Annotated in this window: 104 protein-coding genes and 14 pseudogenes (2 of these 118 cut by a window edge); 54 read left to right on the top strand and 64 right to left on the bottom strand. The window is 70.9% G+C overall.

Features of this window, described 5'->3' with window-relative positions; all coding sequences use genetic code 11:
• A protein-coding gene (locus OTB16_RS18730; RefSeq protein WP_267721358.1) for a CARDB domain-containing protein crosses the window boundary here: on the top strand, positions 1–2,388 show its 3' portion. It extends 984 nt beyond the left edge of the window; 2,388 of the gene's 3,372 nt are visible here — the last part of the coding sequence; its start codon lies off the left edge, out of view; its stop codon occupies positions 2,386–2,388.
• A gap of 202 nt (positions 2,389–2,590) precedes the next feature.
• On the opposite strand, the gene OTB16_RS18725 is transcribed toward OTB16_RS18730, so the two are convergent.
• The 3 genes from OTB16_RS18725 to OTB16_RS18715 are packed head-to-tail and all read right to left on the bottom strand — an operon-like array spanning position 2,591 to position 5,072.
• Complete coding sequence (locus tag OTB16_RS18725; RefSeq protein ID WP_267721357.1) at positions 2,591–4,096, bottom strand: M48 family metallopeptidase; 1,506 nt, start codon at positions 4,094–4,096, stop codon at positions 2,591–2,593.
• Positions 4,093–4,839: an RNA polymerase sigma factor gene (locus OTB16_RS18720; protein ID WP_267721356.1), complete on the bottom strand. Its 747-nt coding sequence runs from the start codon at positions 4,837–4,839 to the stop codon at positions 4,093–4,095. Before OTB16_RS18720 ends, OTB16_RS18725 begins: the two co-directional genes overlap by 4 nt.
• Complete coding sequence (locus tag OTB16_RS18715) at positions 4,836–5,072, bottom strand: hypothetical protein (RefSeq protein ID WP_267721355.1); 237 nt, start codon at positions 5,070–5,072, stop codon at positions 4,836–4,838. The genes OTB16_RS18720 and OTB16_RS18715 overlap by 4 nt, the downstream gene beginning before the upstream one ends.
• A gap of 238 nt (positions 5,073–5,310) precedes the next feature.
• Here OTB16_RS18715 and OTB16_RS39315 point away from each other — a divergent pair.
• Positions 5,311–5,532 (top strand): annotated as a pseudogene (locus OTB16_RS39315) (dihydrofolate reductase family protein); the annotation flags it as partial.
• Between the two features lie 349 nt (positions 5,533–5,881).
• On the opposite strand, the gene OTB16_RS18705 reads toward OTB16_RS39315, so the two are convergent.
• Complete coding sequence (locus OTB16_RS18705) at positions 5,882–6,619, bottom strand: SDR family NAD(P)-dependent oxidoreductase (RefSeq protein WP_267721354.1); 738 nt, start codon at positions 6,617–6,619, stop codon at positions 5,882–5,884.
• Between the two features lie 84 nt (positions 6,620–6,703).
• Between OTB16_RS18705 and OTB16_RS18700 the strand changes: the two genes are divergently transcribed.
• On the top strand, positions 6,704–7,369 hold the full coding sequence (locus OTB16_RS18700; protein ID WP_267721353.1) for a TetR/AcrR family transcriptional regulator: 666 nt from the start codon (positions 6,704–6,706) through the stop codon (positions 7,367–7,369).
• Positions 7,370–7,650: 281 nt separating this feature from the next.
• Here the strand turns inward: OTB16_RS18700 and OTB16_RS18695 are convergent, their stop codons facing one another.
• Entirely contained in the window at positions 7,651–8,394 is a 744-nt protein-coding gene (locus tag OTB16_RS18695) for a response regulator transcription factor (protein WP_267721352.1), read from the bottom strand.
• Positions 8,391–9,701, bottom strand: a complete 1,311-nt coding sequence (locus OTB16_RS18690) for a sensor histidine kinase (protein WP_267721351.1) — start codon at positions 9,699–9,701, stop codon at positions 8,391–8,393. Before OTB16_RS18690 ends, OTB16_RS18695 begins: the two co-directional genes overlap by 4 nt.
• Before the next feature lie 175 nt (positions 9,702–9,876).
• Between OTB16_RS18690 and OTB16_RS18685 the strand changes: the two genes are divergently transcribed.
• From OTB16_RS18685 to OTB16_RS18665, 5 genes are all read left to right on the top strand, one after another.
• Positions 9,877–11,046, top strand: a complete 1,170-nt coding sequence (locus OTB16_RS18685; RefSeq protein WP_267721350.1) for a serine hydrolase domain-containing protein — start codon at positions 9,877–9,879, stop codon at positions 11,044–11,046.
• Positions 11,047–11,430: 384 nt separating this feature from the next.
• Positions 11,431–12,105: a hypothetical protein gene (locus tag OTB16_RS18680; protein ID WP_267721349.1), complete on the top strand. Its 675-nt coding sequence runs from the start codon at positions 11,431–11,433 to the stop codon at positions 12,103–12,105.
• 318 nt (positions 12,106–12,423) lie between these two features.
• Entirely contained in the window at positions 12,424–13,092 is a 669-nt protein-coding gene (locus tag OTB16_RS18675) for a DsbA family protein (protein WP_267721348.1), read from the top strand.
• 358 nt (positions 13,093–13,450) lie between these two features.
• Positions 13,451–13,912 carry a DUF3093 domain-containing protein gene (locus OTB16_RS18670; protein ID WP_267721347.1) on the top strand — a complete coding sequence of 154 codons (462 nt, stop codon included), beginning with the start codon at positions 13,451–13,453 and terminating at the stop codon, positions 13,910–13,912.
• 180 nt (positions 13,913–14,092) lie between these two features.
• Complete coding sequence (locus tag OTB16_RS18665) at positions 14,093–14,749, top strand: maleylpyruvate isomerase N-terminal domain-containing protein (RefSeq protein WP_267721346.1); 657 nt, start codon at positions 14,093–14,095, stop codon at positions 14,747–14,749.
• 270 nt (positions 14,750–15,019) lie between these two features.
• On the opposite strand, the gene OTB16_RS18660 is transcribed toward OTB16_RS18665, so the two are convergent.
• Positions 15,020–16,237 (bottom strand): MFS transporter, encoded by a 1,218-nt coding sequence (locus tag OTB16_RS18660; protein ID WP_267721345.1) that lies wholly within the window; start codon positions 16,235–16,237, stop codon positions 15,020–15,022.
• On the opposite strand from OTB16_RS18660, the gene OTB16_RS18655 reads away from it, so the two are divergent.
• Complete coding sequence (locus OTB16_RS18655) at positions 16,227–16,643, top strand: TetR-like C-terminal domain-containing protein (protein WP_267721344.1); 417 nt, start codon at positions 16,227–16,229, stop codon at positions 16,641–16,643. The two genes, OTB16_RS18660 and OTB16_RS18655, sit on opposite strands and share 11 nt — an antisense overlap.
• Here the strand turns inward: OTB16_RS18655 and OTB16_RS18650 are convergent.
• Positions 16,589–17,119, bottom strand: coding sequence for an acyltransferase family protein (locus OTB16_RS18650; protein WP_267721343.1), 531 nt, complete (start codon positions 17,117–17,119; stop codon positions 16,589–16,591). The genes OTB16_RS18655 and OTB16_RS18650 overlap by 55 nt on opposite strands.
• A 95-nt stretch (positions 17,120–17,214) precedes the next feature.
• Positions 17,215–17,805 (bottom strand): TetR/AcrR family transcriptional regulator, encoded by a 591-nt coding sequence (locus tag OTB16_RS18645; protein ID WP_267721342.1) that lies wholly within the window; start codon positions 17,803–17,805, stop codon positions 17,215–17,217.
• A gap of 111 nt (positions 17,806–17,916) precedes the next feature.
• On the opposite strand from OTB16_RS18645, the pseudogene OTB16_RS18640 reads away from it, so the two are divergent.
• The 3 genes and pseudogenes from OTB16_RS18640 to OTB16_RS18630 all read left to right on the top strand — a co-directional run bounded on the left by OTB16_RS18640 (position 17,917) and on the right by OTB16_RS18630 (position 21,040).
• Positions 17,917–18,925: pseudogene (locus tag OTB16_RS18640) on the top strand (NADP-dependent oxidoreductase).
• Positions 18,926–19,130: 205 nt separating this feature from the next.
• Positions 19,131–20,144, top strand: a complete 1,014-nt coding sequence (locus OTB16_RS18635) for an SPFH domain-containing protein (RefSeq protein ID WP_267721341.1) — start codon at positions 19,131–19,133, stop codon at positions 20,142–20,144.
• Entirely contained in the window at positions 20,141–21,040 is a 900-nt protein-coding gene (locus OTB16_RS18630) for a hypothetical protein (protein WP_267721340.1), read from the top strand. The genes OTB16_RS18635 and OTB16_RS18630 overlap by 4 nt, the downstream gene beginning before the upstream one ends.
• Positions 21,041–21,155: 115 nt before the next feature.
• Here OTB16_RS18630 and OTB16_RS18625 read toward each other — a convergent pair whose 3' ends face one another.
• Positions 21,156–21,425 (bottom strand): hypothetical protein, encoded by a 270-nt coding sequence (locus tag OTB16_RS18625; protein ID WP_267721339.1) that lies wholly within the window; start codon positions 21,423–21,425, stop codon positions 21,156–21,158.
• Positions 21,426–21,526: 101 nt separating this feature from the next.
• On the opposite strand from OTB16_RS18625, the pseudogene tap reads away from it, so the two are divergent.
• From tap to OTB16_RS18605, 4 genes and pseudogenes are all read left to right on the top strand, one after another.
• Positions 21,527–23,692 (top strand): annotated as a pseudogene (gene tap / locus OTB16_RS18620) (telomere-associated protein Tap).
• A 4-nt stretch (positions 23,693–23,696) separates the two neighbouring features.
• Positions 23,697–24,267 (top strand): annotated as a pseudogene (gene tpg / locus OTB16_RS18615) (telomere-protecting terminal protein Tpg).
• A 554-nt stretch (positions 24,268–24,821) separates the two neighbouring features.
• Positions 24,822–25,067, top strand: coding sequence for an ATP-dependent DNA ligase (locus tag OTB16_RS18610; protein ID WP_267721338.1), 246 nt, complete (start codon positions 24,822–24,824; stop codon positions 25,065–25,067).
• A 133-nt stretch (positions 25,068–25,200) separates the two neighbouring features.
• Positions 25,201–26,402 (top strand): annotated as a pseudogene (locus tag OTB16_RS18605) (SMI1/KNR4 family protein); the annotation flags it as partial.
• Positions 26,403–26,557: 155 nt separating this feature from the next.
• Here OTB16_RS18605 and OTB16_RS18600 read toward each other — a convergent pair.
• Positions 26,558–27,001 (bottom strand): MarR family winged helix-turn-helix transcriptional regulator, encoded by a 444-nt coding sequence (locus OTB16_RS18600; RefSeq protein WP_267721337.1) that lies wholly within the window; start codon positions 26,999–27,001, stop codon positions 26,558–26,560.
• 108 nt (positions 27,002–27,109) lie between these two features.
• Here OTB16_RS18600 and OTB16_RS18595 point away from each other — a divergent pair, with 108 nt between their 5' ends.
• Positions 27,110–27,670 (top strand): quercetin 2,3-dioxygenase, encoded by a 561-nt coding sequence (locus OTB16_RS18595; RefSeq protein WP_267721336.1) that lies wholly within the window; start codon positions 27,110–27,112, stop codon positions 27,668–27,670.
• A gap of 207 nt (positions 27,671–27,877) precedes the next feature.
• Here the strand turns inward: OTB16_RS18595 and OTB16_RS18590 are convergent, their stop codons facing one another.
• Positions 27,878–28,006, bottom strand: a complete 129-nt coding sequence (locus OTB16_RS18590; protein WP_267721335.1) for a hypothetical protein — start codon at positions 28,004–28,006, stop codon at positions 27,878–27,880.
• A gap of 65 nt (positions 28,007–28,071) precedes the next feature.
• Here OTB16_RS18590 and OTB16_RS18585 point away from each other — a divergent pair, with 65 nt between their 5' ends.
• The gene (locus tag OTB16_RS18585; RefSeq protein ID WP_267721334.1) at positions 28,072–28,284 is read left to right on the top strand and encodes a DUF1877 family protein; all 213 of its coding nucleotides are present in this window, start codon (positions 28,072–28,074) and stop codon (positions 28,282–28,284) included.
• Between the two features lie 646 nt (positions 28,285–28,930).
• Here OTB16_RS18585 and OTB16_RS18580 read toward each other — a convergent pair.
• The gene (locus tag OTB16_RS18580) at positions 28,931–29,095 is read right to left on the bottom strand and encodes a hypothetical protein (protein ID WP_267721333.1); all 165 of its coding nucleotides are present in this window, start codon (positions 29,093–29,095) and stop codon (positions 28,931–28,933) included.
• Positions 29,096–29,280: 185 nt separating this feature from the next.
• A pseudogene (locus tag OTB16_RS39830) lies at positions 29,281–29,477 on the bottom strand (ABC transporter ATP-binding protein); the annotation flags it as partial.
• Between the two features lie 845 nt (positions 29,478–30,322).
• Between OTB16_RS39830 and OTB16_RS18570 the strand changes: the two are divergent.
• From OTB16_RS18570 to OTB16_RS18550, 5 genes are all read left to right on the top strand, one after another.
• Positions 30,323–30,499 carry a hypothetical protein gene (locus tag OTB16_RS18570; protein ID WP_267721332.1) on the top strand — a complete coding sequence of 59 codons (177 nt, stop codon included), beginning with the start codon at positions 30,323–30,325 and terminating at the stop codon, positions 30,497–30,499.
• Between the two features lie 1,365 nt (positions 30,500–31,864).
• Complete coding sequence (locus OTB16_RS18565) at positions 31,865–32,203, top strand: helix-turn-helix domain-containing protein (protein ID WP_267721331.1); 339 nt, start codon at positions 31,865–31,867, stop codon at positions 32,201–32,203.
• A gap of 54 nt (positions 32,204–32,257) precedes the next feature.
• Entirely contained in the window at positions 32,258–32,695 is a 438-nt protein-coding gene (locus OTB16_RS18560; RefSeq protein WP_267721330.1) for an STAS domain-containing protein, read from the top strand.
• A 464-nt stretch (positions 32,696–33,159) separates the two neighbouring features.
• Positions 33,160–34,047, top strand: coding sequence for a DUF4394 domain-containing protein (locus OTB16_RS18555; RefSeq protein WP_267721329.1), 888 nt, complete (start codon positions 33,160–33,162; stop codon positions 34,045–34,047).
• Between the two features lie 681 nt (positions 34,048–34,728).
• Positions 34,729–34,971 carry a hypothetical protein gene (locus tag OTB16_RS18550; protein WP_267721328.1) on the top strand — a complete coding sequence of 81 codons (243 nt, stop codon included), beginning with the start codon at positions 34,729–34,731 and terminating at the stop codon, positions 34,969–34,971.
• Between the two features lie 138 nt (positions 34,972–35,109).
• Here the strand turns inward: OTB16_RS18550 and OTB16_RS18545 are convergent, their stop codons facing one another.
• Positions 35,110–35,307 carry a hypothetical protein gene (locus tag OTB16_RS18545; protein ID WP_267721327.1) on the bottom strand — a complete coding sequence of 66 codons (198 nt, stop codon included), beginning with the start codon at positions 35,305–35,307 and terminating at the stop codon, positions 35,110–35,112.
• Between the two features lie 223 nt (positions 35,308–35,530).
• On the opposite strand from OTB16_RS18545, the gene OTB16_RS39305 reads away from it, so the two are divergent.
• Both OTB16_RS39305 and OTB16_RS18535 read left to right on the top strand, forming a co-directional pair.
• Positions 35,531–35,998, top strand: coding sequence for an isoamylase early set domain-containing protein (locus tag OTB16_RS39305; protein ID WP_324290852.1), 468 nt, complete (start codon positions 35,531–35,533; stop codon positions 35,996–35,998).
• 172 nt (positions 35,999–36,170) lie between these two features.
• On the top strand, positions 36,171–36,494 hold the full coding sequence (locus tag OTB16_RS18535) for a hypothetical protein (RefSeq protein ID WP_267721326.1): 324 nt from the start codon (positions 36,171–36,173) through the stop codon (positions 36,492–36,494).
• A gap of 151 nt (positions 36,495–36,645) precedes the next feature.
• On the opposite strand, the gene OTB16_RS18530 is transcribed toward OTB16_RS18535, so the two are convergent.
• From OTB16_RS18530 to OTB16_RS18515, 3 genes are all read right to left on the bottom strand, one after another.
• A complete protein-coding gene (locus tag OTB16_RS18530; protein WP_267721433.1) occupies positions 36,646–38,037 on the bottom strand; it encodes a hypothetical protein in 1,392 nt (463 codons plus the stop codon).
• 676 nt (positions 38,038–38,713) lie between these two features.
• A complete protein-coding gene (locus tag OTB16_RS18520) occupies positions 38,714–39,118 on the bottom strand; it encodes a DUF6188 family protein (protein ID WP_267721325.1) in 405 nt (134 codons plus the stop codon).
• The gene (locus tag OTB16_RS18515; protein ID WP_267721324.1) at positions 39,115–40,938 is read right to left on the bottom strand and encodes a polymorphic toxin-type HINT domain-containing protein; all 1,824 of its coding nucleotides are present in this window, start codon (positions 40,936–40,938) and stop codon (positions 39,115–39,117) included. Before OTB16_RS18515 ends, OTB16_RS18520 begins: the two co-directional genes overlap by 4 nt.
• Positions 40,939–41,089: 151 nt before the next feature.
• Between OTB16_RS18515 and OTB16_RS18510 the strand changes: the two genes are divergently transcribed.
• Positions 41,090–41,443 carry a hypothetical protein gene (locus tag OTB16_RS18510; protein WP_267721323.1) on the top strand — a complete coding sequence of 118 codons (354 nt, stop codon included), beginning with the start codon at positions 41,090–41,092 and terminating at the stop codon, positions 41,441–41,443.
• A 120-nt stretch (positions 41,444–41,563) separates the two neighbouring features.
• Here the strand turns inward: OTB16_RS18510 and OTB16_RS18505 are convergent, their stop codons facing one another.
• The 5 genes from OTB16_RS18505 to OTB16_RS18485 form a co-directional block, all read right to left on the bottom strand.
• On the bottom strand, positions 41,564–42,592 hold the full coding sequence (locus OTB16_RS18505; protein WP_267721322.1) for an IS630 family transposase: 1,029 nt from the start codon (positions 42,590–42,592) through the stop codon (positions 41,564–41,566).
• Between the two features lie 255 nt (positions 42,593–42,847).
• The gene (locus OTB16_RS18500) at positions 42,848–43,006 is read right to left on the bottom strand and encodes a hypothetical protein (RefSeq protein WP_267721321.1); all 159 of its coding nucleotides are present in this window, start codon (positions 43,004–43,006) and stop codon (positions 42,848–42,850) included.
• Between the two features lie 526 nt (positions 43,007–43,532).
• Positions 43,533–44,858: a hypothetical protein gene (locus tag OTB16_RS18495; protein WP_267721320.1), complete on the bottom strand. Its 1,326-nt coding sequence runs from the start codon at positions 44,856–44,858 to the stop codon at positions 43,533–43,535.
• A complete protein-coding gene (locus OTB16_RS18490; protein WP_267721432.1) occupies positions 44,855–49,657 on the bottom strand; it encodes a ricin-type beta-trefoil lectin domain protein in 4,803 nt (1,600 codons plus the stop codon). Before OTB16_RS18490 ends, OTB16_RS18495 begins: the two co-directional genes overlap by 4 nt.
• A 631-nt stretch (positions 49,658–50,288) precedes the next feature.
• Entirely contained in the window at positions 50,289–50,504 is a 216-nt protein-coding gene (locus OTB16_RS18485) for a hypothetical protein (RefSeq protein WP_267721319.1), read from the bottom strand.
• Positions 50,505–50,586: 82 nt separating this feature from the next.
• Between OTB16_RS18485 and OTB16_RS39635 the strand changes: the two genes are divergently transcribed.
• Together OTB16_RS39635 and OTB16_RS39630 are read left to right on the top strand one after the other, a co-directional pair.
• Positions 50,587–51,177 (top strand): S8 family serine peptidase, encoded by a 591-nt coding sequence (locus OTB16_RS39635; protein WP_420717731.1) that lies wholly within the window; start codon positions 50,587–50,589, stop codon positions 51,175–51,177.
• A 73-nt stretch (positions 51,178–51,250) separates the two neighbouring features.
• A complete protein-coding gene (locus OTB16_RS39630; protein ID WP_420717738.1) occupies positions 51,251–52,213 on the top strand; it encodes an STAS domain-containing protein in 963 nt (320 codons plus the stop codon).
• Positions 52,214–52,285: 72 nt separating this feature from the next.
• On the opposite strand, the gene OTB16_RS18475 is transcribed toward OTB16_RS39630, so the two are convergent.
• Complete coding sequence (locus OTB16_RS18475; RefSeq protein WP_267721318.1) at positions 52,286–52,570, bottom strand: hypothetical protein; 285 nt, start codon at positions 52,568–52,570, stop codon at positions 52,286–52,288.
• 239 nt (positions 52,571–52,809) lie between these two features.
• Between OTB16_RS18475 and OTB16_RS18470 the strand changes: the two genes are divergently transcribed.
• Both OTB16_RS18470 and OTB16_RS18465 read left to right on the top strand, forming a co-directional pair.
• Positions 52,810–53,067: a hypothetical protein gene (locus OTB16_RS18470; RefSeq protein ID WP_267721317.1), complete on the top strand. Its 258-nt coding sequence runs from the start codon at positions 52,810–52,812 to the stop codon at positions 53,065–53,067.
• 8 nt (positions 53,068–53,075) lie between these two features.
• Positions 53,076–53,444, top strand: coding sequence for a PIN domain-containing protein (locus tag OTB16_RS18465; protein WP_420717737.1), 369 nt, complete (start codon positions 53,076–53,078; stop codon positions 53,442–53,444).
• A gap of 171 nt (positions 53,445–53,615) precedes the next feature.
• Here OTB16_RS18465 and OTB16_RS18460 read toward each other — a convergent pair whose 3' ends face one another.
• Positions 53,616–53,963 (bottom strand): PRC-barrel domain-containing protein, encoded by a 348-nt coding sequence (locus tag OTB16_RS18460; RefSeq protein ID WP_267721315.1) that lies wholly within the window; start codon positions 53,961–53,963, stop codon positions 53,616–53,618.
• 142 nt (positions 53,964–54,105) lie between these two features.
• Positions 54,106–54,948 (bottom strand): DUF4394 domain-containing protein, encoded by an 843-nt coding sequence (locus OTB16_RS18455; protein ID WP_267721314.1) that lies wholly within the window; start codon positions 54,946–54,948, stop codon positions 54,106–54,108.
• Between the two features lie 216 nt (positions 54,949–55,164).
• On the opposite strand from OTB16_RS18455, the gene OTB16_RS18450 reads away from it, so the two are divergent.
• Positions 55,165–55,356, top strand: coding sequence for an STAS domain-containing protein (locus OTB16_RS18450; protein ID WP_267721313.1), 192 nt, complete (start codon positions 55,165–55,167; stop codon positions 55,354–55,356).
• 642 nt (positions 55,357–55,998) lie between these two features.
• Here OTB16_RS18450 and OTB16_RS18440 read toward each other — a convergent pair.
• Together OTB16_RS18440 and OTB16_RS18435 are read right to left on the bottom strand one after the other, a co-directional pair.
• On the bottom strand, positions 55,999–56,445 hold the full coding sequence (locus OTB16_RS18440) for a hypothetical protein (RefSeq protein WP_267721312.1): 447 nt from the start codon (positions 56,443–56,445) through the stop codon (positions 55,999–56,001).
• A 218-nt stretch (positions 56,446–56,663) separates the two neighbouring features.
• Positions 56,664–57,656, bottom strand: a complete 993-nt coding sequence (locus OTB16_RS18435) for an ArsR/SmtB family transcription factor (protein ID WP_267721311.1) — start codon at positions 57,654–57,656, stop codon at positions 56,664–56,666.
• Between the two features lie 97 nt (positions 57,657–57,753).
• Here OTB16_RS18435 and OTB16_RS39295 point away from each other — a divergent pair.
• Positions 57,754–57,957 (top strand): annotated as a pseudogene (locus OTB16_RS39295) (IS5 family transposase); the annotation flags it as partial.
• Positions 57,958–58,132: 175 nt separating this feature from the next.
• On the opposite strand, the gene OTB16_RS18425 reads toward OTB16_RS39295, so the two are convergent.
• Entirely contained in the window at positions 58,133–58,948 is an 816-nt protein-coding gene (locus OTB16_RS18425) for a carbon-nitrogen hydrolase family protein (RefSeq protein ID WP_267721309.1), read from the bottom strand.
• A gap of 125 nt (positions 58,949–59,073) precedes the next feature.
• Here OTB16_RS18425 and OTB16_RS18420 point away from each other — a divergent pair, with 125 nt between their 5' ends.
• Positions 59,074–59,682: a TetR/AcrR family transcriptional regulator gene (locus OTB16_RS18420; protein WP_267721308.1), complete on the top strand. Its 609-nt coding sequence runs from the start codon at positions 59,074–59,076 to the stop codon at positions 59,680–59,682.
• Between the two features lie 416 nt (positions 59,683–60,098).
• Here the strand turns inward: OTB16_RS18420 and OTB16_RS18415 are convergent, their stop codons facing one another.
• The 9 genes from OTB16_RS18415 to OTB16_RS18375 all read right to left on the bottom strand — a co-directional run bounded on the left by OTB16_RS18415 (position 60,099) and on the right by OTB16_RS18375 (position 64,629).
• Positions 60,099–60,419: a hypothetical protein gene (locus OTB16_RS18415; RefSeq protein WP_267721307.1), complete on the bottom strand. Its 321-nt coding sequence runs from the start codon at positions 60,417–60,419 to the stop codon at positions 60,099–60,101.
• 89 nt (positions 60,420–60,508) lie between these two features.
• Complete coding sequence (locus tag OTB16_RS18410) at positions 60,509–60,775, bottom strand: DUF4235 domain-containing protein (protein WP_267721306.1); 267 nt, start codon at positions 60,773–60,775, stop codon at positions 60,509–60,511.
• Complete coding sequence (locus OTB16_RS18405; RefSeq protein ID WP_267721305.1) at positions 60,772–61,254, bottom strand: DUF3618 domain-containing protein; 483 nt, start codon at positions 61,252–61,254, stop codon at positions 60,772–60,774. Before OTB16_RS18405 ends, OTB16_RS18410 begins: the two co-directional genes overlap by 4 nt.
• Positions 61,251–61,664 (bottom strand): phage holin family protein, encoded by a 414-nt coding sequence (locus OTB16_RS18400; protein ID WP_267721304.1) that lies wholly within the window; start codon positions 61,662–61,664, stop codon positions 61,251–61,253. Before OTB16_RS18400 ends, OTB16_RS18405 begins: the two co-directional genes overlap by 4 nt.
• A 51-nt stretch (positions 61,665–61,715) precedes the next feature.
• Positions 61,716–61,913, bottom strand: a complete 198-nt coding sequence (locus OTB16_RS18395) for a YegP family protein (RefSeq protein ID WP_267721303.1) — start codon at positions 61,911–61,913, stop codon at positions 61,716–61,718.
• A gap of 35 nt (positions 61,914–61,948) precedes the next feature.
• On the bottom strand, positions 61,949–62,551 hold the full coding sequence (locus tag OTB16_RS18390) for a phosphatase PAP2 family protein (protein ID WP_267721302.1): 603 nt from the start codon (positions 62,549–62,551) through the stop codon (positions 61,949–61,951).
• 38 nt (positions 62,552–62,589) lie between these two features.
• Positions 62,590–63,636: a YihY/virulence factor BrkB family protein gene (locus OTB16_RS18385; RefSeq protein ID WP_267721301.1), complete on the bottom strand. Its 1,047-nt coding sequence runs from the start codon at positions 63,634–63,636 to the stop codon at positions 62,590–62,592.
• 33 nt (positions 63,637–63,669) lie between these two features.
• Positions 63,670–63,960 (bottom strand): hypothetical protein, encoded by a 291-nt coding sequence (locus OTB16_RS18380; RefSeq protein ID WP_267721300.1) that lies wholly within the window; start codon positions 63,958–63,960, stop codon positions 63,670–63,672.
• Between the two features lie 429 nt (positions 63,961–64,389).
• Positions 64,390–64,629, bottom strand: coding sequence for a hypothetical protein (locus OTB16_RS18375; protein ID WP_267721299.1), 240 nt, complete (start codon positions 64,627–64,629; stop codon positions 64,390–64,392).
• 111 nt (positions 64,630–64,740) lie between these two features.
• On the opposite strand from OTB16_RS18375, the gene OTB16_RS18370 reads away from it, so the two are divergent.
• The gene (locus OTB16_RS18370) at positions 64,741–65,145 is read left to right on the top strand and encodes a DUF1622 domain-containing protein (protein WP_267721298.1); all 405 of its coding nucleotides are present in this window, start codon (positions 64,741–64,743) and stop codon (positions 65,143–65,145) included.
• Positions 65,146–65,238: 93 nt separating this feature from the next.
• On the opposite strand, the gene mscL is transcribed toward OTB16_RS18370, so the two are convergent.
• On the bottom strand, positions 65,239–65,682 hold the full coding sequence (gene mscL / locus OTB16_RS18365) for a large conductance mechanosensitive channel protein MscL (RefSeq protein WP_267721297.1): 444 nt from the start codon (positions 65,680–65,682) through the stop codon (positions 65,239–65,241).
• A gap of 282 nt (positions 65,683–65,964) precedes the next feature.
• Complete coding sequence (locus OTB16_RS18360) at positions 65,965–66,198, bottom strand: XRE family transcriptional regulator (RefSeq protein ID WP_267721296.1); 234 nt, start codon at positions 66,196–66,198, stop codon at positions 65,965–65,967.
• Positions 66,199–66,669: 471 nt separating this feature from the next.
• Here OTB16_RS18360 and OTB16_RS18355 point away from each other — a divergent pair, with 471 nt between their 5' ends.
• Positions 66,670–66,954, top strand: coding sequence for a chaplin (locus tag OTB16_RS18355; RefSeq protein ID WP_267721295.1), 285 nt, complete (start codon positions 66,670–66,672; stop codon positions 66,952–66,954).
• A 216-nt stretch (positions 66,955–67,170) separates the two neighbouring features.
• Here OTB16_RS18355 and OTB16_RS18350 read toward each other — a convergent pair.
• The 8 genes and pseudogenes from OTB16_RS18350 to pgfA all read right to left on the bottom strand — a co-directional run bounded on the left by OTB16_RS18350 (position 67,171) and on the right by pgfA (position 77,964).
• Positions 67,171–68,022, bottom strand: a pseudogene (locus OTB16_RS18350) (IS3 family transposase).
• 90 nt (positions 68,023–68,112) lie between these two features.
• Positions 68,113–68,352 carry a Trm112 family protein gene (locus tag OTB16_RS18345; RefSeq protein ID WP_267721294.1) on the bottom strand — a complete coding sequence of 80 codons (240 nt, stop codon included), beginning with the start codon at positions 68,350–68,352 and terminating at the stop codon, positions 68,113–68,115.
• On the bottom strand, positions 68,336–69,271 hold the full coding sequence (locus tag OTB16_RS18340) for a hypothetical protein (protein WP_267721293.1): 936 nt from the start codon (positions 69,269–69,271) through the stop codon (positions 68,336–68,338). The genes OTB16_RS18345 and OTB16_RS18340 overlap by 17 nt, the downstream gene beginning before the upstream one ends.
• Positions 69,268–70,569, bottom strand: a complete 1,302-nt coding sequence (locus OTB16_RS18335) for a condensation protein (protein WP_267721292.1) — start codon at positions 70,567–70,569, stop codon at positions 69,268–69,270. Before OTB16_RS18335 ends, OTB16_RS18340 begins: the two co-directional genes overlap by 4 nt.
• Before the next feature lie 71 nt (positions 70,570–70,640).
• Positions 70,641–74,747, bottom strand: coding sequence for an alpha-(1->3)-arabinofuranosyltransferase domain-containing protein (locus OTB16_RS18330; RefSeq protein WP_267721291.1), 4,107 nt, complete (start codon positions 74,745–74,747; stop codon positions 70,641–70,643).
• Positions 74,744–75,475, bottom strand: a complete 732-nt coding sequence (locus OTB16_RS18325) for a class I SAM-dependent methyltransferase (RefSeq protein WP_267721290.1) — start codon at positions 75,473–75,475, stop codon at positions 74,744–74,746. Before OTB16_RS18325 ends, OTB16_RS18330 begins: the two co-directional genes overlap by 4 nt.
• Positions 75,472–76,671 carry a glycosyltransferase family 4 protein gene (locus tag OTB16_RS18320; protein ID WP_267721289.1) on the bottom strand — a complete coding sequence of 400 codons (1,200 nt, stop codon included), beginning with the start codon at positions 76,669–76,671 and terminating at the stop codon, positions 75,472–75,474. The genes OTB16_RS18325 and OTB16_RS18320 overlap by 4 nt, the downstream gene beginning before the upstream one ends.
• A 297-nt stretch (positions 76,672–76,968) precedes the next feature.
• On the bottom strand, positions 76,969–77,964 hold the full coding sequence (gene pgfA, locus OTB16_RS18315) for a cell envelope lipid trafficking protein PgfA (RefSeq protein ID WP_267721288.1): 996 nt from the start codon (positions 77,962–77,964) through the stop codon (positions 76,969–76,971).
• Positions 77,965–78,225: 261 nt separating this feature from the next.
• Between pgfA and OTB16_RS18310 the strand changes: the two genes are divergently transcribed.
• Both OTB16_RS18310 and OTB16_RS18305 read left to right on the top strand, forming a co-directional pair.
• Positions 78,226–78,372 (top strand): hypothetical protein, encoded by a 147-nt coding sequence (locus OTB16_RS18310; protein ID WP_267721287.1) that lies wholly within the window; start codon positions 78,226–78,228, stop codon positions 78,370–78,372.
• A 30-nt stretch (positions 78,373–78,402) separates the two neighbouring features.
• The gene (locus tag OTB16_RS18305; RefSeq protein ID WP_267721286.1) at positions 78,403–79,704 is read left to right on the top strand and encodes a PucR-like N-terminal domain-containing protein; all 1,302 of its coding nucleotides are present in this window, start codon (positions 78,403–78,405) and stop codon (positions 79,702–79,704) included.
• Positions 79,705–79,839: 135 nt separating this feature from the next.
• Here OTB16_RS18305 and OTB16_RS18300 read toward each other — a convergent pair.
• The 5 genes and pseudogenes from OTB16_RS18300 to OTB16_RS18280 all read right to left on the bottom strand — a co-directional run.
• Positions 79,840–80,058, bottom strand: a pseudogene (locus OTB16_RS18300) (SDR family NAD(P)-dependent oxidoreductase); the annotation flags it as partial.
• Between the two features lie 195 nt (positions 80,059–80,253).
• Positions 80,254–81,522 carry a 3-hydroxybutyrate oligomer hydrolase family protein gene (locus OTB16_RS18295; protein WP_420717730.1) on the bottom strand — a complete coding sequence of 423 codons (1,269 nt, stop codon included), beginning with the start codon at positions 81,520–81,522 and terminating at the stop codon, positions 80,254–80,256.
• A 369-nt stretch (positions 81,523–81,891) separates the two neighbouring features.
• Complete coding sequence (locus OTB16_RS18290) at positions 81,892–82,278, bottom strand: hypothetical protein (RefSeq protein WP_267721285.1); 387 nt, start codon at positions 82,276–82,278, stop codon at positions 81,892–81,894.
• A 134-nt stretch (positions 82,279–82,412) separates the two neighbouring features.
• Positions 82,413–82,578, bottom strand: a pseudogene (locus tag OTB16_RS18285) (arginine deiminase family protein); the annotation flags it as partial.
• Positions 82,579–82,766: 188 nt separating this feature from the next.
• Complete coding sequence (locus OTB16_RS18280) at positions 82,767–84,431, bottom strand: PLL family lectin (protein WP_267721284.1); 1,665 nt, start codon at positions 84,429–84,431, stop codon at positions 82,767–82,769.
• Between the two features lie 252 nt (positions 84,432–84,683).
• On the opposite strand from OTB16_RS18280, the gene OTB16_RS18275 reads away from it, so the two are divergent.
• Positions 84,684–85,757, top strand: coding sequence for an AfsR/SARP family transcriptional regulator (locus OTB16_RS18275; protein WP_267721283.1), 1,074 nt, complete (start codon positions 84,684–84,686; stop codon positions 85,755–85,757).
• Between the two features lie 40 nt (positions 85,758–85,797).
• Here the strand turns inward: OTB16_RS18275 and OTB16_RS18270 are convergent, their stop codons facing one another.
• Positions 85,798–86,814: an alpha/beta hydrolase gene (locus tag OTB16_RS18270; RefSeq protein WP_420717729.1), complete on the bottom strand. Its 1,017-nt coding sequence runs from the start codon at positions 86,812–86,814 to the stop codon at positions 85,798–85,800.
• A gap of 63 nt (positions 86,815–86,877) precedes the next feature.
• Positions 86,878–89,274: a penicillin acylase family protein gene (locus OTB16_RS18265; protein ID WP_476470170.1), complete on the bottom strand. Its 2,397-nt coding sequence runs from the start codon at positions 89,272–89,274 to the stop codon at positions 86,878–86,880.
• A 378-nt stretch (positions 89,275–89,652) separates the two neighbouring features.
• Between OTB16_RS18265 and OTB16_RS18260 the strand changes: the two genes are divergently transcribed.
• The 5 genes from OTB16_RS18260 to OTB16_RS18240 all read left to right on the top strand — a co-directional run bounded on the left by OTB16_RS18260 (position 89,653) and on the right by OTB16_RS18240 (position 97,057).
• Positions 89,653–90,642: an alpha/beta hydrolase gene (locus tag OTB16_RS18260; RefSeq protein WP_267721280.1), complete on the top strand. Its 990-nt coding sequence runs from the start codon at positions 89,653–89,655 to the stop codon at positions 90,640–90,642.
• Between the two features lie 65 nt (positions 90,643–90,707).
• Complete coding sequence (locus tag OTB16_RS18255) at positions 90,708–92,222, top strand: DUF8189 domain-containing protein (RefSeq protein WP_267721279.1); 1,515 nt, start codon at positions 90,708–90,710, stop codon at positions 92,220–92,222.
• Between the two features lie 85 nt (positions 92,223–92,307).
• Positions 92,308–94,338, top strand: coding sequence for a DUF8189 domain-containing protein (locus OTB16_RS18250; protein WP_267721278.1), 2,031 nt, complete (start codon positions 92,308–92,310; stop codon positions 94,336–94,338).
• Between the two features lie 473 nt (positions 94,339–94,811).
• Positions 94,812–95,621: a serine/threonine protein kinase gene (locus tag OTB16_RS18245; protein ID WP_267721277.1), complete on the top strand. Its 810-nt coding sequence runs from the start codon at positions 94,812–94,814 to the stop codon at positions 95,619–95,621.
• Positions 95,618–97,057 (top strand): serine/threonine-protein kinase, encoded by a 1,440-nt coding sequence (locus OTB16_RS18240; protein ID WP_267721276.1) that lies wholly within the window; start codon positions 95,618–95,620, stop codon positions 97,055–97,057. The genes OTB16_RS18245 and OTB16_RS18240 overlap by 4 nt, the downstream gene beginning before the upstream one ends.
• Before the next feature lie 161 nt (positions 97,058–97,218).
• Here the strand turns inward: OTB16_RS18240 and OTB16_RS18235 are convergent.
• Positions 97,219–97,410 (bottom strand): annotated as a pseudogene (locus OTB16_RS18235) (IS5/IS1182 family transposase); the annotation flags it as partial.
• Between OTB16_RS18235 and OTB16_RS18230 the strand changes: the two are divergent.
• Positions 97,361–97,651 (top strand): hypothetical protein, encoded by a 291-nt coding sequence (locus tag OTB16_RS18230; RefSeq protein ID WP_267721430.1) that lies wholly within the window; start codon positions 97,361–97,363, stop codon positions 97,649–97,651. The pseudogene OTB16_RS18235 and the gene OTB16_RS18230 overlap by 50 nt on opposite strands.
• A 262-nt stretch (positions 97,652–97,913) precedes the next feature.
• Here OTB16_RS18230 and OTB16_RS18225 read toward each other — a convergent pair.
• A pseudogene (locus OTB16_RS18225) lies at positions 97,914–98,327 on the bottom strand (SDR family NAD(P)-dependent oxidoreductase); the annotation flags it as partial.
• On the opposite strand from OTB16_RS18225, the gene OTB16_RS39625 reads away from it, so the two are divergent.
• The 3 genes from OTB16_RS39625 to OTB16_RS18215 all read left to right on the top strand — a co-directional run bounded on the left by OTB16_RS39625 (position 98,312) and on the right by OTB16_RS18215 (position 100,234).
• Complete coding sequence (locus OTB16_RS39625) at positions 98,312–98,575, top strand: carbohydrate-binding module family 14 protein (protein WP_420717736.1); 264 nt, start codon at positions 98,312–98,314, stop codon at positions 98,573–98,575. The pseudogene OTB16_RS18225 and the gene OTB16_RS39625 sit on opposite strands and share 16 nt — an antisense overlap.
• Positions 98,576–98,691: 116 nt before the next feature.
• Positions 98,692–98,910, top strand: coding sequence for a hypothetical protein (locus OTB16_RS18220; protein WP_267721275.1), 219 nt, complete (start codon positions 98,692–98,694; stop codon positions 98,908–98,910).
• Positions 98,911–99,511: 601 nt separating this feature from the next.
• On the top strand, positions 99,512–100,234 hold the full coding sequence (locus OTB16_RS18215) for a scabin-related ADP-ribosyltransferase (protein ID WP_267721274.1): 723 nt from the start codon (positions 99,512–99,514) through the stop codon (positions 100,232–100,234).
• Between the two features lie 290 nt (positions 100,235–100,524).
• Here OTB16_RS18215 and OTB16_RS18210 read toward each other — a convergent pair whose 3' ends face one another.
• Positions 100,525–100,731, bottom strand: coding sequence for a hypothetical protein (locus OTB16_RS18210; RefSeq protein WP_267721273.1), 207 nt, complete (start codon positions 100,729–100,731; stop codon positions 100,525–100,527).
• A 900-nt stretch (positions 100,732–101,631) separates the two neighbouring features.
• Between OTB16_RS18210 and OTB16_RS18205 the strand changes: the two genes are divergently transcribed.
• Together OTB16_RS18205 and OTB16_RS18200 are read left to right on the top strand one after the other, a co-directional pair.
• A complete protein-coding gene (locus OTB16_RS18205; RefSeq protein WP_267721272.1) occupies positions 101,632–101,979 on the top strand; it encodes an STAS domain-containing protein in 348 nt (115 codons plus the stop codon).
• Positions 101,980–102,903: 924 nt separating this feature from the next.
• The gene (locus tag OTB16_RS18200) at positions 102,904–103,554 is read left to right on the top strand and encodes a hypothetical protein (protein WP_267721271.1); all 651 of its coding nucleotides are present in this window, start codon (positions 102,904–102,906) and stop codon (positions 103,552–103,554) included.
• Positions 103,555–104,159: 605 nt separating this feature from the next.
• Here the strand turns inward: OTB16_RS18200 and OTB16_RS39620 are convergent.
• Positions 104,160–104,243, bottom strand: a pseudogene (locus tag OTB16_RS39620) (transposase); the annotation flags it as partial.
• A gap of 119 nt (positions 104,244–104,362) precedes the next feature.
• Here OTB16_RS39620 and OTB16_RS39615 point away from each other — a divergent pair.
• A complete protein-coding gene (locus OTB16_RS39615; RefSeq protein WP_420717728.1) occupies positions 104,363–104,704 on the top strand; it encodes a transposase in 342 nt (113 codons plus the stop codon).
• Positions 104,705–104,970: 266 nt separating this feature from the next.
• Here OTB16_RS39615 and OTB16_RS18185 read toward each other — a convergent pair whose 3' ends face one another.
• From OTB16_RS18185 to OTB16_RS18175, 3 genes and pseudogenes are all read right to left on the bottom strand, one after another.
• The gene (locus OTB16_RS18185) at positions 104,971–105,333 is read right to left on the bottom strand and encodes a cupin domain-containing protein (RefSeq protein WP_267721270.1); all 363 of its coding nucleotides are present in this window, start codon (positions 105,331–105,333) and stop codon (positions 104,971–104,973) included.
• A gap of 662 nt (positions 105,334–105,995) precedes the next feature.
• Positions 105,996–106,424: a transposase gene (locus tag OTB16_RS18180; protein ID WP_267721429.1), complete on the bottom strand. Its 429-nt coding sequence runs from the start codon at positions 106,422–106,424 to the stop codon at positions 105,996–105,998.
• Between the two features lie 15 nt (positions 106,425–106,439).
• A pseudogene (locus OTB16_RS18175) lies at positions 106,440–106,877 on the bottom strand (DUF7638 domain-containing protein); the annotation flags it as partial.
• A 361-nt stretch (positions 106,878–107,238) separates the two neighbouring features.
• On the opposite strand from OTB16_RS18175, the gene OTB16_RS39610 reads away from it, so the two are divergent.
• Together OTB16_RS39610 and OTB16_RS39605 are read left to right on the top strand one after the other, a co-directional pair.
• Positions 107,239–107,847, top strand: a complete 609-nt coding sequence (locus tag OTB16_RS39610) for an IS3 family transposase (RefSeq protein WP_420717727.1) — start codon at positions 107,239–107,241, stop codon at positions 107,845–107,847.
• A gap of 42 nt (positions 107,848–107,889) precedes the next feature.
• Positions 107,890–108,138, top strand: a complete 249-nt coding sequence (locus tag OTB16_RS39605) for an integrase core domain-containing protein (RefSeq protein ID WP_420717735.1) — start codon at positions 107,890–107,892, stop codon at positions 108,136–108,138.
• Positions 108,139–108,217: 79 nt separating this feature from the next.
• Here the strand turns inward: OTB16_RS39605 and OTB16_RS18165 are convergent, their stop codons facing one another.
• Positions 108,218–108,901 (bottom strand): TetR/AcrR family transcriptional regulator C-terminal domain-containing protein, encoded by a 684-nt coding sequence (locus OTB16_RS18165; RefSeq protein ID WP_267721268.1) that lies wholly within the window; start codon positions 108,899–108,901, stop codon positions 108,218–108,220.
• 115 nt (positions 108,902–109,016) lie between these two features.
• Between OTB16_RS18165 and OTB16_RS18160 the strand changes: the two genes are divergently transcribed.
• Together OTB16_RS18160 and OTB16_RS18155 are read left to right on the top strand one after the other, a co-directional pair.
• Positions 109,017–109,721, top strand: coding sequence for a DUF4386 domain-containing protein (locus OTB16_RS18160; RefSeq protein ID WP_267721267.1), 705 nt, complete (start codon positions 109,017–109,019; stop codon positions 109,719–109,721).
• A 19-nt stretch (positions 109,722–109,740) separates the two neighbouring features.
• Positions 109,741–110,427, top strand: coding sequence for an IS3 family transposase (locus OTB16_RS18155; RefSeq protein WP_267721266.1), 687 nt, complete (start codon positions 109,741–109,743; stop codon positions 110,425–110,427).
• A gap of 342 nt (positions 110,428–110,769) precedes the next feature.
• Here the strand turns inward: OTB16_RS18155 and OTB16_RS18150 are convergent, their stop codons facing one another.
• Positions 110,770–111,242 carry the 3' portion of a hypothetical protein gene (locus OTB16_RS18150; RefSeq protein WP_267721265.1) on the bottom strand. The gene runs 421 nt beyond the window's last position, so only the last 473 of its 894 coding nucleotides appear in the window; the start codon falls outside the window, past its right edge; its stop codon occupies positions 110,770–110,772.

Below are 111,242 nucleotides of genomic sequence, written 5' to 3'. Positions count from 1 at the left end.
ACCGACCTCGTATGGACCCCCGCCTCGCCCTCGGAGACCGACCCCGTCGAGGTCAGCGCGACCGTCCGCAACGCCGGTACCGCCGCCTCGCCGGCGACATCGGTCAACGTGAGCCTCGAGGGCGCTGTGGCCGGTACCGCGCAGGTCGGCGCGCTCGCTGCCGGTGCCTCCACGACGGTCAAGGCTGCTGTCGGCAGGAAGGCGATGGGCAGCTACACCGTGTCCGCCGTCGTCGACCCGGCGGGAACCGTCGTCGAGCAGGACGACACCAACAACAGCCGGACCGGCTCGTCCAAGCTGGTCGTCGGCCAAGCCCCCGGCCCGGACCTCACGGTCACCGCGATCACGCCGAACCCGGCCGCGCCGGCCGTCGGCGCGCAGGTCTCCTTCACCGCGACGGTCCAGAACCGGGGCACCACCGGTGTCGCCGCCGGAACCGTCACGCGGCTGACCGCCGGAACCACCACGCTGGGCGGGACGACCCCCGCGGTCGCCGCCGGCCAGTCGGTCACCGTGCCGCTCTCCGGCACGTGGACCGCCGCGAGCGGGGGAGTCACCCTCACCGCGACGGCCGACGCCACCGCGACCGTCGCCGAGACGAACGAGAACAACAACGTCTTCAGCCGCTCGCTGGTCGTGGGACGCGGGGCCGCCGTCCCGTATACGGAGTACGAGGCGGAGGACGCCCGCTACCGGGGCACCCTGCTGACCGCCGACCAGAAGCGGACCTTCGGGCACACCAACTTCGCCACCGAGTCCTCGGGCCGCAAGTCCGTCCGCCTCAACTCCACCGGTGATCACGTCGAGTTCACCTCCACCAACGCGTCCAACTCCATCGTGGTGCGCAACTCCATCCCGGACGCCTCCTCCGGTGGCGGCGCCGAGGCCACGATCAGTCTCTACGCGAACGACGTCTTCGTCCGCAAGCTGAACCTGACGTCCAAGCACAGCTGGCTGTACGGGACGACCGACGACCCGGAGGGTCTGACGAACACGCCGGGTGCCGATGCGCGCCGGCTGTTCGACGAGTCCCACGCCCTGCTGGCACAGAGCTACCCGGCGGGGACCACGTTCCGGCTGCAGCGCGACGCGGGCGACACCGCCTCCTTCTACATCATCGACCTGATCGACCTGGAGCAGGTCGCGGCCCCGGCCGCACAACCGGCGGGCTGTGTGTCGATCACGAACTACGGAGCGGTGCCCAACGACGGTCTCGACGACACCGACGCGATCCAGCGCGCCGTGACGGCGGATCAGAAGGGCGAGATCTCCTGCGTGTGGATCCCGGCGGGACAGTGGCGCCAAGAGCAGAAGATACTGACCGACGACCCGCTGAACCGGGGAATGTACAACACCGTCGGCATCCGGGACGTGACGATCCGCGGGGCGGGCATGTGGCACTCGCAGCTGTACACCCTCACCCCGCCGCATCAGGCCGGTGGGATCAACCACCCCCACGAGGGCAATTTCGGCTTCGACATCGACCACAACACGCAGATCTCCGACATCGCCATCTTCGGCTCCGGCACCATCCGCGGCAACAACGGCACCGAAGAGGGCGGCGTCGGCCTGAACGGCCGCTTCGGGAAGAACACCAAGATCAGCAACGTGTGGATCGAGCATGCCAACGTCGGTGTCTGGGCCGGCCGCGACTACACGAACATTCCCGAGCTGTGGGGCCCCGGTGACGGCGTCGAGTTCAGCGGGATGAGGGTCCGGAACACGTACGCCGACGGCATCAACTTCGCCAACGGCACGCGCAACTCCACCGTCTACAACTCGTCCTTCCGCAACAACGGCGATGACGCGCTGGCCGTCTGGGCCAGCAAGTACGTCAAGGACACCTCGGTGGACATCGGCTCCAACAACCACTTCAAGAACAACACCATCCAGCTGCCCTGGCGTGCCAACGGCATCGCCGTCTACGGCGGATCCGGCAACACCATCGAGAACAACATCATCTCCGACACCATGAACTACCCGGGGATCATGCTGGCGACGGACCACGATCCTCTGCCCTTCTCCGGACAGACGCTGATCGCCAACAACGCCCTGTACCGCACGGGCGGCGCGTTCTGGAACGAGGACCAGGAGTTCGGTGCCATCACCCTGTTCGCACAGGGACAGCCGATTCCCGGCGTCACCATCCGTGACACCGACATCATCGACTCGACGTACGACGGCATCCAGTTCAAGACGGGCGGTGGTGAGATGCCGGATGTGAAGATCAGCAACGTCCGCATCGACAAGTCGAACAACGGTTCCGGAATCCTCGCGATGGGCGGCGCCCGCGGCAGCGCCACCCTGTCGAACGTGACGATCACCAACTCGGCCGAGGGCGACGTCCTGGTCGAGCCCGGCTCGCAGTTCGTCATCAACCGCCCGTAGCAGGTTCGACGGCGTAGCCGCGGTCGGCGCAGAGCCGGCGTGAGCGGTGCCGGGGTCGGCTGCGCGGGCCTCGGAGGCGGGCATGGCGTTCGGCGGCGATAGGGGCCGAGCGACGTCATGCCCGCCTTCGATGGTCGGGGAGGCCACGAGTGCCGCGCAGGTCGTCGATCGCGGCGTCACCCGTGTCCGCCGGCTCAGCGGACTACCCGCCCGGCAGCAGCGGCAGAGCGGTGGCCTGCCCGGGCGGTGGGAGAGGCGAGAGGGCGGACGTCGGAAGGGGTGGCGGCAGGAGTGATGCCTCGGGCCGGACGTTCCGCGTGCCGGGTGGCGGGGAGAACGGTGGCGGACCGGTGCGGGGCGGGGAGAACGGTGGCGGATCGGTACGGGGCGGGGAGATGACGGTGTGGACGAAGACGCTTCCCGTCAGGACCAGGACCATCCCGATCAGCAACGTCTTGACTTTGAACCGAAGGAAGGCCCTGCTGGGCCGAGGCGCCTCCACCGACACCGTGGCGCCGCCCTGCGCGGGATCCGAGCCACCCACCGGGCGCAGGGCGTCCTGTAGGGCCAGGGCCAGCTCGGGAAGGTCCCGCAGGAGCGCCGCGGCGGGAGGGCTCGCGCTCACCGTCGGTCGGCGGGCGCCGTCCATGTCGTCGTCGGCACGCAGGGCCGCCAGCCGGACCTCCAGCGGCGGGTGGCTGCCGAGTCCGTCCCCGGAGCCGACGTGCGGTGCCGGGGTTCCCCCGCCGTCGGCGAGCGGCCGGGCCACCGGATCGGCGAGCCGGTCCGCGAAGTCCCGGAACACGCCGTCGGGAAGCGTCAGGCGGGGCAGTGACCCGTCGCCGCGCTTGCCGGCCGCCGATGCCGGTGGGCTCTCCGGCCGGGCCCGGTCCTCCGGCGGGGCCTCGGTTCGGGCCCGGTCCTCCGTGAACTCGTCCCAGGTCGCCGCCAGGGCGTGCACGGTCCTCAGGGCCCGCGCGAACGTGCACGCCCCGGCCGTCCGGGCCGCCGCGGCGTCCGCCTCGAGCTCCTGACCGCGCCGTACGGCCAAGGTCTGCCGCAGGTACACGCCGTTGTAGGCCTTGGTGAGCTTCAGGAGCAGCCGTACCGGCGGTTTGATGCTGGTCTGGTCGGTCTCCAGGACCTCCAGGTGGCGGACGGTGCGTTCCAGTGCGACGCTGCCGCGGTGGCTGACGGCGGCCAGCCGGGTGTGCCGGCCCGCGTAGTGGCCCAGTTCGTGGCAGAGGACGCCGCGCAGCTCGTCCGTGGTGAGCCCGAGAAGCAGGGGCAGGCCCAGGTCCAGGGTACGGGGGCCTCCGATCAGACCGAGAAGCCGGCCGCGTTCGCCGGCGCTGGCGTTCACGGTGTCGGCCAGACGCAGCGTCGTGGGCGGGGCGGTGCCCAGCTCGCCGGCGAGTCGCAGGGTCAGAGCCCACAGTTCGGGCTGCTGTTGCGGGGTCAGCACGACCCGCGGCCCTTCGGCCAGGCCGGCGGACGTCCCCGCCAGCAGCCCGAGGGCCAGGGTGGCGACGGGGAGCACCGTGAGGGAACCCAGCACGGCGATCGGCCAGGCTTCCGTGGTCAGGACGGCTACGACGAGCAGCAGCTGGGTGGCCAGGACGGCGACGGCGAGCAGGTGTACTCCGGCCAGCAGGGCGCAGCCGAGCAGGGCGCGCGACGTGGTCCCCGCCGGCGTCCTCCCCGTCACCCGCGCCCCGTGCCTTTGCGATGCCGCTCGGCAAGGCCGGCCCGGGCCCGCCGCGGTGCCTGTTCGTCCTCCTCGAACGCCGAGCAGAGCCAGGACTCGGTGGCGCTCAGGGCGGCGGCGAGCCGGTCACCAGGCGCCGGACCGCCGGTGCCCACCAGATTCACCTCGCCCAGGGGATCGGTGTCCGGATCGAGCCCGAGCATGCGGCGGAGGTTGTCGCGCCCCTTGCGGAGGTTTCCCCGCGCCGTGGAGGCCGCGATGCCCAGGTCATCGGCGATCTCCTGGTGGGTCATGGCGTAGAGGCCGTACATGACCAGCACCATCCGTTGGCGCGGCGGCAGGGCGGCCATCGCGGTCAGCACCCTGCGAGCCTGCTCCGTCTCCTCCGGCAGTGCCTGACGGGGCTGGGCCACGTTCAGCGCCGCGCGCTTGATCTTGAGGCGCAGACGCAGCGCGCGCCACAGTTTTCTCCGCATCACCAGACTCACCCACGCGTTCGGCTGCTCGTAGAGGCTGATCCGGTCCCAGTTCTCCAACGCCGCGAGGAAGGCGTCCTGGACGGCGTCCTCCGCGTCCTGACGGCTGCCGCACAGCATCACCGCCCGGGCCAGCAAAGCCGGACGATGGGCCGTGAAGAACGCGTCGAAGTCGACAGGAGCGCGTACGTCCTCCGGCGCCTCGCCGCCGCCTTCCGGTACGGGCTCCTGCGCACCGGCCCGGACACTGCCGGTCCCACCGCTCATGGTGTTTCCCCCTCCTGGCCGGTCGAGGCGGCCGGGCCGTCGCCCCGTACGGTGAGGACGCCCCCGTCCGGACGGCGGTCCTCCACATGGACCCTGCGACCCTCCAGCCCCAGCGCGGCGATCACCAGCCGACGCCGTTCACGTTCACGGGCCAGCTCTCGTCGCCAGGCCACCACCTGGAGGGCGATCTTGACCGTAGCGGCCAGTCCCGCGAGCACGACGGTTTCCCACATACCCGACCACATCCCCTGCCGAACACGTAACGTCAACAGATGCCCTGCCGACTGCGACACCGCTGAACACCCGCGGCGAGGCACCGCGTTTACCCGTCGACCGGAATCCGTTTCATCGGCGCGCGCGGAGGTGCTCCCGTGACGCCGCGCAGTCGATCGATGAGTTCCGGGTCGTGCGGAGGTCATAGCCTGCGGGAGCCGCGGCAGACTGACGCGCTCGTATCCGGAGGAGCGACGCATGGCAAAGCTCATCTATTCGATGATCACCTCCCTCGACGGCTACGCCGAAGCGGCGGAAGGGGACCTCGGCACCGGGGCCGCTGACGACCAGGAGGTGCACACCTTCGTCAACGACCTCTTCCGCCCCGTCGGTACGTACCTCTACGGCCGACGGATGTACGAGACGATGGTCTACTGGGAGACGGCGCACGCCGAGCCCGACCAGCCGCCGCACTGCCGCCTGACCCGCGGCTGCTCTCCGGTCAGCGCCGCACCGCGGACATGCGGCCGTGCCCGCGCCGACGGCCTTCACGTCGTCCGGCGCTGGTCCCGACCGGCACCGGACGACGTGAACAGCACCGCACAGCGCCACCCCGCATGGACCTGCCGGGACCAACGAAAGTGGATGAGCACCCGGCGGAGGCCGGCGTTGCCGGACCGGCAGTCGGGGCGGCGGCCGGCGTCATCCAAAGAGGCCGCGGCCACGATCTCGTTGCTTCGAGCGCACTGGGCCTCGTACGACGCACACGCGCGGCCGGGAGTGCGCCCCTTCGCTTCGAGGGAACCGGATGCGCACCACCGGACGTCGTTCAGGCCCGGGTGTAGCCGCCGTCGGCGAAGAGTTCGGCGCCGGTGACGAACGACGAGGCGTCCGAAGCCAGGAAGAGGGCGGCCTCGGCGATTTCCTCGGCGTCGGCCAGCCGCCCCAGTGGCACGACGGCCTCGGCGAACCGGTCGACGTCCGGCCCCGCGGCGCGCAGCAGGGCAGGGGTCCGCGTGGGTCCCGGGCTGAGGACGTTGACCCGGAATCGACGCTCTCGCGATTGCCGGGCCCAGTTGTGCACGAGGTTGCTCAACGCCGCCTTCGAGGCGCTGTAGACCTCGAGGTGCTCGTTGGGGCGCACGCTGTTGCTTGAGCCGATGACCAGGATGGAGGCGTTCTCCGCCAGCAGCGGAAGCGCCTTCTGGACGGTGAACAGTGGGCCCTTGACGTTGACGGCGAGTGTCAGGTCGACGTTCGCCTCGGTGTGGGCGCCGAGCGCGGCGTCCGCGACGATTCCCGCGTTGGCCACCAGCACGTCGATGCGTCCGGCCTCCTCGCGGACTCGCTTGTAGAGCGCGTCCAGGTCGGCCAGGACCGAGACGTCGGATCGTACGCCGGTGGCCGCAGGACCAATCTCCTTGACTGCCGCTTCGAGGCGGTCGATGTCCCGGCCGGTCACGAAGACCCGTGCGCCCTCCCGGACGAAGCGGTGTGCGATGGCCAGCCCGATCCCGCTGGTCCCTCCGGTGATCACGGCCACCTTCTCCTGCAGTACGCCTGGCACGTCGAACCCCTTCAGTTGTGGAATGGATCGTCCATAACGTAGGCAGTAATGGACGGTCGAGTCAAGAATGGATAGACTGAGACCATGGCGAGACCACGCGCATTCGACGAACGCCACGTCCTGGAGCGGGCCCGGGAACAGTTCTGGGCGACCGGCTATGCAGGAACCCGGATGGACGACATCGCCCAGGCGACCGGCCTGGGCAAGGGCAGTCTGTACGGTGCATTCGGCGACAAGGGCAAGCTGTTCCACCGGGTCTTCGGTGACTGGTGCACCGCAGTCGTTGAGGTGGCCGAAGGGCGGCTGGCAGACGGCCCGGACGCGGAGGCCTGGGTCAGGCTGTCGGGATACGTGCACCTAATGGCGGAGAACACCGCCTCCGACACCGAGCGCCGCGGGTGCCTGTTGGCCAAGGGCGCGGCGGAACTGGCCCAGCACGATCCGACGGTCGCCGGACGGTCGGCCGAGACCATGACGGCACTGCTGACCCTACTGCGGACGGAGATCAGCGCAGCCCAGCGCCACGGCGACATCGACAGCGCTGCGGATCCGGAACGGTTGGCGGCACTGCTGCTGACGGTGGTCCGCGGTATCGAGGCGGTAGGCAAGGCCGGCCTGGCCCCGGAGACGCTGCGGAACATCGCAGATACCGCACTGGCAGTCCTCCCCATGCCCGAGGGGAAGAAACGCTCCGCAACCGGGCGCGGTCCGGCCCGCGAAAACCAACGTGGTGCCGTCACGGCCACATGATCCGCCGGACAGTGCCCAGGCCGGGGGAGGAGTGACCAGCCGTGTAGCACTGGGGTTGACACGAGCAGCCGAGGCGAGGGTCGGTAGATCTGGGTCCCGGCTTGCTGTCCACGGCCGCGATGGCGCGGGCGAAAGCGCGTGGGATGACGATGGTGCTCTCGTGAACCTGTCCACGTCCTGCTCGAAGCCGATCAGATCCTTCGCGCTGTGCCCGGAGGAATGCGGGACGTGCGGACGGCACCGGGTCGGCGCGTCCAGGAAGACGCCTGCCGTCGGGTACCTCAGCAGCCCGTGAATCCCGGGGCCACCAGGCCGGACTCGTACGCGATGACCACCGCGTGGGTCCGGTTTTGCGCGCCGAGCTTCGTCAGGACGTTCCCGACGTGCGTCTTGACCGTCTCCAGGCTCACCGTGAGGCACTCCGCGATCTCCGGGTTGGACTGGCCGGTGGCCATCAGCCGCAGGACTTGCTCCTCCCGCCCCGTCAACGCCGCCTTCGGCAGGGCTTCGGTGGAGCCCAGCGGACGGGCGGCGACCATCCGGCGCAGGGTGGCCGGAAAGAGGATCGCCTCTCCCGCCGCCACCACCCGTACCGCCTCCGCGATCTGCCGGACCGGAAGCCGCTTGAGCACGAAGCCGCTGGCCCCGGCGCTGAGCGCGGCGGTCACGTAGTCGTCGTTCTCGAAGGTGGTGATCACCACGACCTTCGGCGCTCCGGCAGCCCCGTTCGAGTCGGTCCGCCCGGTCCGCCCGGCCCGTCGGCCCGACGCACCCGATCCGCCCGGCTCGGCGAGGAGCTGCCGGGTGGCCTCGATCCCGTTGCGGCGCGGCATCCGTACGTCCATCAGGACCACGTCCGGACGCAGCAGCCGCGCCTGCTCGACCGCCTCGACCCCGTCGGCGGCCTCTCCGACCACCGTGAGCCCGGGCTGTGCCGCGAGCAGCGTACGCAATCCGCTACGGGTCACCTCGTCGTCGTCCGCGATCAAAAGCGTGACGGGTGTGCTGCTGCCGGGATCGGTCATGGCGACCACCGTACGGGCAGCCTGACGGCCAGCCGCCAGTGCCGCGGGCCGTCCGGGCCGGCGTCGAACTCGCCGTGCAGCAGCCGGACGCGCTCGGCGAGGCCGGGCAGACCGTGACCGGACGACGGAAAGGCACGCCCGCGGCCGTGGCCCGAACCCGCACCCGTACCTTCACCCGTACCCGTACCCATCGTGTTGACCACACCGAGTTCCAGTCCTTCCGGAGCGGCCGTCACGCGGACCTCGATCGGGCCGCCCGCTCCGTGCCGCATCGCGTTCGTCAGCCCCTCCTGGAGGATCCGGTACGCGGCCCGCGAGAGCGTCCCCTGCACCCGCGTCAGGTCCCCGGTCAGCTGCCACTCCACCGCGGTGCCCGTGTGCCGCACGCGGTCGCGCAGTTCGGGCAGATCGGCCAGGGTACGGGTCGGAGCCGTCTCGGTATCCCTCTCGCGCAGGACGCCGAGTACGTAGTCCAGGTCCTCCAGGGCGGCTCGGGCCGATTCCTCGATGCTGCGCAGGGCGGCCCGCGCCGCCACCGGGTCGGCGGAGAGCACCTCGCCGGCCACCGCCGCCTGGATCGTGGTGGTCGTCAGCGTGTGCCCGATCGAGTCGTGCAACTCGTGTGCCAGCCGGTTGCGTTCGGCCAGACGCAGTTCCCGTTCGGCCGCCAGCGCGAGCCGCTCGGCCGCGGACGGCCCGAGCAGCCTGGGCGCCGACCACCGCAGAGCGTTCGTCACCAGCACGCACACGGCGGCCGCGAGGACCAGGCAGCCGAGCCCGACCGCCCAGCTCTGCCAGCCGCCCTCCACCCGTACCGACCGGCCGAACAGGCTCAGTCCCAACTCGGCGTCGAGCCAGCCCCCGGGCAGGGTCAGGCCGACGAAGAGCAGCAGACCGCTCGTCAGCGCGCCCGTCCACCCGACTGCCACGTGCAGCAGCAGCCAGAGCGGAGTGCGCCAGCGGTCGGCGCGCGACGCTGCCGGAGCGGACATCGAGGGGACCGGGCCACCGGGTGGGTTCGTGGACGTCCGTACGGCGACTGGCTCGGGCAACGACACCCGCAGCAGCCGCCGGGCGGACGCGGTCAGCACCCGTCGCGTGGTGCGGGCGAGACCGACCAGACCGATCAACGCGCCCCAGACGAGGAGGACCACGACGACCTGCACGCCTTCGGGAGCGGATCGCCACGCCAGCACCGGCAGCAGGGCGAAGGACAGCAGGGGAAGGCTCGCGAGTGCGGCGCCATAGGCGAACAGCGCACCCGCGTAGGTGGAGCGGCGCAGCAGTAGTCTGATTCCCTTGATCATGATCGCCCAGTATGTACGGGCGGCTCGCCCGGCTACCTCCCCCGATCGGGGGAGACCGTTCTCCCGCCTTCACGCGATGCGCGCCGGACCCCAGTGAACCCATGATCGTGCCCTGCCCGGTCGACGGGCGGCAGGAACAGCCGGCAGGACCCCACGATTCCCACGGAGTTGAATCATGCGCGAGCAGACACAGCACTGGTCCCCTTCCACCGAGCGGCGGAGCGGCGGGCGCCGCGGAGCGCTGGCGGCCGCGGCCGCGGTGGCCGCCGCCATCGTGACCGCCGGCGTCCTGGCACCGACCACGGCGTCCGCCGCCGCGCGGCCAGACAGCGTGCAGCAAGGCCTGAACGCGCTGGTACGGGACGGCCAGCCCGCAGCACTGGCGACCGTCAGGGGCGGCGACGGCCGCACTCAGACGTACACGGCGGGCGTCGGCGACCTGGCAACCGGCGCGAAGGTGCCCAGGGACGGCCAGGTGCGGATCGGCAGCAACACCAAGACGTTCGTCGCGGTGGTCCTGCTGCAACTGGTCGGCGAGGGGAAGATAGGCCTCGACGACTGGGTCGACACCCATCTCCCGGGGCTCGTACGCGGGGAGGGCATCGACGGACGCCACATCACCGTCCGGCAGCTCCTCCAGCACACGAGCGGACTGCCCGAGTACGGGGTGCACATCAGCGACGACGAGATCGCCCACCGGTACTTCGAGCCCCGGGACCTCGTCGACATCGCCCTGAAGCACAAGGCCGAGTTCTCTCCCGGGGAGAGGTGGAGCTACAGCAACACGAACTACGTGCTCGCCGGCCTGATCATCCAGAAGGTCACCGGCCGGCCCCTCGCGGAGGAGATCGACCGGCGTGTCATCCGGCGCATCGGGCTGCGCCACACCTACTTCCCCGCCCCGGGAGACAAAACCATCCGGGAACCCCACCCGAAGGGCTACCGCGCGATGCCGGACGGGGAACTGCGCGACTCCACGGAGGTCGACCCGTCGGCGGGCGGGGCGGCGGGCCAGATGATCTCCACCAACTCCGACGTCAACCGCTTCTTCACGGCGCTCCTGCGCGGCGACCTCCTGGAGGACGCCCAGCTCGCCCAGATGCGCACCACCGTCCCGGTCGGGGACACCGGCGCCCACTACGGCCTGGGGCTCATGAGCAGGAAGCTGTCCTGCGGCGGCGTCTACTGGGGCCACGGTGGCGACATCGTGGGGTACGAGACCCGGGGCGGAATCACCGACGACGGCCGCCGCGCCGCCAACATCGCGGTGACCAGTATTCCGGCCGACATCTCGGGCACGAGGCGCGTGGAGGCAGTCGTGGACACGGCGCTGTGCCAACGCTAGCGCCCACCGGTTCCACAGCCCTTCGCGGGAGTCCGACACCCGCGCCCGCACTCCGGCCCCGCCCCCGCCCCCGCGTCGCGCCGGCCGCCGCACGGCGGTGGTCGATCACCCCTGACACCCCGACCGCACTCCGCTTACGCGACTCGCCCGTTCTCGTCCTGTCACCAGACGTCCTTCACCACCCCGTCCTGCCGGCTTCGGCGAGCGGGCGGCCCACGCTCGCCACCCCTCCGTGCGTCGCGGATCCGTGGCGTGCCGGTTCCACGGAGGAACGGGGTGCGGGTGCGAGCACGCCAGGGTCCCGGGATACCCTGCGGGTGCCCGTGGGGCTCTACCCGTGTCTCAGGGGCGTCCCCGACCGGTCTCCCCGAAAGTGCAGCAGCCATGTCCGCCATCCTCCCGTCGCGGCCGCCTTCGCCGGCCCGCGGAGTGGTGCGCGGCCTGCGCGCCGGCGTCCTCGCGGCACTGTGCGTACTGCTTCCACTGGTGGGCCACCTCCTCTCGCAGGGGCACACGCCGCGCTGGGCCGTGCTCCTCGGGATGGCCGCGACCGCGGCGCCCGGTGCGGTGCTGCTGACTCGGCACAAACTCTCCGACGGCCAGCTCATGGCGGCGCTGGCCGGTGCCCAACTGGCCTACCACGCGGCGTACGCGCTGCCAGGTGCCTGCGCGGCCGTGACCGGGTCGCAGTCGCCGACGGGTCCGGTCGAGCATGCCTCGGCGGCCGGAGTTCCGCCGGAGGTCTTCCTCGCCGGACACCTGGTCATGCTGGTGCTCGCCGCACGGCTGTTCGGGCTGACCGAACGGCTCTTGTGGCGCGGCAGGCCTGCCCTGGAGGCGCTGCGCGCCCTGCTCCTGTTCGTCTGGCCGCACCTGCACGCCGGCAGTGGACCGAAGACGGCCCTGCGCGACCTGGAGACCAGCGCGATGCCACCGTCCGCGCTCGTGGTCCGCCTACACCCCGGTCGAGCACCACCCAGGTCCGGGCGCGCTGTCATGTGGCGTGCCCCTCTCTCGACGGCCGGGCTGTCGCCCGCCGGTGGTCTCTGCCTGTCCTGACGGCCAGGTGAAGGGGCCGTCCGCGGGCGTCGGCGTTCCCCGCTCCGGCTGGTCCGGGGAGCACCACGCCGTCCGCCCCACCTGGGCCGGCTGTTCGTGAGGATGCGGGCTGGTGGGAGGCCGCGGGACGCACCTGGGGTCCGTCCCTCACCGAGGACCAGTACAACGGCGGGACCGATCGCCCGGGCCGCCGGCGACATCCCCGTCCTGATCACCACGATCATCCCCGCCCGCGACCGCCGACTGGCCGCGACCGACTGGCCGCGACCGCCAGACGCGAGGACAGCCCGGCCGACAACCACACCACACAGAGGAATCATGACGAAGCTCCGGAAGAACCTGTTGGCACTCGCCGCCGTCTTCGCGGTGCTGGCTGCCGCTTTCGGCACGTTCCTGCTGATCAAACCGGACGACCCGGCTGCGGCAGCTCCGGCCCCTCCCGCGCCGGGCGACGCACAGGCCGTACGCGCGGACAGTCACAGGCTGTCCAGCCCGCAGCGCAGCGACATGACCCTGGTCGAGTTCCTCGACTTCGAGTGCGAATCCTGCGGAGCCGTTCATCCGACCGTCGAACGGCTCCGCCAGGCGTACGGCGACCGAGTCACCTTCGTCGTCCGCTACTTCCCCCTGCCCGGCCACCGCAACAGCCGTACCGCGGCCGTCGCCGTCGAGGCCGCCGCCCAGCAGGGCAGGTTCGAGGACATGTACAAGAAGATGTTCGCCACCCAGAAGGAGTGGGGCGAGGCACAGGACTCCCGAGCGGACGTGTTCCGGGGCTACGCCGAGCAACTCGGCCTCGACATCCAGAAGTACGATTCGGCGGTCAAGGACCCGGCCACCGAGGAGAGGGTCAAGGCCGATCAACGAGACGGCATGAACTTGAACGTGCAGGGCACTCCCACCTTCTTCCTCGACGGCCGGCGGATCCAGACGCCACGCACCTACGAGGCGTTCAAAGCGCTCATCGACGAACGGCTCGCCGAATGACCGAAACGAAGGGCGGGCCGGAAGGGGCCCGGCTGGTCGACGAGGCAGGCCCGAAGGTACCCGGAGCGCGCGGCCGCGCTGGGAACCGGACTCCGCGAGCCGGGCAGTCGGCATTCGGCAGACGGCAGACACCCCCGGGTGATGGTCGTCGCCTGTTCCGACGCCCGCCCGACGCCCGCCCGACGCCCGCCCGACGCCCGCCCGGTGCCCGCCCGGTGCCCGCGCCGGTGACCGGAAGCCGGCCGGGCGAGGTGCTGGAACTGCGCACGCACGGCGGCCTTCCGCCGGCACCTTCCCGCCCCTGTGACCACGCCCGGCCACCGGCACCCCCCTCCCGCACGAGCGAGGACCTGCTCCCATGACCACACCCGTACCGCTCGCCTACGACGAGCGGCTCACCGCTCCCCGCACCTGGTGGCTGATCGCTGTCGCGGTCGGCTCCGCCATGGCGCTCATCGTCCTGCCGTACGGGGGGCTCGCCGCCCTCGGCGGATTCGCCGCCGGCACCCTGGTCACCTGCATGTGGATCAGCGCCCAGGGCTCCTCCCGTATCCGCGTCACCAGCGGCCTGCTGGTCGCCGATGACGCGCGGATCCCTCTGAGCGCACTGGGCGAGGTCCACGTCCTGGAGGGCGAGGAAGCGCGGGCCTGGCGAACGTACAAGGCGGACATGCGGGCCCACATGACGATGCGCAGCTACATCACCGGTGCGGTGCGCATCGAGAACACCGATGCCGCCGACCCGACGCCGTACGTGTACCTGTCGACCCGCTCCCCGAAGGCTCTCGCGGACGCCCTGGAAGCCGCCCGGAAGATGTAGATCACGGCCCAGCCTCGACGCTCTTGCGTCGCTCCTCACCAGGATCCGCTCACCCTGACGATCACACCGCGGCTTCGGACGCCCGCGCGCGAAGCAGGACTCTCCGGTCACGCGGTCGGCCGTTGCCACGGTGGCGGACACGGCGTCCTCACTCACCGACCGGCGCGATACGGTCCTGCCATGTCCCGATCAGTCGATACTGCCCTCTCCCAGCCCCCCGTCACCGCGGATGACCTCGACCTCGCCGTGCAACTCGCCGTGGCAGTCCTTCGAGAGGCGCCCCCAGCCGCGTGGGAGGGCAAGGCCGGTTCGCTGGAATGGGACTGCTGGGAAACCGTCGAACACCTCAGCGACGACCTCTTCGCCTATGCCGCGCAACTGGGCCCCAGAACACCGCCCTTGGACGGCGAGGTGCCCTTCGTATGGGAGAGCCGACGTCCCGGCGGCCCGGCGAACGCCATTCACGCAGACCGTACGGCGGGGCCCGCCGGCCTGCTGCAGGTCCTGGAAGCGAGCGGCGCGCTGCTGGTCGCCATGGTGCGCACGACGTCTCCGCGCACCCGCGCTCACCACGTCTTCGGCGTCTCGGACCCCGAGGGCTTCGCCGCGATGGGGATCGTGGAGACCCTGGTGCACACGCACGACCTGACACGAGGGCTCGGTCTCGCATGGGGCCCGCCCGCCGATCTGTGCTCCAGGGTGCTCGCTCGGCTGTTTCCCGACGCACCGTCGTCCACGGAGCCCTGGCTCACCCTCTTGTGGGCCACCGGACGCGCCGAACTACCCGGACACCCCCGTCTCTCCACATGGCGCTGGGACGGCACGCCCCGGGCATAGGCGCGGGCGTTCTCTGCCGCGCTGGAGAGGTCCGGTCGGGGTTGCCGGGTCGGGGCGCTGCTGGTCAGTCCGCCCGGGGACCTGCCGGGCAGGCGGACGCGGAAGCGTCCGTGGACGGTGGCCCGGGGCCCGAACCCCGCCGGCATCTGCCGCCACCGGGCACTGACCGGCAGACGTACGCCCGCCCCGCCGGTCCGGTGGGGATCGGCGGGGCGGGCGGTTCACCGGCTTGCGGACGGCGGGGGAGTTCATCCGCGTAGGCCGGGGGTGTCAGCGGACTCCCGCGGTCTCCGGCTCGGGGTCTGCGGCCGGTTCGGCGGTGGGCGGTTGCTTCTTGAGGGCCAGGGCGAGCAGGCCGCCGAGGATCAGCAGCACACCGCCGGCGATGCCCGCCATGCGCAGCCCGGAGACCACGTCCTCCTTGGCGGCGTCGATGTAGGTGCCGGTGAAGGTGGAGTTGGCGACGGCCACCAGGGCGGCGAGGCCGACCGCGCCGCCTACCTGCTGGGCGGTGGAGGCCATGGCCCCGGCCACGCCCTGCTCGGTGAGGTCCACGCCGGATCCGGCGGAGGCGAAGACGGATACGAAGACGAGTCCGCCGCCCAGGCCCCAGAGCACGGAGCCGGGGAGCATCGCGTAGAAGGAGCCCCCGGTGGTCATGACGGCGGCGGTGAGGGCGATGCCCGCGCCGTTGACGATCATGCCGGTGGACAGGGTGCCGCGCATGCCGAAGCGCTCCATGAACTTCGGGGCCAGCTTGCCGGCTCCGATCATGGAGACCAGGGTCAGCGGGAGGAAGGCGAGTCCGGCCTGCAGCGGCGTGTAGCCGAGGACGGGCTGGATGTAGGTGGTGAAGACGTAGTACCCGCCGGACAGGCCGGTCTGGAAGATGAAGACGACGGCCATCGCGACGACCAGCGGCCGGTTCTTCAGCAGCCGCAGCGCCATCAGCGGATCGCGCGTCTTGGCCTCGGTGACGAAGAAGGCGACGAGTAGCAGCGCACCCGCGATCAGCGAGGTCAGCGGGGTCAGCGGGGTGGGGTGGGTCCAGCCGTCCTCGGGGCCGGTGACCAGGCCGAAGACGATGGCGGAGATGCCGACGGTGGCGAGCACCGCGCCGGGCAGGTCGAAGCCGCCGGAGGCGCCGGTCTTCGGGTCGGGGCGCAGCACCTTCGGGGCGGGGATCAGGACGATCAGCGCGAAGGGGATGTTGATGAAGAACACCCAGCGCCAGGAGGCCAGATCGGTCAGGACGCCGCCGAAGAACGCGCCTGCGGCGAGGCCGAGGGAGCCGGCCATGCCCCACATGCCGAACGCCCTGATGCGGGCCTTGCCCTCGAAGGAGGTGGCGATGAGGGCGAGGACGGCCGGGAAGAGGAAGGCTCCGCCGATGCCCTGCACCAGGCGGGCGGCGATCAGGACGCCCTGGCTGGTGGCGGCCCTCCCGGCGGACCAGCCGGCCCGGCGCGTGCGGGCTGTGTGCGACACCTTCCGGACCTGGTCGATCGGGAACCCGGCTGCCTTCCGGCTCATCTACGGCGACGGCCTGCCCGGCTTCACCCCGCCCGAGGAAGTCTCCAAAGCCGCCCGACGGGGGTGTATGACCGTGCTGGACGTGGTCGGCGGTGCCTGGGACCACGTACCGGCCGAGACCCGCGAGGACAAGACCGGCTGGGAGGACTTCCAGGCCTCCCTCGCCGAGCCCGCGCGGGCCCAGTTCCCCCATCTGCCGCCCCAGGCGCTCTCGCTCAGCCTGCGGATCTGGGGCCGGATGTACGGGGCGGTCGCGCTGGAGGTCTTCGGCTACCTCGCGGGGCAGGTCAACGACCCGGCGGAGCTCTACCGCCGCGAGGTCGACGCCATCGTCTCCCTGCTCGGACTGTCCGGGGAGTGACCCGCCCCCTGCGGTGATCTGCGGCGCGGGCGGGACCAGGCCCGCATCGCCGGCTTCTCCACGCACGTGTACAGCACCCAGACCAGCACGAGGCTCACGGCGAGGTGCAGCAGCACGATCCCCGCGCCTTGCAGGACCGGGAACTCCCGCTCCATTCCCAGCAGTTGTTTCACGTACGTGATCACCGTGCCGTGCACCATGTAGAAGGCGAAGGAGACCTCGCCCAGCCACATCAGCGCAGGGTGGTGCAGGCGGGACGGCGTGCCCTGGACGTCCCGTACGGCGATGGCGCCGATCAGCAGCGCGAGCGGCAGCGCGGTGGCCGCGCTGTGCGAGTACAGCCACGGCACGTTCATGGCCAGCACCCAGCCGGCGGCGGTGAGCGCGGCGGCGGTGCGCACCCGGATGCCGGTCCACCGCCCGGACAGCACGATCAGCGCCAGCACGATGCCGAGGGCGAACTCCAGCGTCCGCACCGGCGGGCAGGCGAAGCGGCCCGCACACCGATGTCGCCCGCACGCCGATGTCGCGCGGGGTCGGTTCGCTCGTACAGCGTGCGGAACGAGTTCGGCTACGGGACTGCGGGCAGGGTTTCCTCCTCGGCATCGCTGCTGGACGCACCCGTCAGAATCGCGCTGGAGACGACATCGAAGAGGCGATCGGAACGTGGCGCGAGCGCTGGTTGATCGCCGAGCCAGGCCAGCATGGCCACCAGCGCGAACAAGTCCGCGCCGTCGATATCGCGCCGTGCCACGCCGGCGGCCTGGGCGCGGGTGAGGAGCCGGGTACCGGCTGCGCGCAAGGTGACGCAGGAAGCGTGGAGTGCGGATTCGGTGTCCTCGATGGCGGCCGCCATCAGCACGGTCACGCCCCGGTACTCAGTTGTCCACGCGACGCAGCCGCGCAGCCACGAGACGAGGGCGTCTTCGGCGGAGCTCGACGTCTCGAGTTCGCCTGCCCTTGCCGTCAGTTCGTCGAAGCTCGTACGGAGCAGGGCATCGAGCAGCGCCTCGCGTGTCGGGAAGTGCCGAAGGAGCGTTGCGAGCCCGACACCGGCCTTGCGCGCGACGTCGCGCAGTGACACGTCCACGCCCTGCTCGGCGATGGCGGTGCCCGCTACTGCGAGCAGGTGGTCGCGGTTCTTCCTGGCGTCGGCCCGCATCTGCCCCTCTTGACTATCCGGATCAGTGGTCCATATATTCGGATCAGTGGTCCACTTATGTGGATCGCTGATCCGAATAAGCCTATCGCGCTGCGCGCGCAGGAGAGAACGATGGCGACACACACGATGAGAGCGGTCCGGCTCCATGAGCACGGCGGCCCTGAAGTTCTGCGTTACGAGGAGGTGCCGGTCCCCACGCCGGGGCCGGGCGAGGTGCTCGTCCGCGCACGCGGCCGGCATCAATCCCCCTGACTGGTACCTGCGCGACGGGATGTCCAACCTGCCTCCGAAAACGAGGCCGAAGTTCAGCCTGCCCGTGATCCCGGGGACGGACCTGTCTGGCGTCATCGAGGCCATCGCCGCGAACGTGGAGGACTTCTCCGTCGGCGATGAAGTCTTCGGGCTCCTTCGCTTCCCCGGCTTCGAGGGCAGCACCTATGCCGAGTACGTGGCCGCGCCCGCCTCGGACCTCGCACTCAAGCCGGCTGGCATCGATCACGTCCACGCCGCCGGGGCCCCCATGGCCGGGCTCACCGCGTGGCAGTTCCTGATCGCGCTCGGACACGATCACCCCTCGCCCTTCCAGGAGGCACGGCACCGCCCGGTGCCGCTCGACGCGAACGTGACGGTGCTCATCAACGGCGCCGCGGGCGGCGTGGGGCACTTCGCGCTACAGCTGGCGAGATGGAAGGGCGCGCGTGTCATCGCGGTGGCATCGGGCGCGCACGAGGCGTTCCTGCGCGAGCTCGGCGCCGACGAGTTCATCGACTACACCAAGAGCCGCCCCGAGGAACTCGTGCGCGGTGTGGACCTCGTTCTCGACACCGTCGGCGGCCCCGACAGCAAGCGCTTCCTGCGCACGCTCAAGCGCGGCGGTTCCCATTTCCCTGTGTTCTTCGGCGAGTTCGACGAGGAAGAGACCTCGACCCTCGGCGTCACGGTCACGGGCACCCAGGTCCGCTCGAACGGCGCGCAGCTCGGCGAACTGGGGCGCCTGCTCGACGCGGGCACGGTCCGCGTCGCGATCGACAGCACGTTCGCGCTCACGGACGCCCGGGCCGCGCACGAACGCGCTGCCCGAGGGCACATCCAGGGCAAGATCGTGCTCACAGTGGATTAGGGATGGCCCGCGGGGGCGGCATCCCAAGCACGCACTCGTCGCCGCCATCGCCGCCGTCGACGCCTTCGGCACCTGGTCCGGCGACTGAAGGTCCGCGAGGGTTTGCGTTGCTGCCGGGCAGCTCCCGGGAACCTTCCTTTTCGTCCTCTTGACGATATGAGCAAGTCCTATTATCGTCGCATTGACGAAATCAAGGGGGTTCGCCATGGCCGACATCACCCGGCGCTTCGGCTGGCGTCATCTGCGCTCCGCGCCCACCGTCCACATCCGCCACCACAAGCGCGGCCGACTCGTCCATGACGGACGGGGGCTCAGTTTCTGGTACCGGTCGCTGTCGGCGGCGCTTTCCGAAGTGCCGGTCGACGACCGGGAGCTGGCCATGGCGTTCCACGCCCGTACCTCCGACTTCCAGGACGTCGCCGTACAGGCCACCGTCACCTACCGGATCAGCGACCCGGCCGAGGCCGCGGACCGGCTCGACTTCTCCGTCGACCCGGACACCGGGAGCTGGCGCGGCGCACCCCTGGACCAGATCGCCACTCTCCTCACCGAGACCGCACAGCAGCACACGCTGGACGTACTGGCCCGGACCCCCCTGGCCGTCGCCTTGGTGGACGGCGTCGCCTCCGTGCGGGAGCGGGTCGCCGCCGGTCTCACCGCCGAGCCCAGGCTTCCTGCCACCGGCATCGACGTGGTGACCGTACGGGTCGTGGCGATCCGCCCCGAGGTCGAGGTGGAGCGCGCCCTGCGCACCCCGGCCCGCGAGCAGATCCAGCAGGAGGCGGACCGGGCCACCTATGAACGGCGGGCCGTCGCCGTCGAGCGCGAGCGTGCCATCGCCGAGAACGAGCTGGCCAGTCAGATCGAACTGGCCCGGCGCGAGGAGCAGTTGGTTGAGCAGCGCGGCATCAACGCCCGCCGCGAGGCCGAGGAGAAGGCGACGGCGGACGGTGTGAGGACCGAGGCCGAGGCGGCCCGTAAGGTCCGCCTGGCCCGCGCGGACGCCGAGGCGGCGCGCGAGACGGGCGCGGCGCGCGCCGAGGTGCAGGCAGCCTGGCTGCGCGTGCACGACGAGGCCGGCCCGGGCACGCTGCACGCCCTGGCGGCGACCCGGCTGGCGGAGAACCTGCCGCGGATCGAGAGCATCACGCTCTCTCCCGACGTCCTCACCGGGCTCCTGAGCAGGCTCGGACGTCCGGAAGGCGGCGCGGGCGCGTGAGCCTGGCCCCGCGGGCGGTGCTCGTGCACCGCAGGACCGAGTACGAGGAGCTGCTCGCCCGGCACGGGACGCACGGGCAGGCCGCGTTCTTCCTTTCCAGCCGGGGCCGGTCGATCGACGAGGTGGTCCGCCGCCACGACCGCACGCGGCAGGCGCTGCGGGAGGTGGCGGCGGCGGTGCCGCTCACCTGGCGCAGCTCCCGGGTGGAGCGGGCGGACCTGGACCGCTTCCTGTTCGCCCCGGAGGACGTGGTGGTCGTGGTCGGCCAGGACGGCCTGGTCGCCAACACCGCGAAGTATCTCCGCGGCCAGCCGGTGGTGGGCATCGACACCGACCCGGGGCGCAACCCGGGGGTCCTGGTCCGTCACCGCTGCGCCGACACGGCCGCACTGCTGCGTGCGGCGACCGCCGCCGGGGGCCGGGCAGAAGAGTTGACCATGGTCGAGGCCGTCGCCGACGACACCCAGCGCCTTCTCGCGCTGAACGAGATCTACCTGGGCTCGCCCGGTCACCAGACGGCCCGCTACCGCCTGGGCACCGACGCCGAGAAGGGCCCGGGCGAGGCCCAGGCCTCCTCCGGGGTGCTGGTGGGCACCGGTACGGGCGCCACCGGCTGGCTGCGTTCCCTGTGGCTGGAGCGCGGCAGCTCCGCGGGTCTGCCCGCACCCTGCGACCGGCGGCTCCTGTGGTTCGTGCGCGAGGCCTGGCCCTCCCCGACGACCGGTACGACGAAGGTCGCCGGTGAGCTGGGGCGGGGGCAGGGGCTGCAGCTGACCGTGGAGTCGGACCGGATCGTGGTCTTCGGCGACGGGATGGAGACCGACTCCCTGGAGCTGACCTGGGGCCAGAGCATACGGCTGGGCATCGCGGAAACGGCGCTGCACCTGGTGACGTGAGCGCCCCGCCCGACCGGCCGTCGCCACTGCGGTCTCACGGGAGGACGATGGACTGCGGTTCCCGCGGCAACTGGGCCCGGTAGGCGCCAGGCTGCCTCTTCAGCGGCCCCGACCACTACCCAGCGCTCGGTGCCACGGCCAATGCGTCGGCCTCGGCCCGGAAGTCTGGGCGAACCAGGCCGGCGACCCTCACCAAGGAGCAGGCGGGCGGCTTTTCCGCCTCCCGGTATTCGTCGTCCTCTTGGCCGACCGCATTGCCGTCGCCGTCCACGGGAACCTGACCCGAGACGGCGACCATCGCTCCGGTGGAGTCGACCGCGTGACCGTAGCCGTTGACGGGCGGTGAACCGTCGGGGCGTACGGAGTGCTCCATGGCGCCGGTCATGACCCGACCGGAAACCGGCTCCCTGCTGTCGTCTCGGCCGGTGACCCAACCGCCAAGGGAACACGCCCTGATCGGGTTAAAGAAGCAGGATACATAAAAGGATAAGCACTGCTGCATCTGAGGAAGAGCTGTTCGCTTCGGTCGACGCACTGTTGGAGGAGGAGCCGCAGCTCCCGCCCCCGGCGGAGCGGGCCCGGCTGCGGGAGTCCGCCGGTGTTACCCAGGCCCGTCTCGCGGTCGCGTTGAAAACGTCGACACAGAGCATCAAGAACTGGGAGAACGGCCGCTCCGAGCCGAAGCCGCCGCGCCTGGACGCCTACCAGCGGCTGTTGAAGGGCTGGGCGGCGAAGCACTCCGCCCCCGGAGCTCACGCCGCCCCGTCCCAGTCCCCGTTCCCGTCGCCTGCGCCCGTGCCGCTGCCGGTTCCGGCCGCGTTCACCGGCCCCGCTTCCCCCGAGGCTCCCGAGGCTCCCGCCCCCGGCGTTCCCACGCCGGCGAAGACCACCGTGGCGCCCGCCAGTCCGGCCGCACCGGAGCGTCCGGCCGGCCGCCCGGCGACGTCAGCGCGCCCGGCCCGGAGGCGGGTCAGTCCGAACATCGCCGCCGCGCCGTACCAGTACGGCCCCCTCGCGGTCCTGGACGGCGACGGCCAGGCGTACGGCGTCGAGGGCATCGTGCTGGACTGCCCGGCCACCACGATCCCCGAACTGGTCGAGTGGACCCTCAAGGAATCCCACCTCGGCGCCGCGAAGCTGCACCGCAACGGCAAGGACTCCGACCCGCTGATCGTCCTCACCGCCGCGGCCGCCGTGAAGCTCGGGCTGCCCGAGCACCTTCAGGGCCGCGAACAGCGCCGCTCCCTGCGCCTGCCCGAGGACCACCCCGTGGTCAAGCAGATCACCAAGGCGAAGTGGCAGCTCACCCGCCGCGGCTTCGGCCCGTGGGCGCGGATCTACCGCACAGCCCAGGGCCGCGAACGGCTGTGCGTACAGCTGGCGATCCTGTCGTGGGACGCCCTGGACGCCCGGTCCTGGCCCGGTGTCACGGACATGGAGCCGGCCGACATCGCCCGCGTGCTGGGCATCTACGCCCAGCGCGTCATCACCCCGCGCGGCAGCACGGCCGTCTCCGGCCTGGAGCTGATGACCGCGCTGCGCCCGCCGACGAAGGCGGTGCAGGGCCGGGAGACCGGGAACTGGGTGTCCGGCCACAACCCCGGCTCGCTGGGCACGGAACCGATGGACCCGGCGCCTCCGGAGGCCACCCCCGAACACCCCGTCGTCGTGAACTCCGGCTGGACGGGCGGGTTCCTCAACGAGGAGTCCTACCAATGGGTGCGGTCGGTGGACTCGCTCAGCGATGAGGAGTGCACGCTGCCCTTCGCGGTCGGCCTGGACCTCAACACCGCCTTCCTCGCGGCCGCGGCCCGCCTGGTCGTCGGGCTCTCCGGGCCGGAGCACTTCACCGGCCCGAAGTTCAACCCGAAGATCCCCGGCTCCTGGCTGGCCGACCTCTCCCACATCAGCCTCAACCCGCTCCTCCCCAGCCCGTTCACGCCGGACGGGACCCGGCCGACGGGGCCGGCCTGGTACCAGACGCACACCTTGGCCTACGCCCAGGAGCTCGGCCACGACGTCCACCCCCTCGAGGCGTACCTGCGCCGCGAGACCGGCGCGTACCTGGATCCGTGGCACGACCGCCTCAAGACCGCGTACGTGGACACCCTCGCCGACCTCGGCATCACCAAGGACCTGTCCGACACCGGGTTCCTCGCCGCGATGGAACGGTACAAGCAGACCGACCCGGCCCTGGCCGCCGTCCTCGCCGCCGTCAAGGCGACCGTGAAGGGCGGCATCGGCAAGCTCCGCGAGCGCCCGCAGGGCAAGGACTACACCGCCGGCGAGCGGTGGCCCGCCCTTCAGCGGCCGACGTGGCGCCCCGACATCCGTGCCGCCGTCATCAGCAAGAGCCGGGTCAACATGCACCGCAAGCTGTCCAACATGGTGAACCTGACGGGCCTGTACCCGCTCGCCGTCCTGTCCGACTGCGTCGTCTACCCCTCGCCGGGGGAGAGCCCGCTGAGCTTCCTGCCGTACGCGGCGTCCGGCAAGCCGCAGCCGGGCGGGTTCCGCCTCGGCCCGATGCCGGGCCTGGCCAAGCTGGAAGGCGTCTAGTCGATGCTGTGGGCGGTCGGCCTCATGGAACAGGGCCTCAATCCGGCCCGCCACATCAAGGGCGGCGACACCGTCCTGGACGAAGGGGAGTAGGGCCGTGGGGGACATCGACGACGCTTTGGAACACGCGGAACGTGACACGTTCACCCGCCAGCCGCCCAAATCCCTCAAGGCCCGGCTGAACTACCTGATGAGCCAGCTGAAGAGCACCAAGGCCATCGCCCAGGAGATCGGGGTGAGCCAGCGCTCGGTGGAGCGCTACCGCAAGGGCGACCGGAAGACCCCGCCCAAGGAGATCACCAGCCGCATCGACGCGGCCGTCCGCTCCCGCTGGCAGCCCCAGGTCCGCGAACGCCGCCGCCGGCACGCCGCCACCAGCACCGGCCTCACCGTGGAAATGCGAGCCCGGTTCGGATACACCGCGCCCGTCGGCACCACCGACGACGGCCGCTTCCGCCGACTGACGGTCCGCCTGCCCCCCCGCCTACGCACAACGCCTCCTCGACGCCCGCGGCCAGGGCGCCAGCGATCGCGAAATGCGCGCAATCGTCGCCGAAGCACTCAAGGACGTGTACTTCCAAGACGGCGGCGCCCGGGCAAACGACCTCACCAGAGTCCAGATCACCGACCTCGACTACATCGACATCGCCTTCGGCAAAGACCACTGACGTGCCGTCCAACGGCGCCGAACGCACCGCCAACCTGGCGGCCGCCAACGAATGGCAATGCCTGAAAGAGCGCGCGGCACCGTGGGGTAAGAACTGCCACGCGGCGGCCGCAGCGGTACGCCCCGCCGACCCACCCTGGAGCCTGACGCGGCAGAGCCCCTCTGGCCGAATCCCCGGGCAACGCCCGCATAGACGGCAAATGCTGCCAGTGCCAGTGCCAGTGCCAGTGCCAGTGCCAGGTCCGGAGCGCCGGTAGGAGGGTCATCCCCGAGTGATCTCACCCCGCCCTTCGAGCCGATGCTCGCCCGGGCCGCCGAGCACGTCCCCGGCTCCGGCGTCCTGGCGGGCGTCTTGGCGGCGGAGCAGAAGTTCGAGCCACCGCACGATCCTCTTCACCCCCACCGGCCCCGTCGGCGGCCTGCTCGTGCAGACCCGGTGCGGCTGCCTTGTCCAGGACCGATGCCCCGATCCGGTCGCGGCCGCCGAACAGCTGCCCGGGGGCCCGGTCCTCGGCGGCGAGCTCGTCGTCCGGGACACCGCAGCCGGGCGGGCGGTTGTCCTTCGAAGCCCTCCAGCGCCGGGCCGCCGCCCGCGGCCGCACCGCCACCGCGCTCGCCGGAAAGACCCCGGCGTTCTTCATCGCCTTCGACGCCCTCCGGGCCGACGGCACCGAGCTGCTGACCCTGCCCCACGCCGAGCGCCGCCGAAGGCTCGAGGTCTTGTTCGCGACTCGACAGAAGAGGCATATGTTCGGCCGAGCCGGATTCCCGCTTCTCCGGAAACGCGTTGTCGTGGCGTGACGCTAGGGCAGTCGGCTCACACTTTGGTGACGGTGATCCATCAGGTGGCAGGACGGCCCGGTTGCTTCGCGTCGGAGTCGTGGACCAGTTCGCCGAGCTGGATGAGGAAACCGTACGACGCCAGACGATCGTGGAGGCGAAAGAGTACGGCAGACCGCGGGCCGCCGGGCTGGGTGACCAGATGCGCCGCCTGCTCGGACAGACCTACATGGTGTACTTCGCGGACGTGGTGACCGACCCGCAGTACGCGCCCGAGCTACTGCCGGCGCTGGTCGCCGAGCACGCGGCGCACTCGTACAGGGACGACTCCACGCTGATGTTCCACCTCAGGGAGCCGGCGACGACGTGGTGTCGCTGGCCTACGCGACGCTGGAGCAGGTACGCAACGGCACCTACCGGTACACGGCGGCCGGACCGTTCGGGGAAGCGGTCGAACGGGCACGGGAGCTGGCGCGGTGGGGCAACACCGACGGGGCATGGCGAACGCTGATGGACGCCCTGCCGGTGTGGCAGCCGCTGGGACCCGACCACCTGGCGCCGCTGGGGTGGGTGGCCGACCCCCTTCTCGGGCCCCTGCTGACCCCGGAACGGGGCCGCGAGCTGCTGTCCACCCCCAGGGGCGGGCAGGCCGGTGAGGCACCGAGCCCGACGGCCGGCCTCGACCCGAACGACCTGGCGTGGCTCGCGCACCCCGTCCCCGGCGGCAACCGCACGTCCTACCGGTTCGTCCTGGTCGAAGGTGTGAAGCCGGAGGACCTGCCCGGACGCCTCGCGGACGGGAGCGAGGAAGCGCTGGGCGATCCCATGACGTCCGACGAAGCGCGCCACCGATTGCTCCGCGGGCAGACGGAGTTCTCGTCCTACGACGACAAGGCCCTCATGGCGGTCGGCCGGGCCGGCACCCGTTGGAGCTTCGCCTTCGACAGCGCCCCTGCGCATTTCGACCCGCAGCGGTTCATCTCCCCGGCCGCGGCCGCAAGCGCGGGCACCCGTGCGGTGGTCGTGTGGAGCGGCCTGAGGACCTGGCGCGGGACGCCGTTCTTCCACCTTTCCGTAGCGCAAAACGGTGCCGAGCAGTACGCCTTCACCTACGCGGACGGAGCGACACGCCGAACCGGGGACATACCGCGGGCACTGGACCCGGAACGGTTCTTCGGCTCCCGGGAGGAGGGCACCGAGGCGGAACGGTCACTACTGGAGGCCGTGACCGGCGAGTTCGGTGTCCAACTGCCGCGCCATGCGATCACGAACGGACGGCTGCACGCGTTCACCACCCGCTCATGGACGCGGCCGCCGGGAAACGGGGAGGCGTACGCCGTGGTCAGCATCAACTGAGATGCCCGCGCTGACGGATCGCGTGGAGGCGAGCCGGCCGCCCGCACTGGCGCACGGCGGACCGGGCCACACCGCAGGTCATCCTGAGGGGAGTTCTCGGCCAGGCCACCCCCCGGTCGCTCGCTGGCGAGCTGCCGGCCGCGGGCCGATGCCGCTCAGGGCGCTTCGATCAGCGGGGGTTCCCCCATGGGGGCGGACAATGCCTTGCGCAGGGCGCCGACGGCCTCGGCGCCGATGCGTTCCTCCAGGACGCCCTCGATGACGGTGAGCGTGTCCTGGGCGCGTCGATGCACACGGGAGCCCTCTGCGGTGGGGCGGATCAGTCGGCTACGGGCGGAGGCGGGATCGGGCGCCTGCTCCAGCAGCCCCATGCCGATGAGGGCGTGCACCGCCTGGTGGGCGGTCTGCCGGGTGACGCCCATCCGGCGGGCCAGCCCCGAGACCGTGGTGCCCTCTTCGTCGAGGGCGGCGAAGACGGCCGCCTGCCCTACGGTGACCGGCTGTTCGCCGCCTGCCCGCATGCTGGCCAGCAACGCGTCGTCGAACCAGCGCTTGGCCTCGGTGAGCAGCAGGGGCAGGTTGGGTGCGGGGGTGGTCATGGCTCCTCGCGGGACGGGGTTTCGAGGATAGCGACCGTACGGGGGCACCACCGGCGATGCATGTCAGGTAGCCTGACATGCGTCGTTCCCGTCGTGCCGGAGGTTCTCATGACCATGGAGTTCGCCCGTCCCAGCCGCCCGCGGTCGCACATCCCGGCCGAGCCCGGGAAGCCGTACTTCATCGAGAAGGGCCTGGGCGACCGCGCCCACCTGTTCACCGACCTGGTCACCGTCTACACGGGCGGCGAGCAGACCGAGAACGTCTTCAACTTCTTCACCGTCGAGGGCCCCAGGGGGGACGTGATCCCGGCCCACGTCCACCGCGACACGTACGAGGTCTTCTACATCACCGACGGCGCGGTGCGGCTGTTCGTCGAGGACCTGGAGGGCGAGCAGGACGAAAGGCTGCTCACCGCCGGCGACTTCGGCTTCGTACCGAAGAACTGCCCGCACGCCTACCGCATCGAGCGCCACCACAGCCGGGTGGTCGGCGTGGCCGCGGGACCCGGCGGCACCTTCGAGCGGTTCTTCGAGGACCTCGGCGTCCCGACCGGGGAACTCGGCCTGCCGGCCGAGCCGTACGTACCGGGACCGCACCAGTTCGCCACCGTGCCGGAGCGCTACGACGTGCACTTCCTGCCCGGACACCAGTGGCGCACCGGGAGCTGATCCCGTGCCGCTGACGCCCGGCCTCGCCTCGTTCCTGGCGCTGCCCGCGCCCGGCTCTGGAGCAGCAACTCGAGGCCTCCTCCCGCTCGTGACCACGTCGGCGGGGCCGACCCGGAGCCTCCCGACGCGCCTGCTCGGCCCCGCCGATGCGGGCTGAAACAGATGAAGGAGCGGTACTGACCACAGGGTCGGTACCGCTCCCTCGCCTCACGGCACGGTGCCGGTCAGGCGTAGTGGCGGTAGACGGCCGAAGCGCGGCACTTCACCACGCACCAGACATGGCACCTGCTGGGGTTCCTCCTGCAACGCTCCGCTTTCCCAGTCGACATCGTCCACGGCGAAGACCTCTCGCCACCGATGACTGGGGCTACGGACCGCAGCAATACCTGACCCCGGACCGGGTGCTGCTGGCCGCCGACATCCTGCGGCAGACGACGTATGACCAGCTCATCCGGGATGTCGACCCCTCCGAACTCACCAAGTCCGAGGTCTATCCCCACATCTGGGACTCGCCTGCCTCGCTGGAGTGGGCCCGCGACCTGTTCACGCCCCTTACGGAGTTCTTCCGGGGTGCCGCATCCACCGATCACGCGATGCTCATCTGGCTCGACTGATCCACCCCGGAGCGGCCGGGACGTTGAACGACTGCTGGGCAACCTGGTGCTCTGCGTGTTCCAGATCGTCTTCGTGGTCGCCGTGATCACACAGTTCCAAACTGTATGGCGATGGCTGGTTGTCCCGATGGGCCTCTGGGCGTTGCTGTGCGATGGCCGGGGCGTGGCCTTGGCGGTGCAAGACCTTCGGCGGCGCGCCGCCGCCCCGGTGCCAGAGTGAGACGGGCTTGCGCCTGCTGACCGCCTCCGCCACGGCCACGGCCAGTATTACGAGCTCGATCCGGTGTACCGCCGACCGAAGAGGAACGTCACGGCCCGGATATCGGCCGGAACACCACACTCCCGGCAGTACCGCCGGGCCAGTCACGGGACGCCACAAGCCCCACCGTCCAGCCGTACGGACGCCCTGACCAGAGAGCTCAAACACACACCGAACGTGTTCCTTGACGTTCGTCCGTCTGCGATGGGTGCTCAGATGCCTCGTGAGTCGCGAACTCCTCAGGTGTGCCCACGAAGGCGGGACCACCACAGCCGAACGGCAGGCGTTCCACGACCATCGCGATGGCTTGTTGGGGTGTATCCGCCGACCCTACAGACTCACTGCTCGATGGACGATCCGAGCGCGGCAACATGACCTGCCGCATCCTTACACCGCGGGCTCAGGCTCCGTCCGCAGGTAACGACCCCAGACCTGGGCCTTGCGATAGGGACCGTCCCCGCTGCTGTCGTACTGCGGCGCGTCGAAGGTGACCCAGTACAGGAGCTCGCCGCTGAGCGCCTGGGCATGTTCGTTGGGCACGGGTGAACCCATGGCATCGATCGTTCCGGGAAACTCGACCTGCCAAGGCCCGTCCCAGCCCGGGTCCCGAACGACCGTGACCCGGGTGCCCGGTGCCAATGCACCCGCCGGCCATGTCTGATTCAAGGGACGATCGAGGAGGTGCTCTATGGCCTGGCGATCCTCTACATCCGCGGGAACAGAGTCGGAACTGTCTGTCATGCCGCCCACCCTGCCCGCACCACTTCAGAAGCGCCAGAAGATAGAGAACAAGCCAAGGTTTCCAGCAGTCGGGGGTCGTGGAGACCAGCAGCAGGGCCGCGTTGTAGGAGTCGAGGGCGGATTCGAGCTGTTCTACGGCCTGTAGGCCGCGGTGGGTGGTGGGTTCGTCCAGCACCGGCAGGTTCGAAGTCCTTCGTGAGGCTGACGGGGGTCTCGGTGTCGTACAGGGCGCCGTAGAGGCCGGTGATCTCGTTGGCCGTCCACCAACTGGTACCGGGCCGGCGCCTCGGCGATGTCCCACAGCTCGGCGGGCTGCGTCACCATGTTGGCCTGCCGGTCGAGCAGGTCGGGGACGTGGATCCGGCTGCCGAGAACGGCGGACACGACCTCCTGTGCACGCTCCGACAGGGTCTTGCCCGTGGAGGAGCGGGTGTTCGCGGCCGGCCTGGGCTTGCCGACTGGTGTCAGTTCCAGGGGTATACGACTGCTGCGTCTGCTCGTTTGCGTATGAGGCATGAGGCATGAGGCGAAGGCCATCGCCCAGCTCAGGGGAATCAGGATCAGGTCGCCGTTCGTGACGGCCTGGGTGGCCGCCATGGCGGTTGGGGGTCGGACTCCGAGCCGACGACGCGGAAGCGTACCGCTGTGAGGGGGGCCGTCCCGGTCTCGTCGGTGGCAGGGCTCCCCTCCGCAGATTCGAACGGTGCGCTGAGCGCCGCTACACGGCTGTCGGAGAAGACGACCAGCCGGCCCTCGGGCACTGTCACCTCGAAGTCGTCCAAGCCACCGCTCACGACGGCGTGATCGGTGTACGACCTCCTGGAAGCGACGATGCCAGTCGGCCTGGTGCGCGACGCGATCCTGGCCTCCCCGGCGTGGCCGGGCTCCCGGACAGCCGGCCCCGGCCGACGCCGCGATCCCCGCCCACCGCCGGCAGGCTGCCCCGGCCAAGGGCGCGAGGCGTACGCGGTGACGGCTGGAACTCCCCCCGGGCGTGGACAGCGGGGTATCCGGGCGCGGGCGGGCCACCTCGGTCTGGTGCAGGCGGACTTCACCCTGTCGGTGCTGGGCGGCACGGCCGCCGTGGCCACCTTGTACCGGCCGCCCATGTACCGGCCGCAGCCTGCCCCGTCTCCGGCGGGGCCGCTGGTGGCGCCCTCGGAGGAAGTCCAGCGGCACGCCGTCCGCGAGGCGGGTACCGGGCCCGGCGCCTGACCGGAGAGAACTGGGAGGAAGGGGGACGCGGATGGTGACGACGGGCAGGTAACGGCGGGCAGGTGGCTGCCCGCTGGCGGGGACGGTGCTGGCCGCGATCGGCTGGTGGGTGCAGTGGTCCGGGTACGAGGTCGTGGGCCTGGTTTCGACCCTGCTGGCCGCCGCCGTGGTGTTGGGCCGTGCGTGGCGCTCCGGCGCCCTGCACCTTCCGCAGGCCGCCGAACCGGCGCCGGGCATCCCCGCGCCGGGCCCCGTCCCTCGGCGCGGGCCAAGGCGACCAGGAACGGTCGATGCGGCTTCTGGAGGCGATCCGAAGCCGCCGGCGACGGGCTGCCGGGGGAGCTGTCAGAGTCGAGCGGATCGTCCTCTACGGCGTCGCCGAACTCCCCGGCCGCCCGTACCCGCCCCCGGGCCCCGCGTACCAGTGCCCGTGACCGTGACCGTACGCCGGTCCGCGCCGGCTGTCGGGGCACCCGGCACGTCCGCCGCTCCATGACGCCGCCGACTTCCGGGAGCCCGCTCCCCATGCTGCCGCCCGGCGGCGGCTGCCTGTGCTCCACGGGGCTCGATTACCTCTCCGCCTACCGCACGAAAACCTGTGACGGCCGGAGTAGACATTGGGCGGTGGTGTGGCTATGGTTTCTCTCGTAGCCCAGAGAGGCCGAAGGGCCTGGCAGAGACGAACTGCCGGGCAGGCAGTATCCGCAGTACAGGTAGTACCCATATGACGGTGCGGTGGTGGAGTGTCGAAGCCAGGGTTGTCGTAGGACGGCGACGGTACTGATCACCGGACCGGGTGGCCCGCAGTCATCAGGGGCCACCACAGGCAGTACCAGCAGTACCCAGCAGTGAAGCCAGTGGAGTAGTACCTCGGTGAAGGCGTCGGCTGCGGGCGCGCGCACCGGGAAGTTTGGCAGTGGGGTTCCAAGCCAGAGCAGACGCAGGACGGGCGACGGGGCTGGCTGCCGAAAGCGTGGCGCTTGATCAGGCCACGCGCAGTACAAGCAGTTCGCATCACCAGCAGTACCAGCATCACCAGCAGTTCTGAGTGGAGCAGTACCCGCAGTATCGGCAGTAACAGCAGTTCCCAGTGGTAGGTAGTTGATCATCCGAGGGATGAACGGAGGGATTGGGCGCCATCAGGATCGCCCGGACGCCACGCGAGTCCGGGTACCGCAGGACATCGTGAGTGAGGTGGTCTCCGGTCGAGCAACCGCGATCCCCGCAGCCCCGGCAGCATTCCGGTCGGGCACGCGGATAAGTAGGCCGGCGCAGTACCAGGGCCGGCAGATGGTGTAGCAGTTCCTTCGGGGCCCTGGTGCCATAGGCACCAGGGCCCCTCCGCATGTTCCACAGAGAGGTGAAATGACCGCAGACGACTCCTTCGGCCGTCTCGACGACGATGATTTCCCCGCCTACACGATGGGCCGGGCCGCCGACATGCTCGGCACCACCCAGAGCTTCCTGCGCGCGATCGGCGAGGCCCGCCTGATCACCCCGCTCCGCTCCGCCGGCGGCCACCGCCGCTACTCCCGCTACCAGCTCCGCATCGCCGCCCGCGCCCGCGAGCTCGTCGACCAGGGCATGCCCATCGAAGCGGCCTGCCGGATCGTCATCCTCGAAGACCAGCTGCAGGAAGCCCAGCGCATCAACGCCGAGCACCGCCGCTCCTCCGGATCGGCGAACCCACCGGCAGCGGCCTGAGGAGGGGGCGAGCTGATGCGCCGCCTCGACACAGCGGTCCCGCGGAAGCCGGGCGTGATCCGACCGCCTCGCCGGGCCACCCGCACGGTGGTCGTCGCGGGCCGTTACGGGCTCCTCCACCTCACCGGCGAACTCGACGTGGAATCCGCACCGGCCGTCCGCGACGCGGTGCGCAGATCCCTCCACGGCCACCCCGCCCTGCTGCGCATCGACATCAGCGGGGTGTCGTTCTGTGACTGTTCCGGCCTGCGCGCCCTGCTGTGGGCGAAGGCCGAAGCGGCCCGCGCCGGAACAGGCTTCCACCTCAGCGGCCCGCTCCATCCCGCCGTCGCCCGCGTCCTGGACGCCACCGGCACAGCCGTCCACCTCGGCCTTGCGCCGCAACCGGCCGGCCGGAGGAACGGGCGGCGGGAAGAACGCGGGCGCGCAGCGGACTCCGATACCGCCCGGCAGCCCCAGACCGGAGCAACCAGCCGGGTGGTTGCGCGTTGAACAGAAGATGACCATGACGGTGCGGCTGGTCCAGGTGAGCCCTGGGCAGCGGAGAGGGTCCCCGCTTCGCACTGGCGCTGATCTACGCGGCTCTCGTCGCGGAGTGGCAGGCCGCTCCCGGGGCGACCAGGCCGCACCAGCACACGCGCGGGGCCCCTTGGTGCGGGTACCCGCCACACCGGCGAGGCGCCGCCCGCCACTCGTATGCCAGCAGACACGGACAATCCGCGGGCAGAGAGGTGCCGGACCCGAAGCGATACAGCGACAGCGAGGGTCGTACGGAGTTTGCCACCGCCCGCAGTCTGGTGCGTCCGTGATGGGCATGGCGGGGGGTGGCTTGTGAGCCGTTGGGGTGGTCTCGGGCTGGAGTCCGCGTCCAGGCGCGTGCCTGTCCCGCATCGGGCACGGTGCGGGCCGCCAGTGTGGGGAGGGCTCGTCACGTCACGCTTCTGTGAAAGGTGAACATGCGTACTCGCAGCACTGCCATCGCTCTCGCCGTTGTCCTCGCGACCGCCTGCGGGACCCCCGCGCTGGCGGCGTCGGACACGGACACCCCGCCGGAAACCTTGCCGGCCATGGCACACAACGACCTGCGGGCGGTCGGGCTGACCGGAGGCGGCCAGCGGCTGGTGGAGTTCGACGTCGACCAGCCCTCCAAGACCTTCCCGATCGGCAGGGTGGCCGGCCTGTCGGGTGACACCAGGCTGGTGGGCATCGACTTCCGCGTGCAGAACGAGAGGCTCTACGGCGTAGGGGACCGGGGCGGCATCTACACCCTGAACACCGGCAACGCCCGCGCGGTGAAGGTCTCCCAGCTCACCGTCGCCTTGGCGGGGACCCGGTTCGGCGTCGACTTCAACCCGGCCGCCAACCGGCTGCGGGTCATCTCCGACACCGGGCAGAACCTGCGCCACAACATCGACGACGCCGCCGCGGCGCTGGGCACGACCGTCGACGGCACGCTGACCAACCCCACCACCCCGCCGTCCACCGCGCTGGGGGTGACCGGCGCCGCCTACACGAACAACGACCTGAACGCGGCGACCGCGACGACGCTCTTCGACCTCGACACGCTGGCCGACCGGATCTCCCTGCAGTCCCCGGCCAACGCGGGCACCCTCGCCCCCACCGGCAACCTCGGCGTCAACGCCGCCCTCGACGCCGGCTTCGACATCTACTACTCGCCCAAGACCGGCACCAACAAGGGCTTCGCCACCCTCAGCACCGGCACCAACGGTATCTACCGCCTGTACGAGGTCAACATCCTCACCGGCAAGGCGACCAGCCGCGGGACGTTCCCCCGCCAGCAGCAGGTCACCGACATCGCCCTCCCCCTCAACCAGGAGCGATAGCCCTGCCGAACAGCCGGTGGGACCGCTCGGTGGCGGTCCCACCGGCCCTTCCGGGAACCGACGTCGCAGGCCGACGGACATCCCGCACCCCCAAGGCCACCGCCGACCCCCGAATGTCCGGGACGTCCATGGCGGACTCCTCGGTGCTCGAAATGGTGCTGCCGCATTCCGGCCGCCTGGAGCCGGCCGCTCCGGTGTCCGTGCCGCTACTGCAGAAGAGCCGGGATTGATGTCCTGATTATGGGGAACTGGCCCGGTATGACACGAAATTCTTCTTCCATGGGGAGCGGGAATCGTCGGGACGGCCGACGGTCTGCTCGCGGTGTATCCGCCGCGTCTCTGCTCGGGTTCACCGCGATCGTTCTTCTCTTCGCGACTCTCTCCCTCCTTGCGTACGGATTCGTGGTGCTTCTGGGGGATCCCGGGGTCTGACATCTCGGCCACCCCGGTACGCAACGCCGCACGAGCCGCGCCTTTACGTTGCCGCGGCGCACCCCTACCGATGCAGCCTCCACCCGCCGGCGGGCGTCGCCCCCACGATTGCCGTCGTGAATCTGGGCTCCCCGGGGTGGGGCGGTCGGGCCGCGGCGCCGGCGATGCCGGGACGGGCGGGGCTCCGGATGCGAGGGACGGGGGTGTGGGCGACGGTGGAAGCTCCGTCGTCGAATCACGAGGAGTGCCATGATCGTCAAGTTTCTGCACGAAAAGGGCCTGCGGAGCGAGCACGCGTACACCGTCGCCTGCCTGACCATCGGGTTGTCGGTCGCCTCATGGGTGACGTCGATGAAGGTGGAGCCGATGGGCGTCGACCGGGCCGACCGGTGGGGAATCTTCGTCGCCACATGGCCGGCGACCTGGTTCGGCCTCGGCCAGGCCCTGGCCCAGTACGAACACGCCGACGAACGGTTCGGCGACGACGCGTAGGACTCTGCCTGCCGCAAGACCTCCCACCCCGCCTCAGACAGGCCCTGCCGTCCTGTCTGAGGCGACGTGGCGTGACAGAGCCCGGCCGGGTCACTACGAGCCCGGCCGGACTCTGCGTGCGTGGGATACCGCTTCGGCTCAGACTGCGTCGTCGCGCAGGTGGCGCTCGTCGCGAACGTCTTCCTCGCGGCGACGCCCCGACTCCTCCGGGCGCTGACCGCCACGCGACGGCGTGGAGGGCTGGGGGTGGACCGGGTCCTGCCCGGGCCGCTGCGGGCGCTGCTGCTCTTCGCGGCCCTTGCCCGGTTCCTGGCGCTTGTCCTGCTTACCACCCATGACGGCGACTCCTTGATGTGTGGGGTACGGATTCCTCCCGTTCAAGCTGACACGAGGCATCACTTTTCGCATTTCCTCGGCTACGCGATGTGGCGGGAGGGGGTGGTGCCGGGCCCGGGGACAGATGCGCCGGCATGCGGGCCGTGGTTCCGGTGCGGAGGATGGGCGCGAAACCCGTCCATCCCTCGCCCGTCCATCCCGCGCCCGGCAGGAGCCGATCGCCATGCTGGAGCGCACGCCGCGCAAGGACCGCACCGAGGTCACCTTCGTCCTTCCCGCCGACACCCCGGCCGGCACGCTCAGCGTGGTCGGCGACTTCAACGACTGGCAGCCCGGCGTCCACACCCTCACACCGCGCAAGGACGGCAATCGGGCCGTCACGGTCGCCCTGTCGGCCGAGAGCGCGCACTCCTTCCGGTACCTGGCGGCCGGGGACTACTGGTTCAACGACGAAAACGCCGAGGCACAGGACCCCGCCGCCGTGGCCCCCGGACAGCCGACCTGGCCGAAGCCGCCGTCGCCGCCCCCTGAGCGGGGTCGTTGCTCCGACCACCGTCTCCCGTGCCCACCGGCCCGCCCGCGCCCGCCCGCGCCCGTACGCGGTCGGGTGTGGGAGCCGCGAGGCGGGTACTGGGCCCGGCGCCTGACCGGGCGGACGGTTGGGGGACCCGAGGGAAGCCGTGACTTTTGAGCATGTTCAAATAAGGGTGTGGGGCCGCGGGGCTGGATGTGCAACCTTTGGGGAGAGGTCTGTGACCGTGAGTGGTGTGAACGTGCGTGGTGGGGCTGTGGTGGCCAGAGGGACGGGTCGACGGTGGCTTGTCGCCGCCCTGGCGGCTCCTGCGGTACTCATTTCCGGGTGCATGGCGCCGGTCGACCCCGCTGAGTTGCCCGGTGTGTATCGCAACGACAAGACGGGCGGCGAGATCACGCTCGATTCCGGCGGGACGTTCTCGGCCACCGACGTGTCGACTGACGGGTTCTCCGGCCCCGCCGACTTCAGTGGCCGATGGGAGTTCCTCGACAACGAAGCCGCCAGCGACTTCGTCTACCTGTCGGTCGGTGACGGTGGACTCGGCAGGATTGCCGGGATCCAGCTCTACGCGGAGGGACAGGGGACGGTGTACTTCCGTCACGATCCGGACGGGCCGCCGACCCTGGTGCTCAAGAGGGTGGCCGCGCCGTAGATGGTGGGTGTGCCGCGTCCGGCGGCAACGCACGGATCGAACTGGAATCGGGCCTCTTCAACTGGGCGCACTGAGCCGTGTGGAACCCGCTGTCCACGCCCGGTCGCTGACAACTGACTGTTGGCGGCGGGCTGATGACGTCGGCCGAGGTTCAGTCGCCCCCGCAGCCCGACCCGCAACTGGAGCCGCAGCCGCCCCCGTTGTGACGGTTGCCGGAGTCGCTCCCGCGCCCCCGGGTCGACGAGCCGCGAGGTGGGTTCCTGCGGCGCTCCTCCGCCTCGCGCTGCGCCTCCCGGTGGCGTTCCTTCCTCTCCCGGTCCTCGCGGAGCCGCTCACGCTGCCGGGCTGGGCCGTCCGCGGGTTCCCACGGGCCCAGCCCGTGGCGGCGGTCCGGGCGGAGCGGGGCAGTGGTCACGGTCGCGTACATCCGCCCCATCTCCTGGTGGCGGTGGTATTCGGCACAGGCGTACTCGAGGACGACTTCGTCGCCCTCCGCGAGGGTGCCGTACAGGACCGCTTCGAAGGGCTCGTGCTCAGGGTCGATGTCGTGGTGCCCGTTCCCCACTCCGTACGCCGAGCCGCTGCCCAGAAGCCGCGTCCTGGCGCGGGTGTCGCTCTTGCGGGGAACGTACGCGATCAGGGGCGCTGCCGAGCGGGTGCGGGCGTCCGCGCACACCCAGTGGCGCCCGTCCGCCCCGGCGCGCACGCCGACGATCAGGGCCGGCTGTGGCTCCCCGTGCAAGCGCCGGGCCGCCCGGTGGGCGAGCTGGCCCCGGCCGTAGAAGGTCGTACCGGCCACAAGGAGCACCAGGCCGATGCCCTGTTGCCCGACGGCGTCGTAGGCAAGGCCGGACGCGGTCGGTTCCCCGAACAGGCCGTCGGTGAGGATGACTGCGGCGACCAGGCAGAGCGCCAGCCCGAGGTAGACCTGCTGGTGTCCGCGGTGGTCGTCCGATTCCGGGGTGCCCTGGGGCAACGGGAAGCGGCGCTTGTTCGCAGCGGCGAGGGCCAGGGCCCGTTGTCGGCGTCGGGCCCGCAGCCGCAGACAGCCTCCTGTGAACGCGACGGCGCAGGCGGCGAGGATGACCAGCCACCCGGCCCTCGCCGGATGGTCCACGTCGCCGGACCGGGCCAGAGTCAGAGCTGCTTCCACAGCGACGAACACAGCCGCCGGTATGGCCGCGACCGGCACGTACCGGTACCAGAGCGGCAGGGCTGTCAGCAGGATCAGACCCGGATACCTCAGCCAGTCCGTCCCGTTCCCGGGCCCGCTGTGCCAGGCCGCGGACGCGGACGAGAGCCCGAACAGCAGGACGCACGCCGCGGCCACCAGGACGGCCAGGACCCAGCCGCCCACGACCGGGGCGAGAACGGTCGGGACCGCCGCCTTCCGCCACTGTTCGGCGTCGGCCACAGCCCAGGTGGCGACGCCGCCTCCGGACACGGACCGGGAGGCGACACCCTCCCGGGTCACGGACCAGGTGCCGACACCGTCTTCGGGCAGCGTCCCGGTCGGCAGATGCTTGATGTGATACGCCGTCACCAGACCACCGCCACGCGCCCCCGTGTGCCCATCCCGTACGCCCCTGCGCGCGCTCCCCCATGCATTCCCTGAGTCTGCCCGCCACGGTCCTCCGCACCACCTCGAGCCTGCTTTCCAGCCAAATGTTCCGGTCCGGTAAGGCGGCCCGCGCGCCCGGTCAGACCGGCGGCAGCCCAACGAGGGCGAGGGCTGCCACGCCCCGCTGTAACCGGCCGGCGCCGGCGGGTCAGCGCAGAGCGAGGCCGACCCGGCCGTGGGGGAAGGGGCGGTGAGGTAGTGCTCTCGATGGCATGCCGGCAGGCGGGCCAGGCCAGCCGCCCCGGGCAGCGGCCGCGGGCGTGCAGCCGGGCGCGGCAGACGCCGCCACCGCGTCCCGGTCTCCTGGAGCCGGGCTGCCAGGCGCCTGGTCAGGAGCCGCAAGGTACGGCTGGACAGATCAATCGAGGAAGGAGAGACAAGCACACGAAGCTCCTGGCGGGCGCGGGCGCGGGCGCGGGTGATCTTGGTCGAGAACCCGTCTACCAGGAGCTTCGTTATGCGCAGGACTGTCCAACGTGCGCTCAGCCTCGATCCACCGCGTGATCAAAGATCACGCGGTGGATCGAGGCTGAGAGCCGGGCCGGCGGCCGTGGATACACGACTGCCGACCCGGGCTCTCTCAAAAGACTCGAAAGGCTCAGAAACCTCCGGAGATCTTCATGTCGCTGACCCCCTGGTGGCACGACCAGCGGAACACCCCCGGCTTCTGGAGGCGAGCCGTCTCCCCGGGCCCGGCTCCCCGCACGCTCAGGTGATGGCCCGTACTGAACACCATCCGCAGGGACCCGTTCTTGAACGCGACCGCCGACCGGACCGTGGCACCGACGAGCCGGTCCGACTCCTCGACGGACAGCGCGGCCGCCCCCGGCGCGAACGCCGGGCCGTCGGTCAGGAGCACTGGTCCGGAGACCGTGAGCACCACGCCGTCGGCGAGCGTCACGGTGAGGTCCGGCCCATCCTGCCCGTGCCCCGGCCGGTCGACGGCCACCACGGGGGTGCCCGTCAGCCCGAGGAGCCAGCGGTCGGCGAGTTCCTCGATCACGGCCGGTCCGGCAGGTGCTCGAAGATGTTCCCGATGATGTCCCCCGGACGGCCGTCGGGCATCTGCGGATGGACGTCCCCCGTCCTGGGGTCGACGAGCATGTCCGGGTTTCTGTTGCCGCCGATCCCGCGCCACCCGCCCTGAGCCTTCACCTTGTGGATCGCATCCTTGATCTGCTTGACAGAGTAGCCGGTCGCCTTCGCGATGGCCCCCGGCCTGCTGCACAGTCCGTTGGAATTGTGCACTAGGACGGGAGTGGCGCCCGCGAGCACGTAGTAGGTGTGGAGGTCGTTGACCGTCAGGTTGTAGGCGCCCCGGAGTTCCTTCCAATGGGCGACCTTCTCGATCTCGACGGTGGCGCCGTCCGGCGTGCGCAGGGTGTCGCCGGAGTTGAGATCAGCCGCGTCCGTCCACTGCTTGCGGTTCTCCGACCAGAACGGGTGGTGGTCGGTGGCGGTGAGGGTGCCCCGGCCGGCGTCGGCACTGAGGGTGATGCCGGTGAAGTCACGGTCGTCGGGCGTGTAGATCGTCCCCTCGACCGGACGGGGGCCGGTGACGCCCGACTCGGGGTCGGTGGCGAGGACGGTGTCGCCGGGCTCGATCTGCTCGATGGGGCGGGTCGCCCCGTCGGCCATCAGCACCGGCGTACCGGCGGGGAAGCTGTCGAAGCACCCGGCGACCCTGTCGCCCTTGCGGGCAGCGCGGATGGCGTCGGCGGTGAGCGTCCCGCCGGTCCGGACCCAGCGCAGCACGACGAGCGCGCCCAGGGCCCGGTCAGTGACGCTCAGCTCCTCACCGGTGGCCAGGTCCTTGCCGCGGAGGGCCTCCACGACGCCCTTGCCGTCGCCGATGCCGGGGAGCAGGTTGAGTAGCGAGCCCATCTTGCGGTCCTGGGCGGCGAGCACCTCCGGCGGCGTCTGGTTCGCGCCGACCTTCTCGTTGATGTGTGAGAAATCGAACTTGATGTCCGGTACCGAGAGGATCTTGTCCGCGGTCTTGTTGAACCCGCGCACGGCGGTGTTCATCTGACCCAGGCCCTCGTTCATCTCGCGGACGCCCTCATTGAGCTTGTCCATGCCCCGGTTGGCCTGCTCCAGGCCTTTGTTGATCCCGTCGATGCTCTCGTTGACCTGGACCATCGTGGCGTTCATCTCATCGAGGGCCTCGTTCATCTGGTCGAGGCCGGCGATGATCTGGTCGATGTCCTTGCCGATGCCCTTGAGCTCGTCGAGCGCGTCGAAGATGCTCGGGCCGTCGGGTACGGGCTCGACCGGCTTCCGCTCGGGGAAGTAGTCCCCCAGGTAGACGGAGAGGAGGGTGGTGAACTCGGCGGACGGCTCGCCGATCGCGTCTGCCAGCTCCGAAGCCTGGAACAGCTGGGTGCGGAACTTGTCAAGGTGCGGCCTGGCCGCCTTGTACGTCTTGGCGAGCTGCTTGAATATCTCCTTCCTCCGCTCGGGGTCCGCCTCCTGGTTCGCATGGGTCAGGAGGGGCCGGAGCTGACCGGCAAGTGTCCCCATCTCCTTGTTGACCTCGGCGAAGGCCGCGCCCTCGTCCTTCATCGCCGGTTGGGAGATGTGGAGGTACGTGCCCACGGCGAGGCTGAGCTTGAGGGACTTGAGGGCGAACTCCTTGGCGCACTGAGGTCGCTCGCGCAGCGGCAGCGACCTGCAGTTGGCGTACTTCGAGACCTTGGCCGCCATCTCCAGGAGAGTGGGCTGACGCTCGGCCGGCTCGGCGGCCACGGCCGTACCGGCGCCCGCGGTGAGGCACAGGACGGTGAGGAGTACGACGATCTTCTGTTTTACGTGCTGAAACATGCGTTCCTTACGACGCAGCCCGACGGACCGCGCCTCCCCTCGGCGGCGACAGCCGCCGTTGTTGCCCGCGCGTAGCGCGTGTGGTCGCAACCGACCGTAAGGCGTTACCCCAGGTTATGATTACTTTGGTCAAGTCCCTTACGTTGGGCGGATGGTGACGGAAACAGACCGGCGGCGCACGGCGGCGCTCTGGCTGTTCCCGCTCGCCGCCCTCGTGAGTTGGACCGACTTGATCCTGGTCGTGCCAGGGTGGGTGCTGCCGCACTGGGTGGTCGGCGGGGCCCTGCTGTTGGCCGCCGCCACGGTCCGGGTCTTCCGGCGACGCCCGGCGCCCGCCCGTAGGGGGTGGCAGTGGGCGGCGCTCGCGCTGCCCGCCCTGGTGGCCGCCGTCGGCGCCGCGATCGGCGGGCTCGGGGACCTGTGGGCCGAGTACCGCGTGCTCGACCCGGCGAGGCCGGACGGCTGCCGGGCTCGCTTCGTCACCCCGGACAAAAAGGGTTCATGACTGCTCAGCCTGTAGGATCTACACCGCCGGCCCGGCTCTCAGTGCCTGTAAACAGACTGATCCAAAGCTCTCGGCTGGGCGGGCCGGTTCGCTGATATTGAGCCGAAACTGATGGGTTTCCTACTGGATTGTGTAGCGGACGTGTCGGGCGGCGAAGTACCCGCAGACGATGCGGGGCTGGTGCTGTCTGCGGTGCAGGAAGCGCCGGGTCTCACGGGCGAGGTCGTCAGCGGAGGTAGCGCGGGCGGCGTGGACGTGGTGTTTCAAGTCGGCGTTCAGCAGCTCGTCGGGGTTGAGTTCCGGGCTGTAGCCGGGCATCAGGTGCAGTTCGATGCGCTCGGCGTTGTCGGCGAGCCAGGCCCGGACGGCTTTGCTGCGGTGGACCGGGTGCCGGTCGACGATCACGTGGACCTTCCGCCCGGCCTGGCGGGCGAGGCGGTCGAGGAACGCGCACATCACCTTCGCGTTGAACTTGCCGGGGAAGACGGTGAACCACAGCGCGCCACGGGAGGCGACCGCCGACATGATGTTGACGCGGAACCGGCGGCCATTCACCCGGACCAGCGGGGTCTGCCCGGCCGGCGCCCACGAGCGGCCGGGCGGGGCGGTGTCCGATCGCAGTCCGCACTGATCGGCCCAGACCAGCTCGGCCTTCTCCCCACTCGCCCTGGCCCGGATCGCCGGATACTCCTCCTCAAGCCACCGCTGGACCTGCTCGTCCCGCTGCCGGTAGGAGCGGCGGGCGGGCCGCTGCGGGGTGAAGCCGTGCCGGCGCAGCCACTTGCCCACGCCCTGCTCGGTCATCACCACCCCGCACACCAACTTGATCAACGCCCTGACCGAGGCGCGGGTCCACAGCACGCCGCTGTGCCCGATGTCGGCCGGGGTGTAGTCACGCATCGCCGCCAGGACCGCCCCGCGAGCGGACACGTCGATCAACTCGCCTTTGCCCGCCCGGGGTTCTCGAACTACCGCGAGCAGCGCGCTTCGGCCACCCGCGCGGCTGGCTCGCCACCACGTCCCCACCGACCGCGTGGAGACCCCGAACACCTCCGCCGCCTGCCCATACGTCCGAACCCGCCCCGACTCCAGCGCCGCCACCACCCGCAACCGCAGATCCTCCTGCGCAGCCGGCGACAACCGCCTCATGTCTCCACCGTCGATCACACACCATCAACGAGCAGGCAACCCATCAGTTTCGGCTCAATAGCTGGCCGGAGCATTACTCTCAAGCCACCGTTCGATCTGCTTCCATACGCTGTTGACAGTCATGCAGACATCCTCGGGTGACGTGCTCCTACCCCGCAAGAGAGGGGGCGGGAGAGCGCCGATGGCGATGAAGGACTATTCGGACGAGTTCAAGGCCGATGCCGTAGCCCTGTACGAGTCCACACCCGGGGCGACCTACAAAAGCGTCGCGGCCTGGGGCAGGTGGCCGGCCGCGTTCACGGCGCGCCAGGCGTCGGTGCCGGCGTCCAGCGCGGTCAGCAGCCCCGGCAGGGCCCGTCCGTCTCCCAGATGGGCCGGCGCCAGGACGGCATGCTGGTGGTCGCGCCGCAGCACCGGGTGCGGGCTCGCCCGCGCATCTGGTCCGTGTGCGGTGCGGTGGGCGGTTGCGTAGGCGGCGACGGCTTCCCGGGCCGGTTCGGCAAGGCCGGCCGAGCACCCCGGCGCCTCGGCCGCGGCGCCGACGTCGACGTGTAGGAGTCGGGCGGCAGCAGACAGCCCGCGGTGAGGCGCACGGCAGCGTCGGCCTCGACGACGGCGGTCGCGTACACCTCGACGCCGAGCTGTTGCCCGTCGATCTCCCCGTGCTGGACGTCGTCGCGCTTGTTCCGCCCCACGAGCGCCCGACCGTGCCGCTCCGACAGCGGGTGCGTCTTGCCGATCTCGGTCTGACCTACAGCAAGGCCGAGCGGGGCGCCCTTCCGCACCTGCGGGCGTGCGCTTCCTTGATCCCGGCGAAGTTCTCGCCGTACGCGGCGGGGGAGCGCGGGTGCTGTCCACACGGCAGCGGCGAGCCCTACAAGGCGAGCGCCCCTCCGGTAGGAGGGGCGCTCTGATGGGAGTACGGGTACGGGCAGGGGGGTCAGCTGCGCTGCACCAGGTGGTCGATCGAGAAGAGGAGATGGTCCTCGCCGTACTGGAAACGGCTGCTGAGGGTCTCGTACCGGGCGTACCGCTCCTCGGTGAGCGGCAGTTGCAGGACTTCCAGTGTCCGCAGGAACAGGCGGAACCCGAGGTCGGGGTCGACCCGTGTGACGACCTGTTCCAGTGCTCCCATCACCGCGGTGCCCTCCAGGGGACGGAATGCAGGGCTGATCGCCTTGCCCGCGGCGAGGGGCGCCATGTCCCGGATTTCGCGGAGGACCGCGTCACCGGTATCGGTGTGAACGGCCGGGGCCACCGGGAAGTGGGCGGGAGCGACCGCGGCCAGGTGCTCCTCGCACACTTCCACGACCTGCTCCAGCCACTCCCGGCCGCCGACGCCGCACTCGTCGATGCTGTAGCCCCGGTTTGTCGCCGCCAGCCACAGCACGGTGATGGTGTCGTCGGACAGCCCCGAGTCGAGCATCCGGCGCGTGTCCTCCCACACGATGGCCGCCTCGGAGCCCGGAGGCCGCTCGTACCCGTCGTATGTCACGGCGTTCTCGACGGCCGCGCGGGGAGTGCGGTAGTGCCACCCCGCCGTGAACAGCCTGGCGAGCTGGGAGAGTCCGAAGTCCCCGGAGACGCCCTGCCTGGTGGCGCTGACCTGCGGCCAGACGATGTGCAGGCCGTCGTGGACGGCGCCTGCGGGGAAGCCGAACTCCCGGCCAAGTGCCAACAGGCGGCGGTATCGCTCATGCGGGACGGGCACGGCGTGGACCTTGAGCGCGCGGAGGAACAGCCGCATGCCGAGGTCACCGTCGCCACCGGTCACCACCCGTTCGAGGGCGTCGACGAGGTCCGGCAGCGCCGACGCGCCGGCAAGGGCCGGGGCGGTGGCACGGAGTTCCGCCACGACCGCCTGGCACAGTCCCGCGTCCCGCACCGGCCGCACCGGTGGCGGAGCGTAGGAGCGCTTGTTCTGCCGGAGCCGTGCCGTGGACACCTCCGAGATCCGCTCCAGCCATCCACGGCAGGTCATACCGTGGTCGGCCGGGTCGAAGGCGTTGCCTGTGGAGGCGAGCCACACCGTGCGGAGGATTCGTTCCGGCAGCTCGGAAGCCAGCAGCCGGCGAGCGTCCTCACCCAGTTCGACGGCCTCCTCGCCCTCGGACCCGTCGGCGAGCTCTTCCGCGCACTTCAGGGCGGCGGCCGGGCCGGTGTCGGCGCCGGGAAGGCCGAGGCGTTCGGTCAGGGCGGTCAGGGCGGTCAGGCCGAAATCCGTTCCGTAGCCGAGCTCGTAGTACGCCGGACGTTCCTGGGTCATGGAGTTCCCGTCGGGAAGGCGGTCATGATGGCGAAGCCACCACGCCCTTGGCCGCTGTGGCCCGACACCTTCATCAGTTTCAGCGAGACGCTGTTACCGGCTGTGGTCACCGTGACGCCGTCCGGGTGGTACGCCTTCCCCAGGGAAGGATAGGCATTCCAAGTCCCTGTGATGTCCAGGACCACCTCGCCTTCCCTCGCTCCGGCGACCCTCTGTTCGAACCTCTTCCACTTGACCTTGTCCAGTACCCTCTGGCCGCCCTTCACGGTGGTGAAGTAGTCCGCGACGATGCGGTCGATGGCCTGCTGGGCGATTTCCTGGCTGGTGAACACCGAGTTCGGCACGCCCTTCCTCCGGGCCAGAGCGAACGCCTGGGCCGGGGTCGGGGTCACGTGCTCCGCGAGCGCGTGCATCTCGCCCGAGTCCTTGTACTTCCTCAGACTCGGCAGGAGTTCGTCGCCGAGGTTGATGCAGTTGTGGACGAGCACGTCCGACGCTTGTGATCCTTCAGCGCGGACGTAGAAGGTGTGCAGGCCGCTGACCGTGAGGTCGTAGACCTGCTGGGATGCCGCGTCGGTTTCGCCACCCACGCCTGCCACCGTGATCAGCTCCCCGCTGGGGCGGAGCAGCCGGTCTCCCGTACGCAGTTCCGAGGCGAGAATCCATCCGCGCTTCTCGGCGTAGATCTTGTGTCCGGGTGTGGTCTCCAGGCTGCTGCCGTCGGAAAGGCTGATGGTGACCAGACCGTCGGCCGCGTGCTGGAAGGTGTCGGTGACCGGCTCGGAGCGGACCGACCCGGTGGCCGGGTCGCCGGCCAGTACCGCGTCACCCACCCGAAGCGAGCTGATCGGGCGGTGTGACCCGTCTGCCATGAGCACACGTGTGGCGGCCGGGAAACTGTTGATCTTGCACGAGGTAAGGGCCGCTTCGGCCATGTTGGCCTCGAACTCGATGGCTGCCAGAGCCTGCGGATTGATCCTCAGCCCCTTCAGCCCCCGCAGGGCGTCGGCGATGCCGATTCCGGTACGCATGGCGGCGTCGAGAGCGGTGATGCCGTCGGCGATGGGCCTGAGGATCTTCCCGGAGAACAGCAGGGCGACGTCCACGGCTGCCCAGGCACATCCGCCCAGGCTTCCGCTCTCACCGCCGGGCCACATCTGACCGCACTTGATCCAGTGCCCGAAGAGGATGTCCACCGGGTCGACGTTCGACTGGTACTCGCCCATCGTGATGGTGTGCGTGAACTCCTGGGTCAGCTCGTCCGTCGCGTACTCGCCCAGATACACCGTCTCGCTCGCGGGACACGTGCCCTTCGACGGGTCCAGGACGTCCGCGGTGCACAGGTACAGATCGAGGTAGTCCTTGTAGCGGATCTGCACGGTCATCGTGCAGTCGCCCTTATAGAAGAGCGCGTCGATCCAGCCTTCGCAGCCGGCCGTCTTCCTCAGGGTCTGGGGTTCTCCGATCTGCTCGGTGCGGTCCTTCAGGTAGAACATGTTGCCGATGGACCCACCGGCCAGGTCGGGGACCGTTCCGGTCTGAATCTGCTTCGCCTTCGCGGCCTTCTCGGCCCTGTCAGCGGCTTCCTGGGCCTCCTTGGCGTACTTGTCCGCGTCCTTCGCGGCCTGCTCGGCCTCGGTCGCGGCGATGGCGGCGCGGTCGGCGGCCGCCCGGGCGCTCTTCGCGTCCTCTTCGGCTCGGGTCGCCGCCGCGCGGGCCGCGGCGGCGTCGAGGGCCGCCTGGTCGGCGGAGTCCCGGGCCGCCTTGGCGTAGCCCTCGGAGCGTCCGGCTGCCTGGTCCGCGGCCACGGCGTCCGCCGCGGCCTGACTGGCGAATGCGGTGCTGCGAGCCAGCGACGCGGCGGCCAGTGATGCCGACTTCGCGGCGTCGGCCGAGTAGCCGAGAGCCTCCTTGGCGTAGGTACGGGCGTCCGAGGCATGCTTGGCGGCCGTCGCCGCGTGCGCGTACGCGGCCTTCGCGTCGCCCTGCGCCTGGTCGGCGAGGACCTTGGCCGAGGCAGCCTCCTCCTGAGCGTTCTTGGCGTGGGCGTCGGCGATGGCCCTCTGCTGTTCGGCGATGGTCTTCGACGCCTGCCCGGTCAGCACGACCAGGCCGGCGGCCGAGTCGGTGGTGACGTAGGGCGAGCCGAGCTGGATGGCGTCGTTCGCGGGCTTGGCGACCTGTGCGGCTGCCTTGCCCGCGTCCACCGCGGCCTGAGCGGTCACGTAGGCGTAACCCGCCGCCTTGGCCGCTGCGGCCCGGGCCTTGCCGGCCTCCACGCTCGCCTTGTCCGCCTGGGTCTTGGCCGTCTTGGACTGTGCTTCCGCCTCGTTGGCCTGTGAGACGGCAGCCCGCGCGGAGAACGCGGCGCGCTCGGAAGCGGCAATCGCATCGGCCGTGGCGCTGGTCGCGGTCCTCACCGCGGCATCCGCCTTCAACTTCTCGGCCTGCGCGGCGTCGGCGTCGGCACGCGAGCGCTTGGCCGCCGCTTCGGCGCGGGTGGCGGCCGCATCGGCGTCGGATGCGGCCTTCGTCGCCGCGTCGGCCTCGCCCCGCGCCCTGCCGGCTGCCGTCTCCGCGTCAGTGGCGTACTTGTTCGCCTGGTCGGCGGCCGCGCGTGCGGCGGTGGCCTCCGGGCCGGCCTCGACGGCAGCGGCGTAGGCGGCCTTGGCGTCCGCCTTGGCGCGTGCGGCGTCGGACTTCTGTTCCGCTTCCCAGGCGTCGTCGCGCTTGGCCTTGGCGGTGTCGCGGGCCTTGACGGCGCCGTCCTTGTGCTTGACCGCGGACGCCTCGGCGGCTTCGGCCTTGGTCCTGGCGTTGCCGGCCTTGGTCGCCTCCGCTTCCGCGTTCTTCTTGTGCTGGGCGGCTTCGCCCTGCTTGACGGCCGCGGTTTCCTTCTCCTTCTTCGCCGTGGCCTCCTCGGCCTCGGCCGAGAGCCGCTTGGCGTGGGCGTTGGCGGCCGCCGCCTTGGCGTCGGCCTCCGCCTTCAGCGCCTCGCCGAGCTTCGCCTTGGCGGTATCCGCTTCCTTCTTGGCGTTGTCCCGGTGCGTCTTGGCGGAATCCGCGGCGGCCTTCGCCTGGAGCTCGGCCGTGTGCGCGGCCCCCCGGCGGAACTCCGCCTTCGACTGCGCGGCCTGGGCCAGAGCGCGCTGCGCGATGGTGTCGCTGTCCGCGCCGGAGGCACGGGTGGCCGCCTCCGCGGTCTCACCCGCCTTCACCATCGCGTCCAGTGCCGCCACCGAACCCTTGGTGACCTGGGCCTTCTGCTGACCGACCAGCAGACCGCGGCCCCGCGGCGCACCGGCCGAGTCCGCGACGGCGTAGGCGGCCTGCTCGGCGGTGTCACTGGCCGTGGCGGCCTTCCTCGCCGCCGCGGCCTGCGCCTTCAGGACGTCGACCTGCTTCTTCGCGCCCGCCTGGGCGTCCGCGACGGCCTTCTTGGCCTTGTCGAACTCCGCCTTGGGCGGCACGGAGCCGGTGTTGCCGGACGGCATCACGTCGAACTGCTGCGGGCCTGCCGCGTTGCAGTCCCACAGCCGTGCGTCCTTGCTGTTGTCGTACGTCGGCAGATCAACGCACTTGCCGGTGCCGACGCTCTTCAGGGCGGTGGTGGCGCGCAGGTTGAAGTCCCACGTCTGCGCCGGCGAGCTGTTGCACGTCGCGATCTGGATCTTGGTGCCGTTGGCCGCTTTGTTCGCCGCCACTTCGAGGCACTTGAAGGACTTGGTGTTCCGCAGGTGCAGCCCGTGGTCGTCGCCGAAGAGCTGCCACGTCTGGGCCCCGGAGCCCGTGCACGTGTACACCTGCACGGGCGTGCCGTCGGCCGTGCCGCCGCCCTGCACGTCGAGGCACTTGCCGGCGGCGCCGTGCACCTTGATCGTCGTCGGGCTGTCGCCGACCGCCCCGACGCCGCCGGGGGACCAGTAGTCCTGGAAGCGGGCGGCGTGGTCGGCCACCCACGAGTGACCCAGCAGTTCACCCAGAGCCTTGGCGCCCGTGGTCAGGGACGTGGTGGCGTTCTTGTTCGCGGCCAGGATCTGGTTCCGCTGCGTCTGCTGGGAGGCGATCTCCTGCTGCCACTCGCCGGCGGCGGCGGTGGTGACCCCGCGCAGCACCTTGGCCGGGTCCATCGGATCACGCCAGGCACAGGAGGCGAACCGGGTCTTGAGGTCCTCGACCGCGATGCGGTACTCCGCCGTGCCCGCCTCCGGCGCCGTGCGGGGGAACCCGCCGGAAGCGAGGAAGATACGGGCGTTGTCCGCCCCCGTGGGCTCCAGCGACCAGTCGGTGAGGTGCTTGTACGCGTCGCGTTCCGCGATCGCGCGGATCCAGGCGTCTCCGGTGACCTGCTGAGGGTCGGGGTCCTTGCCGTAGAGCGGTGCGCCCAAGGACTTCACGGCCGTGACGGCGGGCCCGGATGCCTTGGGCGTGGGGTCGTCGTAGAAGTCACTCTCGGATGCCCAGAACCGGTCGGCGGTCCACTTGCTGAGCCCGGTCTGGGCGTAGAAGTCCTGCTTGCCGTCGCCGGGAGAGCCCGGAGGCCAGTGGAAATCGGCGTTATTGATGCCGCCCGGGGTGGTCAGCCCCTCCAGGGGCTTCTTCCACGTGTCCCGGAGGGAGCTCAGCGCCGTCATGGCGCTGCTCGCCGCGTCCCGGTCCTTCTGGTACGCGGTCGCGAGCGGGGTCTGCTCCCAGTGCTGGCGGTCGGCCAGGACGTGGAGCTTGTCCTGCGGCTGGTTCAGGCCGTCCTGGGCGACCTGCGCCATGGCCGGACCGCCCAGGCGCAGGACATCGGCCATCAGGCACTGGTCCTGCCGCCACTGCTCGGCGGCCGTGTCGTCGAGCCAGTCCTCAGAGCTGCCGGCCGCGGCGGCGCGCAGTGCGTTGGCGCGATCGAGCAGTGCGGGCTGGACGGCCAGGCTGCTCAGGACGGCCAGGGTGACGACGGATGCGGCGGCCGGAGGCAGGAGTGCGGGCCTTCTCGGTCTGCGGGAGAAAAAACGTGTTGTTGGGCTCAAGAGACCATGCCTTCGTGGTGAATGAAGGCGGCAGGGGTACCCGTCCGAGAAGGCAGAGGCGGCGCAGCCCGAATCAAACCACTGTCCCTGTGCCAGGACAGTGGGAAGCGGAGGCTGTGGACCTATGCGGTGGGTCTGGTGAGCCGATGTCGCGGCATGCCGAAACCACCCCTCCCCCGTGGCGGCATTGTTCCCCCGACCGCCAGCTGGTGTGCGCGGCAGGCTTGTTGGTCATGTCCGCCGGTCGCGCGGCGCTCACTATAGACACAGGTCGAGGCGCGGGAGCAAGGAAGTTGAGCCGCACTCCGAGGCGGCATGGTGGCCAAGTGCCGTTCGTAACCTGGGCCATGGTTGCGGCCCCACGCCTCGTGGGAGGTGTCGCTGCCGAGGGTGGGCATGCCGTCGGCCCGCGTCAGCGTGCGGTGATGGTGGCGATGCAGGCGACGAGGAGGGCGGCGCCGGCGAGTGTGGCGCCCATCGCGGGGACGGTGCGCGGGTGTCGGCATGCGAGGTAGCCGAGTGCACTGAGGAACAGCACGGAGACGAGGACCAGCACCAGGACCAGGAGGACCAGGAGGGTGAGCGCGGACACGACGGACGTTCCCGCCATCCCGGGTTCGACGGCCACCTCGCCCCAGGCAAGTGGTCCTCCAGTGGCCCATGGCCAAGTGGTGGCGGCTTCCTCCGCCCGGTCAGGGGGCGCTCAGGCGATGCATGCCGACCTGGAGTCGATGCGGCAGCGCGTGCCGGTACTGGACACCGGCATCGACACCACGCACCGGGAGTTCGAAGGCCGTGCCACGTGGTTGGGGAATGTCACCGGGGACGGAAACAAGCGGGACTGCAACGGCCGGGGCACCCATCTGTCGGGCACGGTGGGCGCCGAAAGCCACGGGGTGGCGAAGAAGACCAGCCTGCGGGCGGTAAAAGTCGCCGACTGCGACGGCACCGCCACCCCAGAGGACCTACGCGATAGTCTCCCCGGAAGGGGGCGAGCCCAGCCCGAGGCCCGATCTGGAACACCACGTACTTTCAGCGCGGAACCAATCCGGAGCCGTGACCGGAAGTGTGCCCCCCGAACCGAAGACCGCCCGTTCGCCGAGTTCAGCGCCCTTGGCCGTGCGCTTACGGGGAATGACGCCCCTTCGACGCCGGTCGCCGCGGGCGTCGGCTTTTCGTACTCCGAAGGCGGCTGCCGGTCACGCTGCTTGGCCGGCACGACGCGGAGAGAGGGTCTGCACGGTAGAGGTTCTCGGCCGTCCGGGTGGCGGCTGTGGTGCGGTCGGCGTAGCGCGGGCTGACGACGGCTCCGAGCGGGCAGGGATCGCCGAGACGTTTTCCCGAGCTCGTGAAGGAGAGTTCTTCGTGTCTGAGATGTGGAGCTACAACCCGGAGTCGCACTACACGCCCGGTACCAGTCTGGCCGGCTTCAAGGTGGAGGCGACGGACGGGCACATCGGCAAGGTGGACGAGGAGACCGAAGAGGTCGGATCGTCCTTCATCGTGGTCGACACCGGTCCGTGGATCTTCGGCAAGCACGTCCTGCTCCCGGCCGGCACGGTCGTGCGCGTGGACGTGAAGGAGAAGGAGGTCCACGTGAACCTCACGAAGGACCAGATCAAGGACTCCCCGGAGTACGACAAGGACAAGCACCGGGGCGACGCCGGATACCGCGACCAGGTGGCAAGTACTACGGCCGCGGCAGCATCTGACCGGCCCTCACGACCGGGCTCCACCCGGCTGACCAGCCGGGTGGAGCCGCACGGCGCTGTCGGGCCCGGACCGTCGGGGGCTCGCGTGCCGGGCGCCGGCCCGCCGGACCCGTACGCCAGGATGGGGCGCCCTCGGGCGCCCGGAGCCCGGAGCCGGAGCCCGGAGCCGGAGCCCGGAGCCGGAGCCCGGAGGCGTCGGGAGGAGACCCCGCTTTTGATCACCACGAACATCCAGAACTGCGGCACCTCGGTGCTGCTGAGCGCCGACGGCCACCTCGGCGACGATGCGGACACCGTCCTCCAGCGAGCTCTCGACCGCGTCACCGCCGACGACCGGACCCTCATGATCGACATCCACGGCGTGGCCTCCATGGACCCCGCGGGACTACTTCACCTCCTGGACCTGCACCGGAGAGCCCAGTGCCTGGGACTGCGGGTCATGGTCGTGGGCTGGCAACCCCAACCCCAGCAGCTGATGGCCGAGGTCGCCGGCATTCGCGGCCCCGGCTCCGCCACCGGAGAGCGTCACGCCCTGGACGGCTTCCGCCGCCTGATCACCCGACGCGCGCAACAGGCCCAGGACAGCACGACCACCGCGGCTCGGAGCGCCGAAGGCCACTGGTAGCGAGCCGTCCGCCGGGCGGGGCGGGCGCGGAGCCCCGCGCGTCCGCTCACCGCGTCCGCTCACCGCGTCCGCTCACCGCGTCCGCTCACCGCGTCCGTCGGTCAGGCGTGTTGCGGCGCGCGGTGGGCAGGGCGCACGGGGCCCGAGGCGGGCGGGTCCCCGGCGAAGAGGGCGAGCAGGCCCCGCGATGTCGCGTCCGGCCTCGGCGGGGTGCCGGAAGGTGGCTCCGTTGGTGATCCGGTAGTGGTTGCGCCGGCCTTCGCGTACCCGGGTGAGGTAGCCCTCCTGTTTCAGGTCGGCGGCGATCGACTGCACGGTCCGCTCGGTCCGTACGCACGCCGAGGCCCGCGTGGTCATGGAGGGTCAGGCCACCAACTGGGGGCCCGATCACCCGCACAGCGTTCCGCCGCGCTTCGTCGAACCGGTCCGCTCCCGCAGTATCGGTCCGTGGGAGGACCCGTCCTACCAGTGAGCGCCGCCCCTCCTGCCAGTGCCGGGCCGGCCGGGCATGGCGATCGGCCACCGCGGGATACAGCCCCGTAGCTGCGGGTACGGGTACGTACCCGTACCCTGGGGGGAAGGAGAGGAGCACGACGATGTCGGATGCCAACGTGAGAATCCCCGAGGAAGCCAAGGACCGGCTTGCCGCGATCGCGGCCGCGGAGGGCCTGTCCCTGCGCGCCTATCTGGCGCGCCTGGCCGAGACGATGCTGACGCCCGCCGAACGCGCCGAGCGTGCCGAGAAGGCGCAGGCCGCGCTGAGGGCCTGGAACGGGTACGCCCCGACAGCGGCGGAACAAGGTGTCCTCGACGATGAGCTCGACCGTCGTCTTGCGCAGGTGCAGCGCCCGTGAGGGAAGCGATGCACATCGTCCTCGACGAGACGGCCATGGCCGCGGCCGGGCAGGGCAATGTCCTGGCCTCCCGGCTGATTCACCGCGCCCACGCCGAGACCGGATGGTTCCTGTACGCACCGTCCTGCGCGCTCGTCGAAGCCGACCGGGCCCGCCCCGGCACCGCGGAGCACCTCGCTGCCCTGCCGGGCATCACCGTCCTGGACCTGGACCTGCCCGCGGCGCTCGCCGTCGCGCAGCAGGAGACCTGGGCCGCCGCCCACAGCCAGCACGCTGCGCAGCCGACGGCCGACCGGCCCGACGGTGCGATCATTGCCACGACTTTGCCGAAGCGCTGGGAAGGGCAGGCGGTCCGCGTCCTGGACCTCACCCCGTAGCCGGGGCCGGTCCTCCGATGCGATGCGGCCTCGAACCAGAGCACTGGTTCGGGGCCGCAGTACGTCCGCGATCAGAGGCTGGGGCGGATCGGTTCCTGCCGGGCCTGGACCAGACCGCGCGATCCCCGCGGGCTCCTTCGCCGTCGATCCGCCTCCCTGCCGTGGTGGAGGTCAGATGCGGTCGCGGCCGTAGTACTGACCGAGCTGGTCACGGTAGGCGGCGTCGCCGCGGTGCTTGTCCTTGTCGTACTCGGGGGAGTCCTTGATCTGGTCCTTGGTGAGGTTGACCTGGATCTCCTTCTCCTTCACGTCGACGCGCACGACGGTGCCGGCGGGCAGGAGGACTTCCTTGCCGAAGATCCACGGGCCGGTGTCGACCACGATGTAGGAGGAGCCGACCTCCTCGGTCGCCTCGTCGACCTTGCCGATGTGCCCGTCGCTGGCTTCGACCTTGAAGCCGACCAGGCTGGTGCCGGGGGTGTAGTGCGCCTCGGGGTTGTAGCTCCACATGTCAGCCATGGGTCTCTCCTTCACAGGGGTACGGGGATGTTCTTGGGATGCCTGCCCTCCGTAGCGTGATCGCCAGCCTGTGACTGCGCTTGCCACCCGGACAGCCCAGGCCGAACCTCGCGCGGACGGCGGTGCGGTGTCGGCGAAGCCGTTACCTCTGGTTCAGGGGCAGGGCGACGTCGAAGACCTGCCGGTCCGCGGGGAAGGCGCCGGCGTCGCGGGCCGCCCCGGTGAGCGGGTTGACCTTGTAGAAGCGGTAGGAGCCGCCGACCGAGAGCGCGGCGTAGCCCTGGTTGGTGCCGTCCCGGGGCGAGAAGTAGATGTCGAAGCCCGCGCTGGGTCCCGCGTCGACGCCGAGGCTGCCGGTGGGGGCGAGGGTGCCGGAGTTGGCCGGGGACTGCAGCACCACGCGGTCGCCCGCGGTGTCGATGTCGAACAGGCTGGTGGCCGTCGCCGCGTCCAGGTCGTTGTTCGTGTACGCGGCGCCGGTCACGCCGAGGGCGGGGGCGGTGGCGGGCGGGGTGGTGAGCGTGATGTCGGCGACGGTTCCGCCGGTGGCGACGTTCACGTTGTGGCGCAGGTTCTGCCCGGTGTCGCTGATGATCCGCAGCCGGTCGGCGGCCGGGTTGAAGTCCACCCCGAAAGTGGTGCCCTGAAGGGCGATGCTCAGCTGGGACACCTTCGTCGCGGCGGCGTTCGCGCTGTCGAGGGTATACACGCCGCCGGCGTTGCCCACGCCGTAGAGCAGACCGTCCTGGACGCGGTAGTCGATCCCGACCAACGCCGTGTCACCCGCCAGACCGGTGACGGTCCCGGCCGAGGACACCCGGTCGGGGTCGCCGGCGCGGAACGACAGCAGACGCTGGTCGTCGGTCAGGCCGGTCACCTTCAGACCGCCCCGGCCGTGGTCGTGCGGGTCACTGTCCGCGGCCACCGCCGGTCCGGCCACGGACAGGGCGGCGGCGAGCGCCATCACGAGGACTGCCTTGTGCATGAGTTCTCCACTGAGTCGAACCGCCCGCACAGCCGGGCGTTACCCGGCAGACACAACCAGTCACGCCCCGGTCCGGCGCGTCGAGCGCAGCCAGATGGAGGTCTCTTTGGCGATGGACCCTGTGTCATGCGATGGACCCGGTGTTCATGCGGTGGGGCAGGCCGTACGGTCGGAGCATCAGGGATTCGGCGGATGAACGTGACGGGCTGAAGGTCTATGGAGCTGCCGAAGGTAGCGGTGAAGCCCGAAGCGGATGGTGCGGTCGTCATCGTCCGCACAGGGGACTTTGACCTGGACACTGCTGGCGTCCCGGCGGCGGCGTGCGACCGGGACGCGGCCGGGGCGAAGCTGCTCGTGCTCGATGTCGCCCGGGTGGCGTTCGCGGACTCGTCGTTCCTGAACCGTTGATACGGCTGCGCAGCACCGGGCCGGTGGTGCTGGCCGGGCCAGTCCCTACCCGGCTTCAGCGGTTGCTGGAGATGACAGGTGCGCTGGAGCTGTTCGAGCTCCGCGACAGCGCCGCTGATCCCGCCGCCTGCCCCCCGGAAGGCTGACCTCCCGGAAGGCTGCGCCACCGGCGAGCGGGTGTCGCCGGTCACGGCCCGGTGCCAACGACCCCGATCCCCATACGGTCACGCTCCCGGGGCGGTTGCCGGTGCATGACCGCGCGGCGTTGAGGGCCATCGTTTAGGTGCTGTGCAAGGGCGCGAGCTGGCGGGACGTTCCCGTCGAGCTGGTCGGATGCAGCGGTGTTACGGCCTGCCGCGTCCTCGGGACTGGACCGAGGCCGGGGTGTGGCCCCGTCCGCACGAGGCCCTCCTGGCGGACCTGCGGGCGGCTGGGATGCTGGACATGGATGACGTGGCGATCGACGCATCGCACGTCAGGGCCCTCAAAGGAGGGCTCACACCGGCCAGATGGCCGCGTCCCCGCACCGCGACGGGGGCCGGTACCTGCGGTTCGCAGGCTCACCTCACCGGGGCGACGGCCGCGCCGGCACCCGCCAGGTACGGGTCCCCAGTAGCTGAGACCGGGCGCTTCCGGCCGGCCTCAGCTCGCGAGCTGGCGCGGCCTGGCGATGAGCTGGCACGCGAGGTCCTTGAGGTTCCCGTCATCGAGACAGACCCTGACGTACGCGGCACCGCCGGGCTTGTCCGCGGGGACGAAGAAGTCGTAGGGCTTGATGGTGCCGCAGGCGATCGGGGAGCCGCCGCCCATGCCGATCACGGCACGGTCCCCTTGGAGGGTGTAAGCCCACGTGGTCCGGCACGTGACCGGACTGTCCCCCACCGCGGACCTGTGCTGCCCGACGACTCGGACCGACCGGTTGTACCAAGTGACGGTTCCCCTGGTCCACGTGGCGCCGAATTCGATGTTGAAGGGGCTGGTGGGATAGGCGGTCGCGGTCGCGGTCTGCGCGCCGGCGGCGGGAGCGCCCAGCAAGGTGCCCGCGGTCAGCACGACGGAACCGAGGGCGGCGGCGAGATGAGTCTTCATGTGATCTCCAGGATGGGATGAGCCGGTTGAGGCTTCACATCCTGGGCCGTCGGCCAACTGCGGCCCACCTTTTAAGTCACAGCTTAAAGGGGGCGGGACGGCGGGCGCGGCGCCTTGCGCACCTCGGCACGAGTGCCCGGGGGCGCCGGGGCGCCCAAGTAGGGCGGCGCTGCGCTCACCGGTCAGACGCCGCGGTGCCCTCGGGCCTCACGGTTCCGTCAGGGCACACCTGTCCCCAGAAGGGCCAGCCCGAGGGGGGAGATGAGGTGCAGCACAGATCCGCCTCGGCGGCTGGTGGTGATGAGGCCCGTGTTCCGCAGTACGGTCGCGTGCTGACTGGCCGCTGCGGCCGTGACGTTGAGGCGCCGGGCCAGTTCGCTCGTTGTGCAGCCTTCTGCTGTCACATGCAGGGCGGCAGCTCGCGTGCGGCCGAGCAGAGACTCCAGGTTCCGCCCGGCGGAGCCGTCCGCTTCTGCCGGTCCGGTACCGATCAGCGGCCGACGGAGAGCCGGCACGGTCAGCCGGGGTGGTCGGGCGGCATCGAGCGGGTCCCACAGAAAGCTCACCGCGTCCTTCGAGAAGACCGTGGGCGTGATGATCAGCCCCCTTCCCTGGAGACGTACCTCAACCCGGCGCGGGTAGGGAGCTTCGAGCACCGGCGGACGCCAGCGGACCAGTGGGGCGCAGACCGAACGCAGCAGCAGATCGATGCCTCCCTCCAACACCAGATTCGCGCAACGGGTGGACAGCGCGACCAGTTCGGACCGCCCTCGATGCCAGTAGGGCTCCACCGTCAGCCGATGGCAGGCGCGCAAGGCCTCGGCGAGCTCCCGCCGCGCGTCGCGGTCGCCCTCAGACACCCGCCTGGCCCACGGCAGGTGCCCGGGGTGGAAAGCGAGTCCCTCGAACTCGCGTCGCAGCCGGGACACCGGGGCGTGCAGCAGGTTGTCCACGGCGTGGTTCAAAGAGGGCACATCGCCCATCAGGGCCAGCAGATCAAGCCCGGGACCGCGCACGGGAACCAGGGACGTCAAGGGGCGCGTGTCCGCTCCCATCCGGCCTGCGACCGCTGACCGCCACGAGCGGAAGTGAGGAAGCTCCCGGTTCTCTCTCAGCAGCTCCAGGCTGTAGTAGACCTCGGCTGCGACGCCGATTGTTGCGGCCACCCGTGTCCGGGCGAGGTCTTCCGCCGTGAAGTGAATGCGTAACACCGACCGGCCTCCTGCTACCGAAGTAGAGCGCGAGAGCGCATCCCCAGCATGCCCCAACCCGCCGCGCCCGTGAGGGCGTTCAGGCGTATGCCGCGCCCGCATCACCAAGGCATGGGCCGACACCGGCTACCGGGCCAAAGCCATCGGCCATGGCGCCCGCCTCGGCTTTGATGGGGAAGTCACCCGCCGCGGCCCTGCCCGGAAAGGGTGCAGGGTGATTTCACGGCGCTGGGTCGGCGAGCGGACTTTCGGCCGGCTCACGCACCACTGCCGCCCGGCCCGCGACTACGAAACCCACCCCCCCCAGGACGTCCCGAAGCAGTCCGCCAACGACAACGGCATGTTCTGAATGCGTGCTTTGAACGCTGGTCGGGCAATGACGATCACGGATCCGGGCCGGTACAGGCCCGGTCCCCGACGCGCGCCCTGTCCCGACCCAAGCTCCCTCCGACGCCCTGCACGTTGGACCACGGGTGCTACACGGTCTCGTCCTTCATCCAGCCGGGTGTGCGAAACGCCCCGCCGTACATCGGGAGCTGCACCGACTCCCCGTACCGGGCGAGCTGGCTCCAGGGCCGGTTGATTCCGGCGGAGCCGTAGCTGCGGACCCGGGTGACGGTGTCGAGGTCGAGGACGTCGACGAGGATCTCCTCGCCGGGTCCGGCCTGCTGGCGGACGATGCCCTCGGGGTCGACGATGGTGCTGGTTCCGACGCCGGCGGGGTCGCAGGCGTTGACGTTGACGACGTAGACCTGGTTGGTCCAGGCGTTGGCGCGGGCGCAGACGAGCTCCATCTCCCGGTCTCGGGTCGAGGTGAGGGTGGGCTGGATGATGATCTCCGCTCCCAGCCAGGCGAGCTGGCGGACCGTTTCCGGGAAGGAGCCGTCGTAGCAGATGGCCAGGCCCGCCCGGCCGGCGCCGGGGATGTCGAAGACGGTGAACTCGCTTCCTGGCGTGGTCTTTTCGTAGGGTTGCCAGGGGAAGACCTTGCGGTAGCGGGCGACGATCTCACCCTCGGGTGAGACGGCCAGGGCGGTGTTGTAGACGTTGCCGTCCTCGGCGCGCTCGTAGACGCTCCCCGGGATGAGCCACAGGCCGGTCTCCGCGGCGAGGGCGCAGATCCGGTCGGTGAGCGGGCCCGGGATCGGGACGGCGATGCTGTAAGCGGGGGCGACGGACGACAGACCGAGGGTGACGGCGGCGAGCAGGCCCACCGACCCACCGCGCAGCCCCTTGCCGGCCGGGGCGGACACGGGCCCGGTTCTGGCCTCGGCGTCAGTCGGGTGGGTCATGATGCCTCCGTAAGCCTGCGGTTAGTTAAACGCAGATTTAAGACCTGCCTCACTGGTCCGTCAATAGGTGGCGGGCTATTGTTAAATCTGCGTACAACAGAACCTGCGGAGTGAAAGGGGCCAGCGTGGCGGCCAGGAAGGGCAGCAGCAAGGAGGCCCGGCGGGCCGAGCTGTGCAAGGCGGTGGAGCGCGCACTGCTGGTGCGCGGCCTCGAGGGTCTGCGCCTGCGCGACATCGCGGACGAGGCGGGTGTCACGCCCGCCGCGGTGCTCTACTACGGCGACCTGGACGCCCTGGTCCACGCGGCTTACCAGCAGGCCATCGAGCGCTACAGCCAGGAGCGTGAGCAGGCAGCGAACCACTTCACCGACGCCCGCGACCAGCTGTGGGCCTGCATCGACAAGGGCGTCGCCAGTGGCCCCGACGACGCGCTGACCCGGCTGCTCTTCGAGTACTGGCCCCGCTGTCTGCGCGACGCCAGAGCCGCGGCACTCGACAGCGCACTGACGGAACGCCAGATCGCCGTGTATTCGGCCATCCTGGTCCTGGGCCAAGCCCAAGGGCACTTCGCCCTGAAGGACCCGCCCCGCCTGCTCGCCGCCAGCTTCGTCGCCATGGAGGACGGCTATCAGATGGAGGTCCTCGCCAGCCGCCGCACCCGCACCGAAGTAGTCACCGCCCTGTGGGCCTACGCCCGCGCCGTCACCGGCCACGACCTGGCTGGCCACGTCTGACGAGGGCCGGAAGTGCAGCTCACCGATGTGCACCGGTGCCCCTTGTGCTGGTGCCCCTTGTGCTGGTGCGCCGACCGCTCCAGCGACGCCGTGCGCGCCTGACCCACGTTCGCGTCCCCGCAGCTCTCGGCCGTCGCTTCGGCCACCTGCCGTACCCGCTCCGTCCGGTCCCCCGCGTCCAAGGCGAGATGGCGCGAGCCTTCGTCGCCCAGCACATCGACCAGCCGGTGCACGTCTGCGAGCGGCGCTCGAGGTAGCTCAGCCGCTCATCGGAGGAGAGGGAGGGGCCGCTCGGTGGTGCAGGGCGGGGGCCCTCGGCATCGGTGGGCGGTCAGGGATGCGCAACCAGGAGCGCGGTGTCGTCGACGGCCCGTCCTCGACGGCCCGGCCAGAGCGTTGTTGCCCTGGCGCAGCCGTCAGCTCTGGCTGCGGTTCGTGTCGGAACTCGGGTAGAGCAGAACGATGTTCTCCCAGTACTGCTCAAGATGCGCATCGGTCGCCCTCAGCGCTCGGTCGTCCGTCCGGTCGAGGAAGGCGGCGTGCAGACTGGCCACCCGCTCGTGTCCGGCGCCGGCACCGGCGGGAGAGGGTGCTGTCCGGCGCCACGGGGCGCGGGCGGCGCTGGCGCCGTGTCCGGCGTTGCGAAGCGCCCGGGTGAACCACCAACGCCCTGCGAGGACACCGGCGGTAACAGCTGCGGCGGCCAGGGCGGGCAGACCACCGTGGTACACGGCCATGGCTTCCTCCTGGAAAGGAGCGTTGTCGAACAGGGGTGATGGTCGGGCGGTGCCGGCCGACTCGGGGTCGTGTCCGGCACCGCGGCGGGTCAGCCCGGCCAGGTGCCCGTCAGACGCCGTACGGCCACGGCACCCGAGCGGTCGACCGAGGCTTTGACCACGGCGAAGATGGCGCCCTGAATGGCGGCGGCGAGCAGGATCTGCTGCCATGGGCGGTCCTCGTCGGTGGCGTCGGGGGCGTCGCCTTCACCTTCGATGATCTTCCACGCCTGCTTGAAGGCGGCGCCCGCGATCACGCCGCTGAGGGCGCCCAGGGCCAGCCCGACCGGCTTGTAGGCGATTTTGGACGCTTTCATCGGCGGCGTCCGCGGCTGCGGCGCACCAGCAGGAAGACGACCAGGGCAGCGCCGACCGCCAGGAGGGGGGTGCGGTTGGCGCGTGCGGCCGTCGCTGCCTGCCCGGCCTTCTCCAGGAGGGGGTCGGGCGTCTTGTCCGCCGCGTAGTGGCCCGCCTTGGTCGCGCTCTGGCGCACCTGGGCTGCGGCCTGCGCGGTCTTCTCCAGGAGGGGATCGGGTGTCTTGTCCTTCACCATGTGTGCGGCCTGCTCCGCCTTCTCGCGGATCTGGTCGGAGACCAGGGCGGCCTTCTCGGCGGCCTGCCCCTTGACCGCGGCCGCCTTCTCCTTCGCTCGGGCCTTGATGTCGGCCTTCGAGGCGAGGGCTTCGACGGTCTGTCCGAGCTCGTCGCGGGTGCGCGCGACCTGCTCGCGCAGTTCCTCGGTGGCGGGGGTGCTGGGGGTGGGGGTGCCGATGCTGGTTCGGGGGTCGTCGTTCATCGGTGTGCTTTCTCCTTGATCTCGGCCAGGTCGGCCTTGACGCTGTCGATGGTCTGTTCGGGGGCGGGGGTGCCGGCCTTGGCGAGCTGCTTCTTCCCGGCCAGCCCGGTCACGGCAGCGACGATCCCCAGGACCGCGGTGATGATGAGGGCTGCCGCCCACACCGGCAGGACCAACGCGAGAGCGGCTATGCAGGTTGCGGCCAGGGCCTGGAGTGCCAGGATGCCGATGATCCCTGCGGTGCCGACGAGGCCGCCGCCCTTCCCGAAACGCTTGCCCTTCTGGGTCATCTCCGACCGCGCCAGCTGCATCTCCTCGCGGACCAGCTCCGAGATCTGCTGTGAAGCGCGTGAGACCAGGACGCCCACCGAGTCGTCGGTGGCGGGGGCCTGTCGCTCTACCGTGCCCATGATGAGGTCACCTTGCCTTCCCTCCATCTGTCGGAACGTGCGACACGTCGGTCAGCTGCTCGACCCGGCGTTGTCCGTGGTGTCCTGGACGGGGGCGTCGGCATTGCGCTTGACCGAGTCGATGCCGTTCAGGCAGGAGCGGTGGGTCTCGTAGTGCTGACTGGTAGCGATCACCTGGCCGTTGGTGGCGATCAGCACGAAGTGATAGCCCTGGGCGGGCTGGTGCCGGACCTCGAAGCGAGCCGCCATAGCGGAACCTCCTTGTTGAGATGTGCATGCCGTCGTTACGGCGCGACTACCCCGCAACGGCGCCGACACCCGCCCGAAAGGCCCCTGCCGTACGGAAGACGGCGCGACAGCAGGCCGAGGACCGACCGGACGAGGCCGACGCTGGCCAGGCCGATCGCGGCCCCCGCGGCGACGTCCGAGGGATAGTGCGCGCCGCTGTGGACCCGTCCGACCGCCACCATGAGGGCGGGCACGGCGCAGGCGGCACCGGCTGCGGGCCAGGCGGGGGCTACGGCGGCGGCGAAGGCGAGGGCGGCGGCGGTGTGCCCGGAGGGGAAGGAGGAGCTGTCGGGCCGGTCCTCGACACCGTCGTGGGGGATCCATTCCTTCGGTGGGCGCCGCCGCTCGACGAGTTTCTTGGCGACTTGGTCGGACAGCAGTTCCGCCAGAGCCATGGCCGCGATTCCGGTCGCCGCGGCGCGGCGTCCTCTCGGGCCGCCGACGGCGGCCATGGCGACTGCGGCCGCCCACCAGAGCTTGGTGTGCTCGGCCGCGTCCTCGACCGGCGGCAGCAGGAGACGCGCCCACGGAGAGTCCCAGGCCGCGATGCGGCGGGTCAGCCGGTGATCGTGATCGCGTAGTGCCGCCAGGGCTCTCATTGCGTACGGTTTCCCCGTCGAGTGCAGTTCACGCCCGGTCACTGTTCCGTACGGCGGCGGTCCCCTTCGCTCCACGCGCGGGTGTCGCGGGGCTCGACGTAGGGCTCCTCGTCCTTGGGCAGTCCGCCGGCGATCGCACGCTGGCGGACCATCTCCGCGTCGAACTCCAGTCCGAGGAGGATCGCCAGATTGGTGATCCACAGCCAGACCAGGAAGATGATCACGCCGGCGAGGGTGCCGTAGGTCTTGTTGTAGGAGGCGAAGTTCGCGACGTAGAACGCGAAGCCGGCCGAGGCGGCCATCCAGATCAGCAGGGCCAGGAAACTGCCCGGGGTCACCCACTTGAATCCGCGGCCCTTGGCGTTCGGGGCGGCCCAGTACAGGATCGCGATCATGGTGGTGACGAGGAGGATCAGGACCGGCCACTTCGCGATCGACCACACGGTCAGGGCGGTGTCCCCGATCCCCAGGGCGGTACCCGCCTGCCGCGCCAGACTGCCGGAGAAGACCACGATGAGCGCGCTGGTGCAGGCCAGGACCATCAGCGTGACGGTCAGGGCCAGGCGCAGCGGCAGGACCTTCCACACCGGACGGCCTTCAGGCATGTCGTAGACGGCGTTGGAGGTGCGGATGAACGCGGCGATGTAGCCGGACGCCGACCACACCGCGACGAGCAGGCCCACGATCGCCAGCAGCGATCCGACGCCGGAGTTGCCCTGGAGCTGCTGCACGGCGTTGCTGATCACGTCCCGCGCCGAGCCGGGTGTCAGTTTCTGCAGGTTGTCCAGGACCTGCTTCGTCGCGGACTCCCCGGCGATGCCCAGCAGCGAGACCAGCACCAGGAGGGCGGGGAAGAGCGCCAGCACCCCGTAGTAGGTCAGCGCGGCGGCTCGGTCGGCGAGCTCGTCGTCCTTGAACTCTTTCATGGTGCCGCGCAGCACGGCCTTCCAGGACCTCTTGGGCAGTTCGGTGAGGTGATCAGGTGCCTGCTCCTCCACCTGCGGATCGGGGCCCGCCGTGCCCTCGCGGCCGGGTTTCCCATGCTCGTGTTCGCTGTCGGGGTCTTGCTTCGGTGTGCGTGTCATACCCTGCGGCTTTCCACCTCGGCGGTACTCATGTCAGCGAGGACGGCCGGGAACCGGGGTTCTCCCGGGGAAGGCGGCTGGCCTGCTCTTAAGCTCGGCGGCTCCGCCACCGTGCCCTGCCCTCGGCGGTACAACCGCCAGGACAAGGGGTTCGCGGCGAGCGCAGGTGGAACTTCTACAGCCGGGGATCGCGAAGAGCGCCGCCCACGCGGGGATGCGGCGCATGTCGTCGTTCTGCCAGGTGCCCACCCGGGCCTGCTGCGCGTCGAGGACCGAGTCCGGCAGCTCGTCCAGGGTCCCCACCTCGATGTCCGTGCGGTGCACGTGATCGGTGACGTCACGGAGTACGGAGCGATCTCCAGCCGATGGTCCTCCCCGCCGGGGCCGCTCAGGAGGCCTTGGACCACCGGGACGAGCGGCTGCACGGCGTCGCGTAACTCGCGTACCTCCCGCTTGAGGGAGTGGATGCCCTCGGTGTGGTCAACGCGCGAGGTCGAGAACACCTCGTCTTCGTGTCGGTTGAGCGCGGCGCGCACCCTGCGGGCCGCGTCGCTCTAGGCGTCGACGGCGACGTCCAGCACGGCATGCAGGACAGCTCAGGGGCCCAAGCGCAGCATGTCCGGGTTTCCGGGTTGGCGTCGAGCCGGCGGGCCGCCCCGGCGCAGGGGGCGACGACTAGGTGGCGCACCGTGAGCACGCTGCGGGGTCCGCGACGAAGAGCATCATCTCGCCGGTCTCCACCGCCGTGTCTTCCTACACGTACCAGAGGGTCTTCAGCGCGACGGCGAGGACATCGACATCCCCGAACCGCTCCCGTTGCGGGCGCTGTTGCGCATGGACCGCGTCCTCGACGGCCGGCGGGTGCAGCCCCAGCTCCTCGGCCGGCTGAACAAGTTCATCCGCAGAGGGATCTGCCAGCCTGACCCAGGTGAACTCGCCGTCATCCAACCCCCGCAGCCGTTTGAGGACCATCTGACATGTGCCGTCCGGCACCTCGACTCCACGAGCTCCGACCGGCCCGAGCCCGGTCGTGAAGGACGCATTCCAGGCGGGAGACACCGGACCGCCCTGTGTAGGAGCGCAGACGCGGGTAGAAGGGGCCATATGAGCTTGTCAAGGGAACTGGTGTCCGAGTTCGGGGTGCGGGAGATGATCGGGTGGCTCGTGCACGTCATCGAGGCGGGCGGTGCGCTGATCATCTTCGTGGGCGCCGTCTGGGCCTTCGCCCGGTTCGCCACGACCGGCCTCCGCAGGCGATCGCTCATCAGTGAGTTCAACAAGATCCGCCTCAGTCTGGGGCGCTTCCTCGTGCTGGGACTGGAATTCCAGCTGGCGGGCGACGTCCTGCGCACGGCGGTTGCCCCCAGCTTCACCGAGATCGGCCAGCTGGCGGCCATCGCCGCCATCCGTACCATCCTCAACTACTTCCTCACCCGGGAAATCGCCCAGGAACGTGCCGAGATCGGGCATGACCAGAAAGAGCCTGTGCCACTTGCCGCGACTTCCTGAACTGGTCCGACTACCAGCCCCGGTCCTGACCGTCTCCACCGACCCCGGCGGATCGGCCAACCTGGCCAGTGCGCCGAGAGTCTCTGCTTCCTATCAGCCGACACGCTGCGTCTCGGCTCCCGCTTGGGCGGGCACTGCGGGCAGCGGGACGGCGCAGGAGGCGCAGCGGCGCGCTTGGGCGGGGACGGGGGTAAGGCATTCGGGGCAGTCGCGCTTGGGTGCCTGCACGTCCTGGTGCGGGGCGAGCCGCTCGTGAAGTTTGTTGATGGGCAGGACCACCAGGAAGTACAGAGCAGTGGCGAGGAGCAGGAAGCTGATCGCCGCGTTGATGAAGGCTCCGTAGGGGAACTGGGTGGCGCCGATCGTGAACGCCTTCTTGCTCATGTCGCCGGTCACTCCCGTGGCGAGCCCGACCAGGGGGGTCAGGAACGCTCCGACGAAGCCGGTGACGACGGCAGTGAATGCGGCACCGATGACGATGCCGACGGCCAGGTCGACGACGTTGCCGCGAAGGATGAAGCTGCGAAAGCCCTTCACCTGGTGACTCTCCTCTGTATGCCTCTCGAGGGCGTGGGCGTGGGCGTGGGCGTGGGCGCGGAGCGGCCCCGGTGGCCTTCCGCTTCTTCCCGGATGCCCCGTCTCCGGTCGTCGATGCGGTCTACCGGCGGGCGTGGCGAGCGCGCGGCCGCCGGTGCAGCGGAGCGGATCGGGGGGTGAGAAGGAGTTCCTCGTACCGGCCGAGGGCGAGCACGGTGGCGAGTAATGCCCCGGGCAGCGCCAGTGCGAGGAGGGCGGTGACGGGGGCTGCCGGATCCGGCATCACGTGGCGGGTACGCCGGCGAGGACACCGGGAAGAACCTCGGTCAGGGGAAGAGCGAGGGCATGGGCGAGTTCGCGCAGTTCCTGCTCGGTGGGGTGTACGGGGCCGCCGGCACCGTCCTCGACAAAGACTCTGACGCGGGGGGTGCGAATACCGGTGAGGTTCGCGAGCCTCTCCACACTCAGATGCCGACGGCGCATGCCTGCTTGAAGAACTTCTGACAGATCGGCCATTGCCCGCTCCTGCCCTCACCCACGGTGCCCATGCACGCGCTCGCCGAAGCCCCCCGAATGCCGTGCGGGGCCCGCCGAGAGGTGCAGACGAAACCGGACAAGATCATTTCATATGGCCTCCGGGCCTGGGCCTGTGCCTGCCCCCGGAACTGATCACACAGGTCGCCGACGAGATTGCCGGCCTTCGGGATACGGTCGAAAGCCGGACACCAGTTCTCCTACGCCCACGGCTCGAAGCGGTGACCCAGGGCGCCCTTATGGGCTTCGGCCACGACAACGCGTGAGGTCTGCCCGCTACGCCTCCCTATGCTTCGCCCGCATCGATCTCCCAAGGAACCCTGCCGGATGGGGGCTGGGTGTCCGGAGGTCACCGGTTCGGCCGAGTCGCCGTAACCGATGGGCCGATCACGCCGTTGGGTGGGAGTCCATGCCGTACTCCCTACGGCGGATCCGCTTTCCAAGGAGATCTTGATGTCGCGTATCGCGAAGGCAGTAGCCCTCACCGCCGCAGTAGGTGCCGTCCTCGCCGGTGGCGCCGGTATGGCCGCCGCGGATGCCACGGCCGAGGGTGCTGCCATCGGCTCTCCCGGCGTCCTGTCCGGCAACGTCGTCCAGGTACCGGTCCACGTCCCGATCAACATCTGCGGGAACACCGTCAACGTCATCGGCCTCCTCAACCCGGCCTTCGGCAACACCTGCATCAACGGCGACTTCAAGGACAGCCACCACAAGACCGACCAGCACGACAAGCACTGAGACCTCCAGGCCGCTGAACCCTCAGCAGCCGCGAGCGTCGTAGCCGGCAGATCATGTCCTCCTGTGAACCGGCCATAGGGCATACGCCCTGAACAGGTCCGGCCTCCCCTCGACCTACGAGGGGAGGCCGGACCTGACGGGACCGCCACAGTCACACGACAACGTCGCAGATCGAAGGCTCGGGAGAGGTGACCCCCGGAGTGTGGACACAGGTGTTCATGCTGCGAGTTGGAGTTCAGCTGTCTTGTGGTGCTGTTGTTCGAATTCCATGGGAGAGAGGTAGCCCAGCGCGCTGTGGCGTCGGCGGGCGTTGTCGTAGGTGAGCCACTGGAAGATCTCCAGCCTCGCCTGTTGCATCGTGGAGAACAGCTTCCCGTGCATCGTCTCTCGCTTCAGGCCCTGCCAGAGGCTCTCGGCGAGGGCGCTGTCACAGCTTGAGCCGACTCTGCCCATGCTCCCGCGGATGCCGTACCGGTCACACAGCTGCGGGAACGCGGCCGACGCATATCGCGATCCGCGGTCCGTATCTGGTGCTTGCGCATCAGCCGTGCGACCCGCTTGCGGTTCACCGTGTGGCCGAAGCCGCGTAGTTCGGCATGGACGCGAAGCGCGCCGTAGTTGCCGTGGTGTTCGGCTTGGATATCGCGGATCTCAGCGACCAGGGCGTCCTCGTCCGCCTGCCGGGCAGCCCGCACCTCCGCGCCGGCGGTCCACCGGTAGTAGCCCGAGCGGGAGACCCCCAGCGCCCGGCACATCCGCTTGATGCCGAAGATCCCGGCGTGGGCGGAGACGAAGTCCCACGCGGCGTTCTTCACTCATCTCCCGGGCGAAACAGGCGGCTGCCCGGCGCAGGATCCCCAGCTCGACCTGCCATTCCTTCTCCGACCTGGCCAGCCGCGCCTTCTCCGCCCGCAGCCGGGCCAGCTCGGCTTCGGTGTTCTGCGTCGCGCCGGCTGCGGCCGGACGGCCGTCAGCGTCACGCACCCAGGTCCGCAGCGTCTCGGGGTTGGCATTCAGATCGGCCGCACCATCCCGGAACGTCCGACTGCCGGCCGAAGCCCGCCACAACGCAACCGCGTCGGACCGACCGCTGGACGGCCCGGGTGTGAACCTGAGGGGTGGCCACCCGTGAAACCCAACGCCGAAGTTGATTGCCCCTCACGAGGCGGGAGACACGCGCCCCTCGATTCTGGAGAGGAGCTCCCGGTGCCGGACGTCGTCGAGGGTGAGGGCGTCGAGCGGACGCAGAAAGGGGAGGTTGTCGCGGATCGGGTAGCCACGCCGTAGGCGGGGGTTGTACAGGAGTTCCTCTTCGGGGACGTGGACGAGCGGGCCCTTGTCCACGGGGCAGGCGAGGAGGGGGAGGAGGCGAGGGTCGGGCTCATTGGGTTGTTGCATGGCGGGGTTCTCCTTGGTGGGCCGGTACGGGTGACGGTTCGTCGTGGCGCGGGAGGGTGAGCAGGACGAGGACGGCGAGTGCGGTGCCGCCGAGGCGGAGCGCCAGCCGGAGCGGTTCGGTGGGGAGGTGTTCGTCGAAGACCACGGTGCCCGCGATGACCGTGAAGATGCTGGACACGGTGGTGGTGACCGGGACGATCACGGAGGCGCGGCAGCGTTGGAGCGCCGTCTGGGACAGGGCGAGACCGGCTGCTCCGGTGGCGATGAGCAGCCAGGGGTGGGGTCCGCGCAGGAGCTCGGGCAGGGCTGCCGTCACCGATCGGTCGGCGAACGCGGCCGAGGTGCCCTTGATGGCGAGTGAGCTCACCCCGTACAGCAGCCCGAGGGCGACGCCGTACGGCACGCCGGAGCTGCTGCGGCGGTGCCGACGGCCGGCTCGGCGCAGCGAGGCGAGGAAAAGCAGGAGTCCGAAGGCGAGGCAGGGGAGGCAGACGGCGAGCAGGGGCAGGACGGGTGCCGCCGCTCCCACCCGGTTGCCATCGGCGTCGCCGCCGCCGAGCGAGCCGATGACGGCGAGCAGGGCGAGCAGGATGACGCCGGTGGCGAGGAGTTCTCGGCGGCCGGGGCGCTCGCCCAGTGCGACGGCGGAGAGGGCGATCAGGAGCACCGTCCCGGAGAGGAACACCCCCTGGGCGACGGCGATCGGGAGCAGTTGGTAGACCTTCAGCTGGGCGCCGAAGCCCAGGCCCAGCACGGTGAAGCCCAGCAGCCAGCCGGGACTGGAGGCCAGCGCCCGGAGGAGGTGCAGCGGGCGGCGTGGGTCCAGCGCGGGGAGGGCGGCCAGCGCGCGCTTCTCGAGGACGAAGCCCGCGCTGTAGAGGGCGTTGGCGAGCAGGGCGACCGCGACGCCGAGGATCATCGGCGTCGTCCTTCCTGCGCCAGTGCGTCAAGGGTCTCGGCGCAGCGCCGGGCGAGCTCGGCGGCGGCGGGTTGGCCGAGCAGCTGGTGGCAGTGGCGCACGGCGAGGTGGAGGCGGCCGTCGAGGGTGAGGGCGCTGACCGAGAGTCCGCGGGGCATCCGTACGGGTGCCGAGAACCACAACGCGTCGGGCTGGCCGGCGGGGCCGAAGTCGAGCGGGTGGGTGACCTGGCCGAGGTTGCTGACCAGAGCGGTGGACGTCCAGGGGGCGGCGACGCGGCGCAGCGTCCGGGTCAGCGGGGCCTTGGCGCCGACGGGCAGCCAGGGGGTGCTGACCAGGCCGGCGATGAGGCCGCCACCGGTGACGGGGGCGGCCTTGGCGGCGCGGGTCTGCGCGCTGATCCGGCCCAGCAGCGTGGCGGCACCGGCACCGGCGCCGGGGGCGGGCGTACCGGCTCGGATGGTTGCCAGGTGGTTGTGGTTGCCCATGGGGGCGCCGGGGGCGAGTGGCCCGTACGGGCGGTCGTCGATCGGCATCGACAGGTGGATCGGGCCGGTGGGGTGGTCGTGCCGGTGGTTCCACTCGGCCAGGGTCAGCTGAACCGCCGTCAAGAGCAGGTCGTTGACGGTCGGGCGGGGCTTGCTGGCGCCGGTCCGGGGGAGTGGGAGCACGCTGAGGTGAACACCGGTGCCGGGAGACGGGCTTGCGGCGGGCGCGATGCGCATCGGGCGGCCGCCCCGGGCGGACGACGCCCGGGCCGTTGCGGAGGCGTCGGCCGGGCCGACGGAGCGCTGCCCGGATGTACCGACGGAGCGCTGCCCGGTTGCACCGACGGAGCGCTCCCCGGCCGAACCCACCGGACGCTCCCCCACCGGGGTGCCGGAGTAGTGGTCGGCGAGGTCGCAGAGCAGCCGAAGGCAGGTGCCGGCGTCCGCGAGGGTGTGAGCTGCCGTCAGGAGCAGGGCGGTGCCGCCGCCGGGTGCGGGTGCGGTCTCCAGCCGGAGTGGTGGGCCGGCCGCCAGCGGGGGCGGTTCGGTGAGGGCGCGGTGGCGGGTGTGGCCCAGGTCGGCGCTGGCGGCCACGGCGGTGGGGCCGATCGGTGCCGGCTCCCAGTGGTAACGGCGGTGCCACCAGCGGGAGTCGGACTGCCGTACCTGGAGCGTCGGGTGGCCGGCCAGGGTCCGGGTGAAGGCGGCCCGGAGCCGCTCGACGTCGACGGTGCCGGGGAGGTGGGCCTCCAGGTGGACGGTGTCCGCGTCCAGGTGCTCCTGGAGCAGGTGGCGTGAGTACTCGTCCATCGCGGGGAAGGGGACGCGCCCCTGCCGCCCGGACGGGGTCCGGGCGGCAGGGGCGGCGAAGGACGGGCGGATCACGGAGCCTCGGCCCGGTGCCGGAGCACGGTGGCCTGGCCGCCCGCCGTGACCAGCGTGGCGGCGAGTGCCAGCAGCGCGAGCACCTGGGCGGCCGGGCCGAACGCCCCGCTCGGGGGTGCGAGGACCGCCAGCAGGCCGGCGCCGGCCATGGCCGCCCCGGCGACGTACGGCAGCAGGTTCGGCCACCGGAACGCGATCAGGATCAGCGGCAGCGCCAGCAGCGCGAGCGGACCGCCGACGACGCCGAGGACCAGCAGGGGGAAGACCACGCCCAGCAGCCACCGGGGCGCGTCGGCCGCGTCCCAGTCCTGCGCGCCGGGGATGTCAGGCCGGCCGCTCCGACGCCGCAGCGCCGGCACCACGACCAGCCCGGCGAGCACCAGGAGGGCGAGGCCGCCGAGGACGAGCCCGAGGTCGTACGTGGTGGCGGGGGCATAGGAGAGCAGTACGGTTCCGCCGGTGCCCGCCGGGACCACGTAGCCCTGCTGCCAGCCGTCGAGCCGGACGGACTGCAGTGGCTTGCCGTTCAGGGTCGCGCGCCAGCCGGAGTTGGCGTTCTCGTGCACCTGGAGGTAGGAGGCATCGCCCACGCCGATCCGAACGCTGCGCTCGTCCCCGGACCAGGACAGGACTTCCACCGTCCGCCGCGAGCCGGGACCGGCGGCCGGGCCGGCGGCGCGGGCCGAGAGGGTGAGGTCGGTGACGGCCAGTGCGCCGTCGTCGGAGGAGGACACCCGGTGCTTGCCCTGGCCGAGCGTCAGGGTGGGCTCGGTGGCCGGGCACAGGTTCACGGTGACGGGTTGCCGGTTCCGCAGGGACGCGACCGTGCCGGACACGGAGGTCTGGTGGGCGACTTCGTCCACGGTGACGACCGGGCCCTTGCCGCAGGGCAGAGTGAAGCCGGCGCCCTGGGTGTCCGGGGAGTCCTGGCGGATCATCAGGTCGGTCAGGGCCGGGATGTGCACCTCGCTCAGGCCCGCCGGCAGCTGGAGGTTCTGCCCGGCGAGCGGGTTGTGGACGAGGACGGGGGCGGTCGCGGTGACCGTGATCGTCAGCTGGTCGGTGGTCAGCGGGGCGAACCGGACCAGACCGTTGGCGTCCACCCCCGCGCTGACGGCGTCGGTCGGGGTGCTGAGCTGCACCTGAGTCGGCCGGGAGGAGAGACCACCGGCGGTACCGAGCACCAGCTGGTCGATGCTGCGGCTGCCCTGCCAGGCGAGCCGGACGCTGGGCTTGCCGCCCGCGATCCAGGCGGTGGTGAGGTCGCCGTCGAGCAGATTGCGCGGGCTGCCGGAGGTGGTGGAGTCGGCCTCGACGCCGATCCGCCCGGTGGCCCGGCCGGGGGTGACCTGGTCCAGCAGGGCGTCCAGAGCCGGGCCGGGGAGGCCGACGGCGCTGCCGGTGACCGTGAAGGCCCCCGCGCCGGTGCTGAGTTGACGGTTGAGCCCGGTCTCGACGGTGCCCGACTGGGAGCCGCCGAGGTCGAGGGTGCGGTGCAGCGAGTAGGTGTCGGCCGTAGCGGCCGGGAGGGACAGCACACGGGTGGCCTTGACGCCGGGGATCGAGATCTCCGAGAACCCGGCCCCGCCCACGCCGGTGTTGGCGGTGACGGCGCCCTCGATGGTGATCTTGACCCAGGCGGCTTGCCCCGCCGGGGCTTTGACGGTCTGCGCGACGGCCTGCGGCTGCAGCACGCTCACCCGCGAGCCCCGGTCCGTCGTGATCCGCACCTTGGTGATGGTGGGCCGCAGGGAACCCCCGGCCAGCGGGGTGACCGTGAGGGTGGCGGGGAGGTCCACCGACCCGTTGAAGTCGATCCGCAGCCACTGACCCACCGGGTCCGCGCTGCTGCCCTCCGCCCAGGCCGTGCCGGAGTTCCCGTCGAAGGCCCCGACCGGGTCGTACTGCGGCAGGGCGAACAGCCAGGAGCCGTACGAGGAGGCGGTGACCGACTTGGCGCCCTCGATCACCGAGGTGGTCTGCTCGGCGGCGGAACCGGCCGGGCCCGAGGGCAGGATCTGCCGCGGTGCGCCACCCGGGTCCTGGCCGGCGTCCGAGGGGTTGGTCTCGGTGGCCGTGTAGGTGTACGAGTTGTTGCCGTTGACCAAGCCGAAGAGCGTGTCGCCCCGGCGCTGCCCGTCCGCGGTGGCCCGCAGCGCGGCGCTGGTGCCGGCCGGCAGGGGGTCGCCGGAGAGGATCACCGGACGGTCCGTCACCGTACCGCTCGCGGAGAGCTGGAGCAGCGACTCGGGGCCGCCGCTGACCACCGCGGTGTCGGCGACCGCGCGGGTGGTGACCGGGCCGGGTGGGGCGTCACCACCGGTGGGGGCGAAGATCTCCACCGGGTCGTACTGCCGGTACAGGCCCTGGACCTGGACCGGGGTGTCGGGCGGGAGCTGCGCGGAGGCCATCGGGGAGCCGAAGCCGGTCACCCGCTCGTAGCCGGAGGCCAGCAGGGTGGCGCGTACCGTCTGCGGCGGGATGTAGCCGGCCTGCGCGGGGTCGAGGTCGTTGCGGACCACCAGGTGGTGCACGCCGGACCGCTTCAGGAAGGCCCCGAGCCCCGGCACCTGGGTGCCGGTCGCCAGCGCCTCCTGGATCGCTTCCAGGTAGCGTCGCTCGCCGGCCTGACCGAAGGGCACGAAGTTGTACTGCGCCCATGGCGAGTCTGCCAGCACGTCGAGCGGCTCGTCGATGGTCGAGCCCCAGGTGTAGAGGCCGTGCGCGTCGGCGGGGAGCACCAGGGCCCGGCTGTCGGGCGCTTTGGCGGTCAGGTACGCCGCGGTCTGCTTCCACTGAGAGGGCAGCGCCTTGAAGGAGCCCGGCTGGACGATGTTGCCGTTCAGGTAGGGCAGTGCGAGGCCGGGCAGTACCGCGAGTGCGACCAGCGCCGGGACCAGCCGCAGCCGGGCGGCCACCCGGGGCAGTGGCCGACCGCACAGGTGTGCCAGGCCCAGGGCCAGCGCCAGCGCGAGGCCGGTCTGGAACTTGTAGATGTTGCGCAGCGGCGCCAGCGCACCGTCGAGCAGCTGCTGGACCGCGCCGTGGAAGGGCGCCCCGAGGGAGCCGCCGTACCCGGCGAGGGTGATCAGTGCGACCGTGCCGACCACCAGCAGCAGCCAGCGCCGCTCGGGCAGGTCGCGGCGGGCTAGCCCGGCCAGGCCGAGCGCTGCTGCGAGCGCGGAGCAGGCGATCACCAGCACGTTCGCCGCGACGTCCCAGCCGGCGGGCAGCCAGGCCGAGCCGAAGTGCAGGTAGGCCACCCAGTTCCCGGCCCCGCGCAGCAGCTCGGTGGCGGACATGGTGGCAGTGGTGGTGGACGCCTGCTCGATGTAGCGCAGGAAGTCGGCGCCGTAGGAGTTGAGCAGTACCAGCGGCACGGCCCACCAGGCGGTGGCGAGCAGCACGCCGGGCACCCACCAGGCGATCAGGCGCCACTTGCGGCTGCCCCCGGGCCGGCTGAGCAGGTAGAGCCCGACCGGAAGCAGTGAGGCCGCGACCGAGGTCGCGTTCACGCCGCCCATCAGCGGGATCACCAGTGCGGAGCGGAGTGCGGCGGCGCGCGCCGAGACGAAGCGGGTGAGCGGCAGCAGGACCCAGGGCAGGACTGCGCCGGGCAGCGCGGCGGCGGAGGTGGAGCCCACCACGATGGTGAACACCGGCCACAGCGCGTAGCACGCCGCGCCGAGCAGCCGGCTCGGCCGGGAGCCGTACCCGAGGCGTTCGGCGAGCCGCACCGCGCCCCAGAAAGCGGCGGTCACCACGAGCGACAGCCACAGCCGCTCCGCCAGCCAGACCGGCAGCTGGAGCAGATCGGTGATCAGGTAGTACGGCAGCATCGGGAAGGCGTAGCCGACGTACTGGTTGGACAGACCGCCGAAGCTGTCCTCGCTCTGCCAGAGCGTTCCGAGCGAGCCGAGGAAGCCCACCGGGTCGAGTGCGACGGCGAGTTTGGTGTCGAAGGCGATCCGTCCGGGCGCGGCGGCCAGGAAGGCGGACAGGACCAGCAGCCAGAAGACGGCGAGCCAGCGGCGGCCGGTACGCGGCTCGGGGCTCGGCCTCGAGGGCGGCGCAGCGGGGAGCTGCACAGTGGGGGCGCTCATTCGGAGGTTCTCCGCATCACCAGGAGAAGATTCCAGGACGCGATCTCGCGCAGGCCTGGAATACGGACGAGGGTCTCGGCCAGGAACGGCCAGTAGCGTGATCGTGCGGAAAGGATCTCGACATCGTCGCGCCCGCGTACGTGACGCAGCACCGGGCCGATGTGCACCCGGTGGAGGTTTTCGCCGAGGGTGTGCTTGGCACTGTGCCCGGTGCGCCGCTGGTAGCGGCGCCGGGCCCGGTCGGCGCCGAGCAGGTGCCAGGGCGAGGTCTCGTGGCCACCCCAGGGGGAGAGCCAGTTGGTGAAGGAGACGTACACCAGGCCGCCGGGGCGGGTGACCCGCACCATCTCGCTGATGAAGGTCTCCGGGTCTGGCACGTGCTCCAGCACGTTGGAGGAGAAGCAGACGTCGGCGGCGCCGTCGCTGAGCGGTAGCCAGTACCCGTCCGCGACGACCGCGTGGTCGGGTGTGATACCGCCGCGCGAGTGCAGCTCGGCAAGGTCCGGTTCGAAGAGGAAGGCGTGCGCGCCGCGAGCCCGGAACGCCTCCGTGAAGTGGCCGGCGGCGCCGCCGACGTCGGCCACCACCGCCCCGGCCAGCGGCGTGTACCGCTCGACCTGGTCGGCGGCGTCCTCGGCCAGCAACGCGTAGAACGTCTCCGGGTCGCTCTGCTCGGCGCGGAAGGCGCGGAACAGCGCGAGGGAGCGGCGCAGAGAGGGGTCTTTCACGAGGGCTCCGCCGTGGTCGGGGCCGGGGGCTCGGCCATGGTGCGTCCGGACCCGGCCCGCCCGGAGGAATGCAGGGCCACGGCCTCGGCGGCAGCGGCCTGGAAACGGTCGACGCTGTGCTCCCAGGTGAACTGCTCCGCGTGGCGGCGGGCCGCCGCACCCATCGCGGCGCGGCGTTCGGCGGACAGCGCCAGCGCGCACCAGGCCGCCGCGAACCCGCTCTCCGCCCGGGCGAGCAGGCCGGTGCGGCCGTGGACGACGGAGTCCCGCAGGCCCGGGATCTCGAATCCCACCGCGGGCGTGCCGCGGACGGCGGCCTCGGTGACCACCAGGCCCCACCCCTCCAGCGAGGAGGGGTGCAGCAGCAGCCAGCTCCGGCAGAGCAGCCGGTGCTTCTCGGCTTCGTCGACCCGCCCGGCGAAGACCACGCCGGGCCCGGCCTGCGCCTCCAAGCGGGCCCGCTCCGGGCCGTCGCCGACGATGACCAGCTTGCCGCCGGTGATCGGGCGGACCCGCTCCCACAGGCGCAGCAGCAGGTCGATCCGCTTGTACTCCACCAGCCTGCCGACGGCGGTGAACAGCGGTTCGTCGGATTCGGGGAGCAGCGGCGCGGGGGCCTCGACCCCATTGGGAACGAGTCGGATGCGGTCGGCCGGTACGCCGATCCGCGCCATCGCCTCGGCGGTGGAGGGCGACACCGCGACCATCAGGCTGCGGCGGTGGGTCCGGGTCAGCGCCCGGTGCTCCAGCATCCTGCCGGCCCGGGCGACCGGTCCGGGCAGGCGCTGGTCCCAGAGATCGGTGTGCACGTGGTTGACGAGGCACATCACCGGTCCCCGGTGCCACAGCGGCGCCAGGTACGGGACGCCGTTGCAGACCTCGACCAGCAGGTCGGTCTCGCCGACGCTGCGGCCGAACGCGCCGGGGGTACGCAGGAAGTGGTCGTACGTGCCGCCGGAGGAGACCACGCGGTAGCTGCGGTCGACGGACGGTTCCGGGCCCCCGCAGAGCAGGGTGACCTCGTGCCCGCGATCGGCCAGCCCGGAGGACAGCCGGTCGACGAGCAGTTCCGAACCGCCGGCGGCGGGGTTGGCCAGGTCGCGCCAGGCGAGGACGGTGATCCGGCGTGGGACCTCCGGCGACGGCCTTACTGCCGTGACGGCCGGAGGCGGGTGCGGGGATATCTGATGTGCCATGGGAGCTCCTGGAAGGGGCGGTGCTCAAGGCAGTGAGGGCTGGGGCGGGCAGGGACGGACAAGGACGGACAGGGACGAGCAGGGGCGGGCAGGGACGAGCAGGGCTCAGGGGACCGGGGGTGACCGGTGGGGCAGTCGCACGGGAGGGACCGGGGGATGCGGCTGGCGGCGCGCGGATGGCGCGCGCCGCCAGTCTGGGCTGTTGCTACCGCCCGGTACTACTCACCAAATTGACAAATTCCTGTCGGGTTCACGCGGAATGGATGTTCCCTCTGTCACTTCGGGGAGCGACGGGTGTCATTGCGAGGCGCGGCGGCGCAGCAGCACGCCCGCCGCCAGCAGGCACACGATGCCCGCGGTGCCGGCGGCGACGGGGGCCGTGGTGCCCACCAGTCCGAGCTTGCGGCCGGCGGCCTGCGCGGTCCGCACCTGGCCGTCCCGGCTCTCCGCCGTCATGGTGAGATCCGCCCGCAGCAGGGCCAGCAGGTCAGGACCGTCCGCCGAGGTCCGCAGGGTCACCAGCGGCTGCGTACGGGCGTCCATCACGGTTCCGGTCACCGGGTCCACGACCACGCTGAAGCCGCCGTTCGCGTAGTACCGGTCGGCGACGACCTGGTTGCGGTCGGCCAGTCCGAGCAGCTTGCCGGGGACCTGCTGGGTCCCGACCTTGGTCGCACCGAGCACGGCGCCGTATCGGTAGCCGGTCCGGCCCTTCACGGTCGTGGTGCCCTGGAAGTCGAGAGTGACGGTGCTGCCCAGCGTGGAGTCCCAATAGGCGTACGGACGCTTGGCCAGGCCGAACGGGAACTTCAGGTACGCCTCGCCGGAGAAGACGGGGCTCTCGCTGTGCGAGTGCAGCGGCAGGTTGGTGCTGCGGTCGGTCACCCAGCGTTCCACCGTCCACTGGACGGACTTCCGCGGGTCGTGGAGCCCGAGCGTGGCGGCGGTGTCGATCTGTGTGGAGATGTCCATCACCGCGCGGGTCGGTCCGCTCAGTGCGACGTTGCCCACCACCCGCCGGGTGAGCGTGAGGTCCTGGGCCGGGCTCACGGCGACGGCCTTGGTGTCGAAGACGGTGCCGGTGCCGGTGAAGACGGTGGTGGTGTTGGTGTCGATCGGGGTCTTGCGCAGGTTCGGCAGTGCGTACCAGTGCAGGAGCGGCGCCAGTACCAGGAGGAAGGCCGCGACGCCGGTCAGCGCCAGGCCGGTGCGGGACAGGCGGCGGGGCGCCGGGGCGGGTCCGGGGAGTTCCCCGGCGGACTGGTCGAGGATCTGATCTGTGGGCACGGGCATGATTACGCTCCGTAAGGGGATTGGGTGGACGCAGACCGTGTGGCGGTGAAGGCGGTGGTGCGACGAAAGGTCCCCAACGGCTGCCGATGGTGAGGCAGGCCCCGTGTTACATCCCCTGAGCGCGGAACCGTAGGTCCCCCCTTGACGGATTGTCAACGCCAGGGCAAAACTGTGCGGGCACGGGACCGGGCCGGTGCGAATGGTGTCGCCTGTTGTTCCGCCCCGCTCGCGCGGGGCCCAAGGAAGGGACAATCCGCAGCCATGCGTACCCGACGCCCCGTTCTCGCCGTCATCCTCACCGCCGCGACGGGGGCACTCCTCGCCGTCGCCGCCGTACTCGGCCTGGTCGCCCTCACGACAGCCGCTCCCGCCCAACCCGACGTGCCGCTCGTGTCCTTCACCGGCTGACCCCGACGCACTCCCAGGGAGGCTGCCCGCATGAGCGTACGAACCGATCCCGCTCCGGCCGCCGCACTGCGGTCAGCCTCCGTGTGGAGCACCGTCAGCGCCGCCGACACCGAGCGGTTCATCAGCCTTGCCTCCACCGAGATCCCCACGCTCTCGCTCGAGGTGATGCAGCAGATCCACGCCCAGTTCCCGCAGGTCGTGGAGATCTTCGACGACCACGGCGTCTCAGGGGTCCTCACCCGGATCAGGCTGGCCCTCGGCCCCTTCGTCGAAAGTGTCCGGGCGGCCGGCGGCCCGAAGATCGCGGGGGACGGCGCCGTACGCTTCCGCGAGGCCGCCGCCTCCCTCGACCGGTGCGAGACCCTGCCCGGGCCGGCGCTCGACTTCATGCGCGCGGTCTACCGCTTCGGGGCCCGGGTGTCCTGGCGGCGGCTCACCGAGATCGCGGACGGAGTGGGGATCCCGCCCGCCGCGATGTACGAGCTGGCCGAGGCCGGCTTCGACTACATCGAAGCCCTCGTCGGCGAGGCGACCCGGGACCAGCTCAGCAACGAGTCCCTGGCCGCCGGCGAACGGCTCCGCCGCCAGTGCCGCCTGGTCGGGCTGCTGCTGGCGGACCAGCCCGCCGACCTCGAGGCGACGGCCCAGTACGCCGCCAACATCGGCTGGCGGCTCCCGGAAACCGTCGCGGTCGCTGTCCTCAACCGCAACGAGAACATGCTCCTGCCACCGGCCCTCGGCACCGGCATCCTGCTCGACTGGGAGAGCGAGCAGCCCCGGCTGGTCGTCCCAGGCTCCGCCCAGGCCGGCCGGGCTGACGCGCTGCGCCAGGCGCTCCCGGGCTGGAGCGGCGCGCTGGGGCCGACCGTACCGCTTGCCCAGGCGGCTCGCTCGTTGCACTGGGCGCAGACGGCGGTCGGCCTCATCGCGGCCGGGGCCCTGCCGTCCCGTGGTGTGCTCGACTGCGCTGAGCACACCACGGCGCTGCTCCTGCTGCCCCCCGCCGAACTGATCGACGACCTGGCCGCCGGCTGCCTCGCACCACTGGCCGCCTGCAGGCCGGGCCAGGCGGACCGGCTCGCGGACACGCTGCTGGCCTGGCTCCAGACCCGGGGCGGCGCGGCGGAGGTGGCGGCGCGGATCGGCGTCCACCCCCAGACGGTCCGTTACCGGATGCGCCAGCTCAGGGAACTGTGGGGCGACGCGCTGGACGACCACGATCAGCGCTTCGCCCTGGAGCTGGTGCTCCGTGCCCGAAAGCTGCAGTCGCCTCCCTCGTCGGGCAGGCCGTCGCACGATCTGGTGACGGGTCGTCAGGTGGGAGTCGGGTAGGCCCACAGGGCTGGTAGACGCCGCCGGGGCGTCATCCGACGTGGCCGCGCCCCGGCACGATGCGAGGGGTCCGGCCGTGGAGTCCGCTGGTCACAGGTCCGGGCGTTCTTCGAGGGGCATTCCGTTGAGGTCCTGGGCCAGGTCCACCACATGTGCCCGGCCGCCTGTCTCCTCGGCAACGGCCTTGGCCGCCTTCGCGTCGACATCCACCACGTGTACGAGCGCCCCGGCGGTGGCGAGCGCTGCGGCGCAGGCCCGGCCGATCCCGCTGCCGGCGCCGGTCACCATGGCGGCGCGGCCCGCCAGGTCGACACCTGCTGTCCCGTCGAACGGGGGAGTGATTCCGCTTGTCATGGCCGGAATCATGCGCGACATACGAGCGTCACTCCCATGTGTGCATCCCCCACAGTCGGAACCGGCCATGTGGTGGGAGCCCCGGCAAGAGCGGCGCCGAGCGTCACCGAGCGGACATCGCGGTAGGTAGCGGATACGGAAGAGCAGGACCCCCGATGCGGGGATCCTGCTCCGGATACTGGCTGAACCGGATTGCTACGAGGCGAGACGGCAGCTGGTCAGCAGGCTTTCGGGGGTTGCGGAGCCGGGGCGTGGCAGGGTTCGGCTGGGCGGCGGCTGCTGACCACGGCCGAGCCAGTTCTCCAGTGCGGTGAAGGCGGAGCGATGGCAGGGCACCAACGGCCGGAGCTTGTCGGGGAAGGAGTCGTACAGCGAGTCGACGTGGGTTCCCGCCTCGACGCGGTAGTAGCGGAAGAGGTGGCGGCGGCCCGCGTCGTTCACCATCCCGGCGTAGATGTCCGAGTCCTTGCCGATGGGCAGCAGCACGTCGAGGGTGCCGTGCAGGGTGATCAGGGGTTTGCCGATCCTACCGGTCAGGGCGATCTTCGACACCGCGTGACGAACGCTCTGCGGCCGGGAGCCGTAGTCGTAGTCCGCGTCGCAGGCAGGTGTGCCGGGTGCGCAGAACGGGGTTCCGGCCTCCTGGGCGCCGTCGTAGTCCGGATCCAGCTCTTCGCGGTAGATCCGCTGGGTAACGTCCCAGTAGTACTGGTGGTGGAAGGGCCAGAGGAACTCGGAACCTGCGGGGAAGCCGGCTGCGGTCATCAACTGATGGGCCCGGTCCGCGCCCTCGCCTCCCGCCGCATAGTCGGGATAGGCAGTCAGTGCGGGCGGAAGGAAGGTGAGGAGATTCGGCCCCTCCTCCCTCCAGAGCGTGCCCTCCCAGTCCACGCCGCCGTCGTAGAGCTCGGGATGGTTCTCCAGCTGCCACCGCACGAGGTAACCGCCGTTGGACATGCCCGTGGCGAGTGTGCGGGTGGGGGGACGGAGATAGCGCTGTGTGACCACCGCGCGGGCAGCGCGGGTGAGCTCGGTGACCCGGCTGTTCCATTCGGCGATGGCGTCACCGGGTGCGGCACCGTCTCGGTGGAAGGCGGCACCGGTGTTGCCCTTGTCCGTCGCCGCGAACGCGTATCCGCGCGAGAGGACCCAGTCCCCGATGGCCCGGTCGTTGGCGTACTGCTCGCGAACCCCCGGGGAGCCCGCGATGACGAGTCCGCCGTTCCAGCGGTCGGGCAACCGGATGACGAATTGCGCGTCGTGCTGCCAGCCGTGGTTGGTGTTGGTGGTCGAGGTGTCCGGGAAGTATCCGTCGATCTGGATACCGGGCACGCCGCTCGGCACGGCCAGAGCGGCCGGGGTCAGCCCCGCCCAGTCGGCCTTGTCGGTATGCCCGGAGGCAACGGTCCCGGCCGTGGTGAGCTCGTCCAGGCAGGACTTGTCCTGCCGTTCGGCACCAGGCACTCTCAGCCACGAAATCATCGCGCAGTGCCCTGACCCGGAGGCTTCCGCCTCGCTCCGGTGCGGGGCAGCGGCGGCCGGAACGGCAGCGAGGGTCACGAGCGCCGCTGCCGCCGCGATGGCATGCCGAAGCGTTCTGGTACGGCGCCTGGGCCTCGGCTCTCTCCACTGTGCTGCTGATGTGACGACGGGGGGCACGGGTACCTCCGATGGGTGACGTCTACGGGCAAGCGGGACGCTATTGCGCAGGACACCGCCCGAGTCAGGGGTGCGATCCCCACAGCCGCGGCCCGGTAGGTGGGGCCGAGTACCACGAGCGGCGGGCGAGACCTCCTGTACCGTCCGCCGCCACGGGCTGCCCCAGCGCAGCGGTCAGGGGCAGGTGCCGTCGGCGATGACGTAGTAGCCGGCCGGTGATTCCTTCAGGGTGTGCGTGACGAAGGTGTTGTAGAGGCCCATGTTCTGCTTCGAGCCCTTGGCGTAGGCATGGCTGCCGTCGGTGGTGGCCCGTCCGGCCTGGACCTGCTGGTAGTTGTTCGCGGTCCAGCACTTCGGGGCGGCGCCCGTGGTCGTGACGGTGATGTCCCCCGAGCGGGCTCCCCCGGTGCCGGCCGCGTCACGGGTGGCCACGCTGTACGTGTGGCTGCTTCCCGCGCTCAGAGCCGCGTCGGTGAACGGGGCGGCGGTGGGTGTCGCCACCCGGAAGCCGTCCCGGTACACCGCGTAGGACGTGGCGCCGCTCACGCTGTCCCAGTTCAAGGTGACGGAAGTGTCGTTCGTACCGGTGGCGGCCAGGCCGCTCGGGGCGGGCAGACCTCCGGGGGCCGGGGCGGAGCCGTCCAGGCCGAAGAAGCCGGTGATTCAGTGGCTGGAGCAGATCGAGCGGATGAAGTTCACGGTCCCGGTAGCACCGCATTGCTGGGCGCCGGCGCCTCGCGTCGGGCTGCGGAATCGCGCCCGCAGTGCCCGCCGCCATCTCCTCGGCCGAGCTCGGCGCCGACGATGGTGACGACCTCCACACCTGGCCTCGCGCAGAAGCGCGTTGGTGGTCTGGGTGTTGCCCGGCGGGCGCGAGCAGGGAAGAAGCACCGGCGAACCAGGAGCGGACGAAGCCACCCGCGGCGCCTGACACCGGTGGTGAAGCGGGTCGAGCTCGGAGGGAGCGGACCGCGGCCGCCCGCCCACAGGCCGGTCCCATGGGACGCGGTGCCGGGCGCCGCGGCCCGGCAAGATCCGGAAGAGACGGCCTATGTCATCGCCGGCCCGGCATCGTTCAGCCAGGCCCACTCCGACCACGTGGCGAAGCCGGTCTGCCACTTGTGGTAGACACCGGCGTGACTGGTGGCGAACACCTCGATGCGGCCGTCGGCGTTGTTGCCCGCGGCGATCTCGGTGCCGCCGCCGCCGAAGGTCTCCCACTCCGAGAACGGGGCGTTCGGGCGGGTCTGCCAGGCGTGGCTCGCGGCGTTGGCGTTGATCGCGTACACCTCGACCCGGCCGTCGGCCGACCGCGAGACGGTCAGTTCGGCGTTGGTGATTCCGCCCATGCCCGTCCACTCCGACCACGAGGTCGGGCTGGTCTGCCAGCGGTGGAACACGCCGTTGGCATTGGAGGCGAACACCTCGAGCCTGCCGTCCTGGTTGTAGCCGGCGGACAGGTCGTGCCCTCCGCCGCCGAAGTTCTCCCAGGCGGACCAGCCGCCGTTGACTCCGGTCTGGTAGAGGTGCTCGAAGGTCGAGTCGGAGAGCGCGAAGACCTCGAGGCGCCCGTCGGGCGCGGTTTCGATGGCGAGCCGGGAGTTCGCCGGGCCGCCGGCGGTGCCCTCCCAGTTGGCCCAACCGCCGCTGGGCGCGGTCTGCCACCTGTGGAACACGCCCGTGGCGTTGGAGGCGAACACCTCGATGCGGCCGTCGGCGTTGTTGCCCGCGGCCAGTCGGTGCCCTCCGCCGCCGAAGTTCCCCCAGGCCGACCAGCTCCCGCCGGGCGCGGTCTGCCACATGTGGTCGAAAGTGCTGTCCGACAGCGCGAACAGCTCCAGCCGACCGTCCGCGTTGGACGCCACGGCCAACTGCGCGTTGCGCGGGCCCCCTTCGAAGCGCCACTGCGACCAGCCGCCGTTCACCGCGGTCTGCCACGAGTGGTACACGCCGTCCGCGCCGGCGGCGAAGGCCTCGAGCCGACCGTCCGCGGACCGCCCGGTGGTCACCCGGCCCGAGGCGTACGGGTGCTTGGGGCCGCCTGCGCTCGTACCGGACCACAGGGCGTTGGCGATGAGTACCGCGTCGTCCGCCTCGATGGCGTACAGGCCGCGCAGGTCCTCCCTCGGCCGCTGAACGTGCCAGCACACCTCTCCGATCGCCTCGTTGTTCCACGAGCCGCCCGGATACATCCGTTCCGCCTCGTCGAAGAAGGCGTTGGTGGCATAGGCCGGGTTCAGACGCTCCTCCCGGGTGCCCCACCAGTCCTGCTGCTGGAACAGCCCGAGGCTGGTGTAGTCAACGGCCTGGGCGTAGTTGTTGAGGCTGGACTCCACGATGACCGTGGCGATGGCGATGGCCGCGGCCCTCTGGTTCAGCCCCCGGTCCTTCACCGCCTGCGTCACCATCCGCGCGCAGGACACCTTGTAGGCGTCCATGTATCCGGCCATCTTCGCGCGCAACTGGGGGTTGAGCTGGTCGGCCAGGATGCCGTCGGTGGCCGACGGGCCGGCCGGATCGCACGGCACGGTCGGAATGGCGAAGCCCTGCGGGCCGCTGAAGTACCGCGAGACGCCGGAGCGGTCACCGCCCGGGACCGGAACGGGCGCGTGCGCGGCGGAGGCGACCGAGGCCGTCATACCGATGACCAGCGCCCATATGCCGACCGCGAAGGCCAGTCTGGTGAACATGCGGCACAAGCCGGATATCGCCATGTTGTTCCCTTCTGTCGTGAAGTGAAGTGCGCGGAATCCGCTCGACCTCCGGCTGCCGGCCGCGGCGGCCGACCTGTTCGACGCGCATCGGGCACCGGCCGGAGGAGTCCGGGCACACAGAGTTCACCGGGGACCATCGCCCTTGTCACTCCGGATCGTTCCGGATGCCTCCCACGGCGCACCCACCCCTACCTTGTCGACCGGACCGCATCGGCCGGACCGACCGGCCAGCCTGGAGCCCGGGGAGCAGTGATGCCGACGACTGCCACCGCCTGCCCGCCAACCGCCACCGCCCTCGTGCGCCGGGAGCGCAAGGTGCTCCACGCGATCGGTTGCGGCCTTCGGGACGACGAGATAGCCGCCGCCCTGGCCATGCCCGAGGACGCCGTCGCCGGGCACCTCGCACGGATCCTCGTGAAACTCGGGCTGCGCGACCGGGCCGCCGCCATCGTCCACGCCTTCGACTGCGGCCTGGTCGTGCCCGGCAGCGGCCCTCGTACGCAGGCGGTGAACCCGGTGCCGCGGACCGGCTCAGGCCGTGCGGCCGGCTCGAAGGTGCAGATCTCCCTGCTCGGACCGGTCCACGCACGGCAGGACGGGCGGCCACTGAAACTGGGGCACTTGCGCCAGCAAGCCGTACTGGCCGCGCTGGCGCTGCGCGTGGACCGGACGGTCAGCCGGCAGGAACTGCTCGACGGGGTGTGGGGGATGGAACCGCCGGTCACGAACGTGGTGCCGGTGTACGTCTACCGGCTGCGCAGAACCCTGCACGCCGGGGACGGCCGCCCGGACCCGGTGATCGAGCACGACCGCTGCGGCTACCGGCTGGTCTCCGGCGCAGTCGATGTGGACGTGGCGCGCATGGAGCAACTGGTCGCCCGCGCCGAGGAGGCCGATCGGGCCGGTGGGCCGGACGAACTGGTCCGCCTGTGCGCCCAGGCGCTGGACCTGTTCCGCGGGGAGCCTCTGGCCGGCCTGCCCGGACCCCTCGCCGAGCTGGAGCGGCTACGGCTGTCCGAGCGCGGGATCGCCATCGCGCAGCGGATGGCGCAGGGGCAGCTGCGGCTGGGCCGGCACTCCGAGGCGGTCGCCGGGCTGTTCGCCCTGTCCGCGACCCACCCGCTGCACGAGCCGGTGGCCGCGATGCTCATGGGCGCCTTGTACCGCAGCGGCCGACAGGCCGACGCGCTGACCGTGTTCGAGCGCGCCCGCCGCCGTCTGGAAGACGACCTCGGTGTTCCGCCCAGCCGCATGCTGCGGCGGACGCGCCAGATGATCCTGCGCGGTGACGAGGCCGGCCTCGGCGTCGTCACCGCGCCGCGCTGACCGGGCCGCCGCCGGATCGGGGCGGCCCGGCCGCACACGGTCAGGCGGTGAAGGACCGTTCCAGCCTGGGGATCAGGTCCCGGAGGTCCTCTTCCCAGCACCCGGCGTTGTGGCCGCCGTTGCAGAGGGTCCCCCAACCGGAACCGTCGCCATAGTTGACGTAGTAGTAGGGCATCCCCAAGGCGTCCATGCTGGCCTTGACGTGCTTGGACGCGCTCTCGACCCAGAACTCCAGGTCGGTGACGTCTCCGCGGCCGTTGCCCACGTAGATGGAGACCCCCACTCCCGCGAGCTTGTTCATGTGCGCCGCCGGGTCCACCTCGTTGAACCTCCAGTCGGCGTTGAACACCGGGTAGGGCGAGCCGAACACGGCATCACTGTCCACGCTGGGCTGGTAGCCGACGAGGGAGGCGACGACGGCCATCCGCAGGTTCATGGACTTGACCGAAAGGTCGATGTCCCCCGACAGGGACGCGGTCTGGCTGAACAGGTCGGGGCGGACCTGGGCGTAGTGCAGGGCCCCGAACCCGCCCATGGAGACACCGGCGACGGCCCGGGCCTTCTTGGCGGCGATGGTCCGCAGGTTCGCGTCGATGAACGGGATCACCTGCTTGAGGTGGAAGTTCTCCCAGTTCTGGACACCGGCCGCGGTCCTCTGGTTGAGCCAGTTGGCGTACCAGCCCCGGGCGCCGCCGTCCGGGATCACGGTGATCATCTCGTTGGAGGTGGTGAGCGCCGGATAGTTCTGCTGGATCGGGTCGTCGGGCGAACCGTGCAGGAAGTACAGCACCGGGTAACGCCTGGCCGGGTCGTCGTAGTAGCCGCTCGGCAGGATGATCTTGATGTGGTGCTTGCCTGTGACCTCGGGTGTGGTCACGGTGATGTAGAAGTTGGTGGGACCGCCCACCGTCGAATCGACCTGGGTCAGGCCGAACCCGTCCGTCAGCGTCGGCGGCGCGGTGCCGTCGGCGGCCTGCGCCGAACCTGCCGGCACCGCCATGCCCACCACGGCGGCCATCAAGGCCACCATCATGCGCCACCGGCTTGTTTTCCTCATCACAGCGTGCTCCCTCCAGAGCCTTGTCGTTGCGCGGGTACGGGACCGGTCGGGAGACCGGCCTCAGTTCAGGACCTTGACCTCCAGTGCCGGAGACGCCGCGATCTGCTCCTCGGTGAACCGCTCGGTCACCCACTGGCCCGCCGAGAACAACTTGGTCTGATCGACGTAGTGCGGTGAATTCGGGTTGGCCGACTGGGAGTAGGCCAACACGGAGGAGGCCTGCGGCGGACCCTCGGCGGTGAACCGCACCGCCTGGACGAAACTGGACCCGAAAGTGATGTCCATCTTCCCGTCGACCGAGCCGGGAGTGACCACGTTCAGCACCCCCAGCTCGCTGACCGCCCCGTGGATCGGGATCTGCTCACCGTTGCGCGTGATCTTCTGGACGTCCGACAACGGCGCGTTCAGCGGGATCCCAGCGTTGCGCAGGGCGATCACCGCCCGGCCGAACGCGTCGCGGACCGCGGAGCTCCCGGCGTCCAGCGAGTTGGGCGTGTGCACCGGGTCCTTGGGGTCGAAGGGAACCCGCCACGGCAGCTTCTCGATCGACTGACCACCGAGCAGGGAGTACCAGTAGTTCTCGAACAGCCAGGATCCCCGGCTGTCCGCCGTGAAGTCGTGGCTCTTCCAGGCGGCCAGGATCGGGCAGGCCTCGCTCACGTTGACCAGCTGGCCGTCCACCAGGATCAGTCCGAATGGCAGGCCCCGGCACATCGTCACCGTGGCGTCGAGGGCCAGATCGGCGGCCCGGCTGTTGTCGGCGAACAGCAACTGCCGCATGCTCTCCGGCGTGAACCCCCGGCCCGGCAGGCCGTCGGTGCCGTTGATCCGCTTCTGCGCGGTGAGGATCAACTCCTGGGTGCGCAGCGACCGGGGCGCTGCCGTGTCGCCCATCACCCGGGGAAAGGAGAGCGGTTGCTCGGGGTTGGCCAGCCAGGCGCTGTCGTTGGCGTTGCCCACGAAGTCCTTGCGGATCAGCCGCGGCTGCTTGTGCGGGGCCAGCAGTCCCGGCGCGACCGCGCTCGGGTCGTCGGGCCAGTCGCACGCGCTGCGCTTGCCGTCGAAGATGGAGACCGGCGGTACGTTCGGCAGCCGCAGCACCTGGTTGAACAGTGCCTGGCCGGTCAGAGTCAGGCACGACTGTGCGTGCTCGTCGGTGATGTTCGGGGTGGCCTGGATGTCCGCGTACAGGGCATTGCCCTTGCGGTCGGAGGCGACGGTGTTGAAGAAGGGGACGCCCTGCGTGGTCTCCAGGGTGTTCACCACCTCGTTGACGTCCTTGGCCTGGTCGAGGTGGAACCAGGTGTTCAGCGCCCGCAGATTGCCCATGTTCACGTCGCGCACCGCGTGCGCGCTGACCACCCAGGGCAGTCCCACGGTCAGGACCTGTGTGGTGATCGGCCCGTAACGGGTGGCCCACAAGGTCCTGTTGACCCGACCGATGGAACCGTCCGCGTTCAGCACGTCCACACCGACCTGCTGTGAGGTCATCGCCTGCCAGGTGCCGTCGACCAGATAGTGGGTCGGGTTCAGCGGATCGACCTGTACGTCGAACAGTCCGAAGGGAGCCACCGTGGCCACCGTGTGGCTCCAGGCGACGTCGTCGTTGTGCCCGATGTTCACCGCGGGGAAGCCGAGCAGGCTGGCCCCGGAGACATTGATCCTTCCCGGGATCGTCAGCTGGCTCTGCCACATCCGGTTCTTGCCCTGCCAGGGGAAGTGCGGGTTCGCGAGCAGCATGCTGGTGCCCCCGGACACGCCCTGGGAGCCGACCGCCAGCGCGTTGCTGCCCATGCTCTGCTGACGGCTGACCGCCAGCGCGTCGCGGATCTTCGTCGCGGTCTCCGCGGGCGAGGAGGCCGGCGGAGCGGCAGTGGCGGCCGAAGCACCCAGGGGTGCGGCGTTCACCTGACCGTCGAGCAGCACGTCGGCGCTGCCCATGATGATCTCGGCGTGCGCGTGCCGGTAGACGTCCAGCTCCGTGATCGGCCGTACCCAGGCCTTGCCGCGGCAGGCCGGGTCGGTGATGTTGTTCACGCCCGTCTCGGCCAGGTACCTGTTGTAGCCCTGGACGTAGCCGCGAATGGCCTCCTTCACCTCCGGCTCCGGCCCGTTGGGCGCGGGCAGGTCGATCTGCCGCTCCACCACCCGGTTGTCGTTCATCCGTTGGAAGTAGATGTCGCTGTTGAGATTGGTGGTGGTGTTCTGGTGCTCGCCGGGACTCGCCTTGCCGTCGGGCCCCAGATGGCGGGACCGCTGGGCGTTGACCATCAGATAGGTGTCGGCCAGGGTGCAGATGTTGTCCTTGGCCGCGGCGTACCCGTAGCCCGTGCCCAGCCCCTTCCAGTCCGATGCGATGATGTGCGGGATCCCGTACTCGGTGTAGCGGATCGTCGGCTTGTCCGGCGCCTGCGCCTGTGTCGGGGGCTGCGACCCGGTCGCCGCCAACGTGCTCATCACCGCCACCGCGGCCGTGGCCGCCATCGGCAGCCTCGCTCTGAATCTCCACCGTGCCATCGATCCGTCCTCCCCTGTGGTCCAGGCCTGTGTCCGAACGCGGCCACGCTAGGGAAGGACGATGAAATCCCGATGACACCCGCGGCCGCCGGAGCCTGCGCCGCGCCCCCCGCGGCGCAGTCGGCCGGTGCCTAGCCGACGCGTGGTCGGCTGTCAGTCCGGAAACTTCCGGGGTCTGCGGGCCCGCGGACCGTTGCTACCGTCCAGACCGTCCGGGCGGCCCGGTCCCTCCAGAGGGACGGCACGGTACGAAGTGGCGCGACGGTGGGAGTCCGCCGCGCCCGGACGCCTCGACAGGCTCGCGACCAGGAGGACACATTGAGCGCGAAGAACCCCACCCGCAGGAGCATCCTCAAGACGGCCGGCGGCTTCTCGGCCGCCATGGCCATGGGCGGTGCGGGAGTCCTCGCCGCCGCGTCGAACGCCTCCGCCGTCGGAGACGGGTTCGGCCTGCGCGTGGTCGAGCGCGGCGAGGCCGACCCCCGCATGCGGTACTACCGGTTCCAGACCAGTGCGATCGGCTGGAACCCCGCCGTCAACGTGCTCCTCCCCGACGACTACCACTGGAGCGGACGCACCTACCCGGTCCTCTACCTTTTTCACGGAGGCGGCACGGACCAGGACTTCATCACCTTCGACCGCGAGGGCGTCCGCCAGTGGACCGCGGGCAAGCCGATCATCGTCGTGATGCCCGACGGCGGCCACGCCGGCTGGTACTCCAACCCCGTGAGCTCCAACGTCGGCCCGCGGAACTGGGAGCACTTCCACATCTCGCAGCTGATCCCGTGGATCGACGCGAACTTCCGCACCTTCGCCGAGTACGACGGCCGCGCCGTGTCCGGGTTCTCGATGGGCGGCTTCGGTGCGCTGAAGTACGCCGCCAAGTACTGGGGACACTTCGCCTCGGTGAGCGCCCACTCCGGCCCGGCCAGCCTGCGCCGGGACAACGGCCTCGTGGTCCACTGGGCGAACGCCTCCGCCGCGGCCCTGGACCTGAACGGCGGCACGATCTACGGGGCGCCGTTCTGGGACGAGGCCCGGGTCAACGCGGACAACCCGGTCCAGCGGATCGAGAGCTACCGCAACAAGCGGGTCTTCCTGGTCGCCGGCACCAGCCCCGACCCGATCAACTGGTTCGACACCCTCAACGAGACCCAAGTGCTCGCGGGACAGCGTGAGTTCCGCTCCCTGCTCGGCAACGCCGGGATCCCGCACGAGTGGCACGAGCGGCCCGGCGGGCACTTCATCCGCCGGGACCTGATGGAGCACGACATCAACGGCATCATCGACCGGCTCCGCAGGGCGTGAGCGTCTCCGCCCCCACGCCACATCCGTCCCACTCACCCCGCGACCACTCAGGGGAGGAACGTCTCGTGCTTTCCGGACTTTCCCGACGCGCACGGTACTGCGCTCTCGCGGCGACGGCTCTCCTGCTGTCGTCGTTCGTGGCCACGGTGCCCGCCGAGGCCCGTACCGCCGATCTCACCGCAGCCTGCCCGACCACCGGCTTCGTGTCCCAGCACTTCCACAGCGGCCACAACGGCGTCGACATCGCCAACGCCGTCGGTACGCCGATCTACGCCGTGGGCGACGGCGAGGTGACCATTTCCGGATACACAGGCGACTACGGCCAGTGGATCCGCGTCCTGCACCCCGACGGGAGGATCTCCGAGTACGGGCACATGTCGCGGCGCGACGTCTCCGTCGGCGACCACGTCGTGGCCGGCCAGCAGATCGCCCTGATGGGCGCCGAGGGCACCAACGTCGACGGCTCCCACCTCCACTTGCGGATCTGGGGGGACCAGTCCACGTCGTACGGCGTCGATCCCGAGGCCTACCTCGCGGAGCGCGGCGTCGTACTGCCCTGCACCCCGGGCAGCGGTCCGCGGCCCAAGCCGCCCGTCTACCCGGCGGAGTCGGGCCGGGTCGTGTCGGCGCGGTCGGCGGACGGACGCCTCGAGGTGTTCGCGGCCGGGGCCGACGGAGTGCACCACGCCTGGCAGCAGGAGGCGAACGGCAACTGGTCCGCTTGGGAACCGCTCGGCGGACCGGGCAACGCCGAGCTGGCGATCGCGCCCAACGCCGACGGGCGGCTCGAGATGTTCGCCCTGAACGGCAGCACCTTCCAACACCGCTGGCAGCTTTCTGCCTCCGGAGGCTGGTCGAACTGGGAGACCTTCGGAGGCGGCGGGCGCGACACCGCGGCCGGTGTGAACGCGGACGGCCGCATCGAGGTCTATGCCTCCGGTCCGGTCGGCCTCTTCCACCGGTACCAAGACGCCCCCAATGGCGGCTGGTCGGAGTGGGAGCCCGCCGGAGGCGGTCCCGCCGACAGCCGCGTGGAGATGGAGAAGTCGCCTGACGGACGCCTTGAGGTGTTCGCCCTGGGCGCGGACACCTTCCAGCACAAGTACCAGACGGCGCCCAACGGCGGTTGGTCGAACTGGGACACCTTCGGCGGCGGCGGCCGTGACCTCACCGTCGACCACAATGCCGACGGCCGCCTGGAGGTGTTCGCCTCCGGACCGGTCGGCGTGTTCCACAAGTACCAGACCAGCGGCTCCGGTTGGTCGAACTGGGAAGGGGTCGGCGGCCCCGCGGACTCGCAGCTCTCCAGCGAGCGCACGCCGGACGGCCGGGTCGAGGTCTTCGCCATGAACGGCAGCACGGCCATGCACATGTGGCAGAGCGCCGTCAACGCGCCGTACGGCGAGTGGGCGGCCTTCGGAGGCGGCGGCACCGAGGTCACGGCGGTCACCAATGCCGACGGGCGGATGGAGGTCTTCGGCACCAGCCGCGTCGGTACGTTCCACAAATGGCAGACCGGCTTCTCCACTTGGTCCGAATGGGCCTGGATCGGCAACACCCCCGGTCCCGCCCTCGACTGACCTGCCCGTGACCCGCCCCACACCCGGCCCGTGGTCGGCCGTGCCCGACGGCACGGCCGACCACGCGGCCTCCCAGGAGAGACTCATGCTTCCGATCAGCAGACGGAACCTGTTGCGGGGCGCTGCAGGGGCGGGCGCGCTCCCGTTCCTGGGCGCCGGCCGGGCCGCGGCCTCGCCGGCGGACGCCCTGCCGCCGCCCCGGTGGGTCGGCGCCGGCCCCTTCTCGTACGTCTTCGACCCGTCCACCCCGAGCGGCCCGCGTTACCTCAACGACCACACGCTGATCAAGGCCCAGGGCCGCTGGCACCTGTTCAGCATCGTCGGGGACAGCGCGCCGCGCGGCGAATCCCCGGACAGCACGGGGGAGACCTCCTTCGCCCACGCCTCCGCGCCGAGCCCGACCGGGCCGTGGACCGCCCACGCCGACGCGCTCACCCTCGACCGGTCCTACTTCGGCGAGGAGCACCTGTGGGCGCCCCACGTCGTCGCGGCGGGGGGCAGGTTCTGGATGTTCTACGCGGCCGGCGGCGAGAGCGGTGCCGCGATCAGCCTCGCCACGTCGGCCGACCTGTTCACCTGGACGCGCGAACCGTCCGGCCCGCTGTTCCGGGGGATCGCGGCCCGCGATCCGATGGTGCTGCGGGTCGGCGGCGAGTGGGTCATGTACTACACGGAACTCTCGGGCCCCGGCGGCCGCCACGTCGTGGCCCACCGGCGGTCCGCCGACCTGGTGCACTGGAGCGAGCCGGGCATCGCGTTCACCGACGCGACCACGGACGCGACCGTCTCGGTCACCGAGTCGCCGTACGTCGTCGAACGGGAAGGCTGGTACTACCTGTTCATCGGGCCGCGGGGCGGCTACGAGGGTACGGACGTCCTGGCGTCCCAGGACCCCTTCCACTTCGACCTCGCCGGCTACGCGGGCCACGTGGCCGGTCACGCCGTGGAGGTCGTCGCCGACGGGGAGGCATGGTACGCCAGCGCCGCGGGCTGGTTTCGGAACGGGCTGCATGTGGCGCCCCTCCAGTGGCGGGACACGCCACCGCCGTGGCAGAGCACGGACAACCCGGTGGCTTGCCTCGACGCCGCCAGCCGCCTCACGGTGTTCGCGCTCGACGCCTCCGACCGCTCGATGCTGCGGCGCGTCCAGCTCGACCCGGACGCCGACACCTGGTCGCAGTGGGAGGAGTTCGGCGGGCCGGCGGGTGCGGCCCCCACACTCGGCCGCAACGCCGACGGCGGTCTCGAGGTGTTCTCGCTCGCCCCGGAGGGTGCCAACCTGCACCACCGGGCCCAACGGCCGGACGGCGGCTGGAGCGACTGGGAGGAGTTCGGCGGCCCGGCCGGAGCCGCCCCCGCCGTGGCCCGCGATGCCCACGGCCGGCTGGAGGTGTTCGCCCTGAGCCCCGGCGGCGCCTCCGTGGCCCGGCGGCGGCAAGGGGCACCGGGATCCCCGGCATGGGACCCGTGGGAGACCGGCTTCGGCGGGGCCGCGGGCGCGCCACCGGTCGTCGCGGTGAACGCCGATGGCCGGCTGGAGGTGTTCGCCCTCTCACCCGGCGGCGCCGGGATCTTCCACCGGTGGCAGGAGACCCCGGGCGGCGCCTGGACCGCCGCGTGGCAGCGGTTCGGCACCGCGTCCGGCGCTGCGCCGCGGGTGGCCAGGGACGGCAGCGGCCGGCTCACCGTGGCCGCGATCGGACCGTCGGGCGTGGGAACCTTCAGCCGGCGCCAGTCCGTGCCGAACGGAGGCTGGGACGAGTGGCTGCCGATGTTCGGCTGGAGCGCCGCCGCCCCGGCGTTCGCCGCCAACACCGACGGCCGCCTCGAGGCGTTCTCGCTGACGCCCGGTGGCGCCCGGCTCGACCACCGCTGGCAGACCGCCCCCGGCGGAAGCTGGGATCCCGGCAGGGAGTTCGGTGAGCCCGGCATCAGGCTCGCCGCCCCGCCCGCGGCCGCGCTCGACGCCACCGGACGCACGCACGTCTTCGCCGTCACCACCGAAGGCCGGATGCGCACCCGCGTCCAGGCCCAGCCGAGCGGCGGCTGGCGGCCGTGGACGGCCTTCGGCGACCGCAGGGTCGCACCCGTCGTATCGGGCAGGCCCGCGCTCTGAGCCCGGAGTGCGGATCGCGCCAAGCGAAAGGGGCAAAAGGGCGGTTCCGCGGTGCCGCGACCCCCGGGGGCACGGTGACCTTCCCCACCCCGGCAGGTCCCGGACCGGACGTCCCCGACCGGGGCTTGAGGGCGGATCCCGCGCGGCCGCCCACGGCGCCGATACGCCGTCCTCGCCCGCCGCGGCACGGAACCTTCCCCCGATTCACTCGGCAGAGAGTCGAAAACGACCCCAAACCGCCACCTCCGCCACAGAGTCGGGGTGACCCGGGACACAGCGGCGCCGGCTGCGCGGAGGGGGCCGGCGAGCCTCCCGCCCGAGGGCCCCCGGAGCCTCCCGGGGCAGCCGGTGCGGGCCGTCCGACCCGGCGGGCCGCCCCGGCCGAAGTGGCTGAAGTGCGCCGATGAACTCCCTCGAGAGATGAGTATTGTTCCACTCGTCGGTCCAGCACGACGCGTGGAACGGGGGGAGCGATGAGCGGCGTAGTCGTCCATCTGCCGCAAGGGTGTAGTGGCGCCGACGGCGGCGAGCCGTACGGCGACGCCGTGACGTTACGCCTCGGACCGGGCGAGGTCGCCCGCTTCGGACGCGGCTCCGCGACGATCCCCGTAGAGCTGCGGCTCGCCGACGTGGCGATCTCCCGGCTCGCCGGAGAGATCCGTGTGACCGATGACCACTGGCAGTTGACGAACCACAGCACCACCCACAGCTACCTCGTGGAGAACCCGGAGGGCGCCGGGGAGTACCTGCGGGTCCCGCCCCGCCGGGTAGGGGCGCCGGTCCCGTTCGAGTTCGCACGCGTCGTGCTGCCCACGCGCAGCGACGTCCCCGTCTCCTTCCAGGTGTTCGCACCCGACCACATCTACCTGGACCCGGAAGCCATGGGCGCCCCCTGGGGCCGCCTCACGGTCACCGCGTACTCGCTGGACGAAACGGCCACGTACTTCCTCGTCCTCGTCGCGCTCTGCGAACCGCGCCTGCGCGACCAGTCCCGCGTCGCGGTTCCCACGACCCCCCAGATCGTCGAACGGCTCCAGGGCCACGCCGCCTGCGCCACCCTGACCGCGCGTGCGGTCAGCTCGCACATCGACTACCTCGCCGAGGAGAAACTGCGCATCGGCGCCTCGGACCCGCGCGAACCCGGCAAGGGCGACCGCCGCAACGGCAAGCGAGAGGAGATCGTCGGGCTCGCGCTGCGGTTCGGGCTCGTGCGCGAGGAGCACCTGACGCTGCTGCCACCCCTGACGGGGGCCGGCGGGCGGGAGCGGCAGACCGCGCGATGACTACGCCCCACGCCCTGCGCGACATCACGGAACGCGACGGCACGGACCTGCTCCTGCCCGGCCACCGGGTGCAGGGCTGGATGATCACCAACCTGATCGGGGCCGGAGGCTGGTCCACGGTCTACGCCGCACGGCCCGCCAACAAGTACCCGGACCGGACCGGCCGGCCCCCCGCGCACCCGGCCGCGGCACCAGCAGACGTCGCGCTCAAAATCATGCCGACCGCCGGGTACGCTCCGCGCCAGACGCGCAGGATCGTGGAGTCCGCCCGCCGGGAGGTCGAACTGGGACGCAGGGCCGGGCACGCACGGCTGATCCGCCTCCTGGACTCCTTCGTCCTTGAGGCACCGGACCGCCCTGCCCTGGACGGCGCGATCGTGCTGGTCATGGAGCGGGCCGCGGGCAGCCTGCGGGAACTCCTCGACGCGGGGGTCGCCGAGGCCGACCGCGCCCGGCTGATCGCGGGGATCTGCGAGGGACTCGCCCACCTCCACCGGTCGGGCTGGGTCCACGCCGATCTCAAGCCGGAGAACGTCCTGCTGGACGGCGACCGCTCCGTGAAGCTCTCGGACTTCGGGCTCGCCACCGAGATGACGGGAACGTACGGGTACGCGCCCCCCATGGGCACCTTGGACTACCTTCCGCCCGAGCGATGGCGCGCACCCCTCGGGGAACTGGGCGTGAAGGTCCGGCCCAGTGCTGACATCTGGGCCCTGGGCATCATCATCCACGAGGTGTTCGGCTCCGGCGCCTCCCCGTTCTCCGGCGCCACGCCCATGGCACGGGGCGCCGCCGTCCAGGAGTACGGAGAGGGGCGTGCGCCACTGCGCATGGACCAGGCCGTGCCGCCGTTCTGGCGCGCACTGGCCGCCGACTGCCTCGCCCCGACCCACGCTGCGCGTGCCCGGCACACTGCGGAGAGCCTGCTCGCCCGCATCACGGCCGAACTGGAGGCGCGCGGGAGGGGCACGGGACGGTTGTGGGGCCGGGCCCGCGCCGCGATCCTCACCACCGCGCTCTGCGGGATCGCCGGTACGACCCTGTGGTCGGACGCGGCACGGGCGAACTCCTCCGCACTGGACGGCCTGCAGGGCGCGACGGCCGGCACGATCCGGGTGTTCAACGCGGAGAAGGGGTGCCAGGAGCGGGCCGACCGGGACCCGCAGTGCAGTCTGGGCCTGGCGATCGACCCGACGCGGCAGTACACCGCGGACAACGTCGTACCGTCCCGGGTGTGGCACGGCGACGTCCTCGCCGTCGACTGCCAGGTGCCCGACGGCCGGGCCATCATCGACGAGGCGGACCTGCAGTCCACCCGCTGGTTCCACGTCCGCCTCCCTCCTGGCTCCACACCCCCCACCGCGTGGCTCCCCGCCGTCCGCACGAAGGACCGCCCGGCGCTGCGGGGGTGCCCCCACCCCGCGACCGGGCGCTGACGCCCCCGGCCGGGACCGTCGCGCAAGCCTGAGACGTTTTCGGGACGGGCCCCTTCGCGGCTCGCCGCGTACGACGAAGCTGCCGTGATCGCCGCAGACACCATGCGCCCCGTGATGCCCACCGGCCCGATCGCGTGGGAGGACATGTGAGCACCGAGCCGGGCGGTCGCGATCCCGATCCCGGCCGCGAGCTGGGCGTAGGTGTCACCGCACCGCAGGTGGGCCGGGGCCGGCAGGGCCTGGCGACCGGCCGGCAGACGCCGCCACCGCGTCCCGGTCTTCTGCCGCCGGGCTGCCGGGTGCCTGGTCAGGAGCCGAAAGCACCGCGCGCCCGTCGCCAAAGCGGCCGGCATCCGTTTCCTGACCGCCGCGGGCGCGGGCTCGTACACACGTCTGGAGGGCTGGGAGGAACTGACCGCCGAGCCCTGGGCGACGGCCGGCCACGTCCTGGTCCAGCCGGGCGCCGGGATCAAGACCGACGAGGCCGACTACAGCTGCCGCGTCGCCGCCGTCGTCTTCACCGCTGACTCCCCCGAGGAAGCGCAGGAACGCTGGAGGGAGATCGGCGAGCGCGTCCGCATGCTCGGCGCCTGAGCCACGCACAGCCCGGCGCCCCGAAAGCCCGGCACCACCCGCACCACCCGCACCACCACGCGCGCACGGCGCCGGACCCGCACATGCGCAGCTCTGCCCGCAACGGAAGGAAGAAGCACGAGATCGACGGGGCATCCATCCGCACGGCGGGTAGCCGTGCCCCGTCTCATGCAAGCCGGCAGACATCAAGTAGCCGTTCTCGGAGCGGACGGCAGGTGCGTCGCCTGCACGCTACCCGCACCCGCTACCCGCTGCCGCTTGGAGCCGCCCCGACCGCACCCGAGGTCACGTTCACGATCCTGCTCGGCGAACCGGCCGTCAGCGTGGGCAGCAGCAGTTCGGTCAGCAGGTACGGCGAAAGGTGGTTGACGACAAACGAGGCCTCGACACCACCCAGCTCGCGCCGGTCGGGGAACATCGCCCCGACGTTGTTGACCAGCACTGCCAACGAATCCCCTGAGGCCTCGTGCTCGGCTGCCATCCGCTCGGCCAGCACGCGTACCTGGTCGAGCGAGGAGAGGTCGGCGGCCAGGAACCGGCCCGGGTGTGCCGGGCCCATGGCGTTGATCCGGTCCACTGCCTGGGCACCCCGGTCGGTACTCCGTCCGACCACCGTGACCGCGAACCCGGCGACGGCAAGCCCCAGCGCCGTCTCCAGACCTGTGCCTTCCCGCATACGCCGCGTCAGCGCAGACCGTCTCAGTCAGCCCGGCGGCTGATCTTGCCGACGGGTCGCCCTGCGAAGCGCACGGCGCCCTCCTGCCGGACCCGAACGACCCGACCATCTTCTTCCACTGCGCGTGGGGGGTGGCGTACATGAAGAAGTGTCCGGACCCGCTTCACTTCAACCCGGTCCTGGCGGTCTGCGACTGGCCCGAGAACGCCGACAATCCGGTGGCTCGCACCAGGTCTGACGTCAGCTGACAGCTACGTGGCTCCGCCGGCCGCCAGCAGGACCGCGCTGGCGGCCGGGGCTTCTGAACCTCCACGGCTCCGCAAGCCACATCCTGGCCCTGACGGCAGAGGATGAGAGGCACACCATGGCGCTGCGGGACACGCTCGAACAGCGAGGCGTCTTCGGCTCCGTCTTCTGCCCTCCCGCCACCCCACGGACCCGGTCCCTCATTCGGCTCTCCCTCCACGCCGCCCTGACCGACACCCAAGTCGCCCACCTCATCACGACCTGCCTGGACCCCGGCCTGCCCCCCACGGTGGTGCCGAGTTCGATCGGCTACTTCGAAAACGTCCTCGGGGCGTGAGCGCTCCGGCGGCGCTCCGGTGAGGTTTCCCGGGCCGACTTCGACAAGTGACCATCGGGAAGGCCCGCAGATGCTGCCTCAGGGGGCGGCCGGGGGCGGCCGCCAAGACCGAATCGGCCAAAGGCCCAGGTCAGTGCGGCCGGATCGCCTACAGCGCCCGCCGGATCCAGTTGGAACGCTGAGACCACCACTCGCGTCGGCACGATCAGGGACTTCGCCGACCGCTCCAGCCCTTTCTCTTCGTAGGAGCGACGATGGGCAGGGACCGTACAGTCCCTCGAGCGCCCGGCGCCTTGCCCTTGCCCTTGCCCCTGCTCGGCCACGGCTTGGCCCTGCGTCGGGATCCGCTGGCGTTCATGATGTCTCTGCCGCGGCCGGCTCACCGCCCTTGGCCCCGAACGCGGCGGGCCGGCCACACGGCGATCACGACGCCGGAGTCCGCGGAACACACACAAGAGATCGTCGTACCGCGGCGGAGGAACCTTTCCCCGGTACGACTGATCCACCCGTGCGGGTGGACCCGGCGCACCACGCCCGGAAGGACCCGGCAGCCACCCCTATAAAGAGGCCCGTCACGTTGATCGACTGATGGGTCCTCACCATGCTGCAGGCCGCTCTGCGAGTGCTCGCCGCCGCCTCCCTCATCTCCGCCGCCGCCGTCTCCCCGGCCGCGGCCGTCTCCCCGGCCCCCGCCGCCGCCACAGTACGAGCCACCGCGGTGGACGACCTCACCACACCGTGCGGCCCGACCGTCGAGTACCGGGCCTGGGACTGGTGGCGCACGACGACCAACACCTCGATCGCCCGCCCCGTCGCCTCAGCCGCCACGTCCGAGCGCTGGCAGTGGCGTACGGACGTCAACACCCTGTGGCGCGGCGACACCCGGGAAACCGTCGAGGAGATCTTCCAGACCGGCTTCACACCTCGTGGCGACCAGATGACGCCGCTCGCCGAGTACATCGTCAAGGGTGGCGGCCAGAACAGCGCGCACCTCAGCACCAGCTGCGAGAAGTGGGTCGCCCAGAAGTTCGCCACCTACGGCAGCGCCAAGACCGGCTGGGTCTACGAGATCTACGCGCCCGGCGGCATCGACGTGAACGCCACCGCCCGCCTCAACGACTACAGCTCGCCGTACCTGTGGAACAAGGAGATCGACTTCCCCGGCGGAGTCAAGGGCCGCTACATCAAGGGCGCCTGCAAATTCCGGCTGACCTACACCGACCCGGAAACCAAGGTGAACACCTTCGAAGAACTCGGCTGCAAGAACAACACCGGCTTCGCCCCCTACGAGACGGAGCCTGCCCTCACCACAGCCACCCGCTGACACCCGCACCACACCGGGCGGGATGGTACAGAAGCCGCTGGCGACCGCCGCGATCTCCACGTACCTGACGAAGTTCGGCATCACCGTCCTGCCGGTCAACGTCGGTATCTGCGCGGGCAGCATCTGCGTCTGACCCTGATCGGCCCGGCATCTCGGCGGGGCGGGGGCCCTCTCTGCCCGCCCCGCCGGGAGGCCGGAGCGGCCCGCCTGCGGCCTTCACAGCTGGACGCGGGGGCAGCAGCACGTACACCGAATTCCGCGACTCGGCCGCAGGACACGGCGGCAGTGGTTCAGCGGTCGAACCAGGCGCGGCCGTCCGCCGAGGCGAAAGCCGCAATGACCGCTACAGCCAACGCAATTCCAGGCGCTGATGTCAGGCCGCCGCCGGAGAAGAGGGTGACCAGCCCACTCCATACGACCAAAACCTCTACCGTGATCACGACGGGGCGCATCCGGGCGTAGCGGTGCAGGGCGAGAATGCCTGAGACGATCAGCACTCACTCCTGCCATGAGGTGATCACCGTGGGAGCCGGCGGCGTCAGCCTCACCCGGCCCGTCCGCAGGTCTGCCCGCACAGCCGTTGGTGCCGGGCACGTGATCCCAAGGCGTGCACCACAGGTGATCGGACTGGGCGGAAAGCTCTCCGGAAGATCCTCCACCACTGGCAGGGGTCAACACCCTCTGCCGTATGCCGGTAGAAGATCAGCCGGCGCGCAGCAGCCCACTCCTGCCGAAAGGACACCCCTGCCTTGAACGGAATCGAAGAGCTCCTTCAGCTCCTCAACGCGCTCCAGCCGCTGGCCCTGATCGCAGCGCAACTCGTGCACCCGTAGACCGGCACCCGGTGTGTCGGCCGGGCGGAGCCAACCGAGGCCGGGGCCTTGGCGCAGGCCGAGGCACGGCGGGGATGTCCGGGTGACTGAGCGCGTGCCCCCGGTGGTCGGCGGGGGGTTCGTGGAGCTGCCGCGGCCGTCCCGGGTGAGGGGCCGGGCCGAGGCTGCCGCGGGGGTGGTCCAGCACGGCCTGGCGTACGTACGCAGGCCCCGGTGACGGCTGCCCGCGGGCGCGGCACGCCAGCAGCGGGACCGTACCCGCCTCCTGATGCGAGCAATCCGGAACAACCGCTTCACCAGGGCCGGAGTAGTACCCGGGCGGAGGCCGCCGCTGCACGGAACTGTCGCAGGCCAGGCCAGGCCAGGCCAGGGGAGAGGAGAGGTCCTGCCCGCCTCTTCGTGATGGCAGCGCCATCGGACGCGGCCCGGGTCCGCGTCACCCCCGTACGGGTGGGGAGCCGATCCGGCAGGAGAGCCGCAACAGCCGGCGAACCCCGGACATGGCCGCCAAGGAAGATCCTCAAGTACGGTCACCAGAACCTGTCGACATAGAGGAGGCCGACCATGGCAACGGATGCGACCATCGAGCCGCAACCAGTGGAGACCGAGATACGCGACGGGGTGATCGTGGTCCGCCCGGCCGGCGAACTCGACGTCGACCAAGCGCCCGCACTGCGCACGGCACTCCTGGGTGCCCTGGCTTACCAGGGCGGGCCGGCCGATGTCGTCGTGGACCTCAGCGGTGTCGACTTCTGCGACTCCTCCGGGCTGAACGTCCTCATCCGCGCCATGCTCGTGGCCCGCGAATCCGGCCGCGGCCTGAGCCTGGCCGCGCCCTGCACCCAGGTCGCCCGCCTGCTGGCCGTCACCGGCGCCGACAAGACCTTCGACATCACCCCCACCGCCCCCTAACCCCAGCTTCCCCCGCCCCGCGGCCGCCCCGCCGCCCCGCCGCCGCGCGGCCGCCCGGGCCGGGGTGGCGCAGTCCGCAGGGCGGCCGGGCCAGTCGTAGGGGTCGGCCGGCGTGTGCGTGCCCGTGGGCGGGAGCGGTTCGTTGGAGAGGTTGGGAGCCAACACCGTCCCGGGGGCCCGCCCGCCCGCCCCGAGCTCTGGGGACGGGTCCCGGGTCCTGATGCCTGACTGCTTCACCCACCGCGGGTCCTCCACCGCCGGGCCTGACGGTGAAGAACCCGCGCGCGGTGGTGCCCGGGTCAGACGTCAGGGCCGCCCCGGGCACGGGGACCCGCAGCTCGTCCGGTCGGATGCCCGTCCCGTATCGATGCAGGCACGGGTGGGCCCGGTCTCCGCTCCGGGGATGGTCCTGTCAGCATGCTCGTCCCGCGCCCTTCACCCGTCGGTGAGGGTGATCGAGGCGGTGTGATGCGTTTCCCGGTGGGTTCGCGCTGGTCGGCGAAGGTGTGGGCGACGGCCACGACGATCGCCAGCCCCTGCCGCCCGATGGGCAGGGGGTCGGGGGGCAGGATCGCGGGCGGGTTCGGGTTGCTGTCCCGCACCGCCACTTCCACACAACCTTCACGGACTTCCAGGCTCAGGCGGCTCGGGCCGGAGCGTACTTGCGCGTGTTGGTGACGAGCTCGCTGACCACGAGCTCCACGACGTCCAGGGTGCGGTCGCCGACCGGCAGGCGGTGAGTCCTGGACGTCGGCCAGAAAACGGCGGGCGAGGCGGCGGGCCTGAGCGGTCGGTTCGCTGCCTGTGTATGACCCCGCCGGACGCGAAATGTCCCGGTCCATGGCCGGGGGGACCGCGCGTGTCCCGATCGGCGGTGCACCCTCTACGCTGTGCGCTGGTCGGCCCCAGGGGGCGGGGAACAGGATGTCCGTAGAACGTCACATAGCGGGGATGCTCCAGCAGATCGCCCGTCAGCAGGACATCGTCGAGATCGCCCCCCAGGGCTCCACGCCGAAGGCGGCCGCCCTGGCGCACGTGGCGGAGCAGTACGGCTACACGTACGGCATGGCGTACAGGACCGGATTCAAGAACTCGCTCGTCCAGGTCCGGATGTACCGGGACCCGCAGCCCGACGCGCGCGTCCGCGAGGCGGCCACCATCACCGCCCATCCGCAGGCGGGCAACGGCGGGATGGTGCCGGGGCTGGAGCAGGGCTCGCTGAAGCCGCTCCCCGAAGCGGTCGGTGCCGTGGCCGTGCTGAAGGACCTCATCACCTTCGACGTCATGGCCCAGTACGTCGCCGACCGGAGCCAGAAGATGAAGGGCTACCTCGCCTGCGCGGTCCTGACCGTCCTCCTGCTCATCGACAGGTCCCCGGTCGAAGCTGTCGTCTCCGGCGGGGCGGTCGCGCTGCTCTTCACCGTGGCGTTCAAGGTGGGCGCGATCCGCCGCGGGAAGATCGCACAGCGGCTGACGGACGCCGGGTTCCTCGCGGTGCGCGACGAACAGGGCGGCCAGCGGTTCCTGCGCCCGGGGCAGCAGTTGCCCGGCCACACCAACCCGTTCGCCGCCTGAGGCCCTGGCTTGCGGCGCAGGCAGGAAGCGGTGGAGGCCGCCGCCTGGCACCGGGCACAGGCCTTCCGCGCGCAGGCGAAAACCGCCGAGCTTGCTGCCGATGACGTACCCGCCCCAGCCCGAGCCGTTCGCCGACGCCCTCGGGGAAGCCGCGCACACGGCTGCGATGCCCTGCCGCCTGATGATGCCCATCACCGACGCCGTCCACCGCGCCACCCAGGAACGCCTCACCGGCCGGAAGGCCGAGCTCGGCAAGGACGCGGAGAGAGATGGCGCCGGGCTGGTCGGCCAACCAGCTGCGCGGCGTCCTGGGCGAGGACGTCCGGGCCGAGCTGATGGCCGGGGCGGACTGGCCGGTGATGGCCCGCCAGCTCGTCGGCCTCCAGCAGGCCGGTGTCGACCTCGGGGTGTTCCTGCCGCTGATGGGCCGGACGACCGCAACAGGCCACCAGGCCGTCGCCGCGAACACCACGCATATGCGGGCGGAGGGCACCGGCCGGTGGGCCGGCCTCTTGAAGTCCACGATGCCCGAGGGCCTTGTGCGCGATGCGATCCTGGCCTCCCCGGCGCGGCCGGACATCGCGGCCGCTGACCGAGCGGTGCCGGTCCTTCCACGCGGTGATCACCGGCTCGATCAGAGCCCACTGCTCATCCGATAAGTCACGCGGGTACGGCTTGCGTTCGCTCACCCCGCCACCCCAACAGACCACCGGCTGCGGACCAGCGGATTCCGCCCGCACCCCACACCATCTGGCGACGACAGAATCACTCAAAGAGTCACGAACCACCCTCTGATGAGCAGTGGTCGGTGTTGGAGTCGTTGCTTCCTGCGGCTGGTGTGATTCGCGGGTCGCCGTCCCGGCGGATGCTGGTGGACGGTGTGCGGTGGCGGGTACGGACCGGTGTCCCGTGGCGGGACCTGCCGTGCGAGTACGGGCCCTGGCAGACCGTTTACGGACTGTTCCGAAGGTGGCAGCGCCAGGGGGTGTGGGCCCGGCTGCTGACGTTGTTGCAGGCACGGGCCGATGTGTCCGGGCTGATCGTGGGAGGTCAACGTCGACTCCACGATCTGCCGGGCTCACCAGCACGCGGCCGGTGCCCGCCGGGACGTCGCCAGGCAGGAGGAATCGCCCGGCGGTGTCGGCTCTGAGCCGGAGGATCACGGACTGAGCCGGTCCCGGGGCGGGTTCACCACGAAGATTCATCTGGCGTGCGAGCAGGGCCAGAAGCCGTTGGCGCTTCTGGTCACGGCAGGTCAGCGGGGTGACAACCCGCAGGCCGCTTTGGCTGTCTACTACCAGCTCCGGACGGCCCGCGACCTGCTGGCCTTCGACGGGGCGAACTTCGAGACTCCCGCATACCGGCAAGTCTTCCAGAGGCAGGCGCGTCTCACCGCGATACCTCCAACCGAAGGGCTCAGCCCTGCGACGCGATGTGGTCAATGACTGCGGTGAAGTCATCTGTCGGTGAGAAATCGACGTATTCGCAGTCCTCAAGCGCCACGGGGGCGTGCCCGGGCGGCCAGTAGAACGCTTGTCCCGCCTCGTAGACCGCCTCTCCGTCCTTCGTGACCATCTTCAGCCGGCCTTTGAGCATGTACCCCCAGTGAGGGCACTGACAGAGATCATCTGTCAGTCCCTTCATAGCCGGCCGCAGGTCCGCGCCCTGGGGCAGCTGGACGAAGGCCACGGACAGCTCTCCGCCGATCTCTCGCGTACGGAGTTCGACGCCTCCGCCCCCGATCGCGACTGGTGTGTCCTTCCGGGTTGTGGCTGTCATGGCGGCCTCGCTTCGTTCGTAGTGCAACGGTGTGCCTACTTACAGGCTCGCCCATGCGGTTGGGACTCGCTAGGCGGGCTTATGAGCTGCCCGCCCGTCTCCCGCATCTGCGCTGGTCATCGTGAGTCGGCGAGATGGATCGGGGGCCGAGGCCTCAAGGGCCGAGATGGTGTGGCTTTGGCAGGATCTGCCGGGTGCTGAACGTGCGGCTCACGAGCGACGGCGCGAGCCGCCCCCGACAGGGTGACCGCAGCTTCCCGTATGGGGTGGATCTTCGGCGGATCGGTCTCCAGCCGTACGCGGGGGCCCCGAGGTATCGCCGCGCCCTCCCCGGCCACCCTGGCGGCGACCGCCGCCTCCGCTCCTGCGGCCGCCTCCCGCTCGGGCTCCGGCCGACGCCTGTGTCCCCGCCCCCGCCCTGGCCACCACCCCGACCTCCAGCTCCGCCCCGCAGCAGGGGCGCCCCCGCCCCTGCTGCGGGGGCACCGGTGCGGGAGGCCGTCGACCCGTGGGCGCCACCCGCCAGCGTGGACGCGAAGCGTTCCTGGGGCCCGCTGACCGAGGGCCTGGGCGGGCCCGGGGCCTGCACCTCGGCGACCGTGCGAAGGCGCTGGAACAGCTCGGCGTCAACCGGCTCGCGCACGCCGCGATCGTCTCAGTCGTCAAGCACGTCCTGCCCGAGGCGCAGGTGGGTCTCTTGATCGGCTCCCGCCAGTGGCCCCTGGTTGTCGGATCCGCTGCAGAAGCGGAGTATCCGGTGCGGCCAACGGTGGGCTGGCCTCTGGTCCGGCTGGCCGCCGGAGGCAGTCACGGTGCCGGCGGCAGGTCTTCTCGACCGCAGTCGAGAGGTTCTGGAGGAGGTGCCAGCGATCTGCCACCTCCAGCGCGTCCGGTGCGGCCTGCCTGACGGCCTTGGTGAATGCCATCAGACGATCTCGGCAGATGATCTCGGCGCCGGGGTGCTCCCGGAGCCAGGTGGCGACCGTGCTGGTCTCTCGATCCGGCAGCACGTCGACCGGTCCGGAGGACTCGACATCAACGAGGACCGTGCCGTAGGTCCGGGGCCAGGCCTTGTTGTCCGTGTCGCCCAGCGCGAAGTGGCGCTAGGAGATCGGGACGGCGAGGAACGCGGTGCGGGCCGCGGTCCGCTTCTCCTCTGTCCGATCGGTGAGGAAGACGTCGACGGCGGCGAGGCAGCGGCCGGTCGAGTCGGGCCGCCCGTTCAGTTGGTCGATGGTGTCGCGGACTTCGGCGACGAGCAGGTCAGGAGTGATCCAGCTTCGGGGGTCGCTGAACTTCCACTCCGCCAGACCGTCCGCGGATGCATCAGCGCCGTCCGGGAGGGTGGTGGCCACCCGGCCGGTCCGGAGCTTCTCTTCGAACTCCTCGACGGTGAACAGGCCCAAGCAGTCGATGAGCCCGTCGGCGTAGATGACGAGGTCGGTGAGGAAGTGATGGCCGGCGTCGTGGCTGAAGACCTGCCGCCAGGTTCCGGGTATGCGGACGCCGTCCGCAGTGCGATGGGTGATCCGGTTGCCGATCACCCCGCGATTGTGCCGCAGCGGTTCACGAGGCAGCACACACCTCTACCGCGTCGGCGACCTCAAGAAGTGGGCCCGCAACCGACCCCGCGCCGCCAGCGGCACCACCGACCTCGCCTGGGTGGCGGGTCGGAAATCCGACCCGCCACCCACCGATCCGGACCTGTCCGCTTGCGCGGAAACAATCGCCCTGGGTACGTGATGCCGACGGCCGTCCGGTCGCCTCCGGCGCGTCGCAGGACACCGAGGCCGAGCTGGCCCGGCTGCGGTCGGAGAACGCCAGGCTGGCCAAGGCGGAGAATGAATGGCAGCTCGAGCGGGAGATCCTACGCCGGGCGGCCGCCTGTTTCGCCCGGGAGATGAAGTGAAGACCGCCTCTTGGGACTTCGTCTCCGCCCACGCCGAGATGTTCGGCGTCCAGCGGATATGCCGGGCGATGGAAGTCTCCCGCTCGGGCCACTACAGGTGGAACGCCGGCGCCCAGGCGCGGGCGGAGCGGCAGGAAGCCGAGGACGCCCTGGTCGCCGGGATCCGCGAGATCCATGCCGAACACCGCGGCAACTACGGTGCGCTTCGCGTTCACGCCGAGCTGCGAGGCTTCGGCGATACGGTCAACCGTAAGCGGGTCGCGCGGCTGATGCGCAAGCAGGGCGTCATCGGCCGCCACCTGCGAAAGAGGAAGCGGACCACGGTCCCGGACCGTCTCGTGCCGCCGGTGCCAGACCTGGTCCAGCGCGACTTCACCGCCGGCACGCTGGACGAGAAGTGGTGCGGCAACATCACATACGTGCAGGTCGGAGCCGTGTGGCACTACCTCGCCTGCGTCATCGACATCCGCTCCCGCCGGGTACTCGGCTGGTCGATGGCACCGCATATGAGGGCCGGGCTCGTCGTCGACGCGCTACAGGCAGCGGTCGCGGCCCGCGGCGGCAACGTCGCCGGAGTGATCTTCCACGCGGACCGCGGCTCGTAGTACACCTCGGCCGCGTTCGCCCAGGTCTGCGACCGGCATGGCATCCGAAGGAGCATGGGCAGGGTCGGCTCGAGTTGCGACAACGCCCTGGCCGAGAGCGTCTGGCAAGGACTGAAGCGAGAAACGATGCACGGAAAGCTGTTCTTGACGATGCGGCGGGCAAGGCTGGAGATCTTCCAGTGGCTCACCTACTACAACGCCCGCCGACGCCACAGCGCACTCTCCTACCTCTCCCCGATCGAGTTCGAACGGCAACACCACAAGACAGCTGAACTCTCACTCGCAGCATGAACCCCTGTGTCCACACTCCGGGGGTTACCTCAGGCCTACGCCGCACTGCGCTAGATCAGCCCCCGCCGCCCCGCACCGGTTACGCCTTCCGCTCGGACGTCCAGCCTTGTCGGCGGAGGGTTTCGAAGCCGTCCAGGAGGAGGTCCAGGGCGAATTCGAACTCGAACTGGTCGTCGCAGCCGCCACCGACCGTGGACCCCCCGTCGTGTGCGGCCGTCGCGGCCAGTTCCGCGATGTGCGGGTAGCGCGCCGCCAGTGCGGGGTCCGGCGGGCCGGAGGGGCCCGAGGTGTCGAACAGTTCCTGGCTGAAGCCGAGCAGGCGGCTGCCCATCGCGTGCATGACGTGGTGCGTGAGGTCGGCGGAGAGGCCGCCTTCCCGGAAGCTCCCGGCCATCGTGTCCAGGTACGCGAGCACCGCCGGGGTGGGGCCGGTCCGCGACTCGATGACCCGGGCCGCCCAGGGGTGGCGCAGCAGGACCCGCCGGGCCGAGAGGATCCGCCCGCGGACCACGCGCCGCCAGTCGGGGCCTGCGGCCGGCGGGTCGATCTCGCCGACGACGGCGTCGGCCATGCCGTCGAGCAGCTCCTCCTTGTTGGCCACGTGCTTGTAGAGGGCCATCGGTACGACGTCCAGCTCCTGCGCGAGCCTGCGCATGCTGAGCGCGTCGATGCCGGTGGCGTCGGCGAGCGCGACGGCGGCGCGCAGGACGCGGTCCCTGTTCAGCGGGATCCGTTGCGTGTGCGTGGCTTCCTGCCGGGTCATTCCGGTTCGGCCCCTTCCCTCGTCGACAGCGCCTCCTTGACGAGTGTACGCCGTACACCTAGAGTCGCTGCCAGGTGTACGGCGTACACCACCATCGAGCGAGGGGTACGAGAAGATGAGTCCGGACCGGAGAACCGCGGTGGCCGCCGGGTCGCTGTTCCTGCTGACCGAGGCCGTCGCGATAGCCGGGGCGGTTCTGTACCGCCCCCTGTTGGGCGCGGCGGACGGCCGGCTCGCGCAGGGCGCCGACACGCGGGCGCTGCTCGGGGCGCTGTGCGAGGTGGTGCTGGTGGTGGCGGTAACCGGGACCGGGGCGGCGCTGTTCCCCGTCCTGCGGCGCCAGGGCGAGGGACTCGCGCTCGGGTACGCCTTCGGGCGGCTGCTGGAGGCGGCCGTCATCGCCATCGGGATCGTCGCCGTCCTGGCGCTCGTCACCCTGCGGCGGGACGCGGGGCCGGCGGACGGCAGCGATGCCGCGCTGGCGGCCGTGCACGACTGGACGTTCCTGCTCGGGCCCAACATCGCCCTCGGCCTGAACACCGTCCTGCTCGCGTACCTGGCGTACCGCGCACGGCTCGTGCCGCGCTTCATCGCCGTGCTCGGGCTGATCGGCGGGCCGCTGATCTGTGCCTCGGCCGTCGCCGTGATGTTCGGGGCCTACGCGCAGCTCTCCGTGGCGGGGGCGGCCGCCGCGCTCCCGGTGTTCGCCTGGGAGCTGGGGCTGGCCGCATGGCTGATCGTCAGGGGGTTCGGGCCCGGATCAGGCGCCGCGTCCCGGGCAGACGGAGAAGTGGCTGATCCGGCCGATGTCCGTCGGTGAGGCCGACCGTTCCCCGCGAGTGACCGCCGAGCTCCGCGAGAAAGGACGGTGCGTCAACGAGAAGCGGGTCGCCCGGATCATGCGGAGGTTCTCCATCACCGGCATTCGCCTGCGCGGACGCGTGCGCACCACCGTCCCGGACCCGGCAGCCTCACCTGTTCCAGACCTGTTCCAGCGGGACTTCACCGCCACCGAGCCGGGCCGGAAATACATGGGCGACATCACGTATCTCCCGCTCGCAGGCGGTAAGTTCCTCCGTCTCACGACCGGGCTGGACTGCTTCAGCCGCAAGGTCGTCGGCTGGTCCATCGCCGGCCACATGCGCACCGGCCTCGTCGCCGACGCGCTGCGGATGGCCGTCTCGACCCGCGGCCGCCTGAGCGGCGCCGTGGTCCGCTCCGACCACGGAGCGCAATACGGTTCCCGGGCCTTCGCCGGCCTCTGCGACCAACTTGGGGTCACCCGGTCGATGGGCGCGGTCGGCATCAGTGCCGGCAACGCGGCCTGCGAAAGCTTCCACGCGTCCCTCAAACGCGAGACCCTGCAGGGCGCCCACGACTACGGTGACGCCGACACCCGCCGCCAGACCGTCTTCGCCTGGCTGACCCGCTACAACACCCGCCGCCGACACTCCGCCAACGGCCACCTCAACCCCAACGCTTACGAACACCGACACCACAACGCTGAACTCACGCCCGCCGCGTGATCAATATCCGCGCGCCCACCTTCACGGGGAAGGGCCCATGCGCCCAGGGCGGCCCCAGGAGTGGGGCCGCCCTGGGCGCATAGCCGGGCCGCTTCCGGTGTGTCGCTGGGTCAGTCGTCCTGCACGTTCATACCGCATCGGCCGCATCCAGCACCTCGCCGCCCGCGAGCTGTTCAGCGCTCGCGACCGCGTCGACCTCTACCTGACCTGCGCGATCAAAACGGGCTGACCCTGGTGAGTTCCCTGGACAGGCCTTGCCCCGCCCCCGAGCGACCTCGGCGGCCCCGCCCCTTGTGGCACGCACCTGGCACGCGGCCGCTCGGCGGTTTGCAGAGCGCGTTTCTACTTGGCGGGTGTTGGACTGGCGCCAGGCGAGGGGACGGACGCACGCATGTATGTCCAAGGAACACCGCAGGGGACGCCGGTCGTGACATCGCCGATGGCCGGGGCCTGGCTGTTGTTCCCCGTGGGTCCGTCCTCGGGGTGGGCCCCGCCGGTCGGGCAGAAGGGCGGGACGCTGTTTCTGAAGCTCGCTTTGGAGTCCACGGCGACGGGGCCGCCGAGGGGCTTGCCTGCCGCGTCGAGTGCCTGGACGTTGACGTCCTGGCGAGTGGTCGCGGGTACCAGCACGGTGAAGAACCGGACGGCTCCCGAGGTGGGGGTGGTCACGGCGGGGGCCTGTGTCACGGAGCCGTCGGCGAGGGTGACCCGCACGGACGCCGCCGACCGTGGTGCGATGCCTACGACGGCGAACTGCTCGTCATCGTACGGCTGGGTCGCGGCCCAGTGGACGCGCCGTACCCCGTCGGCCTCGG

This window comes from Streptomyces antarcticus (assembly GCF_026627255.1).
Classification (GTDB): Bacteria; Actinomycetota; Actinomycetes; order Streptomycetales; family Streptomycetaceae; genus Streptomyces; species Streptomyces antarcticus.
This window is presented reverse-complemented; position numbering and strand designations above follow the sequence as displayed.

Excerpts from the sequence above, each read along its gene's own strand:
- OTB16_RS18720 (WP_267721356.1), bottom strand. The coding sequence starts at position 4,839 with ATGAGCGGTGGGACCGGCAGTGTCCGGGCCGGTGCGCAGGAGCCCGTA.
- OTB16_RS18715 (WP_267721355.1), bottom strand. The coding sequence starts at position 5,072 with ATGTGGGAAACCGTCGTGCTCGCGGGACTGGCCGCTACGGTCAAGATC.
- OTB16_RS18700 (WP_267721353.1), top strand. The coding sequence starts at position 6,704 with ATGGCGAGACCACGCGCATTCGACGAACGCCACGTCCTGGAGCGGGCC.
- OTB16_RS18695 (WP_267721352.1), bottom strand. The coding sequence starts at position 8,394 with ATGACCGATCCCGGCAGCAGCACACCCGTCACGCTTTTGATCGCGGAC.
- OTB16_RS18690 (WP_267721351.1), bottom strand. The coding sequence starts at position 9,701 with ATGATCAAGGGAATCAGACTACTGCTGCGCCGCTCCACCTACGCGGGT.
- OTB16_RS18685 (WP_267721350.1), top strand. The coding sequence starts at position 9,877 with ATGCGCGAGCAGACACAGCACTGGTCCCCTTCCACCGAGCGGCGGAGC.
- OTB16_RS18680 (WP_267721349.1), top strand. The coding sequence starts at position 11,431 with ATGTCCGCCATCCTCCCGTCGCGGCCGCCTTCGCCGGCCCGCGGAGTG.
- OTB16_RS18675 (WP_267721348.1), top strand. The coding sequence starts at position 12,424 with ATGACGAAGCTCCGGAAGAACCTGTTGGCACTCGCCGCCGTCTTCGCG.
- OTB16_RS18670 (WP_267721347.1), top strand. The coding sequence starts at position 13,451 with ATGACCACACCCGTACCGCTCGCCTACGACGAGCGGCTCACCGCTCCC.
- OTB16_RS18665 (WP_267721346.1), top strand. The coding sequence starts at position 14,093 with ATGTCCCGATCAGTCGATACTGCCCTCTCCCAGCCCCCCGTCACCGCG.
- OTB16_RS18645 (WP_267721342.1), bottom strand. The coding sequence starts at position 17,805 with ATGCGGGCCGACGCCAGGAAGAACCGCGACCACCTGCTCGCAGTAGCG.
- OTB16_RS18635 (WP_267721341.1), top strand. The coding sequence starts at position 19,131 with ATGGCCGACATCACCCGGCGCTTCGGCTGGCGTCATCTGCGCTCCGCG.
- OTB16_RS18625 (WP_267721339.1), bottom strand. The coding sequence starts at position 21,425 with ATGACCGGCGCCATGGAGCACTCCGTACGCCCCGACGGTTCACCGCCC.
- OTB16_RS18600 (WP_267721337.1), bottom strand. The coding sequence starts at position 27,001 with ATGACCACCCCCGCACCCAACCTGCCCCTGCTGCTCACCGAGGCCAAG.
- OTB16_RS18595 (WP_267721336.1), top strand. The coding sequence starts at position 27,110 with ATGACCATGGAGTTCGCCCGTCCCAGCCGCCCGCGGTCGCACATCCCG.
- OTB16_RS18580 (WP_267721333.1), bottom strand. The coding sequence starts at position 29,095 with ATGGGTTCACCCGTGCCCAACGAACATGCCCAGGCGCTCAGCGGCGAG.
- OTB16_RS18565 (WP_267721331.1), top strand. The coding sequence starts at position 31,865 with ATGACCGCAGACGACTCCTTCGGCCGTCTCGACGACGATGATTTCCCC.
- OTB16_RS18555 (WP_267721329.1), top strand. The coding sequence starts at position 33,160 with ATGCGTACTCGCAGCACTGCCATCGCTCTCGCCGTTGTCCTCGCGACC.
- OTB16_RS18550 (WP_267721328.1), top strand. The coding sequence starts at position 34,729 with ATGATCGTCAAGTTTCTGCACGAAAAGGGCCTGCGGAGCGAGCACGCG.
- OTB16_RS18545 (WP_267721327.1), bottom strand. The coding sequence starts at position 35,307 with ATGGGTGGTAAGCAGGACAAGCGCCAGGAACCGGGCAAGGGCCGCGAA.
- OTB16_RS39305 (WP_324290852.1), top strand. The coding sequence starts at position 35,531 with ATGCTGGAGCGCACGCCGCGCAAGGACCGCACCGAGGTCACCTTCGTC.
- OTB16_RS18535 (WP_267721326.1), top strand. The coding sequence starts at position 36,171 with ATGGCGCCGGTCGACCCCGCTGAGTTGCCCGGTGTGTATCGCAACGAC.
- OTB16_RS18515 (WP_267721324.1), bottom strand. The coding sequence starts at position 40,938 with ATGTTTCAGCACGTAAAACAGAAGATCGTCGTACTCCTCACCGTCCTG.
- OTB16_RS18510 (WP_267721323.1), top strand. The coding sequence starts at position 41,090 with ATGGTGACGGAAACAGACCGGCGGCGCACGGCGGCGCTCTGGCTGTTC.
- OTB16_RS18505 (WP_267721322.1), bottom strand. The coding sequence starts at position 42,592 with ATGAGGCGGTTGTCGCCGGCTGCGCAGGAGGATCTGCGGTTGCGGGTG.
- OTB16_RS18495 (WP_267721320.1), bottom strand. The coding sequence starts at position 44,858 with ATGACCCAGGAACGTCCGGCGTACTACGAGCTCGGCTACGGAACGGAT.
- OTB16_RS18490 (WP_267721432.1), bottom strand. The coding sequence starts at position 49,657 with ATGGCCGATGTCCTGCGCCTGGGCGGTCCGGCCATGGCGCAGGTCGCC.
- OTB16_RS39635 (WP_420717731.1), top strand. The coding sequence starts at position 50,587 with ATGCATGCCGACCTGGAGTCGATGCGGCAGCGCGTGCCGGTACTGGAC.
- OTB16_RS39630 (WP_420717738.1), top strand. The coding sequence starts at position 51,251 with ATGTGGAGCTACAACCCGGAGTCGCACTACACGCCCGGTACCAGTCTG.
- OTB16_RS18475 (WP_267721318.1), bottom strand. The coding sequence starts at position 52,570 with ATGACCACGCGGGCCTCGGCGTGCGTACGGACCGAGCGGACCGTGCAG.
- OTB16_RS18470 (WP_267721317.1), top strand. The coding sequence starts at position 52,810 with ATGTCGGATGCCAACGTGAGAATCCCCGAGGAAGCCAAGGACCGGCTT.
- OTB16_RS18465 (WP_420717737.1), top strand. The coding sequence starts at position 53,076 with ATGCACATCGTCCTCGACGAGACGGCCATGGCCGCGGCCGGGCAGGGC.
- OTB16_RS18460 (WP_267721315.1), bottom strand. The coding sequence starts at position 53,963 with ATGGCTGACATGTGGAGCTACAACCCCGAGGCGCACTACACCCCCGGC.
- OTB16_RS18455 (WP_267721314.1), bottom strand. The coding sequence starts at position 54,948 with ATGCACAAGGCAGTCCTCGTGATGGCGCTCGCCGCCGCCCTGTCCGTG.
- OTB16_RS18450 (WP_267721313.1), top strand. The coding sequence starts at position 55,165 with ATGGAGCTGCCGAAGGTAGCGGTGAAGCCCGAAGCGGATGGTGCGGTC.
- OTB16_RS18440 (WP_267721312.1), bottom strand. The coding sequence starts at position 56,445 with ATGAAGACTCATCTCGCCGCCGCCCTCGGTTCCGTCGTGCTGACCGCG.
- OTB16_RS18425 (WP_267721309.1), bottom strand. The coding sequence starts at position 58,948 with ATGACCCACCCGACTGACGCCGAGGCCAGAACCGGGCCCGTGTCCGCC.
- OTB16_RS18415 (WP_267721307.1), bottom strand. The coding sequence starts at position 60,419 with ATGGCCGTGTACCACGGTGGTCTGCCCGCCCTGGCCGCCGCAGCTGTT.
- OTB16_RS18410 (WP_267721306.1), bottom strand. The coding sequence starts at position 60,775 with ATGAAAGCGTCCAAAATCGCCTACAAGCCGGTCGGGCTGGCCCTGGGC.
- OTB16_RS18405 (WP_267721305.1), bottom strand. The coding sequence starts at position 61,254 with ATGAACGACGACCCCCGAACCAGCATCGGCACCCCCACCCCCAGCACC.
- OTB16_RS18400 (WP_267721304.1), bottom strand. The coding sequence starts at position 61,664 with ATGGGCACGGTAGAGCGACAGGCCCCCGCCACCGACGACTCGGTGGGC.
- OTB16_RS18395 (WP_267721303.1), bottom strand. The coding sequence starts at position 61,913 with ATGGCGGCTCGCTTCGAGGTCCGGCACCAGCCCGCCCAGGGCTATCAC.
- OTB16_RS18390 (WP_267721302.1), bottom strand. The coding sequence starts at position 62,551 with ATGAGAGCCCTGGCGGCACTACGCGATCACGATCACCGGCTGACCCGC.
- OTB16_RS18385 (WP_267721301.1), bottom strand. The coding sequence starts at position 63,636 with ATGACACGCACACCGAAGCAAGACCCCGACAGCGAACACGAGCATGGG.
- OTB16_RS18370 (WP_267721298.1), top strand. The coding sequence starts at position 64,741 with ATGAGCTTGTCAAGGGAACTGGTGTCCGAGTTCGGGGTGCGGGAGATG.
- OTB16_RS18360 (WP_267721296.1), bottom strand. The coding sequence starts at position 66,198 with ATGGCCGATCTGTCAGAAGTTCTTCAAGCAGGCATGCGCCGTCGGCAT.
- OTB16_RS18355 (WP_267721295.1), top strand. The coding sequence starts at position 66,670 with ATGTCGCGTATCGCGAAGGCAGTAGCCCTCACCGCCGCAGTAGGTGCC.
- OTB16_RS18345 (WP_267721294.1), bottom strand. The coding sequence starts at position 68,352 with ATGCAACAACCCAATGAGCCCGACCCTCGCCTCCTCCCCCTCCTCGCC.
- OTB16_RS18340 (WP_267721293.1), bottom strand. The coding sequence starts at position 69,271 with ATGATCCTCGGCGTCGCGGTCGCCCTGCTCGCCAACGCCCTCTACAGC.
- OTB16_RS18335 (WP_267721292.1), bottom strand. The coding sequence starts at position 70,569 with ATGGACGAGTACTCACGCCACCTGCTCCAGGAGCACCTGGACGCGGAC.
- OTB16_RS18330 (WP_267721291.1), bottom strand. The coding sequence starts at position 74,747 with ATGAGCGCCCCCACTGTGCAGCTCCCCGCTGCGCCGCCCTCGAGGCCG.
- OTB16_RS18320 (WP_267721289.1), bottom strand. The coding sequence starts at position 76,671 with ATGGCACATCAGATATCCCCGCACCCGCCTCCGGCCGTCACGGCAGTA.
- pgfA (WP_267721288.1), bottom strand. The coding sequence starts at position 77,964 with ATGCCCGTGCCCACAGATCAGATCCTCGACCAGTCCGCCGGGGAACTC.
- OTB16_RS18310 (WP_267721287.1), top strand. The coding sequence starts at position 78,226 with ATGCGTACCCGACGCCCCGTTCTCGCCGTCATCCTCACCGCCGCGACG.
- OTB16_RS18305 (WP_267721286.1), top strand. The coding sequence starts at position 78,403 with ATGAGCGTACGAACCGATCCCGCTCCGGCCGCCGCACTGCGGTCAGCC.
- OTB16_RS18280 (WP_267721284.1), bottom strand. The coding sequence starts at position 84,431 with ATGGCGATATCCGGCTTGTGCCGCATGTTCACCAGACTGGCCTTCGCG.
- OTB16_RS18275 (WP_267721283.1), top strand. The coding sequence starts at position 84,684 with ATGCCGACGACTGCCACCGCCTGCCCGCCAACCGCCACCGCCCTCGTG.
- OTB16_RS18270 (WP_420717729.1), bottom strand. The coding sequence starts at position 86,814 with ATGAGGAAAACAAGCCGGTGGCGCATGATGGTGGCCTTGATGGCCGCC.
- OTB16_RS18265 (WP_476470170.1), bottom strand. The coding sequence starts at position 89,274 with ATGAGCACGTTGGCGGCGACCGGGTCGCAGCCCCCGACACAGGCGCAG.
- OTB16_RS18250 (WP_267721278.1), top strand. The coding sequence starts at position 92,308 with ATGCTTCCGATCAGCAGACGGAACCTGTTGCGGGGCGCTGCAGGGGCG.
- OTB16_RS18245 (WP_267721277.1), top strand. The coding sequence starts at position 94,812 with ATGAGCGGCGTAGTCGTCCATCTGCCGCAAGGGTGTAGTGGCGCCGAC.
- OTB16_RS18240 (WP_267721276.1), top strand. The coding sequence starts at position 95,618 with ATGACTACGCCCCACGCCCTGCGCGACATCACGGAACGCGACGGCACG.
- OTB16_RS18220 (WP_267721275.1), top strand. The coding sequence starts at position 98,692 with ATGGCGCTGCGGGACACGCTCGAACAGCGAGGCGTCTTCGGCTCCGTC.
- OTB16_RS18215 (WP_267721274.1), top strand. The coding sequence starts at position 99,512 with ATGCTGCAGGCCGCTCTGCGAGTGCTCGCCGCCGCCTCCCTCATCTCC.
- OTB16_RS18205 (WP_267721272.1), top strand. The coding sequence starts at position 101,632 with ATGGCAACGGATGCGACCATCGAGCCGCAACCAGTGGAGACCGAGATA.
- OTB16_RS18200 (WP_267721271.1), top strand. The coding sequence starts at position 102,904 with ATGTCCGTAGAACGTCACATAGCGGGGATGCTCCAGCAGATCGCCCGT.
- OTB16_RS18185 (WP_267721270.1), bottom strand. The coding sequence starts at position 105,333 with ATGACAGCCACAACCCGGAAGGACACACCAGTCGCGATCGGGGGCGGA.
- OTB16_RS18165 (WP_267721268.1), bottom strand. The coding sequence starts at position 108,901 with ATGACCCGGCAGGAAGCCACGCACACGCAACGGATCCCGCTGAACAGG.
- OTB16_RS18160 (WP_267721267.1), top strand. The coding sequence starts at position 109,017 with ATGAGTCCGGACCGGAGAACCGCGGTGGCCGCCGGGTCGCTGTTCCTG.